A 109,198-nucleotide genomic window follows, 5' to 3' on the forward strand; every position below is an offset into this window, starting at 1 on the left:
GCGGGCGCTGGAAGGGCGGGCGCGGCGGCCGGAGGTCTGGCTCGACAGCGGCATCCGCTCGGGCCAGGACATCCTGAAGGCGCTGGCGATGGGGGCGGATGCGACGATGATCGGCCGCGCCTACATCTACGGGCTGGGCGCCATGGGCGAGGCCGGCGTGACGAAGGCGCTGGAGGTGATGCGCAAGGAGCTGGACCTCTCGATGGCCTTCTGCGGCCACCGCCGGCTGGAGGAGGTGACGCGCGACATCCTCTTGGTGCCGGAGGATTTCGAGGGCCGCTGGGACCGGCCGGTGCCGCAGATGGCCGGAGCTCGGAAGGCGCCGGTGAGGGTGGGGTGAGACACGCGGAGAGCCTCTGCACCTCGTGAACCACCCCCGAGAGAGGCGCCCCTCGTAGGGTGGGTTTTCAACCCACCTTCCCCCTCTCCGCCGGGCGCTAGCCCGCAGGCGCAGGACAAGCGCCTGGCCGTGGGGTGGCCCTTCACCGGAGCCGCTGCTTGATTTAGGCCCGCAAAGCCTCTCGCCGGCCCGAGCGAGGCATCAAGCCCCACCAGAGCGCCAGCCCGCCGGGACGGGCAGGCGCTCGCCCTGCGCCTTTGGCGCGTACTGGGTGGGGGGAAAGGCTCCGGGCGGGGCGCCATGGGAGTGGAGACCGGCGGCGGACATGGCCGCCCCCTCCCCCATCCCCCCTTTTCAACCGCCCCGTTCCCCGCTATGGGAGCGCCCTCAACCGGCGCCTGATCACCCTTGGAGGAAGGCGCCCTGAAAACAGAAGTGGAAATTCCGATGGCTGGTGAGATCCCCGATCTGATCGCCACGGCACGTGCGGGGACAGGCAAGGGGGCCGCCCGCCAAGCTCGCCGCAACGGCGAAGTGCCTGGCATTGTCTATGGTGGCGGCGTTGACCCGCTTCCGATCAACCTGAAATTCAACTACCTCCTCAAGCTCCTGCACAACGGGCGCTTCCTCTCGACGCTCTTCAACCTGAAGGTCGAGGGACAGGAGGACGTGCGCGTCATCTGCCGCGCCGTCGAGCGTGACGTCGTGAAGGACCTGCCCAAGCATGTCGACTTCATGCGCCTGCGCCGCACCTCCCGCGTCAACCTCTTCATCCCCGTCGAGTTCGTGAACCACAAGGACGCGCCGGGCATCAAGAAGGGCGGCGTGCTGACGGTGGTGCGTCCCGAGGTCGAGCTCAACGTCGTCGCGGGCGACATCCCCGAGCAGATCACGGTCGACCTGACGGGCAAGGAAGTGGGCGACGTCGTCCACATCAATGACGTCGAGCTGCCGAGCGGCGCCAAGCCGGTGATCGACCGGAACTTCGTCATCGCCAACATCTCCGCCCCGTCCGGCCTGCGCGCCGCCGATGCGGAAGAGAGTGACGAGCCGGCGGAAGAGACCGAAGTCGAAGCCGCCGAGGAGTGATCCCTGGCTCACATGGCTGACAATCGCGCGGGGCCTTCGGGCCCCGCTGCCGTTTCCGGCCCGCACTTCGAGGCCGATTGCTCCCGCTGCGCGGCCCTGTGCTGCATGGCGCTGGCCCTCGACGAGGGCCCGCACTTCGCCATCGACAAGCCCGCCGGCACCCCCTGCCCCAACCTCTCGGGCCACGCCTGCTCCATCCACGACCGCCTGCCCGACGCCGGTTTTCCCGGCTGCGCCGCCTATGACTGCGCCGGCGCCGGGCAGCGCGTGGTGCAGGAGGTCTTCGCCGGCCGCAGCTGGCAACAGGAGGCGGCGCTCACCGGCCCGATGATCCGCGCCTTCGCGGCGATGCGCGAGGTGCAGGCGCTGCACCGCTTCCTCCTCTCCGCCGCCGGCCTCCCCCTCACGCCAGCGCAGGAGGAGGAGCGGCTGGCGTGGCTCGAGACACTGGCGCCGGAGCGGGCATGGGACGCCGCGGCGCTGGAGCGAGCGGCGGCCGACACGGCGCCCGCGATCCGCCATTGGCTGCGCTCGCTGGCGCCGCATCTGGCGCAGCGCGGCGCGGCGTCGTAAACCTGTCCTATGAAACTCTTTGCAGGTCTCGGCAATCCGGGCGCCAAATACGCCCGCAACCGGCACAATATCGGCTTCATGGCGGTGGAGGAGATTGCCTCCGCCCATGGCTTCTCGCCCTGGCGTGGGCGCTTTCAGGGCTCCGTCTCCGAGGGGGTCCTCGGCGGCGAAAAGGTGCTGCTGCTCAAGCCGGAGACGTTTATGAACCTCTCCGGCCAGTCGGTCGGCGAGGCGCTGCGCTTCTACAAGCTGGGGCCGGAGGACCTGACCGTCTTCCATGACGAGATCGACCTCGCCCCCGGCAAACTGAAGCTCAAGCAGGGCGGCGGGCATGCGGGGCACAACGGCCTGCGCTCGATCCACCAGCATGTCGGCGAGGCCTACGGGCGGGTGCGCATGGGCGTCGGCCATCCGGGCCGGAAGGAGGCCGTGCCGGGCTACGTGCTGCACGATTTCCCCAAGGCCGACGAGGACTGGCTGGACGACATGATCCGCGGATGCGCCGACGGGGCGGAGGCGCTGGCGAAAGGCGACGGGCCGGGCTTCCTCAACGCCGTCAACCGGCGGCTGAACCCGGCGCGCAACGGCTCGAAGGCCGAGCCGCCGGCGGGGGAGAGTCCGCCGCCCGCGCCCAAGCCGGCGAAGAAGCCACCCAAGCCGGCGGAGAACAAGACCCCGTTCTACCGGCTCAAGGGGATGTTCAAGTGACGGGAGACCTGACCGAGCGCCTCGCGCAAGCCTTTGATTTTCAAGCGCATGCCTGCGAGGATCTCGGCTCGCCCTTCATGGGCCGGCTCTGCCGCCTGCTCCCCGGCCTGCTGCCCGCGCCGCTGCTGGAGCGTGTGGCGGGCATGGAGGGCGATCTCGGCCCGCGAGGTCAGTCCGTGCCGCTACGCCTCTGCGGCGCGCTTCACGCGCTGCGGTTGCAGGGCCGCGCCGGGCTGGCGAAGGTCTACCCACCGGAAGCCGCCGATGACCCGACGCTGGCCGCCGCGCTCTCCCACGCTTTGGAGGCGGAGGCGGAGTTCATCCACGGTTTTATCCACAGCCCGCCACAGACCAACGAGGTGCGCCGCTCCTGTGCGCTATTGCCCGCTGCCGCATGGCTTTCCGCCCGCCGCGCCCTGCCCCTCACGCTCTCCGAGCTCGGCGCCTCGGCGGGCCTGAACCTGCATTTCGGCGAGTTCGCGCTGGAGACGCCGGCGGGCCGCATCGGCGCCCCCGACCCCGCCCTCGTGCTGACGCCGGAGTGGCGGGGAGAGGCGCCGATCGTCTCCCCCATCGAGGTGGCAGGCGGCGCGGGGGCGGACCTCAGCCCCATCGATCCGGTGGAGGACAGGCTGCGCCTGCTCTCCTACCTCTGGCCCGACCAGCCAGAGCGGCTGGAGCTGACCGAGGCGGCGCTGACGTTGCCGCCCGCACGGGTCGACAAGGCCGACGCGGCGGACTGGATCGAGGCGCGCCTCGCCGAGCCGCGCCCCGGCCACTGGCACCTGATCTACCACACCATCGCCTGGCAGTACTTCCCGGCCCCCGTGCAGGAGCGCGCCGAGGCGGCGATTCGGGGCGCCGGCGCCCGCGCGACGGCGGAGGCGCCGCTGGCGTGGCTGGCGATGGAGCAGGATGGCGGGCGGCCCGGCGCCGGGCTGCGCCTGCGGCTCTGGGATGGCGGGGCGGAGGAGGACCACCTCCTCGCCCGCGTCGACTTCCACGGCCGCTGGATCGACTGGCAAGGTGCCCTACCTGCCGAATGATGACCGCGCACCCGACCTTCTGAAGGAGCGAGACATGGAGCCCGACTTTCCCGTCAACGTCCTCGGCGAGGCGCTGCACCCCTGCTCGCGAGAGCCGCTGACCGGCTTCTTCCGCGACGGGCACTGCAACACCTGCATGGAGGATAGCGGCAGCCATACCGTCTGCGCGGTGATGACGGCGGAATTCCTCGCCTTCTCGAAATACGTCGGCAACGACCTCTCGACGCCTCGGCCGGAGTTCGGCTTCGCCGGGCTCAACCCCGGCGACAAGTGGTGCCTCTGCGCCGCGCGCTTCATGCAGGCCCATGACGAGGGCTGTGCGCCCCGCGTCGACCTCGCCGCCACGCATCGCCGGGCGCTGGAGATCGTGCCGATGGCGGTGCTGGAGGGCCACGCCGCCCGCGCCGAATAGGGGCTGGGCAGCCTCAGCCGCCCGGCCCCGCGGGATTTACATGTCCTGAGCCATCTCGGCGGCGTTCTCGCCCATCATGGCGTCGTCCATCATGCCGTCATCTGCCATGTCGCCCGACATCATGTCGTCATCCGCGATCATGTCATCGCCCGCCATGTCGTCTGCCATCATGGTGTCGCCCATCGTCGCCATGCGGATCTCGTCGGCGGTGACCATGCCGTCGGCGTCGGCGTCCCGCGCATTCACGAAGGCCATGGCGGCATCGGCGCCGAAGACCGCTTCCAGCTCGGCCATCGTCAGCATGCCGTCGGAATCAGTATCGATGTCGGTGAAGAGCGTCTGGGCGCTGGCGGTGCCGGCGGCGAGGGCCAGCGTGCCGGCGGCGAGGATCTGGTGGAGTTTCATGTCTCTTCCTTTCCTGTCAGCTTTCGCAAAAGCCTGGGGCGCGACGCCATGGGGGAAAGACATCTGACGGCCACGTGAACAGGCTGGCAAAGGAAAACCGCCGCCCCCCGGGTAGGGAGCGGCGGCTTTTCGTCGTGGCGCCGGGGCGCCAGTCGTCCGGGTAGATTACCGGGTGAACTGCTCGGCGACCACCTCGCCATCCACCGTCACGGGCGTGTCGACGTCGGTCCGGTCGATGCCGAACTCGTAGGTCTCATTCCCGTTCGTCTCCTCGTGGAGCATGGCGACGTAGTCCTCGCCTTCCACGTAGTCGTAGTCGATGGTCACGGCGACGTCGGTGTTTTCACCGGCGGTGACCCAGGTGTGGCCCAGCGACTGGGGAACCAAAGTTTCGCCGTCTTCAACCGCGTGGATGACCAGATAGCCATCGACATCGGCCATGACGGTCGAGAAGGTCGCGGTGTCGCCATCGAACATCACGTCCGACACATCCACCATCGGCGCGCCCGACATGTCCATGTCGTCGCTCATCTCGTCCTCGGCCATCTCGTCCACCGGCTCGACACCGGCGGTGGCGTCGTCTTCCATGACAGCCTGCGCGTTGATCGGCGTCTCCTCGTCATCGACGAAGAACTCGCCATCGTAGTTGTAGCGCGCCATGAGCGGCTGGCCGTCCATCATGACAGGCGTGTCAGCCATGTCGCCGTCGTAGTCGAACATCGCGTTGTCGCCCGACTCCTCGTAGAGCGAGGCGGTGTAGCGCGAGCCGCTGTTCAGACCTTCGGGCAGCTCGACCGTCACCTCGTCGTTGGCGCCAGCGGTAATCGGGGCACTGAAATAGCGGTCGGCGATGGGTTCACCCATCTCGTCGACCTCCTGCAGCACGAGGTATCCGTCGTTGGTGGCCACGACGTCGGAGAAGGCGACGGAGTTCTCACCATAGGTCGGCGCGCTCATGCCCATGGAGGGCTCCATGTCAGATTGAGCGGTGGCCGCGGTGGCGGCGAGGGCGGTGGCAGCGGTCGTGAGGAAAAGCGTCTTCATGCCGGTTCCTCCTGTCTGTTGGTTCAGGTGTCGCGGCCGGGCGTCTCCCGACCGCGGTTGCCAAACCAACGGGCGCCGCGCCGCATCGTTGCGCGCCTCAAGCGGGCGTGACTCTCTCGAACGCTGCCGTGAGGCGGAGGTGTGGAGCCCTAGAGCTCCACCCCGAGGTGCTTGGCGACGGTGAAGATGTCCTTGTCGCCCCGGCCGCACATGTTCATGCAGATCAGCGTCTCGGCCGGCAGGTCGGGGGCGATCTTCATGACGTGGGCCAGCGCATGGCACGGCTCCAGCGCCGGGATGATCCCTTCCAGCTCGGTGCAGAGCTTGAAGGCCTCCAGCGCCTCCTTGTCGGTGATGGAGACGTATTCCGCCCGGCCCGTATCGTGCAGCCACGCATGCTCCGGCCCGATGCCGGGGTAATCGAGCCCGGCGGAGATGGAGAAGCCCTCGAGGATCTGCCCGTCATCGTCCTGCAAGAGGTACGTTCGGTTGCCATGCAGCACGCCCGGGCGCCCGCCGGTGAGGGAGGCGCAGTGCTGCATCGTCTCGTCCACCCCCTTGCCGCCGGCCTCGACGCCGATGATCCGCACCGACGGGTCATCGAGGAACGGGTAGAACAGCCCCATGGCGTTGGAGCCGCCGCCGATGGCCGCGGTGATGATGTCTGGCAGGCGGCCCTCGGCCTTCAGCATTTGCGCCTTGGCCTCGGTGCCGATGATCGACTGGAAGTCGCGAACCATGGCCGGATACGGGTGCGGGCCGGCGACGGTGCCGATGCAGTAGAAGGTGTCGCGCACGTTGGTCACCCAGTCGCGCATCGCGTCGTTCATCGCATCCTTCAGCGTGCCGCGGCCGGAGGTGACGGGGATCACCTCGGCGCCCAGCAGCTTCATGCGGAAGACGTTGGGCTTCTGCCGCTCGACATCATGCGCGCCCATGTAGACGACGCATTTCAGTCCGAACTTGGCGCAGACGGTCGCCGTCGCCACGCCGTGCTGGCCGGCGCCAGTCTCGGCGATGATGCGGTTCTTGCCCATGCGGCGCGCGAGCAGGATCTGCCCGAGCACGTTGTTGATCTTGTGCGCGCCTGTGTGGTTCAGCTCATCGCGCTTGAAGTAGATCTTGGCGCCGCCCAGATGCTCCGTCATCCGCTCGGCGTAATAGAGCGGAGAGGGGCGGCCGACGTAATGCTCCCACAGATCGTCCATCTGCGCCCAGAAGGACTCATCCGTCTTCGCCTTCTCGTATTCTTCCTGCAGCTCGAGGATGAGCGGCATCAGCGTTTCGGAGACGAAGCGGCCACCGAAAATGCCGAAGCGGCCCGTCTCGTCCGGGCCCTGCGTGAAGGAGTTGATGCGATCGTCGGGCATGGGGCCTCTCCTCGTCTGGGGGCGGCCTCAAGAAGGGTCGGCGCGCCGCCCGGCACACTAGGCCGCCCGGCGCCCGCCGGCAAGCGGGGCTAGCTCCCGGTGCTGTTCGCGGGCTGGGCGGCGGCCGCCGCTGCCCGCTCCGCCTCCCGGCGCAGCCGGTCGGCCCTGGCGCGGCGATCCGCCTCGCGGTTGCGCTTGTAGATGTCCCACCGGTAGCGGAGGCGGTTGGCCCGGCTCGTCTCCACCCCGAGGATCTGCAGCACCGCGCCGCGCATCAGCGCCGGCACGTTGCGGCCCTTGTTCACCGGCTCCAGCCCCTTCTCGAACAGCCACTCCGCCAGCTCCGGCCCGAGGCTGCCAGCGTAGGAGACGATGTGGTCGCTGTCGCGGAACATCACCGGCCCCTCCTTCGCCGGCGGGAAGGGGCGGCCAATCCTCTCCTGGATCCACTCCAGATCGTCGCCATGCGCCTGCAGGAAGTGCTCCAGCGTCTCCGGCGCGAGGCGGATCGGGTTGCGCCCGAAGCCGTACATCAGGTTGACGAGATCGATCTGCGCCTGCTGCTCGGCGCCCCTCAGCGGGCTCGGCCCGTCCTTGTGGCGCCAAGCATAGAAGACGGCCGCGCCTTCCGCTGTCAGCGAGGGGTTGGCGTAGGTGGCGGTCGGCGGCACACGCTCCGCATCCAGCCCGACGCGGGCGACGAAATCGGCCACCACGTCGCCGCCGGGATAGGCGGCGGGGTCATAGAGCGTCAACTCCGCCTCGCGCCCCGACTCGCGCATGACGTGCACCCAGCCCTGAAAGCGGAAGCGGTAACGCGGGTAGAGCCGGCTGAGGCGGAACTGGCGGAAGCCGGCCTGCACCCGCTGCCCGAAGTCGGAGGCCATGAAGCTCGACGGGTCGCGCACGTAGCCGATGGCGCGGATATCGGAGACATGGCGCCTCAGGTGCGACATCAGCTTGGGCCGGAAGAGCCCGGGCGGGAAGGTCGACAGCTCCTCCCCCGAGAGGATGACGCTGGCGGGCGCGGCGGCGCGGAGGGCGGCGTCGATCTTCTCTCGGGCCGCTGCACGCTCCGCCGGCCAGTCGGACTCGTCGTCGCTGGCGTAAAAGCCGCGCGGCGGCTCGTCGAGATAGGCGAGCTTCAGCGGGATGGAATGGTTGGAGTAGCCGAGATCGAGGTAGCGCGTCTCGCCGTCGTCGTAGCCGGCGAGGCGGTGCTGAAGCGTCGTGGTGCCGGTCTTGTGCATCCCCAGATGCAGGATGGCCTGCCTCGTCATGGGGCGGCGTCCGCGCCGAGGGCGCGGGCGAAGGCGTGGATGCGGGCGCTGTCCTTCTGGCCCGGCGCCGACTCGACACCTGAGGAGACATCCACCTGCCGCGCGCCCGTCAGCCGCACCGCCTCTGCCACGTTCTGCGCCGTCAGCCCGCCTGCGAGCATCCATGGAACGGGCCAGCGGCGGTTGGCGATCAGCCGCCAGTCGAAGGCCACGCCGTTGCCGCCCGGCAGCGCTGCGCCCTTTGGCGCCTTGGCATCGACGAGCAGCTGGTCCGCCACCGCAGCCTGCGCCTCCAGCAGCGCAAGGTCGGCGGCCTCCGCGACGCCGACGGCTTTCATGACCGGCAGCCCCGTCAGGCCGCGCACCTCGGCCACCCGTTCGGGCGGCTCGGCGCCGTGCAGCTGGATCATGTCGAGCGGCGCGGCATCGAGCACGGAGGCCAGCAGCTCATCCGATGGATTGACGAAGAGGCCGACCTTCATGCGCCCCATTGGCACCTCGCCCGCCAACATCCGCGCCTCTTGGGCGGAGACGTTGCGGGGCGAGCGGGGGAAGAAGACGAAGCCGAAATAGGCGGCGCCCGCCTCGGCCGCCGCCACCACATGCTCCGCCTCGCGAAGCCCGCATATTTTCAGCCGGATGCTCACGAGGGCGATGTATGAAACCAGAACAACTTTGAAAAGGACTGCCGCTGCCATGCGGCTTCTAGAGAGGCGAGAGGGGCCCTTGAGCGGGGCCCACCGCGTTCAGCCCCTATTCGAGCAGCGCCAGCACCTCGTCCTTGCCTTCGTGCTTCTCGACCTTCAGGCGCCCGACCTCCTGGCGGAGCGCATCGGCCTCGCGGCCGCGGCGCCGCATCTCCGAGCGGTAGCGCGACTCGCGGATCCACTCCCACAGGAAGCCGATCAGCAGGCCCGCGGCCACGCCGAGGAAGATGACGACAAAGAGCGGCACCTCGATATCGGGGGAGACCCCGAGCAGGTCGCTCAACGTCTCCGGCATGGCGCGCACGGTTACGAGCCCACGGTTGGCGATGCCGATCGCAATCAGGCACAGCGCAACGATACCCCAGAAGGCATAACGAATGGTTTTCATGGCGCTGATCCTACTTGCCGTTGAGCCGGTCGCGCAACAGCTTGCCGGTCTTGAAGAAGGGGACGTACTTCTCCTCCACCGCCACGGCTTCACCCGTCCGGGGGTTGCGGCCCGTCCGGGGGTCGCGCTTCTTGACGGAGAAGGCGCCGAAGCCGCGCAGTTCCACCCTGTCGCCCTCCGACAGCGCCGAGGTGATCTGCTCGAAGATCGTGTTCACGATCTTCTCGACATCACGCTGGTAGAGGTGGGGATTTTCGTCAGCGATCTTCTGGATCAGCTCTGACCGGATCATTGGCGGCGCCTCCGTCGGATCTGTGGCAGACGTGTTTTTGTCGTTCTACCCAACCAACTATAGGGCGAAACCCGGCCACCTCAAAGGGCCGCTGGCGCCCATTGTGCCGTGATTTTGGGGAATAAATTCGCTTTGCCGTGCATTTCGCCCTGCGAAGGCCGACGCGCGGCGCCTGCGGCAGAATGCCGCAGTGCAGTAAGGCGGCTGTGATTCGCCCGCGGTGCTTGCACGAAGTATTAGCCGACACTAATATAAGAGAATTCTTTTGGAGTAATATTAGATGAGATTTGCAGATCACCTGGGCCATGTCGAGCGATCCGTCGTGAGCCTGACCCGCGAGGGACGCGAGGCGAAGGCCGTCACCCTCGCCCGCCCCTATAACACCGATGCCGCCGACCTCTGGGAGGTGCTGACAAGCCCCGAGCGCCTGCCCCGCTGGTTCGCCCCCGTGGAGGGCGAGTTCAAACTTGGCGGCCGTTTCAAGGTGCAGGGCAATGCCGGCGGCAAGATCCTCGAATGTGCCCCGCCCCGAAGGCTGGAGCTGACGTGGGAGATGGGCGAGGAGATCAGCTGGGTCTCCGTCACGCTGGAGGAGCTGGGGCCGGAGCAGACCCGGCTGACGCTCGTGCACACCGCCTTCGTCAGCCCCTTCTGGGATCAGTTCGGCCCCGGCGCCGTTGGCGTGGGCTGGGATCTCGCGCTTCTCGGCCTCGCCTTGCACCTCTCCGATCCCTCGGCAGAGAAGCCGGACGAGAGCAGCTTCCACCTGCAGCCGGACGGCCGCGCCTTCATCACCGGCTCGGCGGAGAGCTGGGGCACGGCGGACGAGGCCGGCGGCGAGAGCGCCGACAACGCCCGTCGCCGCGCCGCCGCTACGGCCGCCTTCTATACCGGCGAGCAGCCGCCGGGCGCCTGATGGGGGCCTTCGACATCCTGGGGGATCCCGTCCGCCGCCGCATCCTCGAGCTCCTGGCGGAGGACGCGCTGACCTCCGGCCAGATCGTGGAGGTGATCCGCGCCGAGCATGGCATCACGCAGGCGGCGGTCTCGCAGCACCTGCGGGTCCTGCGGGAGGCCGGCTTTGCCACCGTCACGCCCGAGGGCACACGCCGCATCTACACCCTCGACCCGGCCCCCCTCGCCGAGGTGGACGCCTGGCTCAGCCGCTTCCGCGCCGTCTGGGAGCCGAAACTCGCCGCCATCGAGACGGAGGTGGCGCGCGGCAAGAAGGCGCGGCGGCAGACCCGCTGACGCCCCCCGACAAAGAAAAAGCCCCGCGCCGTCTCCGGCGCGGGGCTTCCCGTTCGGGCCGAGGCCCGAGGATTTACTGGTCGTCGTTGCCGCGCAGGGCCGCGCCGAGGATGTCGCCGAGCGAGGCGCCGGAGTCGGAGGAGCCGTACTGCTCGACCGCTTCCTTCTCTTCGGCGATCTCGCGGGCCTTGATCGACAGGCCCAGCTTGCGGGTCTTGGAGTCGACCTGCGTCACGCGCACGTCGACCTTGTCACCGGGCTGGAACCGCTCGGGCCGCTGCTCGGAGCGATCACGCGACAGGTCGGAGCGGCGGATGAAGGACTTCATGCCCTCGTACTCCACCTCGATCCCGCCATCTTCGATCTTCGTCACCTCGACGGTGACGATCGAGCCGCGCTTCACGCCGCCGATCGCCTCGGCGAACGGATCCTCGCCAAGCTCCTTGATGGAGAGCGAGATGCGCTCCTTCTCGATATCGACCTCGGAGACCTTCGCCTTGACGATGTCGCCCTTGCGATACTCCTGGATGGCCTGCTCGCCGCGCTGATCCCAGCTGAGATCGGAGAGGTGAACCATGCCGTCGATATCGCCCGGAAGGCCGATGAAGAGGCCGAACTCGGTGATGTTCTTCACCTCGCCCTCGACTTCGGTGCCCGCCGGGTGCGTCTCGGCGAAGACTTCCCACGGGTTGCGCATCGTCTGCTTCAGGCCGAGCGAGACACGGCGCTTGGCGCTGTCGATCTCGAGGACCATGACATCCACTTCCTGCGAGGTGGAGACGATCTTGCCGGGGTGCACGTTCTTCTTCGTCCAGGACATTTCCGAGACGTGAACCAGGCCTTCGACACCGGGCTCCAGCTCCACGAAGGCGCCGTAATCGGTGATGTTGGTGACGCGGCCGGTGTGCACCGAGCCCAGAGCGAACTTCTGCTCGACCGTATCCCACGGGTCGGCCTGAAGCTGCTTCATGCCGAGCGAGATGCGGTGCGTCTCCTTGTTGATCTTGATGACCTGGACCTTCACGGTCTCGCCGATCGACAGGATCTCCGAGGGGTGGTTCACACGGCGCCAGGCCATGTCGGTCACGTGCAGCAGCCCGTCGACGCCGCCGAGATCAACGAACGCACCGTATTCGGTGATGTTCTTGACCACGCCGTCCACCGCCTGACCCTCGGTGAGGTTGGCGATGACTTCGGCGCGCTGTTCGGCGCGGGACTCTTCCAGGATGGCGCGGCGCGAGACAACGATGTTGCCGCGGCGACGATCCATCTTGAGGATCTGGAAGGGCTGCTTGAGGCCCATGAGCGGGCCCGCGTCGCGCACGGGGCGCACGTCGACCTGGGAGCCGGGCAGGAAGGCCACGGCGCCGCCGAGATCGACGGTGAAGCCGCCCTTGACGCGGCCGAAGATGGCGCCTTCGACGCGCTCTTCGTCGGCATAGGCCTTCTCGAGCCGGTCCCACGCCTCTTCACGGCGCGCCATCTCGCGGGAGATGACGGCTTCGCCGCGGGCGTTCTCAACCTGGCGGAGATACACCTCGACTTCATCGCCGACATTGATGTCGGGCGACTCGCCGGGGTTCGCGAATTCCTTGAGATCGACGCGGCCTTCCATCTTGTAGCCGACGTCGATGATGGCCTGTCCCGCTTCGACAGCGATGACCCGGCCTTTGACGACACTGCCCTCGTTGGGCGTGTCCATTTCGAGGCTTTCGTTCAGGAGGGCCTCGAACTCCTCCATGGATGTATCTTGAGCCATGTGGCTAATCAGTTTCCTTTTCGTGCGTTTTTCCGGCCACGCGGTTGTCTCCGCGGGTCTTCAGGTGAATTTGGCCAAGGCTGGCGGAGGGGCGGTGGCGTAAACAAAAAGGGTCGGTGCCCCCGACCCTGCTCACGCTCCGCCCGCGACTGTCCCGCCGCTTCGGCAGCGTCGATATAGGCGCAGGGCGCCGCAGGGGCAAGGGAAATAAGGCCGTTGCGGACGGGAGGGGGGTGGCCAACCGCTGGTCTGCGGGGCCGGTCCCCCTGCCCGGCCTGCGGGAGGGGCGCCAGCATCGGCCGGTCAGCGCCGGCGACGCTCTGCCCGCTCTCTCTGCACATACGTCCGAGACTTACTCATCGACCCGCCCCCTGCCCCTCCCGCGTCTCACGAAGCAACGGTGACTCGCCCACGCAAAGCGCCCCGCCGGATGAAGGCGGGGCGCTGCCTGGTCTGGGGGCCGGGTCAGGCGGCGGCGCGGTGGGCGCCGGGGCCGGCCTGGGCGATGCGGAACTGCCCGACCAGAGAGGCGAGCCGGTCGGCGTCGGCGTAGAGCGTATGTGCGGCGGCCGTGCTCTCTTCCACCATGGCGGCGTTCTGCTGGGTGACCTGATCCAGCGAGGTGACGCCGGTGTTGATCTCGTCCAGCGAGTTGGCCTGCTCCACCGTGCCGGCGGCGATGCCCGTCACCAGCTCGGAGATGTGGCTGACCCGCTCGACGATGGAGCCCAGCGCCTCGCCGGCCTTGCCGACCAGATGCACGCCCTCGCCCACCTGCGCGGAGGAGCCGGAGATGAGATCCTTGATCTCCTTGGCGGCATCGGAGGTCCGCTGCGCCAGCACCCGCACCTCGGAGGCGACCACGGCGAAGCCCTTGCCCGCCTCGCCGGCGCGCGCCGCCTCGACCCCGGCGTTGAGCGCCAGAAGGTTGGTCTGGAAGGCGATGTCGTCGATGACGCCAATGATCTGGCTGATCTGCTCGGAGCTTTTCTCGATCTTCGTCATCGCGCCGACCGCGCTCTGCACCACCTGGCCGGACTTCTCGGCATGGGTGCGGGCGTCGGTGACGATGCTCTCCACCTCGCGGGAGCCATCGGCGGCGGAGCGGACGGAGGTCGTCAGCTCGTCGAGCGCCGCGGCCGTCTCCTCCAGCGTGGCGGCCTGGTTCTCCGTCCGCCGCGACAGATCGTCGGAGGAGGCGGAGACGGAGCCGATGCCTTCGCGGATCGAGTTGGCGGCCGAGTAGACCTGCCCGATGGCGGCGGAGAGACGCTCGACGGCGCGGTTGAAGTCGGCGCGCAGCTGCTCGTACTCGCTGCCGAGCGCGCCGTCGATCCGGTGGGTGAGGTCGCCCTCGGCCAGCGCCGTCAGGCCACGGCCGAGCCGATCCACCACCGCTGCCTGCCCGGCGCGGGCCGCCTCACGCTCGTTCTCCGCGGCGCGGGCGGCGGAAAGCCGGCCGACCATCGCGTCGAGGGCGCGGGCGATGGCACCGATCTCGTCGGTCTTGTTCGTCAGCGGAACATGGGTGTCGTAGTCGCCTTCGGCCACGCGGTTGATCGAGGCGTTGATCGTCGTCAGCGGGCGGCCGATCATGCGGCGCGTCAGCTCGGTGCTCACCACGAGCAGGAGCAGGAACACCCCGACGACGATGGCATAGGTCTGCCGCTGCTCCCCGGCGAGCCAGGCGAGCATCGCATCGGGCTTCCATGCCACGGCGACGGCGCCTGTCACCTCGCCATCGCCCCCGAACAGGACGGGCCGCGCGATCCAGAAGCCATCGCCGTCGACGATGGGCGTGGCGGACTGCCGCGCCTCCGCGCTCATGCTGGCCAGCGTCTGCTGCAGGCCGCCGGTCATGTCACCGCGCTGCGCGAGGACGTCGCCGTTGACGTCATAGACGACGATGCCGACGAAATGCTCACCGGCGCGCTCGACATGGTAGTCGAGCTCTTCCTCGATGGCCTCGGTATTGCCGAAGCGGACATGCCCCGAGAGAACGTGCGCTTCCGAGGCCGAGATCTCTGTCACGTTGAAGCGCATGCCGACCTTCGCGACCTCGGTCGTCGAGGCGGCGGAGAGGAAGGCCATGATGGCCACGACGATGGCCGTCGTCACCGCCGAAAGGCCGGCGGCCTTCATGAATACAGAGCCCGTGATGAAATTCAGGCCGCCCATGTTCTGTCTCAACGTCTTGACCTTTCGCTTCTGTCCTCGGGTCGGCCGGCGACCCCCGATCTGGCCCGGCCGACGGGGAAAATGGTTATTCGAGCGCGGCGGCGTTCACGCCGACGGTGATGGCGCCGATGGGCGCGTCGGTCGCCGGGTCGACGACGGTGAAGGAGATCTGCATGGCGTAGACCTGCGAGGATTCGTCGAACTCCACCTCGCTGACGTGGAAGGCGCCGGCGCCGGCGCCATAGGTCTCGGCATGCTTGGCCTCGTCGCCCTGCCAGTAGTCGGAGGTGGCCGAGCTGGCGGCGACGTTGAGGCCCTGCGCATCCATCACGAAGAGCTCCGTGATGATGCCCTGCGCCTCGCTCACCGTCTCCCGCAGGAGATCGGAGACGGGCGTGTCCAGCACGGAGTCGACGAGCGGGCTTTCCGAGCGGCCCACCTGGGCGGCCCATTGCCGGTCGAACTCGGCGATGTCGTCGGCGCTGTAGTCGGCCGTGACGGCATTGTGGGCGAGGATCGCCTCGATCACCATCGGGTCGGTGACGATCGGCACGACCGTCCCGTCGTAGAAAGCCTGCTGCTCGGCGGTCATGTCGGCAGCGGCAGCGGAGTGAGCCGCGACCGAGACGGTGGCGGCGCTCAGGAGAATGCGCAGAATCATGTCTGTCCTATCCTTCGAGGGGACGTCGCCCCGTTTGGCGATGCCCCGAATAGCGGACAGGTGCTGACAGAGAGTGAAGATCGGCGGGCGAGGACAGGACTGCCGGCCCCATCGCGTCAGATCCGGAAGAACCTCTGCGCCAGACGCGGCACGATTCCACGGAAGTGCAGCGGCGCGTCGGCGGCGGCGAGGCAGATGCAGACCTCCCCCGGCTCGGCAATGGGCTGGTGGCCCTCGTCGTCATCCTCCACCGCCACGTCCCCGGGGCCGAAGCGGCCGGAGGCGTCGCGGTAGGCGCCCTGCAGCACCAGAGTCAGCTCCAGCCCGCGGTGCCCGTGCTCGGGCATCGCCTGCCCCGGCGGGATGTAGAGAAGCCGCACGCTGCCGCGCGCGCTCTCCTCCAGCATGCATTGCCGGGCGCCGTTGCCGAGGCTGCGCCAGCGCGGCTCCGCCCCCTCCAGCGCCTCGACGACGGGCGCGGGATAGGGGCCGCGGCGGCGCCATGTCGGCACGGCAGCCTCCGGCTCGGGCCCGGCCAGCTCGGCGAAGAGTCGGCTGCGCAGCTCGGGGGAGACGGCAGTGGCCCCCACCTCCTCCAGCACCGCGCCGCCGGCGGCCTCGTGGGCGGTCAGCGCCGCGCGGCACTCATCGCAGAGCGAGACGTGGGCGGCGACGACCAGCTCGAAGGCATAGTCGAGACTGCCGCCCGCGTAGGCGGCGAGGATCTCGTCCGGCAGGTGGTGGGTGATGGCGTTCATGACCGGAGGTCTTTCAGTTCGTGGCGCAGCCGGTCCAGCCCCAGGCGGATGCGCGACTTGATGGTGCCGAGGGGCAGGCCCGTCTCGGCATGAATTTCGCTGTGGGTGAGATCGCCGAGGTAAGCGCGCTCGATCACGGCCCGCTGCTCGGGCGTCAGCGCGAGGAGGGCGCGGCCCAAAGCCTCGGCCTCCTGCTCCAGCCCGAGGATGTCCCCGGCGCCGGCATCGCCGGAGGCGGGCTCGGGCGCATTGTCCAGCGCCTCGGGCTCGGGCCGCCGGCTGCGGCGGGCGATGTCGATCTGCCGGTTGCGGGCGATGCGGAAAATCCAGGCGGAAACGGGCGCGCGGGCGGGATCGTACTGCGCCGCCTTGCGCCAGATGGTGAGCATCACGTCCTGCACGATGTCCTCCGCCAGCGCCGGCGTGGCACCGCCGCGGATGGCCATGGCCTTCAGGCGCGGCGCGTAGTGATCGAAGAGGGCCCCGAATGCCGCCCGGTCGCGCCCGTCGCGCACGGCGAGCATCTGCTTGGTCTGCTCGCAGAGGGCGCGCGGCTGCGCCTCTCCTGCCCGCTCGTCCTGGCCCGCGTCGCTGCCCATGGTCGTCGTCACCTCACCCGCCGCCCGGGTGGGAGGCGGGGGCAGTGTCGCAGCAGGGGACGCGTCATTCAACATGGCCGGTTTACGATGCCCCGGCGTGGGTGGATCATATTCGCGTCTCGTGCCGGATGGGGATGGGGCGGCGCGCCGGTCCCCTCCCGCAGATGGCGCCATATGACTGATCCACGGGCACGAGGGTGGCGTAGGGTGTGCAGGCTGCCCTTCATCAACCAGAGGCCCCATGTCCTTCGACGCCGCGCCGACACGACCCCAGAGGATCGCCATCATCGGCGCCGGCATTTCCGGTCTCGCCGCAGCGTGGCTGCTCTCGCCGAAGCACCGGGTGACGCTCTTCGAGGCGGCGCCCCGGCTGGGGGGCCATGCCCGGACGGTGATCGCCGGCAAGTGGGGCGACCAGCCGGTCGATACCGGGTTCATCGTCTTCAACTACGCGAACTACCCGCATCTGACGCGGCTCTTCCACGAGCTCGACGTGCCGGTGGCGAAGAGCGAGATGAGCTTCGGCGCCACCATCGACGCAGGGCGCGTCGAGTACGGGCTGCGCAACCTCTCCGCCCTCGCCGCGCAGCGGGCGAACCTCCTGCGCCCGGGCTTCATGCGGATGGTGCGCGACATCTTCCGCTTCAACGCCGGGGCGGAGACGGCGGCGCGCGAGGGGCAGACGATCGGGGAGCTGATCCGCGCCCTCGGCCTCGGCCCTTGGTTCGAGCGCTACTACCTCATGCCTATCTGCGGGGCGATCTGGTCGACGCCCGAGCAGCAGATCCGCGACTTTCCTGCCCGCGCGCTCCTCACCTTCTTTCGCAACCACGCCCTCCTCTCCGCTACCGGCCAGCACCAGTGGTGGACGGTGGAGGGCGGCTCCATCGAATACGTCCGCCGGCTGGAGGCGCACCTGCGCGCCACGGGATGCACGATCCGCACCGGCACCCCCGTCGCCGCCGTCAGCCGCCACGGCGGCGGCGCCACCCTGCGGGCGGAGGGCGGGCTGCCGGAGCGCTACGACCAGGTGATCTTCGCCTGCCACCCCGACCAGGCGTTGCGGCTCCTCTCCGATGCGAGCCCCGAGGAGGCTTCCACGCTCGGCGCCGTCCGCTACCAGGACAACCGCGCTGTGCTGCATGCCGACGAGGGGCAGATGCCCCGGCGGCGGGCCTGCTGGTCCTCCTGGGTCTACCAGTCCGACGGGGCGCGTCCCGGCCATGACGCGCCGAGCATCGGCGTGACCTACTGGATGAACCGGCTGCAGAACATCAAAGAGAGCGACCCGCTCTTCGTCACGCTCAACCCCGCCCGCCCGGTGCGGGAGGAGCTGATCTACGACGAGGTGACCTTCCGCCACCCGGTCTTCGACACCGCTGCCCATGACGCGCAGATCCGCCTGCGCCACCTGCAGGGCCGCAGCGGCACGTGGTTCGCCGGGGCATGGACGCGCCACGGCTTCCACGAGGACGGCTTCGCCTCCGCCGTGCGCATCGCGCGGGAAATGGAGCCGAAGCTGGCGGTGGCGCATGGCGCCTGAGCTGGTCTTCGCGGCGACGACCCACGCCCGCCGCGGCGCGGTGCGCCACGCCTTCCGCTACCGGGTGGATTACGTGCTGATCGACCCCGAGGAGCGGGCCGGCCCGGCGCTCTTCTCCCGGACGCGCCCCGCCCTCGCCAGCGTGCGGGACCGGGACCACGGCGGCCCCCGCGGCGCCGGGCGCGGCGCGCCCTGGGCGCGGGAGGTGCTGGCGGCGCGGGGGCTGCCGCTGGAGGGGGGCGACCGGCTGCTCCTCCTCACGCAGCCGCGCATCTTCGGGCGGGGCTTCAACCCGGTGAGCTTCTGGCTGGCCACCCGGGGCGAAGCGCTGCTGGCGGTCATCGCCGAGGTGAACAACACCTTCGGCGACCGCCACTCCTACCTCTGCGCCAAGCCCTGTTTCGCGCCGATCCTGCCCTCCGACCGGCTGGAAGCCGAGAAGGTCTTCCACGTCTCCCCCTTCCAGGAGGTCGGCGGCAGCTACAGCTTCGGCTTCGACATCCGCGAGGACCGCCTGTCGATCCTCATCGCCCACCGGCGTGGGGCCGAGACGCTGCACGCCACGCTCGCCGGCCGCCGCCAGCCGATGACGAACGCCGGCCTTATCGCCATCGCCGCCCGCCTGCCCTTCGGGGGCCTGCGCACCAGCCTGCTGATCCACTGGCAGGCGCTCCGCCTGAAGCTCAAGGGCGCTCCCTATCGCGCCCGTCCCCTGCCGCCCGAAGAAGAGGTCACATGATCCGCCGCAAGAGCGACTCCGCCCGCCTGCTCGCCGCCTGCGAGCGCATCTCCACCGGGCGCCTCCGCCTCGTCACGCCCGAGGGCGAGACGCACGAGTTCGGCCCCGGACCGCGCGGCGCCGAGATCGAGCTGAACGACTGGGCCGCCGCCCGCCCGATCCTCGCCCAGCGGCCGGAGGCGCTGGCGGAGAGCTACGCGAGAGGGCTCTGGCATAGCCGCGACGGCGAGGCAGTGGCGCGGCTCTTCCGCCTCAACGCCGCCGCCTTCCCCGCGCCCACGCCCCGCCGCCTGCCCTTTCGCCGGCCCGAGCGGCTGCCGGGCAACGAGTTCTTCCAGCTCTTCCTCGATCCCGGCATGAGCTTCACCGCCGCGCTTTTCCAGACCGGCGACGACGATCTCGGCCGCGCCCAGCACCGCAAGTATGACCGCGTGCTCGACAGGCTCGGCGCCGGCCCTCGCCTGCTGGACATGACCTGCGGCTGGGGCGGGCTGATGGAGCGGGCCGCCGCGCGCGGGCACGAGGTGACGGGCGTCGCGGCGCGCGCCGAGCAGCGCGCCTTCGCCGCCGCCCGCCTCGACGGGCAGGCCGCCATCCACCTCGGCCCCTCGCGCCTCACCGGCCGCTTCGACGGCATCGCGGCAGTGGAGCCCGATGCCGCCGCCCTGCCCGCCCTCCTCGCCAGCATGAAGGCGCACCTCGCCGAGGGCGGCCGTGCGCTGCTGCAGACGGTGGCCGTCCCGGGGGCAGACACCCTGCCGGAGGCCGCGCGTCAGGCCGGCCTGACGGCGCAGGAGCGCTTCGCCTTCGGCGCCGATTACGCCCGCACCTTCCGCCACTGGGCCGGGCGGCTCGATGCCTCCGCCCGCCGCGCCGCCCGCCTCGGCGTGGGCGAGGATGTCCGCCGCCGCTGGCGCTGGCGCTTCGAGAGCGCCGCCGCCGCCTTCGCCCTCGGCGAGCGCGAGGTCGTGCAGTGGGACCTCTCCCACGCCTGACCGGCGCCCCTTCAGCCAGGAGACCAGACATGAGCCGCAAGTTCCAAGGCCGCCGCTACTGGATCGTCGGCGCCAGCTCCGGCCTCGGCGCCGAGCTGGCCCGCCGGCTCGATGCCGAGGGCGCCCGCCTCCTTCTCTCCGCCCGGCGGGCGGAAAAGCTGCAAGACCTCGCCGCCGAGCTTTCGGACGCGCAGGTGCTGGCGCTCGACGTGACGGATGCGGAGGCGGTCGCCGCAGCCGTGCACGAGGCCGGGGAGATCGACGGCATCGTCTATTCCGTCGGCCTCTATGACCCGATGTCCGCAAAGGAGTGGGACGCCGACGAGGCGGAGCGGATGTGCGAGGCGAACTTCATGGGCGCCATGCGCCTCTTCGGGCGCACGGTGCCGCAGATGGCGCGGCGCGGCTCCGGCCACGTGGTGCTGATCGGCTCCCTCTCCGGCTTTCGCGGGCTGCCCGGCGCCATCGGCTACTCCGCCCCCAAGGCGGCGCTCCTCAGCCTCGCCGAGAGCCTGCGGAGTGACCTCCGCGGCACGGGGGTGGAGGTGCAGATCGCCAACCCCGGCTTCATCCGGTCCCGCCTGACGGAGAAGAACGACTTCACCATGCCGCAGATCATGGAGCCGGCGGAGGCCGCGGGGCATGTCATGCGCCTGCTCCACAGCCGCCGCTTCCGCCACGACTTCCCCCGCCCCTTCGCGTGGCTCTTCACCTGCAGCTCGCTGATCCCCTACCGGCTCTGGGATCGGATCATGTAGCCGCGTCACCTGCGCGCACCCCTGGGCCCAGGACGCCACGGCACCCCACCCCGTCCATAAAGATTTATGCATGCAACGCGGTGACTTGGCCCCTCTCTGGGCAGGTTTCCGCGCACCCGTCTTCTTGTTTCTGGGCGCGGGAACCTTGGGGCCGTGCGGGGCATTGAGGCGCCATACAGGTCAGGGAAACAGACCCTGCCCGAGGCACCATGCACATTGCTGCAGGAGGACACTATGAGGACGTCGCATTCCATCATTGCGGCGCTGGCGATTCTCGCCGGCCCCGCGATGGCTCAGGAAACGGCCGACACGCTGGACACCACCGATCCGGCGCTGCTGGCGAACGAGGATTACGCCGCTGTCGAGATCGAGTTCGGCTCTTTCGAGGCGAACGAACTGATCGGCAAGCGCGTCTACGCGTCCGAAGAGGGCGCGGAGATCACCGCCGGCCTCGAGAACGGCTGGGACGATATCGGCGAAGTGGGCGACCTGCTCCTCAGCGAGAGCGGTGAGCTGACCGCAGTGCTGGTGGACGTCGGCGGCTTCCTCGGCATCGGCGAGAAGGTCGTGGCCGCTCCCCTGGAGGACCTGAGCTTCTACACCGAGAACGGCGGCACGGAGAACTTCTTCGTCGTCTACGGCGGCACCCGCGAAGCCCTGGAGACCCAGGACGAGTGGACGCCCGAAGCCGCGGTGGCCGATGCCGACATGGCCGACGATGATATGGCGGATGACGACATGACCGTCGTCGACGACGTCGAGGTTGTGGACGACGAGGCAATGGCCGATGACGGCATGACCGACGAGACCATGGACGACGAGACCATCGTCACCGAAGGCGAGATGACCGTCGACGGCGAGGAAGAGCTGACGGACGATGTCGTCCTGACGGACGAGACGACGGGCGTGGCGCAGGGCGAGGCCGAACAGGCGATGGGCGACGACACGCTCATGGCCGAGGGCACCGACGACGCGATCACCATGGAGGGCACCGACAACGAGGCCCTGACCGACGGTGAGGTCGCCGACGCCGAGGCCGCCATCCCCAGCACCGACGAAGCGCTGGAGAGCGACACCGAGGAGATGGCCGACACCGACATGGACGAGGCCGAGGTCGAGCCCATGACGGACGAAGAGGTCGCTGACGCCGACGCCGCCCTCCCCTCCACCGACGAGGCGCTCGAGAGCGACGCCGACATGGTGGCCGAAGGTGACGCCGACATGGACATGGGCGCCGAAGGCGAGTTCGTGACCGACGAGACCATCGTTGCCGAGGGCGACATGGAGGTCGAGGGCGCCGCCGAGGTGATGTCCGATGACGCCGTGGTCGCCGAAGGTGGCGATGCCATGTGGGACGCTCCCCAGATGGAGATGGAAGGCTACTCCGGTGTCGAGGCCGCCGCCCTGACGGCGGAAGATCTGCAAGGCGCCCCGGTGTTCGGCGCCGAGGATGACCGCATCGGCAAGATCGCCGACGTGATGTTCACTGAAGACGGCATGATCGAGTACGCGCTGATCGACGTCGGCGGCTTCCTCGGCATCGGCAAGGATCAGGTGCAGGTCGGCTTCGACGAGCTGCAGATCCTCAACAACGACGCGGGCGACGACCTGCGTGTGTTCGTGGCCGCCACGGAAGACCAGATGAAGGCCCGCGCCGAAGAAATGGAGGCGGTGGTCGAGTAACCTCGACCCTCACCTGCTCAAACGGAAAGGGCCGCGCAGATTGCGCGGCCCTTTTTCCTTGCCCGGTCGGCCCGGGACAGAGCGTCCCTCAGACCATTTCCACCGGCACGCCCGGCAGGTTCACCGCCTGGTAGCGTGCCGCATCGGAATCGTAGGGCACGAGGAAGCCCTTGCGCTCCGCCGGGGGCAGGCCGGCATTGGCCTCCACCGCCTTCGTCCAATGCTCGAAGGCGTCCTGCAGCGGAAAGAGCTCCACCGAGGAATCGCCCAGCCAGAACTGCTGCATCCGCCGGCGGATCAGGTCCACCGGGGAGCCCACCAGCTCCACCCCCGTCTCGGTATCCCAGCGTAGCGAGCGCCCGTTGAGATTGGCGGAGGAGACGATGGCGGCCCTGCCGTCGAAGACCGAGAGCTTGGAATGCAGGTAGATGATCGGCGCGCCGGCCAGCGTGGCGCGTGGCGCGGGGCAATCTTCTTCGTTCGGCGTGCGGGGCTGGACGGGGCTGGCGACGAGCAGCCGCTTCGGCCCGAAGGCGTTGCGCACGATCTGCAGGCATTGCAGCTGCAGGTGGTCGCCATAACGCCCGTCGAGCTTGGGCGGATCCTCGAAGGCGGAGGTCTCCGGCGCGCCGGGCACCACGAGGATGAGCTTCAGCCCGGCCATCGCGTGGGCCCTGTCGGCCAGCGCCTTCGCAAGGCCCTTGTCCCGGAAGAACTGCGTCTCGAGGTAGACAAGGTGCGTCGCCTCGGCGATGCGCGCGTAATGACGTGCCTCGAGCTGCCGCAGCACCTTCTTGGGCGAGATGCGCAGCATGTGCGACTTGCGCCGCTTCGCCGAGATCGTGCGCAGCAGGTCCGGCGCCTTCACCGGGTCGGCCCGCGCCTCCGTCACGTCGTCGAAATTCTCCAGATGCGCACGGGCGGAGGCGGCCAGCGTCTCGTCATCGATAAGAAGCTGCAGGTCGTGCCACGTCAGGTGCGAGGGCTGGTTGTGGGTATGCGTGTCCCACCGCCGCTCGTCGAGATCGAGCCCGCCGATATAGAGCCAGCGGCCGTCGATGGTGGCCAGCTTCTGGTGATGCGAGACGGGCCAGGTGGGCATCCCCTGCCCGAAGCGGTGGCGGCGCATGGCGGAGATGCCGGGCAGCATCTTCAGCCCGCGGCCATCCCCCGTGCGCGCCTCCTTCACCGCCGTCCGGGCGACGGAGTTGAGGCGGCCGGCGATCAGGGGTGACAGGAACAGGCGGGCGAGCCGTCCGGGCCGCGCCGGGTGCAGCCGGGGATGCACCGTCAGCAGCGTGCCCTTCGGCCCCGCCATCTCGCGCACGCCGCAGAGGATGCGCACGGTCTCCCACGTGGCGCGGTGCAGCTCCGTCGCGGCGGCGGCGTCGAAGTCGGACAGCCACAGCTTGATCCGCACGCCCTTGCGCAGGGCATGGATGATGAGGTCGACCCAGGTGTTGCCGATCTCCAGCGCCTCGGGGGAGCGGAGTTTCGTGCGCGGATCGAAGACGCGGAAGCCCATGATGACCTCGCGCTCGGCGTTCAGAACCAGCCGCTCCAGCGCCGGATACGCCTCTTCGGCGTTGATCAGCATCTGGACGCGGCCGGACCCGTCCTTGTTGTCGACGTTATCGCTCATCAAGGCTCAGGCCGCGTCCTGGAAGGCGGCAATGGGGAAGGAGATGACCGTGCGGTGCTGCCGTCCGTCGTTCATCTCGTTCACGGTGCCGCCGACCTGTTGCGTGAAGGCGCGCACCAGCTTCTCGCCGAGCCCGTCGGAGCGGCGATCGGCAGCGTCCGGCCCGACGCTGTTGGCGATGTCGAGCACGGCGCTGGAGCTGCCTTCAAGGTAGAGCTTGATGGTGACGGAGGGCGTCTCCCCCTCGGGGGCACCGATATGCTTGAAGGCGTTCATCACCAGCTCCGACATGGCCAGCCCCATCGGCACCGCCTGGTCGGGATAGAGGATGACCTCGTCGTAGCTCTGCGTCACGTCCACTCGGGTTCCTTCCTGAATGCCGGTCGCCGCCGTCTGCTCGACGATGGCGGTGAAGAGTTCGTCCGCCCTCACCCGCTCCTCGGCGGAGGTCTCGTAGAGCTTCTGATGGACCCGGGCGATGGAGGCGACGCGGTGCTGCAGCTCCTGCAGCACGCGGCGCTCGGCCGGGTCGTTCATCTTGCGCATCTTCATGTTGATGATCGAGGCGATGAGCTGGAGGTTGTTCTTCACCCGGTGGTGGACCTCCTTGAGCAGCACCGTCTTCTGGTGGAGCGAATTGTGCAGTTCCGCCTCGTCGCGCAGCACGCTCTCGGCCAGCATCTGCCACGTCTCGTCCATGTCGATCAGCTCCTGCGGCTCCCACGGAGAGTCCTTGCGGGGGATGATGCTGCGGCTTCGCATGAACATGAGCATACGGGCACGAAGGTTGCGTGTCGGCTTGATGACCATCGCCTGCACGGAGAAGAACGCGACCGCCAGCCCGGCGAGCCACATCGCGGCAGGAAAGAGCAGGGAATAGGCGGCGTGCAAACCGTCGGCGACGAGGCTGTCGGCGCGGTAGTCCCACGAGCCGAGGGCATAGACGACGCCGGCCTCGATGGGGACGACCGCGAAGAAGCGCCGCTCGCCGAGGGCGTTCTCGCCGATGAAAGCGGTGCGCCCGATGCGGGCGAGGTTCGCGAGGTCGGCGTTGGAGGGCAGCTGCTCCTCGAGGTAAGTGCCTTCCTCGGCGGCGGTCAGCAACTCGCCGCTGGAGTTGAAGGTGATCAGGTTGATCGCCCGCCCGCCCTGCCCCGTCGGGATCGGCGCCATCGTCTGCGCCAGCGCGCCATGCTCCATCGAGACGGTGACGAAGCCGTTGTAGACGCCGTCGGTGATGACCGGCACGCCGACGGCGACGACGGCGCGGCGCGAGATCGCCGCATCGGGAATGACCATCGCCCGCTCGCGCGGGTTGTTCACCATGTCCAGCACGCTGGGACGGGAGGAGACATCCATCCCCACCCCGTCCGACGCGCATTGCACGATCCCGTTTGCCGAGACGTAGCCGACGAAGGCGTAGGGCTGCTCGCGCTCAAGAAAGCGCGCCAGAGAGGCCTCGCAGCCCGCGCCCTCGTTGCGCAGAAGCGGCGCGGCCGAGGCCAGCATCCGCGCGGCGCCGAAGGCCGCCTGGATATGCTTCGCCTCGCGCCCCGCCGCCTCGGCCGTGCGCGCCATGAGGTTGGCCGACGAATTCTTGTCGGTTTCCTTCAGGAGCAGGTAGGTCTGGTTTACCGAGATCAGCCCGATGGGCAGCAGTGCCAGCGCCATCAGCGCCCCGATACGGAAGGTGAGCGAATGACTTCGTTCACGCAGCCGCGCGAGCATAGATGTCAAAAGGCCGCCTTTCTCGACTGCCGCCCGTCCGTCACGACCGCGAGCGTCGCTGAATCCGTCATTTCCAGCGGCTCGTCGTCATTGAGCTGCAGAATTTCCACCAGGCGTGCCCGTCCCCGGAACACGCGGCTCTTGATCGTCCCCACGGCGACACCGCAGGTGGCCGCCGCTTCCTCGTAGGTCATGCCCGAGGCCCCGACAAGAACCAGCGCCTCGCGCTGCTCGTCCGGCAGTTCGGTGAAGGCCTTGCGAAAATCGTTGAGCGCCAGGCGGCCGTCATGCTGCGGCTTGACCGAAAGCGTGGCGGCCATCGCCCCGTCGGCGTCGGCGACCTCGTACTTCATCTTCCGGCGGCCGGAGTAGAAGGCGTTGCGCAGGATCGTGAAGAGCCAGGCCCGCATGTTGGTGCCGGGCTTGAAGCTGTCGATCGCGCGCCATGCGTTGACGATGGTGTCCTGCACCAGATCGTCGGCTGCGGAGGAGTTGCGCGTCAGGCTGACGGCAAAGGCCCGCAGGGACGGAAGGTGATGGAGAATCTCGTCGCGGGGATCCAGCCCCCCCGGTACGGGTTGGTGATCCCTCGGCGGCTTACGGCCTGATTTCATTGCGGCGGGTCCTGCTCCTTGAGCTGGCGCAGCAACTCCACAAATCGATCCGGCAGATCGCGCTCAAGCTCCTGCTGGAACACCAGCCGCAGGTTGTTGTCGATCATCTGCTCGAGATCGTCGTCTTGATTATCCTCGGGCATGGTCCCCTTTGGCATCCTTCAGCACCATTGACGTCAGCATAAATTATCGTCTGTAGCGGGAACCAAACGCCGGGCGGCACGTTCGGTTCCACGAAAAGTACTAAAGGGGTAACAAATGTCGCAGGCCACCGAGCCGTCCTTCCTCTCCGTCGCTGTTGCAGATTTGCTGCCCTATCTCCGCCGTTACGCGCGTGCGCTGACCGGCAGCCAGACGAGCGGCGATAACTACGTGGCCGCCACTCTGGAAGCGCTTCTGACCGACAGGTCCGTGTTCGACCAGGGGCTCAGCAAGAAGGTCGCGCTCTTCCGCGCCTTCCACCTGATCTGGAGCTCTTCGGGTGCGCCCGTCGGCGAGGGGGACAACGGTCTCGCGCGCCGCGCACAGGCCCACATGTCCCGCCTGACGACCAACACGCGGGAAGCGCTGCTGCTCTACACGATCGAGGAATTCACCGCCGAGGACATTGCCGTGATCATGGATGTGGAGGAAAGCGAAGTCCGCCACCTCATCGGCACCGCCCGCCGGGAGATGGAGGAGAGCGTGACCGGACGCGTGCTCGTCATCGAGGACGAGCCGATCATCGCCATGGATATCCAGGACATCGTCGCCGACATGGGCCATGCCATCACCGGCGTGGCGCGCACGCACACCGAGGCGGTCGAGCTCTTCAAGAAGGAGAAGCCCGATCTCATCCTCTCCGACATCCAGCTGGCCGACGGCTCGTCGGGCATCGAGGCGGTGAACGAGATCCTTGGCCTCGCCGGCGACATCCCGGTCATCTTCATCACCGCCTTCCCGGAGCGTTTGCTCACGGGCGAGCGGCCGGAGCCGGCCTTCGTGATCACCAAGCCCTATACCGAGGACCAGGTGCGCTCCGCCGTAAGCCAGGCGAGCTTCTTCTCGTCGACGGAGACGCTGCACGCCTGATCCTTTCTCCGAATGCCAGTGCTTCCACCTCGTCAGTCCTGCAGGTGGCACTGACGCATATGGCCCGCCGGTTGATGCTCCGGCGGGCCATTTTTTTTGCGCGTGAGCTTTCCACGTGCGGAAGGGGCCGGCAGCCCGGCCCCCTGCCCCGTCAGCCCTGCGAGGCCCGGAGCATCCACGCCGCCTGCTCGTGGAAGCTGGAGCGGGCGGTGATCAGATCGGCCGTCACGGCATCGTTCTGCGCTTCCGCCACGCGGATGACAGCGTGCATCCGGAGCGCGAGGCGCTCATGATCGTCCGCGAGGTCCTTCACCAGCGTGGGAATGTCGGAGGTGCGCTGCGTGGCACCGATGACATTGCCGCTGATAAGATCCTCGACCGTATCGGGCGCCTTGACGCCGAGGGCACGGATGCGCTCGGCCATCACGTCGGTCGCCTTGAAGAGATCCTCGTACTGCCCCTCCGTCAGCTTGTGGATGGAGAAGAACTGCGGCCCCTCGAGGTTCCAGTGGTAGATGTGCGTCTTCACCATCAGCCGGTAGGTATCGCCGAGGGCGCTGGAGAGCGCAGTTGCGACGCTCTCTTCGTTCTTCACGCCGGTGCGGATGTCAGCAGGTGCAGTCATGTCATGGGTCCTTTCAGCAGGGCGGCCCGTGGGCCGGCCGTCATGTCAGTGTCTTCGTCCGAGTCCCGCCGCTTAGATGCGCGGGCGGTCCCTCAGCGCGCCGATGATGGCGGCGACGAGGAACAGGATCAGGAACACGAAGAACAGGATTTGCGCGATGCCCGCGGCGCCGGCAGCGATGCCGCCGAAGCCGAAGACGGCGGCGATGATCGCCACCACGAGAAAAGTCAGAGCCCAACCAAGCATTGATGCCTCCATGGGTCATGCGAAGATGTCGAACGCCGCTGGGCGCTGATTTGAAGGACGAACGCCGCCGTCACGCGGCAGGTTCCGCTCCCGCCCCCGCGAGGAAAAGTTGAAGATGATGTGGAACCTTCGCCGCCCCGCGGCGTTCGCCCCACGCGAGACGCACATCATCGGGGAGAGACAGATGGCCAGGGCAACCTCCAGCAACGCGACGAATGACGAGCCGTCGATGTCCGACTTCATGAAGCAGTTCGACGCGCTGAAGGCGGATCTCGCCCAGCTCTCCGAGGCCGCCGCCGAGATCGGTGCGCAGCAGAAGGAGATGCTGAAGGTCAACGCCTCCAGCAATGTCGCCGCCCTGCGCCAGCGCGGCGAGGCCACGGTGACGGAGCTGACCGCCGCCGCCCGCCGCGCCGCCGGTGAAGCGGCCACCGAGGCCGAGGCGAAGGTGCGCGAGAACCCCGCCGCCGCCATCGGGCTGGCCACCTTTTTCGGCTTCCTCGTCGGGCTGATCCTGTCGCGCCGCAACTGACACTGCGGCGGTGATGTCCCCCCTCTCGACGCGCCTGAGCCTGGCCGCCGCCGCCGTTGCGCGCGGCGCCATCCTCGCGCTGTTCGCCATCTTCTGCCTGCTCATCGGGCTGGGCTGCCTGACCGCCGCGGCATGGATCGCCATCGCGGCGGAGATGGGGCACCTGATGGCGGCGCTCGTCATCGGCGGCGTCTGGATGCTGCTCGGCGCGCTCTTCCTGATCGCCCTCACCCGCCGGCCCCGGCCGGTGGCGCCGCCCGTCGCGGAGCCGGAGGCGCTCGGCCCGCCCGCCCCGGTTGCGGGGGGCACGGCCGCGGCCATCGCCATGGCCTTCGCGCAGGGCCTCGGCGCCGGCCTGTCCACGCGCCGGCGGCTCTGAGCCCGACCTTTTTCCCGAACCCGCTGGTTTCCTGCATCTTTTGCCGGGCGCCGGCGAAACTTCTGCGGCTCCTTCTGCGTTTGTTCTACAACCGCGACCCGAATGAGGAGACGCAGACATGATCGGCAAAGGCCTCTTCCTGGCTCTCGCCACCACGGGTGTCGCTGCCGCCGCCGGCATCGCCCCCGCCAGCCTCGCCCCCACAGACGCCGCCATGGCCCAGAGCGCCGCGACCGTCCCTGCCAGCGAGCTGACCTTCACCGGTATCGACGTCGACGCGCTCGTCTATGCGCCCGTCCTCGACGCCTCCCACCAGCAGGTCGGCGAAGTGGCCGAACTGTTCATCGATGGCAGCGGCGCCATCAGCGGCGCCGTGATCGGCCTCGGTGGCTTCTTCTCCCAGCGGGAAGTAGCGCTCGACATGGCCGACATGGACGTGCTGCAGGCGGGGCCGGAAGGTTTCATCGTCCGCGCCAACTTCAGCGAAGACAGTCTGAACGCCCTCCCGACCTTCGAGAGCTGATCCCCGGCCCAGCCCGGACAGACAAAGGGCGGCTGCCAGACCGGCAGCCGCCCTTTCCATGTGCCGGTGCCCGGCGACTCAGTTCGGCTTGGTCGGTGCGGCGGCTTGGTGGGCTCCGTCCTCCGCGGCGAAGAGCGGGCGCGGGTCCACCGCGCCGGCCTGCCCCGTCAGCACCACTAGGAGCCAGACGAGCAGCGGGATGGCGACGATGCCACCGACCGGCCCCCAGATCCACAGCCCGAAGGTCACGGAGAGGAAGATGAGCAGCGGGTTGATCCGCATCTCCCTCCCCACGAGCGAAGGCGTGATGAACTGCCCCTCCGTCATGTTGAGGAGGAAGAAGCTCGCCGCGGGCAGGAGCGCATATGGACCATCGAAGGCCGCGACCCCGGCAATGATCAGCGAGATGCCGAAGACCGCCGGGCCGAGATAGACGACGAAGTTCATGAAGAAGGCGAGAAGCCCCCATTGCAGCGCCCCGGGCAGGCCCATCAGCTTGAGCGCCCCGGCGACGGCGATGCCGAGGCAGGAGTTGATGAGCGTGATGGTCAGGAAATAATGCGCCACCCGCCGCTCGGCCCGCCGCAGGTCACTCGTCTGCAGCCGGCGGCCGTCATGGCCCGGCAGCACCCTGCGCAGAAAGGTATAGACCTCGTCACGCGTCGCCACGAAAAAGAAGAGCGTGCCGGCGAAGACGATGATTTGAGCGAGGATCGACGGCGCAAGCATGAGCGCGTCGCGCATGTCCGGCAGCTCCTCTCCGCCACCGCCGTTCGAGGCGCCCTGCGCCGCTTCGCCGCCCCCACCGGTGGGTGAGAGGGTCTCGGCCATGTTCTCGGACATGGTGGAGAGGTCGCTGAGGGTGCTGCGCAGGTTCGTCAGCGCATCCTCAAGATCGCTCGCCACCTGCGGCAGCGCCTGGATCAGCCGCATGGCGATGGGCTGCAGCGCCAGCACGAGCGAGGCGACGACGATCAGCGTGATGAAAAGGCCCAGAAGGGCGGAGATCGTGCGCCCCAGCCCCCAGCGTTCGAGCAGATCTGAGAGGGGGGAGAGCACGATGCCGGCGATGAGCGCGAGGACGACGGGGGCGATGATCGCCTCGGCGGCTTGCAAGGTGTATCCAACGGCAAGCGCCGCGATCACGATGACCGCGGCGCGTCCGGCACTCTCGGATTTCACCATTCCCGGCTCAAGCGTTCCGGGCGGAGCCTCTGGGCCCCGCGAAGAACCAGATGATGAAGCCGAGGAGAGGCAGGACGATGACGAGCAGCGTCCACAGGACCTTCGAGCCCGTCGAGGCCGACGACGAGATGATCGAGACGATCGCCCAGATGTCGAGCGCCAGAAGAATGAGGCCGAAGAGGCCGCCAAGTTCGAACATGGGTGTCTCCTGTCAGGAATTCCGGGTGTCGCGCCGCGTTCGGGCGCCGTTTCGCCTCCAACGCCGGCGCCTGCTGCAAGGTTCCACCCCGGCCGCGGCGCCCACCCTGCCCCTCAGGCGCTGAAGCGGAAGCGTTGGCGGCCCAGCGCCTCGTCCACCGCGCGGTTGAGCCCGGAATCGGAGAAGGGCAGCGGCAGCACTGCCCAGCGCTGCGCCTGCCGCGCCTCGAAGGAGAGCGGCGCCTCGTCCTCCACCTCGAGGATGACGATGGCGCATTGATGCTCGGCGAAGCGGCCGGCCACCTCGACAGGCTCCATGCCTTTGAGTTTGTGTCCAATGATGACAATCGTCGGAACGGAACCTTCCGACACGGCGTTCCATACGTCAGAAAACGAAAGATCGCTTCGCACCGTCAGGTCGGGAAATCGCGCCGCGAGGTTTTCTTCGACATCAGCAGCGACCAGGGGTTCGCAACCAATGATCACCATGTCAGACATTGTCTTTGCGCACCCCCGACAGCCGTCACCACGCACAAGGTCTCACATGCACCTCACCGCGGCATTAAACTGTGACATAGGGCTTCGCGAATTTTCCATGACAGGGAAGCCGCCCCTGTGAGCACCCCCTGCTCCCACTGCCCGCTGCGAAAACACGATATTTTCGTGGAGATGACGCGAGACGAGGTGCGCCACACGGAGGCCTTCAAGGCCGGCGAATTACGTATCGCGCCCGGCACGCACCTGCTGATCGAGGGCGCCGGCTCCGCCCAGCTCTACACGGCGCTGGAGGGGATGGGGCTGCGCTACAAGAGCCTTGCCGACGGCAGCCGGCAGGTTCTGAACATAATCTTCCCCGGTGATTTCATTGGCCTGCAGGCCGGCGTCATAGGTGAGATGAAGCACTCCGTCGTCGCCACGACGCCGATGACGCTCTGCGTCTTCGACCGGGGCGACTTCTTCGGCTTCGTGAAGACGAACCCCAACCGGGGCTTCGACATCTCCTGGCTGGCAGCGGTGGAGGAGCACTTCCTCGGCGAGGCGCTGGCGACGGTGGGCCAGCGCGACGCGACGGAGCGCATCGCCTGGGCGCTGACGAAGATCTTCCAGCGCGGCCGCGCGCTCGGGCTGGTCAACGACAGCGGCGCCATGACCTTCCCCTTCCGCCAGCAGGATCTGGCGGATCTGCTGGGCCTCAGCCTCGTGCACACCAACAAGACGCTCGCCCGCCTGCGCCGGCACAACCTTGTGCGCTGGCAGGACGGGCAGCTTGCGGTGCCGGGGCTGCAGCCGCTGGCCGAGATGGCCGGGATCGAGCTCGAAGCCCCGCCCCGGCGCCCGCTGATCTAGCGGGCGAGCGCGGCCTCGGCCTCGTCCTCCGGCACGCTCTGCGGCGCCATCCCGTCCCGCACCATCCGCGCGCCCAGCGCCGCCGCCCAGGCGTTGAGAGGCGCCGGATGGCCATGCAGGCGCCCGAGGAGTGCGATCTCGCCATTGAGGAAGTCGCTCTCGATCGAGCCGGCGGCGCGCGCGAGGCTCTGCGTGGAGGAGGAGCCGGTGCGATCGACCCCCTCGACCTCGCCGATCTTCATGAACTCATCGCGCCGCGGATCGGCCTTGCCCACGTCGGCGGCCTCGATCCCCGCCGACTTCAGCACCGCACGCCCTTCCTCGACCAGCCGCTCCTGCAGCCGATCCCTCAGCTCGCCCGCCGGCAGCGCCGCGTCGGCGATATTGCCGAGGTTCAGCAGCAGCTTGCCGTACTTGCTCGCCATCACGCTCTCGCCGGCCCAGGCGCGGAAGTCCGCCGTCTGGAGCGCCGCGATCAGCGCCTCGTCCGCCGCGTCGGTGCCGCCCGGGTAGCGGCCGATGTCGAAGATCCCCAGCTTGGGCGCCCCGAAGGCGACCACCTCGCCGGCGGTGACGTAATCGGCCGGCAGCATCACCGTCACCGCGTGGATGTTGGGAAAGCGCCGCAGCGCCAGCCGCTCGTTCTCCACCCCGTTCTGGAAGCAGAAGATCGGCTGCTCCTCCACCCCCGCGGCGCGGAGCTGGTCGAGCGCGCCCTCGGTATGCTGCGTCTTGGTGCAAAGCAGGATGGTGTCGTCCGGCCTGATCCCCGCCTCGGCGGGGCTGGCGAAGACGGGCATCTGCGCCTGCCGCGTCCCGGCAGTGGTGCGCAGCGTCAGCCCCTTGCCGCGCAGCGCCTCGAGCATCGGCCCCCGCGCCACGGCGGCGACATCCTGCCCCGCCAGCGCCAGCGAGCCGGCAAGGGTGCCGCCGACCGCCCCGATCCCGACGATTATGATCCGCATGAGGGCCCTCCTGTCTCACCTGCCCCCGCTTGTCCCGCCGCAGCGCGGCGATGGCAAGGGGGCGGGGTCAGGGCGCCCGCCGCTCCTCCAGCTCCAGCCAGATTCCGTCCCTCGCCCGCACCGTCAGGTGGGCGACGGGCACCGGCGTGCGGCCCTCCACCGGCCGCAGCTCCACCCGGGCGAGGATGCGGGTGAGCAGCAGCACCCCCTCGGCCATGGCGAAGCCGGCGCCTGTGCAGACGCGGGGGCCGGCGGAGAAGGGCATGTAGGCCTGCCGGGCGGAGGCCTTCCCCTCCGCCGTCTGCCAGCGCCCGGGGTCGAAGGCATCGGGCGCCGCCCAGAGCCGCTCGTGCCGGTGCAGGTGCCACGGGGAGAGGACGATCTGGCTGCCGGGGCGCACCGGGCGTTCGCGGAACGTCTCCGCCCGCGTCGCTTCGCGCACCATCATCGGCACCGGCGGGTAGAGGCGCAGCGTCTCGCGGAAGACGTCGCGCGTCACCTTCAGCGTCGAGAGGCCGGAGAAGCTGCCCGGGAAGGCCCGCGCCTCCGCCGCCACCTGCGCCTGCCAGTCCGGGTTCGCCGCCAGCAGCCAGAGCGCCCAGCCGAGGGCGGAGGCGGAGGTCTCGTGCCCGGCGAGGAAGAAGATCGCCACCTGGTCGACCATCTCTTCGGGGCTGAAGAGCTCCCCCGTCACCGGGTCGCCCGTCGTCATGATCTTGGTGGCGAGGTCATCGGGCGCGGTACCGGCGGCGATTTCGGCCGCCCGCTCCTCCGTCAGCCGGGTGATCAGCGCCCGGATCTCGCGCGCCGTCGCCCGCGCCTGCCGCGAGTGGAAGCGCGGCACCCATCCCGGCAGCGGCACGAAGGCGGCGAGGTTGAGGATCGGCTGCGCCCGCTGGTGGGAGCGGAACTTCGCGAAGACCTCCGCCGCCACTTCGTGCTCGATGGGGATCGAGAAGAGCGTGCGGAAGATGATGTCCGCCGCCGCATGGCTCGCCTCCGCCTCGATCTCCACCGGCCCCCGCCCCGCGCGCGCCGCCAGCCGCTCCGCCGCCGCCCCGGCCGCGGCGAGCATGGCGGGGAAGGTGTCCTTCAGCCGCCCCCCCTCGAAGGCCGGGTCGATGATGCGGCGCTGGCGCTTCCACGTCTCGCCGTTGGTCAGGAAGACCGAGTTGCCGAGGAGCGGCCGCAGCCCTTCCCCGATGCGGGTGGACTTGGGGAAGTCGCCGGGCCGCTCCTTGAGCACCAGGTCGATCAGCGCCGGCTGGTTGGCGAGGTAGGAGCGGAAGAAGGGCGTGCGAAACTCCGCCATCCACGCGCGATAGAGCCGCGCCGGCTGGGCGGAGAGGATGTCCGCCCGGAAGAGCCGGAGGTAGCGCAGGAGCGATACCTTGTCCTCCCGCGCGGCAGGCCTCGGAGGGATCACGGGGCGACCGAAGTGTATTTAGACGCCGGCACGTCGATGCGGCTCTTGCTCGGCGCGCGGGCTGCGTAGCGCTCCGCCAGCGTCCAGGGGCCCGCGGTGATGCGGAAGTAATCGTAATCGCCGGGGCGGTCGAAGGCGCAGAGATACTGGAAATGCAGGCGGAAGAAGCGCCAGCGCAGCTCGGCCCAGCGCTCGGGGCTCAGCGTCTGCGTGAAGGCGGCCGAGATCACCAGCGGCCAGCGCTTCCCCTCCGGCGCCACGCCGGAGACGGCGACGGGGTCGCAGAGCGCGAAGGCACAGCCGTCGCCGGGAGCCGTCACGTCGAGCCAGAAGAGCTCTTCCCGGGTCGAGAGGAAGGCCAGATCCGCCCTGAGCCGCCACGCCCTCGGCAGGAAGGAGACCATCGGGACCACCTGCCCCAGCGACAGGAAGGACAGTGCCGGCCCGTCCGCCCTGCCCTCGCCGTTCCGGATCAGGTCCGCCAGGATCGAGACGGCGAGGTAGGAGCCGGAGGAATGCCCGACGACGAGCACCTCGTCGACATCGCTCCACAGCGCCTCGGAGATGCGGGCGCGGAACGCCTCCAGCCGCGCCTCCAGCTCCGGCGGGTAGGCGCCGCGGAGGCCCGCGGAATGGGCGTAGTCGTGCATCAGGTAATAGGCGTAGATCCTGCCGTCCTTGGCCTTGAACCAGCGCAGCATGAGTAGCGCCACCACCAGCAGCACCGGCCAGAACGCAACCGGCCCGAGCGGCGCCCAGAGCGCCTTCGCCCCCCAGGCAGCCAGCGCCCCGAGCGCCCAGCCGGCGAGCAAAGCCACCAGCGCCTGCAGGATCAGCGCCCCCACAGGGTAGAGCGCCGCGATCACCGGCCCCTTGCGCATCCACATCAGTCGCCGGAGCGTACCGGTGGAGATGTAGATCCACGCCGTCCTCAGCATCTGCCAGTAGGTCGCGCCGATGGAACCCGGCATCGAGTCGCGCACGATGTCCGACCAGACGAGCACCTCGACCTCAGCCTCGGTCTCGCCCCCCTCCATCGCGCCGGTGACGAGCCAGCCATAGGCCGCAGCCCCCGGAGGCTTGGGGCTGAGCGCGATCTCGTAGCCCGAGATCGCCGCCTGCGCCCCCCCTTCCTTCCGGTAGAGCTCACGGTAGCGGCGGGGATGAATCGGATCGTAGCCAGGGATGTAGAACACCCGCCGCCGCCGCACCTGCCGATCCCGCGCCTCTATCATCCCCGCTAGGTAGCTCGCATTTTCGGCAAAATTAAGCCGCCCCCACCGCCCGGCCCGCCAGACGCGCCGCCCCCGATCCTCCGCCGAGCGCGGGCCGCAACGCCCCTCTCGCTTTTCTTCAAATATTCCTCGGGGGGGCTGGCTCCGCCAGCGGGGGGCAGACAGCCCCCCTCCCCGGCCCGCCTCCCCCGTGCTCAGCCCACCGCACCGAGCGCCGGAAAGGTCTCCAGGAGCCACCACGAGAAGGCCGTGAACTGCCCGGTGAGCATCAACAGCCCCACCGTCCACAGCAACAGGCCGGAGATCTTCTCGATCCGCCCCATGTGCCGCTTCATCGCCGCCATCACGCCCTTCAGCCGCGGGAAGAAGGCGGCGACGAGCAGGAAGGGGATGCCGAGGCCCAGCGCGTAGGCCGCCAGCAACGCCGTGCCACGCACGACCGAGGCTTCCCCCGCCGCCAGCCCGAGGATCGCGCCCAGCACCGGGCCAAGGCAGGGCGTCCAGCCGAAGGCGAAGGCGAGGCCGAGGAGGTAGGCCCCGAAGGCGCCGCCCTGCCCCTCCGCCTTGAGGCGCGCCTCGCGGTCGAGGAAGGGGATGCGGAAGATGCCGAGGAAGTGGGCGCCGAAGATCATGATCGTGACGCCGGCGAGCGAGGTGAACCAGTCCTGATAGGTCAGGAAGATCCGCCCGATGGCCGAGAAGGTGAAGCCGAGCAGCAGGAAGACCGTCGAGAGCCCCAGTACGAAGAAGACGGCTGCCAGGAACACCCGCCCCCGGGCGCGCCCTTCCATTTCCGTCACCGAGACGCCGCCCATGTAGGCGAGGTACGGCGGTACGATGGGCAGCACGCAGGGCGACAGGAACGAGAGGATCCCCCCGGCCAGCGCCACGAGCGCGGCGGGCAGGAGCGAGGCGTCGAAGATGGCGGCGGCGTCGAGCATGGCCGGGAGGTAGCCGGCTTTGCGCCGCGCGCCTAGGGGGGCGACGTCACGGGGCCGGGAGCGGTGGCGCCGGCGCCCTCGCTGCACGCCCTCGCCGGGGGTCCCCAGACGCATGTCACGGCCCCTCATCGTCCCTCTTCAGCCAGAAGGGCAAGACAACCGGTCGACAGCGGCAAAGAGGGGGCTAGGTGGGGAAGCACAAGAATTTGAAGCGGGGGTGAAGACCCGCCTGCCCCGACAGACCTGATCCGACAGAGGAGACAGAGATCTTGACAGCCCTGCGTCACCGGCTCCCCCTTCTCCTCCTTGCGCCTCTCCTCTGGCTGGCGCTGGCGCTGGCCCTGCCCGCGCAGGAGAGCGACCTTACCGTCTTCGAGGTGGATTCGTTCAACAGCGGCATGCCCGAGCCCGCCGACGGGGTGGATCGCAGCACGCCGCAATCGACGATGGAGAGCTTCTTCGCCTTCGCCGATGACGACGACTGGGCGCAGGCGGCGCAGCTGCTCGATCTCTCGGAGATCCCGGAGGACGCGCAGCCGCAATCGGGCGCGCAGCTGGCGCAGATGCTCCGCGACATCCTCAAGCGCAAGGTGCTGCTCGACTGGGCGGATCTCGTCGACCGGCCGGACGCGATGCTCACCCGCGGGCAGAGCGACGACCCGCTGGTCGGCGTCGCCCGCCGCTCGATCCTGCTCGACGTGCTCGACCTGCGCGACCATCCGGTGGAGCTGCGGCTCGACCGCGTGCAGCCGCCGGAGGGGGACCCTGTCTGGGTCGTCTCCCGCCGCTCCGTCCGCGATCTTCCGGGGCTGCACCGCCTCTACGGGCCGACGGAGCTGGAGCTGCAACTGCCCGAGTCCCTGCGGCAGGAGACGGTCGCCGGCCTGATGGTGTGGGAGCTGATCGGCCTGCCGCTGGTCATCCTCGCGGCGGCCCTCGCCGGCTGGGCCGCGAGCCGCCTGCTCAAGCTCGCCGCCCGGCACACGCCCGGCTTCGTGGCGCGCGGCGTGATCCGGGCCATTCGCTGGCCCCTCATCGTCTTCATCGTCACCTGGGTGATCTCGGTCACGACGCAGAGCTTCTTCGTCTTCTCGGGGCAGGTGGAGCTGATCATCGGGCCACTGACGATCATCGGCTACACCGTCGCGGCGCTGCTCTTCCTCCTCAACGGCGTCGACGCCATCCTCGACCGGATCGCGCCGCTCGACGGGATGCAGGTGAACGACGCGCGCGAGGGCGAGCTGCGCGCCTACGCGACGCGCATCACCACCGTGCGCCGGGTGCTGATCGTGATCATCGTCATCGTCGGCTTCGGGGTCGTGCTCAGCCAGACGGAGCTCTTCCGCGGCTTCGGCCTGTCGATCCTCGCCTCCGCCGGCGCCCTGACGCTGATCTTCGGCTTCGCGGCGCGGCAGGTGCTGGGCAACATCCTCGCCAGCCTGCAGATCACCCTCAACCAGTCGGCCCGGATCGGTGACAAGATTCTCTACAACGATCAGCTGTGCTACGTGGAGCGGATCAACTTCACCTACGTGCAGCTGAAGATCTGGACGGGCGAGCGATTGGTCGTGCCGGTGAGCGAGTTCATCTCCGAGCCCTTCCAGAACTGGGTGATGGGCGACGTGCAGATGGTCCGCCTGATCCCGCTGAAGTTCGCCCACGACGCCGATGTGGGCGCAATGCGGGATGCGTTCTTCGAGATCATCGACGATCTCGATCCCGACGAGTTGCAGGACCGCGACGCCCACAAGGTGATGGTGACGGGGCACGACGTCTTCGGGATGGAGGCGACCTTCTGCCTCGCCTGCGCCAATGCCGACACCGCCTGGACGCTGGCCTGCACCGTGCGGGAGAGGCTGCTCGCCCGAGGCACGGAGATGCAGCAGGGCGGCGCGCATGTCTTCCCCGACGCGAACCCGGCGGAGGGGGCGTAGGGGGACCCGGCGGATCGTCCGCCAGGTCTTCCTCGCTCTATGGCCTTCCCATCCTTGGGCAGAGGCGCTCGGATCGCGGGAAGGCCGGCGAACGCCCTCCCGCCACTCTCCCCCAACCAAGCGCAACTCCCGAGCTCTGCCCCCGCCCGGAATCAAGCCGAAGGCGCCGGGCGAGCGCCTGCCCGTCCCGGCGGGCTGGCGCTCTGGCTGGTCTTGGTGCTCAGCGGGCCGCGGAGAGGGGCCTGGCTGGCATAAAGCGCTGCCGCGGCCCTGCCGGAGCGCCACCCCACGGGCAGGCGCTCGCCCGGCGCTGCAACCGGAGCGCGGGGTGGTAGGAGAGAGGCGGGCAGGCTCCAGATGAGAAGTGGCCCTCACATCATCAAGCGGAGTGGAGGTCGCGGGACCAGTGGCTGGCGGACCCGCAAAGAAGTGGTCACGCGAGGCCCGGTGGCAGGCTGAAGCCCGCCCTTCGCCTGGGGTAGCGGGCGGGCGTCACAGAACGCCCCCGTGCACTCAACACGCTCGCCCCCTCCACTGCCCACCCCTCACCTATCGTCCTCACCCCCGCCCCCATCGCACCCACCCCTTGACCTCCCGCGCGCTCCGGCGCATCCCGCCGGCATGAAACCCGCCCTTATTACCGGCGCCTCGCGCGGCCTCGGCCATGCGCTGGCGCTCGAGCTTGCCGCCACCCGCCCCATCGTCGCCGTCGGCCGCACCACCGGTGCGCTGGAGGAGCTGGACGACGCCATCCGCGAGCTCGGCGGCGAGGCGGTGCTCGCACCGATGGACATCTGCACCGACGCCGCCATGCAGCAGCTCTGCCGCGCCATCTTCGAGCGCTGGGGCGGACTCTCCGTCTGGGTCCATGCCGCCATCCATGCCGGCCCGCTGGCCCCCGCCCCGCATCTGGCCCAATCCGATTTCGACAAGTCCGTCGCCACCAACATCGCCGCCACGCGGCGCCTCATCGCCTACGTCGCCCCCCTCCTCGGCGAGGAGGGCACCGCCGTCTTCTTCGACGACGCCCGGGCGGGGGAGCGCTTCTTCGGCCATTACGGCGCCACCAAGGCGGCGCAGATCGCCCTCGCCCGCTCCTGGGCGGCGGAGACGGCGAAGATCGGGCCGAAGGTGCGCATCCTGACGCCGGAGCCGATGCCCACCGCCACCCGCGCCCGCTTCTTTCCGGGCGAGGACCGTGCGCCTCTGGCCACGCCCGCGGCGGAAGCGCGGCGCCTCATGCCGGAAATCCTGGGCTGATCTTGCCGCCCGCGCCCCCCTCGCCTAGACGAGGGCGAAAGGGGTGGGCATGCGGATCCTTGTAACGAACGACGATGGCATCAACGCACCGGGGCTGAAGGTCCTGGAGCATATTGCCGAGGCGGTCGCCGGAACCGGCGGCGAAGTGTGGGTCGTGGCGCCCGCCTTCGAGCAGTCGGGCGTCGCCCACTGCATCTCCTATACGCACCCGATGATGATCGCCGAGCTCGGCCCCCGCCGCTGGGCGGCGGAGGGCTCCCCGGCCGATTGCGTGCTCGCCGCCATCCATGACGTCATGCCCCAGCGGCCCGACCTCGTGCTCTCCGGTGTCAACCGGGGCAACAACTCGGGCGAGAACGCGCTCTATTCCGGCACCCTCGGTGCGGCGATGGAAGGCGCGCTGCAGGGCGTGCGCTCCATCGCGCTCAGCCAGTTCTACGGCCCCGGCAATGCCGGGCTGGAGGACCCGTTCGAGGCGGCGCGCAACTTCGGCGCCGGGCTGGTGCGCAAGCTGATCGACGATGCGCCGTGGGACACGGGCGATTACGGGCTCTTCTACAACGTCAACTTCCCGCCCGTCCCGGCGGCGGAGGTGAAAGGCCGCGCCGCCGTCCGCCAGGGCTTCCGCCCCGAGACGGGCTTCTCGGTGGAGCCGCACCTCTCCCCCTCCGGCCGGCGGTTTTTGTGGATCACCGGCGCCAAGCAGGCGGTGCATACCGGGCGCGGCAGCGACGTGTCGGCCAACCTCGACGGCTACATCTCCGTCACCCCGATGCGCGCCGACCTGACGGCGCACGAAAGCCTCGCGCGCGTGGCCGAGGCGCTGAGATGACCGGCGAGCCCCCCGGCGAGCGCGGCGACGAAGAGACCGACGGAGAGGCCGTCACCAAGATGCAGTTCCTGTTTGCCCTGCGCTCGCGCGGGGTCACCGACAAATCCGTGCTCGAGGCGATGGAGCGGGTCGACCGCGCCCGCTTCGTGCGCGGCATCTTCTCCGACCGCGCCTACGAGGACATGCCCCTGCCCATCGCCTGCGGGCAGACCATCTCCCAGCCCTCCATCGTCGGGCTGATGACGCAGGCGCTGGAGATCAACCCGCGCGACAAGGTGCTCGAGGTCGGCACCGGCTCCGGCTACCAGGCGGCGATCCTGTCGCTGCTGGCGCGCCGCATCTACACGATCGACCGCTATCGCCGGCTGGTGCTCGAGGCGCGCGGCGTCTTCGAGGATCTGGGGATGCACAACATCACCGCCATCATCGGCGACGGCAGCCACGGGCTCGCCGACCAGGCCCCCTTCGACCGCATCCTGCTGACGGCGGCGGCGGAGGACCCGCCGGGGCCGCTCTTGGCCCAGCTCCGGGTGGGCGGTATCATGGTGCTGCCGGTCGGGCAGTCCGACCAGGTGCAAAGCCTCATCCGGGTGCGGCGCAGCGAAACCGGCTTCGACTACGAGGAGCTGCGCGCGGTGCGCTTCGTGCCGCTCATCGAGGGGCTGGGGCAGGAATAGGCGCGCCCCCGCCCCCCGAGTGGACGGGGGGCTGGACGCGGGGCGCCGCAGAGGTCAGGAACGGGCCGGCCGGGCAGACCGGCCGTAGCAAGAGCCGGCCGGGCAGACCGGCCGCAGGAAGAACGGGCCGGGCAGACCGGCCGCAGGACACAGACGGGGGCGACGAGGATATGGGCGCAGCGGCAGGGAAATTCTGGGCCGGCGCGGCGGCGCTGGCGCTGCTGGCGGGCTGCGAGGACGGGCGCCTCGACTTCGATCTGCGCAACCTCTCCTCCTCGGGGTTCGACACCTCCGCCTCGCTGATGGCGCTGCCCGACCGGCCGGCGCCGGATGCGCGCGGCGTCATCTCCTACCCCAACTTCCAGGTCGTCGTCGCCCAGCGGGGCGAGACCGTCCGCCAGATCGCCGGGCGGCTCGGCCTGAACGCCGAGGAGCTCGGCTCCTACAACGGCATCACCGCCGACACGCCGCTGCGGCGGGACGAGATCATCGCCCTGCCCGGCCGCGTCTCCGAGCCCTCGCCCGCCACTGGCGCGCCCACCACCGGGCCGATCCTGCCCGCCGCTGCCGCCGCCGGCCCGGCGGTGGAGACGACGGTGCTCGCCCCCGCCGGCACGCCCACCCCGGCGCCCTCCGCCACGCCCTCGGCCCCGGCGCCCTCCAACGGCGTCATGCCGCTCGGCCAGACGGGGGAGGAGCCGCTGCGTCACCGCGTCGAGCCGGGAGAGACCGTCTACACCATCGCCCGCCGCTACGGCGTGCCGCCGGAAGCCATCGCCGCCTGGAACGGGCTCGACGGCAATCTCGACATCCGCGAGGGGCAGGTCCTGCTCATCCCGCAGGGCAGCGCCGCCGCCGTGCCCACCGCGTCCCTGCCGCCCGAGCCGGCGGGGACGACCACCGAGCCCGGCGCCGGCTCCCCCACGCCCGTGCCGCCTTCGGCCGCCGCGCCCCTTCCCATCGAGACGCCCGCCCCCGCCGCCGAGGTGGCCGAGGAGCCGGCGCCCGAGGAGGCGCCCGATCTCGGCGCCGAGCAGGCCGCGCCCGCCGATGACAGCCGCCTGTCGATGCCCGTCGACGGCTCGATCATCCGCGAATACGCTCCGGGCCGGAACGATGGCATCGACATCGCGGCCGCGGCCGGAAGCCCCGTGCGCGCCGCCGACAGCGGCACCGTCGCGGCCGTCACCACCGACACGGGCGGCATCAACATCGTCATCGTCCGCCATTCCGACGAGCTGCTGACCGTCTATACCCGCATCGACAACCTCACGATCAGCCAGGGACAGTCGGTCAGCCGCGGCCAGCAGATCGGCCAGGTGGCGCCGGGCGACCCGGCCAACCTGCATTTCGAGGTCCGCCTCGGCCTCGACAGCGCCGACCCGGCCGACTACCTGCCCTGACGCCGCGGGGCGGGCACGCCCTCAAGCCCGCCCTCGGTTGACCCTCCCGCGCCGCGGGCCTATTCCTCGCCGGTGAAGGACAGCCATAGGAGGCTCCGTTGGAATTCCTGCTCGCCGAATACCTGCCGATCATCATCTTCCTCGGCCTCGCGCTCCTCGTCGGCGCCCTCCTGATCGTGGCCGCCCTCGTCATCGCCGTCCGCAACCCCGAGCCGGAGAAGGTCTCTGCCTACGAATGCGGCTTCAACGCCTTCGACGACGCGCGGATGAAGTTCGACGTGCGCTTCTACCTCGTCTCTATCCTCTTCATCATCTTCGACCTCGAAGTGGCCTTCCTCTTCCCCTGGGCGACGAGCTTCGGCCTTCTGACGGACGCGGCCTTCTGGTCGATGATGGTGTTCCTCGCGGTGCTGACGATCGGCTTCGCCTACGAATGGAAGAAGGGCGCGCTGGAGTGGGATTGACCCGCCCCGCCCCCTGAACCTTGCAAGCGCCGGCCCACGTGGCCGGCGTTGTCATTTCCGGGAGGGGCGCCATGACCACCGCAATCATCTTCGACTGCGAGTTCCTCACCTCCGAGGGCGCGCCGCAGCGCTTCTGGTGCGGCCCGCACGACCCCGACCCGGTGATCGCCCAGATCGGCCTCGTGAAGCTCGATCTCGCCGCGCCCGGCATCGCCGAGACCGCCCGCCTCCATGTCATCCCTCGCGGCCGGGACGGCACCCGTGCCCCCCTCGATCCGCTCTTCACCCGCCTGACCGGCGTGACCGAGGCGGTGCTGGACAGAGACGGCCGCCCCCTCGCCGAGGCGCTGGCCGAGGTGGCACGCTTCGCGGGCGACGCGCGGCTCTGGTCCTGGGGCAAGGACGAGTTCAACATGATCGCCATCAGCTGCTACGTCGAAGGCCTCGCCCCGCCCCTGCCCGTCACGCGCTTCTCCAACGCCTGCCAGCTCCTCCTCGCCGCCGGCATGCCCTATGACGACCTCAAGCGCACCCCGAGCAACAAGCTCGCCGCTTATTACGGCATCGAGATCGCGGGCCGCCGCGACCACGACGCCCTCGGCGACGCCCTGTCGGTCGCCCACGTCCTCCTCCACCACCTGCGCGAGGGCCGCCTGACCCCCGCCCACTTCGCCTGACCCGCCTCCCCGCGCGTCGCCGCCCCAAGTGCCAGACGCTCTCCGCCTCCCCCCTCTCGCCCTTTTCCAAATACCTCTCGGGGGGCTCCGGGGGGCAGACAGCCCCCCGGTCCCACCCTCTCCACCCTCCGGCCCTCGCCCCATCGCCCCCGCTGCCCGGGCGCGCCGGGGTGGGTGGGCGGGAGGCGCGCCCGGGCAGCGGCCCGCCCCTCGCGCCCCGCCTCCCCTCCTCACAACCCGGCGCATGTCCGGCGCCCGGCGTTGACGCTGCCGCGGCGGAGGGTTAGGTCAGGCCGACACCACCCCAGGAGCTTCCCCATGGCCGAGACCCGCGACGAGCTCGTCACAGAGGTTCAGGGCGAGGGCTACCAGACGCCCCGCGTCAAGACCGGCCCCTCCAGCCTCGCCGCCTATGATGCCGGCGGCGACAACGAGGCGGCGACGGGCGCGCTGAACCGCGAGCTGCAGGATCGCGGCTTCCTCGTCACCTCCACCGCCGATGTCATCAACTGGGCGCGCACCGGCTCGCTGCACTGGATGACCTTCGGCCTCGCCTGCTGCGCCGTCGAGATGATGCACACCTCGATGCCCCGCTACGATATCGAGCGCTTCGGCACCGCGCCGCGCGCCTCGCCGCGCCAGTCCGACCTGATGATCGTCGCCGGCACGCTGACGAACAAGATGGCCCCGGCGCTGCGCAAGGTCTACGACCAGATGCCCGAGCCGCGCTACGTGATCTCGATGGGCTCCTGCGCCAATGGCGGTGGCTATTACCACTACAGCTATTCCGTCGTGCGCGGCTGCGACCGGATCATCCCGGTCGACGTCTACGTCCCAGGTTGCCCGCCGACGGCGGAGGCGCTGCTCTACGGCATCCTGCAGCTCAGCCGCAAAATCCGCCGCACCGGCACGATCAAGAGGTAGTCGATGGAAGATCTCGCCGCCCATATCGAGATGAAGCGCCCCGACGCGGTGCTCTCCCATTCCATCGCGCTCGACGAGCTGACGGTGACGATCCCCTCGTCGGAGGTCGCCGCCTTCACCGAGTTCCTGAAGACGGACCAGACCTGCCGCTTCTCGAGCCTCGTCGACATCACCGCGGTCGACTACCCGGGGCGCGAGGCGCGGTTCGAGGTCGTCTACCACTTCCTGTCGATGTACCAGAACCACCGCATCCGCGTGAAAACCGCCGTGCGGGAGGACGAGATGCTCGCCTCGATCACCGAGATCCACGCTTCCGCCGACTGGTTCGAGCGGGAGGTGTTCGACATGTTCGGCATCATCTTCACCGGCCACCCGGACCTGCGGCGCATCCTCACCGATTACGGCTTCCGCGGCCATCCGCTGCGCAAGGATTTCCCGACCACCGGCTACGTCGAGGTCCGCTACGACGAGTCGCAAAAGCGCGTCGTCTACGAGCCGGTGCAGCTGGTGCAGGAATATCGTCAGTTCGATTTCCTCTCTCCTTGGGAAGGCGCGAAATACGTGCTGCCCGGTGACGAGAAGGGTGAGGAGGCCAAGTGATGGACGGCGAATTCCGCGATATCCAGACGAACGAACAGAAGATCCGCAACTTCAACATCAACTTCGGCCCGCAGCACCCCGCCGCACACGGCGTGCTGCGCCTCGTGCTGGAGCTGGACGGCGAGCTGGTGGAGCGGTGCGACCCGCATATCGGCCTGCTCCACCGCGGCACCGAGAAGCTGATGGAGAGCCGCACCTACCTGCAGAACCTGCCCTATTTCGACCGGCTCGATTACGTCGGCACGATGAACCAGGAACATGCCTGGTGCCTCGCCATCGAGAAGCTGACGGGCACCGAGATCCCGCGCCGCGCCTCGCTGATCCGCGTCCTCTACTGCGAGATCGGGCGCATCCTGAACCACCTGCTCAACGTCACCACGCAGGCGCTCGACGTCGGCGCGCTCACCCCGCCGCTCTGGGGCTTCGAGCAGCGCGAGCAGCTGATGATGTTCTACGAGCGGGCCTCCGGCGCCCGGCTCCACGCCGCCTACTTCCGCCCCGGCGGCGTGCACCAGGATCTGACGCCCGAGCTGCTCGACGATATCGAGGCGTGGTGCGACAAGTTCCCCGAGTTCATGCAGGATCTCGGCGATCTCGTCACCGAGAACCGCATCTTCAAGCAGCGCAACGTCGACATCGGCGTGGTGACGGAAGAGGACATCCAGACCTACGGCTTCTCGGGTGTCATGGTCCGCGGCTCCGGCTTCGCCTGGGACCTGCGGCGCAGCCAGCCCTACGAGTGCTACGACGAGTTCGACTTCAAGATCCCCGTCGGCAAGAACGGCGACTGCTATGACCGCTATCTCTGCCGCATGGCCGAGATGACGGAGAGCGTGAAGATCATGCGGCAGGCCATCGACAAGCTGCGGCGCGAGCCCGGCGACGTCCTGGCCCGCGGCAAGCTGACACCCCCCCGCCGGGCGGAGATGAAGACCTCCATGGAGGCGCTCATCCACCACTTCAAGCTCTATACCGAGGGCTTCCACGTCCCCGAGGGCGAGGTCTATGCCTCGGTCGAGGCGCCGAAGGGCGAGTTTGGCGTCTACCTCGTCGCCGACGGCACCAACAAGCCGTACCGCGCCAAGCTGCGCGCGCCCGGCTTCCTGCACCTGCAGGCGATGGATCACATCCTCAAGGGCCACCAGCTGGCGGACGTCTCCGCCGTGCTCGGCTCGCTCGACATCGTGTTCGGCGAAGTCGATCGGTGAGGCAGGGGCCGGGCTGAAGCCCGGCCTACGGTCTCAACAAGACCACAGTCTCCCACGTCTCCACTTTCAGGGCACACCGCCTCCGCTCATCCCCCGCCCGGTACGCGCCAAAGGCGCAGGGCGAGCGCCGGCCCGTCCCGCGGGCTGGCACTCCGTTGCCGTCAACCCGAAGCTCTGATCGGGGAGGTGGTTGCACCATAAAGCGCCCACCGGCGCCGGAAGAGCGCCACCCCACGTGCCGGCGCTCGCCCTGCGCCCGCACCCGCATCTCGGGGTGGAGACGTCGCAGCGCCCCACGGCAACCGACCCACCGGCGACAAACCACCCTCCCCCGCCGCCGGCGCCTCTGCCCTCTTGCACCTTCCCGCCGCTCCGCAGAAACTCCGGCGCAAACAGGCACGCGAGGAGACAGGCATGAAATCCGCATCCACCGCCATGGCGGCACTCATCGGGGCGGCGGCACTGGCCGGCTGCTCCGTCAATCCCGACAGGGTGACCGGCGGGCCCGATCAGTCGCCTCTGATCTCGCTCAACCTGCCCGACTTCCGCACCGGCGGCAGCTCCTCCGACCCCACCGGCGTCGCCGCGGCCCCGGAAGTGCCCGTCGCGCCGGCCGCAGCGGAGGATCGCCTCGTCTCCGCAATCGAGGCGCAGGGCTGCGTGCTCACCTCGGCAAACGTCGATTCGGTGCTGCTCTCGGCGAACCTGACCGCGGACGAGCTTCGCGTCATCACCGAGCAGCTGGTGGAGGCCGGTCGCGCCGAACTTTCCGGGGAAGGCGCCATCCGCATCCTCTCCACCAACTGCATCTGACACCGTATTTGACACCGCGCGGCGGGGCTGGCATGTGCAGCCCCACCGGCCACCCGCGGCCCGAGGAGCGGAGCCCCATCCCATGCTGAGACGCCTTCATCCCGACCAACCAGAGAGCTTCGCCTTCACGGAGGCGAACCAGACTTGGGCGGAGGCGCAGATCAGGAAGTACCCCGAAGGGCGGCAGGCCTCGGCCATCATCCCGCTCCTCTGGCGTGCGCAGGAGCAGGAGGGCTGGCTCACCCGCCCGGCCATCGAGGGCGTCGCCGAGATGCTCCAGATGCCCTACATCCGGGCGCTCGAGGTGGCGACCTTCTACTTCATGTTCCAGCTGCAGCCCGTGGGCTCCGTCGCCCATGTGCAGATCTGCGGCACCCTCTCCTGCATGATCTGCGGGGCGGAAGACCTGATGGCGGTCTGCAAGGAAAAGATCGCCGCGGCGCCGCACCAGCTTTCGGATGACGGCAAGTTCTCCTGGGAAGAGGTCGAGTGCCTCGGCGCCTGCGCCAACGCGCCCATGGCCCAGATCGGCAAGGATTATTACGAGGATCTCACCACCGAGAGCCTCTCCCGCCTGCTCGACGAGATGGCGGAGGGCAATGTCCCTGCCCCCGGCCCGCAGAACGGCCGCTATGCCTCCGAGCCGGGCTCCGGCCTCACCTCGCTGACGGCGCATGGCGAGGATCGCGTGCCCGCCAACGCCTCGGTGACGCTGGCGACCGACATCGGCGACACGCTCAAGCGCATCGACGGCACCGAGGTGCCTTTCCGTGCTCCGTGGGATCGCCGCGCCGATGAGCCTGCCGGGCCGGAGACGCCCGGCGACGCCGTCGAGGAGCAGGCCCCCGGCGCCCAGCCGGAGCGTGACGACGACAGCCCCGGCCAGCCGGTCGACGTGGTCAACCAGCCTATCGCCGAGCGCGTGCCCGCCTCCGCGGAGGCCGAAGAGGCCACCGGCGGCGACGAGGGCACCGTCGGCCCCACCCCCGAGGTGGAGCCGGAGCGCATGGATGCCCCGCGCGACGATCAGGCCGACGACCTGACGCAGATCCGCGGCGTCGGCCCCGGCATCGCCGGGCAGCTCAACGAGCTCGGCATCTACCACTTCTCGCAGATCGGCGCCTGGGGCGCGGAGGAGATCGCCTGGATCGACGCCCGCCTCTCCTTCCGCGGCCGGGTCGAGCGCGACCAGTGGGTCGAGCAGGCGCAGATGCTGATGAAGGGCGAAAGCCCGGAATGAGCCGCGGCGCCGCCGCACCGGGCCGATGACCAACAGGGCCGCGAAACGCCGCTGCCGCAGCGCCTGCCACGGCGCCGGCTTTGCCGGCGGCGTGATCTTCGCCCTCCTCCTCGGTCTCGGCCCCGCCGCCTGGAGCTCCGCCATCCTCCTCGGCCTCGGCGTCGCCGTGCTGCTGGCCGGCATGCTCAACCTCCTCTTCTGCCGCAGCGCCGGCGCCACCCCGCCGGTGCGGGGTTCCAATACCGGCCGCCCGATGGAAACGGGGGCGCCGATGGGCGAGGTGGAGGCGCGGCTGGAGGCGGAGCGCCTGCAGGAGCAGGAAGAGGAGCGCCGGGATGGATGACTGCCGCCCCCCTCGCGCCCGCGCCGGGAGGGCCGCGGCCCTTGTGATGGCCGGAACGGGGCTCTATTGGATTGCAGTGACCTATCTTGGGGCGCAGGCCGGATGGCCGACCCGCATCCGCGCGCTCCTCGATCTCTTCGCCCTGGCCGGCTTCGGCCTGGGGCTCTGGATGACCTGGCGGGCCTACAGGCTCGGCCGCGACGAGTGAGGCAGCGATGCTGAAGGACGAAGACCGCATCTTCACCAATCTCTACGGCATGCACGAGCGCACGCTCGAGGGCGCCAAGAAGCGCGGCCACTGGGATGGCACGGCCGGCATCCTCCAGAAGGGCCGCGACTGGATCATCGAGGAGATGAAGGCGTCGGGCCTGCGCGGCCGCGGCGGCGCCGGCTTCCCGACGGGCCTGAAGTGGTCCTTCATGCCCAAGGAGAGCGACGGCCGCCCCGCCTACCTCGTGGTCAATGCCGACGAGTCGGAGCCGGGTACCTGCAAGGACCGGGAGATCATGCGGCACGATCCGCACACGCTGATCGAGGGCTGCCTCATCGCGAGCTTCGCGATGAATGCCCATGCCTGCTACATCTACATCCGCGGCGAATACATCCGCGAGCGCGAGGCCCTGCAGGCCGCGATCGACGAGTGCTACGAGAACGGCCTCCTCGGCGCCAATGCCGCCGGCTCCGGCTGGGATTTCGATCTCTACCTGCATCACGGCGCCGGCGCCTATATCTGCGGTGAAGAGACGGCCCTGCTGGAGAGCCTCGAGGGCAAGAAGGGCATGCCCCGCATGAAGCCCCCCTTCCCCGCCGGCGCCGGCCTCTACGGCTGCCCGACGACGGTGAACAACGTCGAGAGCATCGCGGTCGTGCCGACGATCCTGCGGCGCGGCGCCAGCTGGTTCTCCTCCTTCGGGCGGCAGAACAACGCGGGCACCAAGGTCTTCGCCATCTCCGGCCACGTGAACCACCCCTGCGTGGTGGAGGAGGAGATGTCGATCCCGTTCAGGGAGCTGATCGACCGGCATTGCGGCGGCATCCGCGGCGGCTGGGGCAACCTCAAGGCGGTGATCCCGGGCGGGTCGTCCGTGCCGGTGCTGCGCGCCGAGGCGATGGACGACGCGATCATGGATTTCGACTGGCTGCGAGAGCAGAAGTCGGGGCTCGGCACGGCGGCGGTGATCGTGATGGATCAGTCGGTGGACATGATCAAGGCGATCTGGCGGCTGGCGAAGTTCTACAAGCACGAGAGCTGCGGCCAGTGCACCCCCTGCCGCGAGGGTACGGGCTGGATGATGCGCGTGATGGAGCGGCTGGTGAAGGGCGAGGCCTCCGTCGAGGAGATCGACATGCTCTTCGAGGTGACCAAGCAGGTGGAGGGCCACACGATCTGCGCCCTCGGCGACGCCGCCGCCTGGCCGATCCAGGGCCTCATCCGCAACTTCCGCGACGAGATCGAAGACCGCATCCGCGGCCGCGGCGCCGCCATCGCGGCGGAGTGACGCGGGGCCTGGGTTCGGGCGGCGCCTGAGCTTCAAGGGCAGGCGTTTGGACGAGCTGTAGGGCGGGCTTGAGCCGGCCCTTTGGCCGCTCATCTCGTGCACCTCAGAGCCTCGGCGCCTGCCGCCCCCACTCCGAGGACACAGCGTTCCTCGGCATCCGGCGGGCTGGATGCCGCCCATTGAGCGCAAGCTCCTTCTCCTCGGCTGCAGTAAGCGCCTGCCCTCGCAGGCGCAGGGCGAGCGCCTGCCCGTGGGGTGGCGCTTCCTCCCTCCCCGCTGCAGCGCTTTATGCCCGCCAAGCCCCTCCCCGCCCTGAGCGGAGCACCCAGCCCAACCAGATCGCCAGCCCGCCGGGACGGGCAGGCGCTCGCCCTGCGCCTTTGGCGCGTACCGGGCGGGGGAACAGCGCTCTGATTTAGAGACCGTAGCGTCGCAACATGCGCCAGACGTTCCGAAGACGGAGACCGCAGCGACAGACCCGGAAGCCGCCCGAAGCGGCTCGCCCCTCACTCCTCCATCAGCACCGAAGACAGAGGCGCGAAGTCCACCTGCTGCGCCCGGTTGGCCGTCTGCCAGAGCGTCAGGGCGGAGACGGTGTCCGGCCGGAGCCGGCCCATCAGCACCGTCCCCGACTCGCGGCGGGTCTGGAAGGCGGCCTGGTCGAGGAAGCGGCGGATGACGCGGGCGTCCTGCCCCTCGCCGTCGAGATCGCGGTAGACCACTGCTGCCGGCACCCCGGCCGAGGCGGCGAGGCGGGGGCCCGTTCCCAGCCCCTCGTCCATCGTCACGAACCCCCGGCCCTCGTCCGCCAGCCGGGCCAGAACCTGCTCCGCCACCGCCTCGCGGCCGGCGATGCCACCGGCGTCGACCAGCGCCACCGCCTCCGGCAGAGCGCGGAAGATCGCCTCCAGCGCCACCTCGGCATCCTGCGGCGTCGCCCCGGCCGGCAGGCGGGCGATGGCGGCGACCTCGTAGCCGGCGGCGCGCCAGCGCTCCATCGCCTCGGCGGCGTCGTCGCGGCTGGGGTCGATGAGGATCGTCACCGGCACGTCCGCCTGCGCCAGCGTCTCCGGCGGCAGGCTGCCGTCGTCGTAGAGGAGCACGCTCATCAGCGGCAGCGCGCCGGGGGTGAAGGGCGCGCCGTAGGCCTCCAGCGCCGTCGCGGGGGGCGCGGCCTCGACCGCCGCCTCCTCGGGCTCGGCCTCTGCGCTGCCCAGCCGCCGGACCGGCGGGCCGGAGCCGGAGCCCGGCAGGCCGCCGCCGCTGCCCGTGCGGGCGATGACGAGGGGGCGCGTCTCCTCCTCTTGGGCCGGCGCGGGGGGCGGCGGCTCGACCTCGGCCACCGGCGCGTCGGCTTCGGGGACGGACGGGGCGTCGGGGGCATCCTGTGTCGCCTCGGCGACGTCGGGGGCCGGAAGCGTCTGAGGGATCGCGCCCGCGGAGGCGCCGGGCGCCGTCTCGGGCGAGTCGTCGACGATCACCGGGCCCGGCGGCGGGGCGGAGCGGGTGGCGACGGCGAGGTCCGCCTCGCGCTCCGGCAGGGCCGGCGGCGGGCTCTGCGGGCTGGGCAGGACAGGCGTCTCGCCGCTGCCGGAGAGGCCCGGCTCCGCCGTCGCCAGCGCCTGCCCGGCCGGCAGCTCGGGCACCGGGAGCGCCGCCGCCTCGCCCGCGACTGGCGCCGGCAGCGCGCTGACCTCCGGCGCCGCCTCGCCGCCCGGCGCGACGGGCAGGACAGGCGCGCCGAGCTGGGGCACCTCGGCCTCGTCCAGCGCTGCCATGACCTCCGCCTCCTCCGCCTCCGGCAGGCCGGGCTGGCCCGGGGCGGCGGGCATCTCCGGGCCGTCGGCGACGGGAGACGAGAGGCTGGCCACCTCGGGCGCCGCCTCCTGCCCCGGCTCCGCCGGGCGCACGGGCTGGGCGAGCGAGGGCGGCGCGGCGTCCCCGCCTGCCACCTCCGGCCCCTCCGCCCCCTCAGGCGAGCCGGGCAGAGCCGGGACGTCGGGTGTCGCGGCGGCGGGCGCCGGGGCGCGGGAGATCTCCGGCACATCCTCGCCGCCCGGCTCCGCCGGCCCTTCGGGCCGGGTGAGCCGGGCGGCGTCCGGCGTCACCTCGACGGAGGGCGCCGCCTCCTCGCCCGGGGCGGCGAGCGCCTCCGGCGCCTCCCCGAGAGCCTGCTCCGGCGGGCTCGCGGGGCGCGGGGCGGCGGGGGGCGTGGACGCCACCTCCTCCGCCGGCGCGGCGGGGCCGAGGCTGGGCGCCTCGGGGCGGGGCGCCACAGAGCCCTCCTCCTCCAGGGGCGCCAGGCTCTCGCCCTCGCCCATGTCGCCTTCAGGCGCGGCGGGCGCGCTGTCCGCCTGCGGGCGGGCGGGGGCTTCGCCCCCTTCCGGCTGCGCCTCGGGCGCCAGCGCCTCCGGCGCCGGGGGCGGCGCGCTCTCTGGCGGGGCGGCGGTGGGGGACGGAGCCTCGATGGCGGCGCCCTCCTCGGGCGGCGGGGCGGCCGTGGGGGCGGCGACCTCCGGCGGGGCCGGCGGGGCATTGCCCGGCGGCGGCGCCCCGGCGACGGAGGCGACGACGAGCGCGCCGCCGCCGACGATCAGCCCGAACAGAATCCCGGTGAGCACACCGCGTAACACTGCAATCCTCCCGCCTCTGGCTTATCGGCCGCCCCGCGCCGGCCCGCCGCTTGACGCCCGGCCCGCCGGGGGGCCATGTTGCGCCGACTTTACCCCCGTCGCCCACCCCCGGGCCAGACCAGAATTGCCGGACCCTCATGCTGCTGCTCATCGATAACTACGACAGCTTCACCTACAACCTCGTCCACTACCTCGGCGAGCTTGGGGCGGAGGTCGCCGTGCGCCGCAACGACGCGCTGAACGTGCAGGAGGCGATGGCGATGCGCCCCTCCGCCATCGTCCTATCCCCCGGGCCCTGCGATCCCTCACAGGCCGGCATCTGCCTCGCGCTGACCGAGGCGGCGGCGGAGACGCGCACGCCGCTCCTCGGCGTCTGCCTCGGCCACCAGTCGATCGGGCAGGCCTTCGGCGGCAAGGTGGTGCGCTGCCACGAGATCGTGCACGGCAAGATGGGCCGCGTCTCCCACACGGGCGAGGGGGTCTTCGCCGGCCTGCCCTCCCCCTTCCTTGCGACGCGCTACCACAGCCTCGTCGTCGAGCGGGAGAGCCTGCCGGAGTGCCTCAAGATCACCGCCGAGCTGGAGGATGGCACCATCATGGGCCTCGCCCACCGCGAGCTGCCGATCCACGGGCTGCAGTTCCACCCCGAGAGCATCCGCTCCGAGCACGGGCACCAGCTGCTGAAGAACTTCCTCGACGGCGCCGAGGCGCAGGCGACGGTGGCGGCATGAGCGACCGGATGAAGGGGCTGATCTACGCCGCCTCCGAGGGGCCGCTCTCCCGCGCGCAGGCGGAGGAGGCCTTCGGTCTGCTCTTCGAGGGCGCGGCGACGCCGGCGCAGATGGGCGGCTTCCTGATGGCGATGCGGGCGCGGGGGGAGAGCGTCTCCGAATATGCCGCCGCCGCGCAGGCGATGCGCGAGCGCTGCATCGCGGTGCGGGCGCCCGAGGGCGCGATGGACATCGTCGGCACCGGGGGCGACGGCAAGCACACGCTCAACATCTCCACCGCTACGGCCTTCGTTGTGGCCGGCGCCGGGGTGCCGGTGGCCAAGCATGGCAACCGCAACCTCTCCTCCAAGAGCGGCACGGCGGATGTGCAGACGGCCATGGGCATCAACGTCATGGTCGAGGCGGAGGTCGTGCAGCGGGCGCTGGACGAGATCGGCATCGGCTTCATGATGGCGCCGATGCACCACCCGGCGATGAAGCATGTCGGCCCCGTCCGGGCGGAGCTCGGGACGAAGACGATCTTCAACATCCTCGGCCCCCTGACCAACCCCGCCGGGGTGAAGCGCCAGCTCACCGGCGCCTTCGCCATCGACCTGATCTTCCCGATGGCCGAGACGCTCCAGCAGCTCGGCACCGAGAAGGCGTGGCTCGTCCACGGCTCGGACGGGACGGACGAGATCTCCATCTCCGGCCCCACCGCTGTCGCGGCGCTGGCGAACGGCAAGATCACCTCGATGGAGGTGCACCCCGAGGATGCCGGCCTGCCGGAGCATCCGTTCAAGGAGATCATCGGCGGCACGCCCGAGGAGAACGCCGTCGCCTTCCGCGATCTGCTGGACGGCGCCCCAGGCGCCTACCGCGACGCGGTGCTACTCAATGCCGCGGCCGCTCTGGTGGTCGCCGACAAGGCCGGCTCGCTCAAGGAGGGCGCCGAGATGGCCGCCGAGAGCATCGACTCCGGCGCCGCGAAGGCCAAGGTCGAGGGGCTGGCCCGCATCACCTCCGCCGCCGGGGCGTGAGCGCGCCCGCCCTCGCGGGCTGGGAGGATCTCGCCTTCTGGCAGACAGGCTGGCCCGCCGTCTCCGCCGCCCTCGCGGCGGAGGAGCGGCAGATCCTGCCCCCCGCGCCGCAGATCTTCGCCGCCCTCGATCACCTGCGGCCCGAAGACGTCCGCGTCCTCATCCTCGGGCAGGACCCGTACCCGACGCCCGGCCACGCCCATGGCCATGCCTTCTCGGTGGAGCCGCACGTGCGGCCCCTGCCCCGCTCCCTCTCCAACATCTTCAAGGAGATGCAGGGCGATCTCGCCTGCTGCCCGGCCACGGGGGACCTGCGCCACTGGGCCGATCAGGGCGTGATGCTGCTCAACACCGCCCTCACCGTTCCGGCCGGAGAGGCGGGCGGCCACGCCAGGCTCGGCTGGCTGCCGCTAGTGCGGGAGGTCGTCGCCCGCGTCTCCACCCGGCCCACCGCCTTCCTCCTCTGGGGGAAGACGGCGCAGAAGCTGGGGGCGGACGAGATCCGCCCCGGCGAGCACCTCGTCATCGAGACGGCGCATCCCTCGCCGCTCTCCGCCCGGCGAGGGTTCTTCGGCTCCCGCCCCTTCAGCCGCGTCAACGCCTGGCTGGCGGCGCGGGGCGAGGCCGAGATCGACTGGGCGGGGCCGCTTCCCTCCGCCCCCGGGGAGGAGTAGGAGGGCTGCATGGATATTCTCGACAAGATCAAGGCTTACAAGCTAGAAGAGGTCGCCGCCCGCAAGGCCGAGACGCCGCAGGCGGAGATCGAGGCGCGCGCCGCCGCCGCCCCGCCCGTGCGCCCCTTCGCCGAGGCGCTGCAGGGCGCCATCCGCACCGGCTACGGCCTCATCGCCGAGGTGAAGAAGGCCAGCCCCTCCAAGGGGTTGATCCGGCCGGAGTTCGACCCGCCGGCACTGGCCCGCGCCTACGAGGCAGGCGGCGCCACCTGCCTCTCCATCCTCACCGACGGCCCGTCCTTCCAGGGCAAGGAGGCGGACCTGATCGCCGCCCGCGAGGCCGTCTCGCTGCCCGTGCTGCGCAAGGACTTCCTCTACGATCCGTGGCAGGTGGCCGAGGCGCGGTCGATCGGGGCCGATTGCATCCTCATCATCATGGCCTCCGTCTCCGACGATCAGGCCGAGGAGCTGGAAAGCGCCGCCCGCCACTGGGGCATGGACGCGCTGATCGAGGTGCATGACGAAGCGGAGCTGGAGCGCGCCGTCAAGCTCTCCTCCCCGCTGATCGGCGTGAACAACCGCAACCTGCGCACCTTCGAGACCGATCTGCAGACCACCCGCACCCTCGCCCGCCGCGTCCCCGCGGACAGGACGATCGTGGCCGAGAGCGGCATCTTCGAGCCCGCCCACATCCAGGATCTCGCCCAGTATGGCGCCCGCTGCTTCCTCGTCGGCGAAAGCCTGATGCGGCAGGAGGATGTCGAGGCGGCGACCGAGGCGCTGCTGACCGTGCCTGCCTCCATGGGGGGGCTGTGAATGCTCAGCCATTTCGACCAGAAGGGCGAGGCGCACATGGTCGATGTCTCCGAAAAGGAGGTGACGACGCGCGAGGCCCGGGCCATCGGCCACGTGAAGATGACGCCGCAAGCCCTTGATCTGGCGCGGCAAGGCACGGCTAAGAAGGGCGACGTCATCGGCACCGCCCGCCTCGCCGGCATCATGGCCGCCAAGCGCACGGCCGATCTCATCCCCCTCTGCCACCCGCTGCCGCTCTCCCACGTCTCCCTCGCCATCGAGGCCGACGAGGCGCTGCCGGGCCTCAGGCTCGAAGCGACGGTGCGCACCACCGGGCGCACCGGGGTGGAGATGGAGGCGCTGACCGCCGTCTCCGTCGCCGCGCTGACGCTCTATGACATGCTGAAGGCCGCCGAGAAGGGGATGGAGATCGGGGAGATCCGCCTCGCCTACAAGTCGGGCGGCAAATCCGGGACATACGAGGCGTGATCACGGTCGCCGAGGCGCTGGAGCGGCTTTTCGCCCTCGTCACGCCGCTGCCGGCCGAGGAGGTGCCGCTCACGCAGGCTGCCGGCCGTGTCCTCGCCCGCCCCATCGCCGCCCGCCGCTCCCAGCCGCCCTTCGCCGCCTCGGCGATGGACGGCTATGCCGTCCGGCAGGCGGATGTCGCGGAGGGCGCGCGGCTGAACGTGATCGGCGAAAGTGCCGCGGGGCACGGGTTTTCCGGCACGCCCGCGGCGGGGGAGGCTGTGCGCATCTTCACCGGCGCGCCGGTGCCGGAAGGCGCCGACATGGTCATCCTCCAGGAGGACGTCACGCGCGAGGGCGATGTGATCACGCTCTCCTCCGCCGCTGGCCAAAGCGTCAACATCCGCCCCGCCGGCGCCGATTTCGGCCCCGGTGACAGCCTCTCGGCTCCGCGCCGCCTCTCCTCAGCGGACATCGCGCTGGCCGCGGCGATGAACCATGGCACGCTGCCGGTCACGCGCCGGCCGGAGGTCGCCATCATCGCCACGGGTGACGAGTTGGTGGCGCCCGGCGAAGAGCCGGGCCCCGACCAGATCATCGCCTCCAACACCTACGGGCTTTACGCGCAACTTCAGGCGCTTGACGCCCTTCCCCGGCTCCTGCCCATCGCGCGCGACAACCTCGACTCGCTGGCCATCGCCTTCCGCCTCGCCGAAGGGGCCGATCTTGTGATCACGGTCGGCGGGGCTTCTGTCGGGGACCATGATCTCGTCGGCGAGGCCGCCGCTGGCGCCGGGCTCGACCGCAGCTTCTGGAAGGTCGCCATGCGCCCCGGCAAACCGCTGATGGCGGGGCGGATGGGCGACGCGATGCTGCTCGGCCTGCCGGGCAACCCCGTCTCCGCCCTCGTCTGCGGGCAGGTCTTCATGGCGCCGGTGATCGACGCCATGCTCGGCCTGCCGGCCCGCTCGGCCCGCCGCCGCATCGCCCGTCTCGCCGCGCCGCTGGCCGCCAATGGCCCGCGCGAGCATTACCTGCGCGCGCAGACGGGGCCGGAGGGGGTGACGGCCTTCTCAAAGCAGGATTCCTCGCTCCTCTCCGTCCTCTCCGATGCCGATTGCCTCATCGTGCAGCCGCCGAACGACCCGGCGCGCCCCGAAGGGGCGGAGGTGGAGATCGTGCCGCTCAACTAGGCGGTTGACACAAAACAGGAACACTTGTAGAACATTGCCCAAACGAGCCGGCAATGAGGCACCCCATGCTGACGCGCAAGCAACTGGACTTGCTGGAATTCATCCACAAAAGGGTGCAGCGCGACGGCGTTCCCCCCTCCTTCGACGAGATGAAGGAGGCGCTGGATCTGCGCTCCAAGTCCGGCATCCACCGGTTGATCACAGCGCTGGAGGAGCGGGGCTTCATCCGCCGCCTCGCCCACCGGGCCCGCGCGCTGGAAATCGTCAAGCTCCCCGAGGCGCTGGAGCAGCGGCTGGCGGCGGAGGCGAAGGTCGTCTCCATGCCGCGCCGCGCCTCCCCCCGCCCGGCTCCCGAACAGCCGCGGACCCCTGCCGCCTCCCCCGCCGCCGCGATGGAGCTGCCGGTCATGGGACGCATCGCCGCCGGTGTGCCGATCGCCGCCATCAGCGAGGTCTCCCACCAGGTTGCCGTGCCGCAGGCCATGCTCGGCCATGGCGCCCATTTCGCGCTGGAAGTGCGCGGCGATTCGATGATCGGCGCCGGTATCCATGACGGCGACATCGTCGTCATCTCCGAGACGGACAGCGCCGACGATGGCGACATCGTCGTGGCGCTGGTCGACGAGGAGGAGGCGACGCTCAAGCGCATGCGCCGCAAGGGCGGCATGGTCGCGCTGGAAGCGGCAAACCCGGCCTACGAGACGCGGATCTACCGCGGTGACCAGGTGCGCGTTCAGGGCCGGCTCGTCGGACTTATCCGCTCCTACTGAGCCACCAGCAGGCCGGCGATCCTCGGCGCTTCCTCCGGTTCCGGGCGCGGCCCCTGCCGCGTCCACGGGCGCAGGCCTGCATGGGCGCCGGCCGTTTCGATAACCAGCTCGCCGGCCTCGCCTACTCTCAGGGCCAGCGCTCCGGTGCGCCTCAGGCGCAGAAGATCGTAGGTCTCGCAGGGCCTGCTCCCCGGCACCTCGACATTGGCGATGAGGATCGCGGCGCCGCCGCATCCCTCCAGCGCCCCAAGTGCCCGTGTCCCTCGCACCTGCAGGATGGGGGTGTCCGCCAACGTCAGCCGCACCGTCCCGTCCCGCTCCGGCAGGGCGCCGAGAGCCCAGAGGTCCGCCCGCTGCGCCAGCGTCCCGTCGTTCTCCAGCCAGATGCCGGCCGCGTAGCTGTCGGTGCGCTCGCGGCTCATCGCCCGGCCCTCCGCCGTCATCAGGCCGAGGAGGCCCCCGCTATCCGAGACGAGCAGCGCCGGCCGCTCCGCCCCCTGCCAGAGCAGCGCCGCCACGGCCATGGGCGCCAGCCCGGCCCAGCGGCCCCGCCCCTGCCAGAGCGCCAGTATCAGCCCGCCCGCGGCGAGGAGCGGCAGCACGAGGGGGGGCGGCGACGGCACGCCCCCCACGGCCCCGTCCATCGAGGTGATCCCCTCCGCCACCGCGAGGATCCAGCCCGAGCCCACGGCCATCATGGCGAGGCCCGCCGCCTCCAGCCCCAGTGGCGCCAGCAGCGCCGTCATGACCGCCCCCGGCATGACGAGAAGGCCCATGGCCGGCACCGCCAAGAGGTTCGCCAGCAGCCCGAAGAGCGCCACGCGGTTGAAATGCGCCGCCGCCACCGGCGCCGTCGCCAGCCCCGCGACGAGCGATGACATCGCCAGCAGCAGCGCCGGCATTGCCCATCGCCAGAGCCGCCCCCGCCGCGCCAGCCGCATCGGCGAGGCCGCGCCGAAGACGGCCACGAGCGCGACGACGGCCGCGAAGGACATCTGGAACCCCGCGTTGACGAGGCTCTCGGGCCGCAGCACCAGCACCAGCGTCGCCGCCACGGCCACGGCCCGCATCGAGATAGCGCGCCGGTCGAGGAGCACCGCGACCAGCGCCACGGCGGCCATGATAAAGGCCCGCTCCGTCGGCACCGCGCGCCCGGCCAGCGCGAGGTAGGCGGCCGCCGCCGGCAGGGCCGCCAGCGCCGCCAACTTTTTCGTCGACAGACGCAGCGCCAGCGGCGGGATCAGCGCCAGCCCGCCCCGCACCAGCGCGAAGACGAAGCCGGTCAGCAGCCCCATGTGCATCCCCGAGATCGCCACGAGGTGGTAGAGGTTCGCCCCCCGGAGCGCATCCGACGCGGCGGGGGTGAGGCCCGAGCGGTCCCCCGTCGTCACCGCCGCCGCGAAGCCGCCCGGGTCCCCCGGGATGCGGGCGCGCATCCAGGCGGAGATGGCGTGGCGGGCGCGGGCGAGCGGCAGGGCGCCCTCCTCCGCCGGCTCTAGCAGCAGCACGGGGGCGCGGGTGTAGCCGAGGGCGCCCAGCCGGTCGAACCATGCGTGGCGGCGGAAGTCGAAATCCCCCGGCTCGGCGGGGCCGGAGGGGGGCGAGAGGTGGGCGGTGGCGATGACGCGCTGTCCCGGCTCCGGTGCCAGCCAGTCCATCGGGCCGAAGAGGGAGATGCGCACGCGCGCCGGCGTCCGCCCCGGTGACATGTTGCGCAGCACCACCTCGTCCAGCAGCAGGCGCGGCGCCTCGCTGGCGGAAATGTCCACCGCCAGCACGCGGCCCTCCACCGGGCCGTAGTAGCGAAAGCCGAGGACCGGCGCCTCGACGGCGCGCACCCGAGCCCCGGCGAGCCCGGCGCCGAGCGCCACCAGCGCCAGCGCCGTGGCCAGCGGCGCCAGCCCCGGCCCGAGCGCCCTCACCGACGCGAGGGCCGCGAGGCCGACGGCCGCGATCAATCCCCAGCCGGCCAGCGACGGTTCCACCGGCGCCGCGAGGTAGAGCCCGATGCCAAGGCCGAGGAAGACCGGCACCCATGTCATCAGGTGGCCCCGCTGGCGGAGCAGGGCCGCGCCCGGATCAACCCAGCGGTGCACTTGTTCTCAGCTCCCCGAGCCTCTATCCCGCTCCTGCCGAGCCTCGTCCCGGATGGTGAATGAAAGGTTAACTCTCATGGCCCAACCCGAGGTCGTCACCCGCTTCGCCCCCTCGCCCACCGGCGCGCTGCATATCGGCGGCGCCCGCACCGCGCTGTTCAACTGGCTCTTCGCCCGTGGGCGCGGCGGCAAGTTCCTGCTGCGGATCGAGGATACCGACCGCGCCCGCTCCACCCCCGAGAACACCGCCGCCATCCTCGACGGGCTGACGTGGCTGGCGCTGGACTGGGACGGCGAGCCCGTCTCGCAGGCCGCCGGTGCCGCCCGGCATGCCGAGGTGGCGCAGGAGCTGCTGGCCAGGGGCGCGGCCTACAAGTGCTTCTCCACGCAGGAGGAGATCGAGGCCTTCCGCGAGCAGGCCCGCGCCGAAGGCCGCTCGACCCTCTTCCGCTCGCCGTGGCGGGATGCCGACCCGGCCACCCACCCCAATGCGCCTTACGTCATCCGCATCAAGGCACCGCGCGAGGGCGAGACGGTGGTGGACGATCAGGTGCAGGGCCGCGTGACGCTCAAGGCCGCCGAGCTCGACGACATGGTGCTGCTGCGCTCCGACGGCAGCCCCGTCTACATGCTCGCCGTGGTGGTGGACGATCACGACATGGGCGTGACCCACATCATCCGGGGCGACGATCACCTGACCAACGCCTTCCGCCAGAAGCTCATCTACGACGCGATGGGCTGGGACCTGCCGGTGATGGCGCATATCCCGCTGATCTTTGGGCCCGACGGCAAGAAGCTCTCCAAGCGCCACGGCGCCACGGGGGCGGCGGAGTACCGCGCCATGGGCTACCCGGCGGCGGGGATGCGCAACTACCTCACCCGGCTCGGCTGGTCCCATGGGGATGACGAGTTCTTCACCGACGCGCAGGCGCGCGAGTGGTTCGACCTCGGCGGGATCGGCAAGTCCCCCTCCCGGTTCGACACCAAGAAGCTGGAGAACCTTTGCGGCCAGCAGCTCGCCATCGCGGACGATGCCGCACTGCTGCAAGAGCTGGAGGACTTCCTCGCCGCGACCGGCGCTCCGGCCCTGTCGGAGCCCGAGCGGGAGGCGTTGGGGGCGGCGGTTCCGGTGGCCAAGCAGGGCGCCAAGCTACTGCCGCAAGTCCTTGAAAAGGCGCAGTTCGCGCTCGTCTCACGCCCGCTGGAGCCCGACGAGAAGGCGCAGAAGGCGCTCGATCCGGTATCCCGTGGTATACTGGCTGAATTGACGCCGCAGCTGCAAGATGCTAGCTGGTCCCGCAGCGATCTCGAGGAGGTGGTGAAGGCTGTCGCAGAGGCACATGGGCTCGGGCTCGGCAAGCTGGCCGCCCCCCTGCGTGCCGCCCTCGCAGGCCGCGCCACCAGCCCGAGCGTGTTCGACATGATGATGGTCCTCGGCCGCGACGAATCCCTCGCCCGCATTGCCGATCAGGCCGCGTGACAGAAAACCTTTGCCCCTTTGCGTCACGCTGGGGGCAGAAGAGTCTGGTTGAGGCCCTGCTCCCCTCGGGGCGGCCTTAAGCATAAGGGGATGAACATGCCTGATACGACCAAGACAGCGACCCTTCAGATCGGAGAGGACAGCTTCGAGCTGCCCATCCATTCGCCGACGGCGGGGCCGGACGTGATCGACATCCGCAAGCTCTACGGGCAGGCCGGCGTGTTCACCTACGATCCGGGCTTCACGTCGACCGCCGCTTGCGACAGCACCATCACCTATATCGACGGCGAGGCCGGTGTGCTGCTGCACCGCGGCTACCCCATCGACCAGCTGGCCGGTCAGTCGCACTACCTCGAGGTCTGCTACCTGCTGCTCTACGGCGAGCTGCCGAGCGCCAAGCAGCTGGAGGATTTCGAGCAGCTGGTGACGAATCACACCATGCTGCACGAGCAGATGCAGTACTTCTTCCGCGGCTTCCGCCGTGATGCGCACCCCATGGCCATCATGGTCGGCGTCGTCGGCGCCATGGCCGCCTTCTACCACGACTCGACGGACATCTCCGATCCGCACCAGCGCGAGGTCGCCTCGATCCGCCTGATCGCCAAGATGCCGACGATCGCGGCGATGGCCTACAAGTACTCGATCGGCCAGCCCTTCGTGTACCCGCGCAACGATCTCGATTACGCGGCCAACTTCCTGCACATGTGCTTCTCCGTCCCCGCCGAGCGCTATGACGTCTCGCCGGTGCTGGCCCGCGCGATGGATCGCATCTTCACGCTCCACGCCGATCACGAGCAGAACGCCTCCACCTCCACGGTGCGGCTGGCCTCCTCCTCGGGCGCCAACCCGTTTGCCTGCATCGCCGCCGGCATCGCCTGCCTCTGGGGCCCCGCCCATGGCGGCGCCAACCAGGCGTGCCTCGAGATGCTGCGCGAGATCGGCACGGTCGACCGCATCCCCGAGTTCATCGAGCGGGCGAAGGACAAGAACGATCCCTTCCGCCTGATGGGCTTCGGCCACCGCGTCTACAAGAACTTCGACCCGCGCGCGACGGTGATGAAGGAGAGCGCCGACGAGGTGCTGGAGCTGCTGGGCATCGAGGACAACCCGGTGCTGCAGGTGGCCAAGGAGCTGGAAAAGCAGGCCCTTGCCGATCCCTACTTCACCGAGAAGAAGCTCTTCCCGAACGTCGATTTCTACTCCGGCATCATCCTCGAGGCGATGGGCTTCCCCACCGCCATGTTCACGCCGATCTTCGCGCTCGCCCGCACCGTCGGCTGGATCAGCCAGTGGAAAGAGCAGCTCGCCGATCCGCAGCTGAAAATCGGCCGCCCCCGCCAGCTCTACCTTGGCGAGACGCAGCGCGATTACGTGGATATCGAGAACCGCTGAGCGTCGGAGACATGAGCATTGGAAGAGCGGGGCCCCTGCCCCGCTCTTTTTCTTTGTGGTGAAGACAGGTTGAAGGCGCGGCGCTGCCGTCGTGACGGCCCGCCGCCCCTTTCGGGTTAGCGTGTCTCGTCGGACGAGAGCGCGCGGTAGATCTCGCGGCGGACGAGCTTGCGCACGTTCCGCGTGATCCGCTCGCCGAGCTGGCCCTGCAGCTCCTCGCGGATGATCTCCGTCACCATGCGGCGGAGGGCGGCCTCGTCGATGGCACTGGAAGCGAAGGCCGCATCGAGCGCGCCCTCGGCACCCGGCAGATCCTCCGGCTCCTCGTCCTCCTCGATTTCCTCCTGCGCGGCGGCGAGGGCCCGGGCCCAGGCGGCGGCGGCCGGCGCCGGCCCCTCGGGCGGCGGGACGATGGGCGGCAGATCGGGCTCCGCCTCCGCGTCGGACGGCAGAGGAGAGACCAGCCGCAGCGGGCTGCGCGGCGAGGACGCGACCTCGGGTTCGGGTGCCTTGGCTTCGGGTTCGGGTGCCTCGGCTTCAGGCTCGGTCGCCTCGGGTTCGGAGGCCTCCGGCGCCTCCCCGGCCTCGCGGCGGGAGAAGGCGGCTTCGAGGCTGGCGATCTCGTCGGCAAGGCTGCGGTCTTGCAACGGCTCGCTGGCGGGAGTTGTCTGGACGGCGGAACCGGCGGCCAGCGCCTCCTCCTCCTCGTCTTCCAGCTCGGGGCCGATGCGCGGGCCATCGTCCAGCTCCGCCTCGTCCTCCTCATCAGCGTCCGCCTCGGCAAGAGGAGCCTCCAGGTCCTCCATCATCGCCGGCCGTTCAGCCGGACCCTCCGGGTAGAGCCAGGAATCGACGGACCACTCCTCGTCCTCTGCCGGCGCCTCGCCCTCCTCGGCCGCTCCCTCTTCACCGGCGTCCTCGCGGGCGAGGTTCGCGGCGTCGGGGGGCAGCGCCCAGTGCTCCTCCCCTTTCGGCGGGGCGGGCTTGCGCAGCGGGGGCTTCGGCATCAGGGGCTCGGGGGCCGGCGCCGCCTCCACGACGGGCGCGGCCGGCTCCGGCGCAGGCTCCGGCATCCGCTTCGGCGCAGCATCCTGCTCCGGCTGGACGCGTTGTGCCTGGGTGAGGATCAGGCGGCCGGGATTGCGGCGGGCGGCGCCATGCGCCTGCGCGCGTTCGCCCTCCGACACCAGCCGGCGGATCGAGGCCAGGACGTCCTCGATATCAGCGTTCTTCGCGGGATCCGACATGTGCTCTGCCCTTTTTTGGCCGAGTCTAGTCGCCAATCCTTACCAAGCAAACCGCTAAAGGAGCGCATTTGACGAAAGCCGACCGGGCCGTCCGGCCCGGCCAACGCTCAGTTCTGACCGATGGCCTCCAGCACCCGCTCCAGCGCCTGCCCCTGCTCGGAGGTGCGCGTCGGCGAATCCTGCACGAGGTTGTAGTAGGCCGAGGGGTCGTAGATCTGCACGTGCAGGCCGAGGCTCTGCGCCGTCAGCAGCCCCATGGCGGCGAGGACGGCATAGGAGGCGATGGTCTCGTCCACCTGGGCGGAGATGAGGTTGGTGCGCGCGTCCAGCAGCTCCTGCTCGGCGTTGAGCACGTCGAGCGTGGTGCGCGAGCCGAGCGAGGCCTCCTCCCGCACGCCATCGAAGGCGACGCTGGCGGCATCCACCTGCCGCTCGTAGGCGACGGCGCTGGAGCGGGCCACCTCGAGGAAGGACCATGCGTTGCCGACCGCCTGCTCCACCTGCTGCGCGGTCAGCAGCAGCTGCGCGCGCGAGGCATCGCGGCGCGACATGAACTGGCGGATCTGGCTGGAGAGCCGGCCGCCTTGGTAGACCGGCCCGCTGAGCGAGAGCGAGAAGTTGCGCCCGACATTGCTGTCCTGGTCGATCCCGACGCCGGCGGAGACGCTGACGTTCGGCCCGAGGGCGGCCTGCGCCCGCTCGATGTTCAGCTCCGCCGCCGCGACGGCGTGCTGGGCCTGGATGATCGAAGGATGGTTGCGCAGCGCCCAGGCCTTCGCCTCGGCGAGCGTCCGGTTGATCGGCGCGGGGCCCGGCCATTGCAGCGTCCCCGGCTCGCGCCCGACGGCCACCTGGAACTCGTAGACAGCCCGCACGAGCCCGCCCTGCTCGGCGGCGAGCGCCGACCGGGCGGCGGCGAGCTGCGCCTCGGCGAGGGAGACATCGGTGCGGGTGATCTCCCCCACCTCGAACCGGTCCTCCGCCGCGCGCAGCTCCCGCGTGATGAGGCGCACGTTGTTCTCGCGCATGGAGACGAACTCCTGCGCGAGGCGCAGGTTCAGGTAGGCCTCCACCACGCCCTGCAGCACCTGCTGCTCGACGTTGATGAGCGAGGCGCGGGTGGCGAGCACGTTCTCCTTCTGCGCCGCGATGGCGAGCCGGCCGGCGCCGCCGTCATAGACGGTCAGCTGGCTGGAGAGCTGCAGGTTGGCGGAGACGAGATCCTGCAGGCCGCCGAAGGTATCGAAGGTGCTGGAGGCGCTGGCTGACCAGTTGACGACGGGCAGCAGCGTGGCGTTGGCCTGGGCGACATCCTCGTCGGCGGCGCGCAGCAGGGCACGGTTCTGTTCCAGAAGCCCCGAATGCTCGTAGCCGTGGGCCATGGCATCCGCGAGGGTCTCGGCCCTGGCCGCATCCGCGAGCGGAGCTGCCAGTAGCGCCGCGGTCGCGGCGCGCATCAGCCATTGTTTCATCCCGGGTCTCCTGCTCGCCTCTTGCTGGATGCGTTTTGACGTCACAATGCGAAAGACTGCTCCGCATGGAAGCCGGGCAGCACCGGCGCGCCCGCGTGAAAGAGATCGCGCCAGTGCACGACCCCGTCGATCTTTGTGCCGCAGCGCGCCGTGCAGTTGGCCCCCTGCACGAAGACGGCCGCGATGCGCCCCAGCTCCTTGAGCTGGTCTGTCAGCGCCGCGGGCACCTGGTCCACCGCGCCCTCGATGAGGATGGCGTCATAGGGGCCGCTCTTCGCCGCGCCCTCGGCCAGGGGGCCGGTGAGGACGGCGGCATTGTCGACCTCCTGCTCGGAGAGGATGGCCTCCGCCTCGTCGGCGAGGGCCTGCTCCTCTTCCAGCGCGACGACGAACTCGGCCATGTGGGCGAGGACGGCGGTGCTGTAGCCCTGCAGGCAGCCGACATCGAGGATGACATCCTGCGAGTCGATCTCCAGCGCGTCGAGCAGCTTGGCGAAGGTTCGCGGGGCGAGGAGCATCCGCCCCGGCGCCACCGAGAGGTTTTCGCCCGTATAGGCGGCCTCGCGCAGCCGGCCGGGCACGTAGCGCTCGCGCGGGACATGCAGCATGGCGGCGATGATGGGATATTTCGTCACATCCGACGGGCGCACCTGCGTGTCGACCATCATTGTACGGCGGCGGGCGAACTCGGGCATGGCTGCTTCCCCATGGAACTTGCGGGGCCAGGCGGCACGTGTGGCCATTCGGCTCTCCGGCCGGTGATGCCATAGCTTCCCCGCCCCTTCAACGCCCGATCGCGCCTCGTGCCGGCGTCTTGCAAGCGCTGTGGCGCTCCTGTATCAGAGCCGGGCTCAGGCGAGTGGGCAGGTAGGTTATGCAGCGGATTGCAAATCCGTCTAGACCGGTTCGATTCCGGTACTCGCCTCCAAGCATCCCCCAGAAACATCCGATAATGGCCCTTGCCCTCGTGGCGGCGCCCAGACGGGGGAGTACCGGCTGACAGAGTTCGGCCCCGGCCTCGGCAAGGCGTTCTGGGAGGTTCAGGAGCGACGCCGCCCGGCGGCGAAAGGGTCGGCCAGACATCGCGGTCCGGATGCCTCTCCGGGACGCCTGCCCCCCTTCACAGCCCGTGCACGGCGCGTGCACCACGTGTGCACCGTCCGGTCACGTCGCGGGGCGCTGCCGCCCCCTGTCTTTGGTCCCAAAAATCCCGGGGGTGAATTGGCCATCGGCCAAGAGGGGGCAGCGGCCCCTGCCCGGCCTCCGCCCCCGTGCAGCGCCTCCTCAGGAGTCCCGCCGCTCCGCATCCGGGTCTTCCTTCCCCACCCCCCGGAACACTGCCTTCAACGGCAGGGCCCAGACGACGCCGAGGGCGATGTAGATCAGTAGTTCCGCCCAGATCGGCGGGCGGGGGATGGCGCTCATGATCACGACCGCCACCATGATGTAGCCCGGCAACCCGATCACGAGGACAAGGAGGGAGAGGCGCCGGCGGGCTTTGTAGGAGAGGGCCATCAGTCGGCGAAGGGGTCTGTGACGAGGATGGTGTCCTCCCGCTCCGGCGAGGTGGAGACCAGCGCGACGGGCGTGCCCACCAGCTCCTCGATGCGGCGGACGTACTTGATCGCCTGGCCGGGGAGGTCCGCCCAGCTGCGGGCGCCGGCGGTGCTCTCCTGCCAGCCGGGCATCTCCTCGTAGAGGGGGGTGCAGCGGGCCTGCTGGTCGGCGGCGGTGGGCAGGTGATCCAGCTTGCGGCCGTCGAGCTCGTAGCCGGTGCAGATGCGCAGCGTCTCGAACCCGTCGAGCACGTCGAGCTTGGTCAGCGCGAGGCCGGAGACGCCGGAGGTGGCGCAGGTCTGGCGGACGAGCACGGCGTCGAACCAGCCGCAGCGGCGCTTGCGCCCCGTGGTGGTGCCGAACTCGTGCCCCCGCTCGCCGAGGCGCTGGCCGTCGTCATCGAAGAGCTCCGTCGGGAAGGGCCCCTCGCCGACGCGGGTGGTGTAGGCCTTCACGATCCCAAGCACGAAGTCGATCGCCCCGGGGCCGACGCCCGTGCCCGTCGCCGCCTGCCCGGCGATGACGTTGGAGGAGGTCACGTAAGGATAGGTGCCGAAGTCGATGTCGAGGAGTGCGCCCTGAGCCCCCTCAAAGAGGATGCGCTTGCCGGCGCGGCGCGCCTCCGTCAGCACCTTCCAGACCGGCTGGGCATAGGGGAGGATCTGCGGCGCGATGCCGCGCAGCTTCTCGATCAGCGCCGCCCGGTCCACCGGCTCCAGCCCCAGCCCGGCGCGCAGGGCGTTGTGATGCACCAGCGCCCGGTCGACCCGCAGCTCCAGCGTCGCCTCGTCGCCGAGATCGGCGACGCGGATGGCGCGGCGGCCGACCTTGTCCTCATAGGCCGGGCCGATGCCGCGGCCGGTGGTGCCGATCTTGGCGACGGAATTCTGGTTCTCCCGCGCGCGGTCGAGCTCGCCATGCAGGGGCAGGATGAGCGGCGTGTTCTCGGCGATCATCAGCGTCTCGGGGGAGATCTCCACCCCCTGCCCGCGGATCGCCTCGATCTCCTGCACGAGGTGCCAGGGGTCCAGCACCACGCCGTTGCCGATGACGGAGAGCTTGCCGCCCCGCACGACGCCGGAGGGCAGCGCGTGCAGCTTGAAGGTCTCCCCGTCGATGACGAGCGTGTGGCCGGCGTTATGACCACCCTGGAATCGGGCGATGACATCGGCCCGCTCGGAGAGCCAGTCGACGATCTTTCCCTTGCCCTCGTCTCCCCACTGGGTGCCGACGACCACGACATTCGCCATGAGGGCGCTCCTTATTTCGCATGCCAAACCGGGCGGGGTATAGCGCCGGCGCCACGCCCGCTTCAAGGGCGCGCGGGCCCGGGTGGACAGGTGGGGCCGCCGGGCCCTACGCACGGGCAGTGGGTTAGATAAAAGTTTAACGATCCCGAGTGGGGCAATTCACCCTAAGACAGGCACAGATTATGGCACTGCAGTTTTTCATGCGCTGGAGCTTCGCGGGGCTTCTCGTGGCGATGACGTACAACCCGACACCCTGGAACTACCTCTCCTGGTTCGCCCGCCACCGGCTAGACCAGCTCCCCCTCGCCGCCGTCATGGGGCTGGCGCTCGCCATCGGCTACGTGGTGACGCTGCGGGCGACGGTGCGCGCGCTGGGGTTGACGGGCGTACTGCTCGTGCTCGGCCTCGTCGCCGCGGTGACGTGGCTGGCGCTCGACCAGGGGTGGCTGACGCTGCAGACGCCGGATGGCCGCATCTGGCTGGCGATCTTCGCCGCCTCGGCCGTGCTCGGCATCGGCCTCTCCTGGTCGATGGTCCGCGGCCATGCACCAGAGGGCGCCGGCGCGTCGTGAGTGACTGGCCGAACGGCGTCGCGGCGCCGGCGCGGCGGGCCCTCGCCGCGGCCGGCGTGACAGGGCTGGAGGATCTGACGGGCTGGCGCGAGGAGGACCTCGCGCAGCTCCACGGCATGGGCCCGAAGGCGCTGGCGGCGCTGAAGGGGGCGCTGGCTGAGAAGGGCCTCACGCTGAGGGAGCCCTGAGTGCCCGCGGTCTGCCGCTGCGATGCGGCGCCCCTTCATGCTTGCGCTCCTGCCGGCCGGGTTCTAGATACCCCCCGTTGCACCGGGAGCCCCAATGGAAACCGTCCTCCTCATCATAGATCTGCTGATCGCACTCAGCCTGATCGGCGTCGTCCTCCTGCAGCGCTCCGAAGGGGGCGGGCTCGGCATGGGCGGCGGGGGCGGTGGCGGCGTGATGTCCGGCCGTGCCGCGGCGGATGCGCTCGGCCGGGTGACATGGGGCCTTGGCGCGGCGTTCTTCGTCTGCACGCTGGCGCTGACGATCATCTCCGCCAACAACTCGGCCGGCGCCTCGGTGGTGGACCGGATCCAGCCCGTCGGCGGCGGCGCCGACACCTCGCTGCCCGATCTGGGCACCTCGCTGCTGCCGCCCTCCGCCGAGGAGAGCGGGCCGGTGGTGCCGGATGCCGGCGCGACGTCTGCGACGCCGGAAGGCTTTGTCCTGCCCGAGGCGGACGCGACCGAAGGCGACCTCTCCCTGCCCGAGTCCGGGCTCGAGTCTGGGCCCGAGGCGGAAACGCCGGCGGAGGGCGAGGTCATCGAACTGCCCGTCGACGTGATCGACGAGGCGGAAGAAGAGCCGGCGCCCGCCGGCAACTGAGCGGCCCGAGGCCGGTCGCGGGGTTGGGGCCCCGCGCCGCCACAAGGGTTTGTAACCCCTCCAAACCCCGCAACATGATATTGAGGCTCGGTGTGGACAGGGACCGCCGAATCCGCCTATGATTGAGTCCCGTGGTACTGGTGGCCGAGGCCTCCGGTCCGTCCGCATTTTGCCAGACTACGGGAGTTTCCATCGCATGGCGCGCTATGTCTTCATCACCGGCGGTGTGGTGTCCTCTCTCGGCAAGGGGCTGGCCTCGGCCGCCCTCGGGGCCCTTCTGCAGGCGCGCGGCTTTTCGGTGCGGCTGAGAAAGCTGGACCCGTATCTCAACGTCGACCCGGGCACGATGAGCCCCTTCGAGCACGGCGAGGTCTTCGTCACCGATGACGGGGCGGAGACGGACCTCGACCTCGGCCATTACGAGCGCTTCACCGGCGTCGCGGCGCGGCGGAGCGATTCCGTCTCCTCCGGGCGGATCTATTCCAACGTGCTGGAGAAGGAGCGCCGGGGCGACTACCTCGGCAAGACAATCCAGGTGATTCCGCACGTCACGGACGAGATCAAGGATTTCATCGCCATCGGCGACGACGAGGTGGACTTCCAGCTCTGCGAGATCGGCGGCACCGTCGGGGATATCGAGGGGCTGCCCTTCTTCGAGGCCATCCGCCAGTTCAGCCAGGATCGGCCGCGCGGGCAGTGCATCTTCATGCACCTGACGCTGCTGCCGTGGATCAAGGCCTCGGGCGAGCTCAAGACCAAGCCGACGCAGCACTCGGTGAAGGAGCTGCGGAGCATCGGCCTGGCGCCCGACATCCTCGTCTGCCGCTCCGAGGGGCCGATCCCCCAGAAGGAGCGGGCGAAGCTGGCGCTCTTCTGCAACGTGCGGCCCGACAGCGTCATCGCCGCGCAGGACCTCTCCACCATCTACGACGCGCCGCTGGCCTACCACCGCGAGGGGCTGGACCAGGCGGTGCTGGATGCCTTCCAGATCTCCCCTGCCCCGCGGCCCGAGCTGACGAAGTGGGAAGATGTCTCCGATCGCATCCATCACGCCGAGGGCGTGGTGCGGGTGGCGATCGTCGGCAAGTACACGCAGCTCGAGGACGCCTACAAGTCCATCGCCGAGGCGCTGACGCATGGCGGCATGGCGAACCGGGTGAAGGTGAAGGCCGAGTGGATCGACGCCGAGATCTTCGAGCGGGAGGACCCTGCCCCGCAGCTGGAGCGCTTCCACGCCATCCTCGTGCCCGGCGGCTTCGGCGAGCGCGGGACGGAAGGCAAGATCGCCGCCGCGAAGTTCGCGCGCGAGCACAAGGTGCCCTACCTCGGCATCTGCCTCGGCATGCAGATGGCGGTGATCGAGGCGGCGCGGAACGTCGCGGGGGTGGAGAAGGCCGGATCGGAGGAGTTCGACCACGAGGCCGGCGTGCGCCGCTTCGAGCCCGTGGTCTACCACCTCAAGGAGTGGATCCAGGGCAACCATTCGGTGCGCCGCAAGGTCGATGACGACAAGGGCGGCACCATGCGCCTCGGCGCTTATACCGCCATGCTCACCGAAGGCTCCCGCGTCGCCGAAATCTACGGCTCCAGCGAGATCGAGGAGCGGCATCGCCACCGCTATGAGGTCGACACCAAGTACCGCGAGCAGCTGGAGAGCGTGGGCCTGTGCTTCTCGGGCATGAGCCCGGACGGGCGGCTGCCGGAGATCGTGGAATGGTCGGACCACCCGTGGTTCATCGGCGTGCAGTTCCACCCCGAGCTGAAGTCGAAGCCGTTCGATCCGCATCCGCTCTTCGCCAGCTTCGTGCGGGCGGCGCTGGAGACGAGCCGGCTGGTCTGAGACGGCGGGGGTGACAGGACGGCGCCCTCTCGCCCAGCCTCGGCGTCATTCACCCGAGTGACTGACGAGTATTGCCATGCCCCGCATTTCCTACGACCCCGGCACCGACGGGAACGACACCTTTTCCCCCACCCCCGCCCGCGACGTTTTCTTCGGCGGTGTCGGCGATGACGAGATCGACGGCGGCGCCGGCAACGATTTTCTCGATGGTGGCGCGGGGGCGGACACGCTCTTCGGTGGCTCCGGCTGGGACTGGCTGCTCGGCGGCGACGGGGATGACCTGATCTACGGCGGAGACATGGGCCGGCTGCGCGGCGGGGCGGGCGACGATGTCATCCATTCCGGCGACGGGGATATCTACGCCATCGGCGGCGACGGCGACGACGTGATCCACGGCGGCACCGGCGCCGGCTGGTTCCAGGGCGGCCGGGGCAGCGACACGATCTTCGGCGGCAGCGACTTCGATTACATCAAGGGAGGCGACGGCGACGACATCCTCTTCGGCGGCGTCGATGACGACCAGCTGGAGGGGAACGGCGGCGCCGACCACTTCGTCTTCCGCGCCGGCGAGGGGCAGGACCTGATCGTCGATTTCGAGGATGACGTGGACACGCTCTGGCTCGACCCCGCGCTCTGGGGCGGGGAGGAGATGAGCGCGGAAGAGGTTCTGGAGGCCTTCGCGGTGGAGATCTACAACCTCGTGCTGATCTTCCCCGACGGCTCGTCGGTCGTCCTCCTCACCCCGTCGGCCGAGGAGATGGTGGACGATATCGCCTTCCTCTGAGCCGGCCGCTAAGGCGGGCTCACCGGCACATGGCCGAAGACTGGCGCCGGCCGCCCCCAGGGGGCGCCCGGCCAGGGGCTCATTCCGAGCCCGGTGTTCAGTAGATGTAGCGGATCTGGTCGGCCCAGTACCGCTCCACCCGGCGCAGGGACATCGTGATGTTGTCCAGCCCCTCGAGGTCGATCACGCCGCGGCCCGTGAGCCCCTCGGCATGGGCGGCGAAGAGCTTGGCGACGATATCGCGCACGTTGCGGCCCTTCTCCGTCAGGCGGACACGCACCGAGCGACGGTCGATCTCGCAGCGCTGGTGGTGCATGTAGCCCATCTCCACCAGCTTCTTGAGGTTGTACGACACGTTGGAGCCCTGGTAGTACCCGCGGCTTTTCAGTTCGCCGGCGGTCACCTCGTTATCGCCGATGTTGAAGAGCAGAAGCGCCTGCACGGCGTTCAGCTCCAGCATTCCCAGTCGCTCGAACTCGTCCTTGATAACGTCCAGCAAAAGGCGGTGAAGACGCTCAACCAGTGTGAGCGCCTCGAGATAGCTCTGCATGAACCCGGCGTTGACGCCCAGTTGCGAGTCATCCTCAATGGCACTGTGCAAGCTCATCCGGCTCTCTCCAATCTGGCCTTTTCGATCCTAACTTGGAGAAAATTGCTCAAGATGTGGTTTAAAACCCAGTCGGAATGTGTCGGAAAAGGGGCAATTAGCGGGAATTGCAAAGGCATGCGGCCCGCTATTCCGGCCGCGTCACCCCGCTTGCGCCCTTGCGAATAAGGGCCACGACGCCCTCCAGCCCCTCCGGTGCCGGCTGGCCGGTGGCGACCCAGAGGTAAATGTCATGGTCATTTTCGTGAAGGAGGCGCTCGTAGGAGTCGAGGAGCGATTCCTCCAGGTGAGGCAGCTGCCGGACGGCGAAGTCGCCGAGGATCAGGTCCATCTCCTTGATGCCCCGGCGGATGGAGCGCATGTGCAGGCGGCGCAGCCGCGTCTCGCGGCTCTCGTCCGCCGGCGGGGCGCTCGCCTGCAACGGCACGCCCCCCTCACCCGGCACGGAGACGCTTCTCCAGCCGGCCGAGGCGGGCCAGCGTCGCCGTCATCTCGGCGCGGATCTTGCGGATCTCGGCCAGCTCGGCGGCATTGTCCTGCGCGTCCGTCTCGCCCGGGCCGTCCGGCCCGTCGCCGACGCCGGTGAGCATCCAGGAGAGGGAGACGCCGAGCATGCCGGAGAGCATCTGCAGCTTGTTGGCGCGCGGCTCGGCGCGGTCATCCTCCCACCGCTCGACGGTGCCGACCTTCACGCCCAGCCGGGCCGCGAGCTCCTTCTGGGCGAGGCCGGCCGCTTCACGGGCACCGGCGATGCGGTCTCCGAGGGTGGCGCTGTCCTCACTGTACCAGCCGTCTTCGGGGGTCATGTCTGGCTCCTCCTTGCCGCATATGCTGGGCCGGCTTATGACAGCCGCGCCTTTGATATTCCAGTCTGGAGCCGACATGCCTCCCTTCCTTGCCGACGCGCTCGCCCGCGTGAAGCCCTCACCCACCATCGCCGTGACGACGAAGGCGGCGGAGCTGAAGGCCGCGGGGCGCGACGTCATCGGCCTCGGCGCGGGGGAGCCCGATTTCGACACGCCGGCGAACATCAAGGCCGCGGGCATCCGCGCCATCGAGGAGGGGCGGACGAAGTACACCCCCGTCGACGGCATCCCCGAGCTGAAGCGCGCCATTTGCGCCAAGTTCGAGCGCGAGAACGGGCTGAGCTACGAACCGGCGCAGGTGACGGTGGGCACGGGCGGCAAGCAGGTGCTCTACAACGCCTTCATGGCGACGCTGAACCCCGGCGACGAGGTCATCATCCCGGCGCCCTACTGGGTCAGCTACCCCGACATGGTGCTCCTCGCCGGCGGCGAGCCGGTGGTGGTGGCGGCGGCGCTGGAGACGGGGTTCAAGATCACGCCCGAGCAGCTGGAGGCGGCAATCACGGAGCGGACCAAGTGGTTCCTCTTCAACTCGCCGTCGAACCCGACGGGCGCCGGCTATTCCCGCGAGGAGCTGAAGGCGCTGACCGAGGTGCTGATGCGCCACCCCCACGTCCACGTCATGACCGACGACATGTACGAGCACCTGACCTTCGGCGACTTCACCTTCTGCACGCCGGCGGAGGTGGAGCCCGGCCTCTACGAGCGCACGCTGACGGTCAACGGCGTCTCCAAGGCCTACGCGATGACCGGCTGGCGGATCGGCTACGCGGCCGGCCCGAAGGAACTGATCGGCGCGATGCGCAAGATCCAGAGCCAGAGCACCTCCAACCCCTGCTCCATCTCGCAATGGGCGGCGGTGGAGGCGCTGGACGGCCCGCAGGACTTCATCGCGCCGAACCGGGCGCTCTTCGAGCGGCGGCGCGATCTCGTGGTGGCGGGGCTGAACGCCTGCCCGGGGATCACCTGCCCGGTGCCGGAGGGGGCCTTCTACGTCTATCCCGACATCTCCGGCTGCATCGGCAAGACGAGCCCCGGCGGCGCCGCGATCACCGATGACGAGGCCTTCGCCACGGCGCTGCTGGAGGAGGAGAACGTGGCAGTGGTCTTCGGCGCCGCCTTCGGGCTTTCTCCGAACTTCCGCGTCAGCTACGCTACCTCCGACGCCGCGCTGACCGAGGCCTGCGCGCGGATCAAGCGGTTCTGCGAGGGCCTCAGCTGAGGGGAGACCAGCGAGGCCGGCCATCAGGCCGGATGAGCGCCGCCGCCTGATGACCGACCTGCCGAAATACTTCTACCGCATCCGCGAGAACGGCGCCGCCGTCTTCGAGGTGGAGACGGAGAACCGCGAGCGCCGGCTGGAGCTCAACCAGATCGCCGTGGCGAACTGGAAGAACGGCGACATCAAGCCCCACGGCCAGCACGAGCTGACGGAGGCGGAGCGGGCGGAGATCGAGGGCTGGATCGCGCAGCGCCGCGCCCTCGTCGCCCGGCGGGAGGTGGACGATATCCACCGCGCCATCGACCACCTCAACCTCACCGCCCAATGGGTGCAGGCCCGCGCCACGCCGGAAGAGCTGGAGGAGGTGACGGACCCCCTCCTCCTCGCCATGCACGATCTGCGGACGATCCTCGTGCGCCGCAAGGCCGAGCGGCTGGCCGAGGCCCCGGCGCGGAATGTGCCGCTCGGCGCGGGACGGGGGGCGGGGGAAAGCTCAGGCGGGCGCGATGTCGGTGGCGACGGTGCCGGGCGGGATGACGAGGCGGATTGAGCGCAGCCAGAAGCGCAGCGCCAGCCCGATCACCGCCGCCGTCAGCCCCAGCGTCAGGCCGAACCACAGCCCCTCCGGCCCCAGCCCCAGCGGGAAGGCGAGGAGCCAGGCACTCCCCAGCCCCACCAGCCAGTAGGAGAGGCAGGCGATCACCATCGGCACGCGCATGTCCTGCACGCCGCGCAAGAGCCCCATCGCCGTCGCCTGCCCGCCATCGGCGAACTGGAAGAGCGCCGCGATGGCGAGAAGCGGCACGCCGAAGGCGACGATCTGCGGCTTCAGCGGATCCTCCGGATCGACGAAGAGCCCCACCAGCTCCGCCGGCCAGATCAGCAGGATGGCGACGACGACGAAGCCGAAGAGCACCGAGATCGCCTGAGCGGTGATCGCGGTGCGCTTGAGGTCGATGGCGCTCCCCCGGCCCACGGCGCCGCCGGCGCGCACCGTCGCCGCCTGGCTCATGCCGACATGGAACATGAAGAGCAGCGCGGTGAGCTGCATGGCGATGCCATGCGCCGCCAGCTCCACCTCGCCGATCCAGCCCATCATGATGGCCGAGCCGGAGAACATCCCCGATTCCGCCAGCGCCGTCAGGCCGATGGGAAAGCCGAGGCGGAAGGCCTGGCCCAGCGCCTCCCAGTCCGGCTTCCAGAAGCGCACGAAGAGCTCGAACTGCGGCGCCTTGCGGGCGGCGTAGACCGCCGCGGCGACGGCCATGGCGATCTCGAGGATGACCGAGGCGATGGCGGCGCCGACGATGCCCAGCTCCGGCGCGCCGAGATTGCCGAAGATCAGGCAGTAGTTGATGCCCGCGTTCAGCCCGACGCCGGCGACGGTGATCCACAGCTGCACGCCCGTCAGCTCCAGGGCGCCGAGGAAGCCGCGGATGGCGGTGGCGAAGAGCGCCCCGAAGAGGCCGAAGGCGGCGATGCGCAGGTACCCCTGCGCCGCCTCGGCCACCTCCGGCGGCTGGCCCATGGCGAGCAGCAGCGGCTCGGAGAACCAGAGCGGGATGACGGCGAGCGCGGCGTAGGCCAGCGTCAGCCACATGGCCATGCGCGTGAAGCGGCGGGCCCGCACCGCATCCCCCCGCGCCGCGGCGGAGGAGACGACGGGCGCCACGGCGATGCCGAAGCCGGCGCCCATGATGAAGAGCACGAACCAGACATTGGTGGCGATCGTCGCCGCCGCCAGCGCGGTGACGGAGTACCAGCCCAGCATCAGCGTGTCGGTCATGTGGATGAGGAAGTTCGCCACCGAGGCGCCGACGAGCGGCAGCCCGATGCGGAACAGCGCACCGGCATGGGAACTCAGGCTGGACGGTCGCGCGCTCATGGCGCTCCTCTAGGCGCTGTTTCGGGGACCGTCCAGTGGGCGGGTTTGCGGCGTGACGGCCACTAAAATGAGCGCCTTTGGCGCACGCCCTTGAGTGCGTTGGGGGCTCTGCCCGTCGCCATTGGGGCTCGGACCAATGGCGCCGCCAAAGGCGACCCCCCGGGATTTCTGGGACCAAAGACGATGGGGCCGGTGGAGGGCGGGCCGCGGAGACGAAAAGGGCGGCGGGGCCAGTGGCCGCGCCGCCCGGGGGCTGCCCCGAAAGGGGGCGGCCGGATGCACCTGTTACCGAACCAGAAGCCGGGCTTCGTGCTTCTTCAGCGACTTGCGGGCCGCCTGGTAGTTTTCCAGCCCCGCACGCTCCTTCAGCTCGGGGAAGAGCGTGAAGATCTCGTCGCGCTGGTCGCCGTCGATGCCCTTCAGCGTGAAGTCGCCGGGCTGGAAGCTTTCCGTCCACGCGCCGTTCGAGAGCACCACCTGGTGACGGTCGAACATGAAGTGGATGTAGGCGGTGGAGGCGACCTGCACCTCCACGATCCCCGGCATGCCGACGAGGTGCTTGGCGGCCGCGAGAACCTCGCTCTCCTCGAAGTAGAGTTGCGTGCGCTCGGAGGCGACGAGCAGGCGGTGGTTCGGAGAGACCATCATGTCGCGCTCCGGCAGGCCGTTGCCGAGGGCGCCGGCCTTGATGAGCACCGGCTTGAGCTGCGGCGTCGCCATGAAGTCGCGGGCGGAGACGTCCTTGCGGCCGACCCAGCGGATCTCCTGGATGCCGTTGTCGCGGGTGATGATCCGGTCGCCCTCGCGCAGGCTCTCCACCGGGACCTCGCCGCGCGGCGTGGCGATGGCCGTGCCGGGGGTGAAGCAGGGGACGACGTTCTCGATCTCGACGAAGGTCATCGAGGTGCCGTCCTTGAAGTGGACGATGCCATCCTCGCGGTCGTCGGAGGTGTACTCGACGCGGTCGACGGTGCCCGGATCGAGGAGCAGGCTGTCGAAGTCATCGCCGCCGGCGCCGCCGTCGACATGATCGCCGCCGTTGCCGCCGTAGAAGACGTCCCGGTCGTTGTTGCCGAAGAGCGTGTCGTTGCCCTGGCCACCGATGATCGTGTCGTTGCCGCGGCCACCGGTGATGTAGTCGTCGTCGACGCCGCCATCGAGGTAGTCGTTGCCGTCCTGACCGTGGATCACGTCGTCGTCGTCGAGGCCGTAGACCGTGTCGTCGCCGGCGGAGGCGAAGATCGTGTCCTGCCCGTTGTCGGTGACCTGGTCGCCCGCGTCGTCGGGGATGTTCAGCTCGTCGGGGAAGCGGGGGTCGAGCCCGCCGTAGATGACATCGTTGCCGGCGCCGCCGATGATCGTGTCGGAGCCTTCGCCTCCGACGATCGTGTCGTCGCCCTTGTCGCCCTGGATGTAATCGTTGTCGATGCCGCCGTAGAGCACGTCATCGCCGTGGCCGCCGTAGAGCTTGTCGGCATCGTCGCCGCCATAGATCGTGTCGTCGCCCGCATCGCCGTAGAGCGTGTCGATGCTGTCGAGCGGGGCCGGATCCTGCTGGAGCGGCGGGTAGGGGTTGTCGAAGCGCGGCAGCTCGTTGCCGTCGCCGTAGATGACATCGTTGCCCTCGCCGCCATGGACGGTGTCCTGCCCGTCCCCGGCGATGACGGTGTCGTCGCCGCCCTTGGCGAAGATCAGGTCGTCGTTGCCGTCATGGCCCGGCAGCAGGGCGTCGTCGCCGTCGACCACGTCGCCTTCCGGGTCACCGGTATAGGAGGTGTCGATCAGGTCGTCGCCGGATGTCCCCTCGACGGTGCCGTCGGGGCCCTTCGGCGGGGTGGGATCGGTCGGGTCAGTCGGGTCGGTGGGATCGGTCGGCTCGAGGAAGTGCTCGATCTCGACGAACTCGATGACGTCGCCCGTCGGTTTCCCGTCCTGATCGAGGAGGACAACCTTGCCGTTGTAGCCGTTGCCGTTGAGGTCGGGCGTCAGATCGACGATCTCGTACTTGCCGACCTGCGTCAGATCGAGCGTGTCGTTGTCGTCGCCCCAGGCGCCGCCATCGATCCAGTCGTTGCCGGTGGAGGCCACGATGACGTCGGCATCGTCGCCGCCGCCGATGAAGTCATCGCCCTCGCCGCCGAGGATGGTGTCGTTGCCGCCATCGCCCTTCAGCGTGTCGTTGCCGACGCCGCCCTCGATGTGGTCGTCGCCCGCGCCGCCGAAGACGACATCGCCGTCGCCCCCGGCATAGATGCTGTCGTCGCCCTCGCCGGAATATATGTGGTCGAGCTGCTCGCCGCCGTAGATGACGTCATTGCCGCCGCCGCTGTAGATGTCGTCGAAGCCGGCACCGCCGAAGATGGTATCGGCACCGTCGTCGGGGGCATCACCCTCGGGATCGCCGGTATAGGTCTCGTCGATCAGATCGTCGTTGGTGGTGCCTTCAACGGTGCCAGCCATGTGTCCACTCCATTCATCTGCCGGACGCACCGGCCGCGGCACCTGCCGCGCATAAAGGTTCCAGTGGCGGCCGAACGAAGGTTCGCCGCGCGGCACCGCCCGAGGGGCGATGCGGTCACTGCCTGTTCCGCCAGGGAGCTTGAGCTCAGCAGCAGATTACGTATCTCCCGGCTGTCGCGCCGGACCGGCTCCCCCAAGCCGGAGACCCACGAGCGGGGTCGCGATCTGGATACCGGCGAATTTGGTACGAACAAAGCGAAAATTGTCGGAAAGATGTGCGCATCGGGGCGGGCGGCGGAGAACCGCGCCTTCTTTCCCAAGCGTCAGGGAACGCTGGGGAAATCCATTGTTTCGGTTATTTCTTTAATAGCGCCTTAAAAACCGTCAAATCGGGCGCATTCTCAACCTTAGGGAGTGTAAAGGCACCCTATTGTTGCGGAGATGAGTCCCCGGCCTGAGGGGCCGGTCCGGAGGCAGCAGGGGAAACCAGCGGCGACCCGGTGTCTCCAATGGTGAACCAATTGGCAGAGCTCGCCGCGATTGGTGCCGGGGCGCCCCGACGCGGCCGGCTGGAGGGCCGGCTCGAATCGTGGATTGGCGGGCGGGATCGCAGGGGTGGTACCGGTGGTCGGACTCGAACCGACATGATGTTGCCATCGGCGGATTTTGAATCCGCTGCGTCTACCATTCCGCCACACCGGCACGGGGCAAAACATGCGCCGCCACCTAGCCGGGCGGCGGCGCTGTCGTCAATGTGCCGCCGCACCGAAGGCGCGGCGGCACGGGCGGCAGGTCACAGGGTGTCGGTGCCGAAGGTGTCGCAGGCGACGAGATCGCCCGTCTGATAGCCCGTCTCGAACCAGCGCTGGCGCTGCTCGGAGGTGCCGTGGGTAAAGCTCTCCGGCCGCACCCGGCCGCCGGCCCCGCGTTGCAGCGTGTCGTCGCCGATCTGCGCCGCGGCATTCATCGCCTCGGCGATGTCGCCGGGCTCCAGCGTGCCGAGCTGGCTTTCCGCCGCGCGGGCCCAGATGCCGGAATAGCAGTCGGCCTGCAGCTCGATGCGCACGGATATGGCGTTGGCGTCCGCCTCGCTGACCCGGGCGCGGAGCGCATTGGCCTCGGTGAGGATGCCGAGCTCGTCCTGCACGTGGTGGGCCACCTCGTGGGCGATGACATAGGCGGCGGCGAAGTCGCCGCTGGCGCCGAGCTGGCGGTCGAGCGTGATGAAGAAGTCGGTGTCGAGATACACCTGCTCATCGGACGGGCAGTAGAACGGCCCGGTCATGGCGCTGGCGCCACCGCAGGCGGAGTTCGTGGCGCCGGAGAAGAGGACGAGCGTCGCCGGATCGTAGGCCTCCCCCAGCTCGGAGCGGAAGATGCGGGCCCAGACCTCCTCGGTGTCGGCGAGGGTGACGGCGACGAACTCGCCCGCCTGCTCGTCGGCATCACTCAGCTCACGCGGGCCGGTCTGGGTGGTATAGGTGCCGCCCCCGCCGCCGAGGCCCCCGCCGCCGAGCAGAGGCGTCAGATCGACGCCGAGGAAGAGCCCGATGACCACGATGGCCACCAGCCCCAGCCCCCCTGCCCCGCCGACGCGCATCGCGGCGCCGCCGCGCCCGCGCCTGTCGACCACGTTCCGGCTTTGTCTCCGCCCCTGCCATTTCATGTGCACTTGCTCCTGCTGACGCGACACACGGGCCCGTGAGGACCTGCTTCTTCCGCTCGTGAACGCCGGCAGATTGACCATCGTTCCCGCGCGTGGCCTAAGGGGTCCGCGCGGGGGCAGTGGGGATCAGACGTGATACGCGGGCTTTATGACTGGACGCTGTCGCTGGCGTCACATCGCCATGCCACCTGGGCGCTGGCCCTGATCGCCTTCGTCGAAAGTTCGTTCTTTCCCATTCCGCCCGATGTCGTGCTGATCCCGATGATCATCGCCCGGCCGGGCCGCGCCTTCTTCTATGCGCTGGTGGCCACCGTCGCCTCGGTGCTCGGCGGGCTCTTCGGATACTTCATCGGCCTCAGCCTCTTCGAGCAGATCGGCCAGCCGATCCTCGATTTCTACGGCAAGGGCGAGGATTTCGCCCATTTCGCCGAGCGCTACAACGAGTGGGGCGCCTGGGCGGTGCTGATCGCGGGTGTCACGCCCTTCCCCTTCAAGGTGATCACCATCGCCTCCGGCGCCACCGCGCTGTCGCTGCCCGTCTTCATTCTGGCGTCCGTCATCGCGCGGGCGCTGCGCTTCTTCCTCGTCGCGGCGCTGCTCTGGCGCTTCGGAGAGCCGATCCGCGACTTCATCGAGCGCCGGCTGGGGCTCGTCTTCATTGTCTTCTGCCTGCTGCTCGTCGGCGGCTTTCTCGGTGTGACGTATCTATGACCCGCAAATCCCTCTCCCTCATCGCCGCCGGCGGCTCGCTGGCGCTGCTGGCCGGTGCCTTCCTCTTCCAGACGCTGGGCTACCTGCCCTGCAAGATGTGCCTCTGGCAGCGCTGGCCGCATGTGGTGGCCATCGGGATGGGCGTGCTGATGCTCATCGTGCCGAACCGGGCCTGGCCGTGGATCGGCGCCGCGGCCGCCGCGGTGACGAGCGGGCTCGGCCTCTATCATACGGGGGTGGAGCGGGGCTGGTGGGAAGGCCCGACCTCCTGCACCTCCACCGGCACCTCGCTGTCCGATCTCGGCGGCTCCGACCTTCTGTCGATGGACGGGCCGGGAATCGTGCTCTGCGACCAGGTCTCCTGGGCCTTCGCGGGCCTGTCGATGGCGAGCTGGAACGCCATCTTCTCGCTGATCCTCGCCATCATCTGGGTGCGTGCGGCGACCGCGAAGGCCGCCCGCTGACCCCTCAGTGGTAGGTGAATTCGCCGACGACGCTGCGCCACTGGCCGGGGGCGACCTGCTTGCGGTGCGTGAAGCGGATGGAATGCAGCGGCCCCTCGATACTCTCCTGCCAATGCTCGATGAGCTTGAAGAGTCGCGGGTGATCGGGGGCCAGATCGTAGTCCTGCCAGATGAAGCTGTTGAGAACGCTGCGATAATCCGGCATCCGATAGAAGATCTCCGCCGTCGTCAGCCCGTAGCCCTTGAGCATCAGCTCGGTCTCGCTCACCGCCATGTGCCGCTCCTGTTGCCTGCCTGCAGGAAAATGCTTGGCCGGCGGCCCCGTAAAGTCAACGAAAACAGCGTGTTGGCAGATGGCCTTGGTGGCTGCCAACCGTGAGGGGACGCTGGCATTGTAACCCATGGCTGGGGGGTGATAGAGTGCCGTCCAACAAGATATGGCGCGATGACAAGCAGGCCGACACGTGAGCGATACGCCCGACATTCCCCCCGGTGATGACGAAAGCAGCAGGCCGGAGCGGCCGAGCGGCCCCAGCGTCTCCATCAGCCAGGAGCTGAAGACCGCCTACCTCGACTACGCGATGAGCGTCATCGTCTCCCGCGCGATTCCCGACCTGCGCGACGGGCTGAAACCCGTGCACCGGCGCATCCTCTACTCGATGCACGAGACGTCGAACACGCCGGACAAGCCGTACCGCAAGTCCGCCCGCCCCGTCGGCGACACGATGGGCCGCTACCACCCGCATGGCGACGGCGCGATCTACGACGCGCTGGCCCGGATGGCGCAGGATTTCTCGATGTCCCTCCCCCTGCTCGACGGTCAGGGCAACTTCGGCTCGATGGACGGCGATAAACCCGCCGCCATGCGCTACACCGAAGTGAGGATGGACAAGCCGGCCACCTACCTGCTCGCCGATATCGAGAAGGACACGGTCGACTTTCAGGACAATTACGACGGCAAGGATCGCGAGCCGACCGTCCTGCCGGCGCGCTTCCCCAACATGCTGGTCAACGGCGCCGGCGGCATCGCCGTGGGGATGGCGACGAACATCCCGCCCCACAACCTCGGCGAAGTCATCGACGCCTGCCTCGCGCTGCTGGAGAACCCCGATCTGAGCTCCGACGAGCTGATCGAGTACGTGCCCGGCCCCGACTTCCCCACCGGCGGGATCATCCTCGGCCGCTCCGGGGCGCGCAAAGCCTATCTGGAAGGCCGCGGCTCCGTCGTCGTCCGCGCGCGGACGGAGATCGAGGAGCTCCGCAAGGATCGCTACGCCATCGTCATCAAGGAAATCCCCTACCAGGTGAACAAGGCGGCGATGATCGACCGCATCGCCGAGGCGGCGCGCGACAAGCGCATCGAGGGGATCGCCCACGTTCAGGACGAGTCCGACCGCGAGGGTGTGCGCGTCGTCGTCGAGCTGAAGCGCGATGCGACGGCGGAGGTCGTGCTCAACAACCTCTTCCGCTTCACCCCGATGCAGACGTCCTTCGGCTGCAACATGCTGGCGCTCAACGGCGGCAAGCCCGAGGTGCTGACGCTGCGGGGCTTCCTCACCCACTTCCTCGACTTCCGGGAAGAGGTGGTCGCCCGCCGCACCGCGTTCGAGCTGCGCAAGGCGCGCGAGCGGGCGCATATCCTCTGCGGTCTCGCCGTGGCGGTGACCAATGTCGACGAGGTCGTGGCCACCATCCGCGCCTCCGCCGACGCCGCCGAGGCGCGCGAGGCGCTGATGACCCGCCGCTGGCCGGCGGAGGACATCGCCGATTACATCAAGCTGATCGACGACCCGACGCACACGATCAACGACGACGGCACCTACAACCTCTCCGAGACGCAGGCCCGCGCCATCCTCGAGCTGCGCCTGCAGCGCCTGACGCAGATCGGCGTCAAAGAGGTGACGGACGAGCTGGAAGAGCTGGCCGCTCGGATCAAGGATTGCCTCGAGATCCTGCGCTCGCGCAGCCGCATCATCGGCATCATCCGCGAGGAGATGGAGGAGGTGAAGACGCTCTTCGCCGTCCCCCGCCGCACGGAGATCACCGACTGGGCCGGCGATCTCGACGATGAAGACCTCATCGAGCAGGAAGACATGGTCGTCACCGTCACGCAGGGCGGCTACATCAAGCGCACCCCGCTGGCCGACTTCCGCGCGCAGCGGCGCGGCGGCAAGGGCCTCTCCGGTGGCGGGCTGAAGGAAGAGGACGTCGTCACGACGCTCTTCGTCGCCAACACCCACGATCAGCTCCTCTTCTTCACGACCGACGGGATGGTCTACAAGCTCAAGTGCTGGCGCCTGCCGCTGGGCGCGCGCACCTCGCGGGGCAAGGCGGTGGTCAACATCCTGCCCATCCCCACGGGTGTCTCCATTGCCGCCATCATGCCGGTCGACCGGCCGGAGGAGGAATGGGACGCGCTCAACATCGTCTTCGCGACCTCCGCGGGCGACGTGCGGCGGAACGCGCTCTCCGACTTCACCAACGTCATGCGCAACGGCAAGATCGCGATGAAGCTGCCCGACGACGGCTCCGTCTCCCTCATCGGGGCGCGCATCTGCTCGCCCGAGGATGACGTGATGCTGGTCACCGATTCCGGCCGCGCCATCCGCTTCCAGGTGACCGAGGTGCGTGTCTTCGCCGGCCGCTCCTCCACCGGCGTGCGCGGCATCCGTCTGCACAACGGCGACCGCGTCGTCTCGATGTCGATCATCCGCCATTTCGAGGCCGATCCGCAGGAGCGTGCCGCCTACCTCAAGATGCGCCGCGCCGTGGCCGGCGTGACGGAGGAGCCGGAGAGCGACGAGGACGACGCCCCCGCCGGCGCCATCAGCCCCGAGCGCTATGCCGAGATGTCGGCCGCCGAGCACCTGATCCTCACGATCACCCGCGGCGGCTCCGGCAAGCTCTCCTCCAGCCACGACTACCCCGTGCGCGGGCGTGGCGGCCAGGGCGTGATGGCGATGGACAAGGCGATGCGCGGCGGGCCCATCGTCTCAACCTTCCCGGTGGAGATGGGCGACCAGATCATGCTGGTCACCTCCGCCGGCCAGTCGATCCGCGTGCCGGTGGAAGGCATCTCCTTCCGCTCCCGCTCCGCGGGCGGCGTGAAGGTCTTCAACACCGGCAAGGGCGAGGAGGTCGCCTCCGTCGCGTGGATCGCCGAGAGCGAGGCGCCCGAGGCCCCCGAGGCCTCGCCGGAGGAACCGGGCGAGGCGTGACCTTGGCGACACGCTCGACTCAGGGTTGATAAGGGAGGGGGGCGCAGCGGCAATTGCGCCCCCCTTTCATTCATGAGCACCGTCCTTGCGAAAACCACCTGTTTCCCCCGTGAGGACCGAATGCGCACCTATTCCCTTCTTGTCGCCACGAGCCTTGTCGCCCTTCCGGTGACGGCGTCGGCGCAGACCATGTTCGGCGAAACCTACATGTCTCTCGATCTCGGCGTTGCCTCGTTCGAGAGCGATTTCGGCGATTATTCCTACGGCTCCCTCGACGGCACCTACGAGACGACCCTCGGCAATATCCTGCTCGGGCTCGATGTCGACATCACCAATGACGAATCCGTCCAGACGAGCACGGTTACCGCGATGGGCGGCTACCAGATCACGCCCTCGATCCTCGCCGGGGCCTTCGTCTTCGCCGATTTCTACAACGACTCGGAATTCGACGAGAGCGACGACTACACCACCGCCGGCGTCTACGCCGAGTACGTGACCATCTCCTTCGGCTCCGCCCTCGCGGTGGAAACGGAGCTCGATGACGACGAGGACGGCGACGTCTTCCTGACCTTCCTCGGCACCACCGAGCTGCCGAGCGGCGTCAGCGTCGATGCCACGGTCAACCACGTCCTCGACGGCTCCGACACGGGCGACTCCACCTCGCTGGACGCGATCGTCGGCTACGAGCGCGGCGCCATCTCGGCCGACCTGCTCTACTCCTACGACCACTTCGAGGGGGTCGACGAGGGCGATCAGGACGTCGCCGTGGCGGCCACCTACGACTTCGGCGCCATCGACGTGACCGCTGGCCTCGCCGCGCTGGCCGATGACAACGACGATATCGTCTACGCCCTCGGCGCCGGCTACGATTTCAATGCCGGCCTCTCCATCGACGTCGTCGCCACCTATTACGACGACAAGGACGGTTACACCGAGGAAGGCATCGGCTTCCGCCTCTCCTACCTCGTCGGCACGCCGAACACCGTCTACTCGGACGTCCAGGAACGCTTCGAGGACTTCAGCGCCAAGTTCGCCTCCTACTGATCCTGGCCCCGCGCCGGACGGCCGCCCCCCCGGGGCGGCCCTCCTGCCCTGCCCCGGTTCGGGCACCGCGCACGAAAAAAGGCCCCGGCAATGCCGGGGCCTTTCTCTTAGTCTAAGGTGTTGGGCGCGCCTCACATGCGGGAGGCGACGTTCTCCCAGTTCACGAGGTTGTCGAGGAAGTTCTTCAGGTACGCCGGGCGCTTGTTGCGGAAGTCGATGTAGTAGGAGTGCTCCCACACGTCGCAGCCGAGCAGGGCCGTCTGGCCGAAGCAGAGCGGGTTCACGCCGTTCTCGGTCTTGGTGACCTTGAGCGAGCCGTCAGTGTCCTTCACCAGCCAGGCCCAGCCGGAGCCGAACTGGCCACCGCCGGCGGCGGCGAACTCGTCCTTGAACTTGTCGACGGAGCCGAAGCTCTCGACCAGCGCGCTCTCCAACTCGGAGGGCATCGCGGAGGTACCCGGGCCCATCATCTGCCAGAACTGGCTGTGGTTCCAGTGCTGGGAGGCGTTGTTGAAGATGCCGGACTGCGCCACGGCGCCGGGCTGGTAGGTGCCGGTGACGATCTCTTCCACCGACTTGCCTTCCCACTCCGTGCCTTCGATCAGCTTGTTGCCGGTCGTGACATAGGCGTTGTGGTGCAGGTCGTGGTGGTACTCCAGCGTCTCTTTGGACATGCCGTTGTCGGCGAGAGCGTCATGGGAATACGGCAGATCGGGAAGTTCGAAAGCCATGGCGGGGCTCCTTTCGGAAGCTTGGTGAATTTGACCCTAACATGGCCACGCTCGGGCGAAGGTCAATGCCGCGCGGGGCCGCAGGGGACCACAAGTCAGGGCGATTGCAGCGCCTTGTCCTTGTCTTCGAACATCTTGGGGAAGGTCAGATGCTCCTTCAGGAGCTTGCCGGGCAGGTTGGCAAATTCCCCCGGTGGGCGCTGCAGGTAGGAGAAGAACATGGCGTTCTGGTCGATCCACCACAGATCCTCGCCATGGCTGCGGCTGAAGAACAGTCGAACGTAGTCGCAGATCAGCGTCAGGTAGGCGAGCGCCTGCGGTGTCGCCGGCGCATAGACGGCATGGGCGATGATCCGGTGCCACGGCAGGCTCATGCCCCGCATCAGGCGGATCTGCATCTTGCGGGGCGCGAAGCGGGGATGATCGAGCAACTCCGCGAAGTCCTTCTCGCAGCGCATGTCGATATCGAAGACAAAGGCGGGCAGCCCCATGTCCTGGATCACCCGGCGCGCCGCGAAGAAGCGGGCCGAGGCGTAGTAGGACCGGTCGGCCAGCTGCGCCTTGCGCTCGATGAAGAAGATCACGTCGTCGCCGGCATGGGCGCGCATGAGCTCCATCGCCTCGGCATCGGGCTCGATGACATGGTAGACGGCGAGGTAGCCGGTGCAGCGGGCGCGCAGGCTTCCCAGCGATTGCGGCAGAAAGCGCTTGAGATAGCCGCTGTCGGTCGAGAAGACGATCGCGTAGCGGGCCTCCCGTCCCTCCCCCTGCACCTCGACCTCCGGCTCTTGGAAGGTGATCCCGTCACCGCGGGCGATGAGGGGCCAGTTGGGGTTGCGGACGGCGCTGTTGAGCCCGAGCGAGGCGAAGAAGTGCAGGGACTTGGAATGGTAGCTGGCGTTGGCCATCCAGGCCCAGCCCATCTTGCGGTCGCCATCCTCGAAGGCCAGAGCGGCGCGAAAATGCGACAGCGGCGACAGCACGCCGGCATGCTTGAGAAGCCGCTCGGCGGCGGGCCTGTCCTGCATCATGAAGGCCGAGCGCAACGCCAGATCGCACAGGCGGATCATCTCGTTCTGCGCCTGCAGCTCGGAGGGGTTCTCCTCGATCAAAGCGGTCACCGGCTCGACGACGTCAGTGTGACGGTTGGAGAGAAAGGCCCTCATGGCGTCTTCGTAGGTGATCAAGCCCTGCCCCCCGCCCCACCGGGCTGTTCTGTCCGGCTCCGAGGGCCGCCTGCTTCAAAAATTCGCATGTTTGCCCCTGCCCCGCAAGGTCAGCGCGGCTCAGAGCCACGTCACCCGCTGGCGGAACTCGGAGCGCTCGGGGAAGTCCTCCACGTGGCGCGCCATGAGGGCCTTGGCCTCGCCGGGGCGGCGGAGCGGGCGGCAGAGGGTGATCATGCGCTCCAGCGCGTCTGGGCGGGCCGGGTCAATCTCCGTCGCCTTCGTCAGGGCCGTCCAAGCCGTCTCCAGCGCGTCGATCCGCCGCGCCGCCGTGGCTTCGAGGATCAGCGCCTCGGCGGAGCCGTCGGCCAGGGCGCGGTTGGCCTCCATCAGCGCCAGCACGTCATCGTATTTCTCCAGCCGGCTCAGCATCTTGGCGGAGGAGACGAGCCCCTCCCCCGTCACGGCGCCCGGGTCCGCCTCCGCCCCGCCGGGCAGGTAGCGGGTGAGGACGTTGGACATGATGCGATCGACCAGCTCGGGCGCCACATGGCGGTAGTCGTTCCGGCTCCACGCCACCTCGGGTGAGGAGAGGGTGACGAACTCGTAGGAGGGGAAGTAATCGACCCCCGCCTTGCCGATCAGGAACTCATCGAGCGCCGCCCGCTGGACGGACTTGGAGTAGGCGTTGGCCACCAGCACATCCATGTCACGGAACGTGGCCAAGAGCGGGACGGGCGAGACCGTCACCAGCATCTTCAGCGGCTTGGTGCGGTGGCGGCAGAGCAGCGCATGCAGCTGCTCCAGCCCCTCCAGCACGTCGCGGTAGGACAGCACGCGGAACTCGAAGCGCTCCGGCTCCGCCCGGATCGCCTGCATGGGGGGCATGACGTTGAGATAGAGGCCGAGGGCCCGGTCATACCATGTCTCGACATAGCCGAGGGTGAGGATGACGACGTCGGCCTCCACCACGGCCTTCAGCCCGTCGAGGTAGCGGTGGCGGAAGGCGAGGATCTCCTCGGGCGGGAAGTCGAGCCGCGCCATGCCGAGCTGCGCGTCGAACCACGTCCCCTTGGCGCCGGGGTAGAGGATGTCCCGACCCGGGAAGCGCTCCCGCTCCAGCGCCCAGGTGATCTCGTTGAGCACCGAGTGGATGGAGTACTTGTTGAAGAAGTTGGCCGCGTCATCGAGGCTCTCGCCGACCTCGCCCAGCGAGAACTCGCGGGAGAGGACCCGCATCCCCGCCTCGTCCAGCGCCCGCTCGATATTGCGCGCAAAGCAGGAGCCGATGGCGAAGACGCTGTCGCTCCGCGCGATCTCGAACGAGGGCGCGCAGGAGGGGGAGGCGAGCGGGTAGAGACGCTCGCCGTCCCTGTCCGGCGCGGGGAAGCGGCGCAGCGGGTTGGTGCGCGCGCGCGCCATCGCCTCGGTGGCGGTGAGGGTTTCGATGTTGCTCATGCCCGGCCTTTCGTCTGGCGGTTCTGGTGCAGGGTCAGGATGTCCAAATTAGGGCAAAATTCTATGCAATACATGGAAGGGTGGCGCGACTCGCGGCCACGGCGAACAAGAACGAGCAGGCATGGCAGACCCCTTCCCCTTCGAGGTGCCGGAGATTTCCGGCCCCATTGCATCGCATATCACGAAGCTGGAGCGGGCGTATGTCGTGCCGCCGCCCAAGGGCGGGCCCAACCAGTCCGTCCAGCGCTCCGGCGTGCTGACGGCCGAGGGGGCGCCGGTGGAGAACGCCGTCACCTGGCGGGGGACGACGCCGGTGACGGTGCCGCCCGCCATGCCGGAGGGCGAGGTGGACCAGCTGGAGGGGCGATGGCTCTTCCTCGGGCCGCTCTTCGGGCATTTCGGCCATTTCCTCGTGGAGAGCATCTGCCGCATCTGGGCGGTGGATCAGCTGCGCGGCCAGCTGGACGGCGTGCTCTACGTGCCGAAGTTCCAGAACCGGCCGGAGCATGTGGCGAACGTCTACCGCCCCTTCCTCGAGGCGCTGGGGGTGGACCTGCCGATGCGCAACATCGAGGACCCGGCGCAGGTGGAGCAGCTCTTCGTGCCGCGGCAGGGCTTCGGCATGTTCCAGATGATCGAGGGCGCGCCGGAGTTCCGCGCCTTCATCCGCGCCCATGCCGGCAAGACGGTGGCGCCGGAGGGGTCGGCGAAGATCTACATCTCCCGCTCCGAGCTGCCGGGGGCGCGGGGCTCGGTGCTCTTCGAGCGGCGGCTGGAGGGCTGGCTGGAGGCTGAGGGATACGTGCCTTACCACCCGCAGAAGCACAGCCATCTGGAGCAGATCGCGGCTTACCGCGCCGCGCGGCACATCATCGCCGTCGATTGCTCGCCGCTGCACCTGCTCGGCATGGTGGGCGACGAGGGGCAGAAGGTCGGCGTCATCGCCCGGCGCGACGGCGACCTCGACGAGATCTTCGCCCGCCAGATCCGCGCCTTCCAGGGGGCGGAGGCGCGGGCCTTCAATCACCTGCGCCGCAACTGGATCGAGGCGCATGGCAACCGCCCGAGCCGCACGAGCTGGGGGGAGCTGGACTACCCGGCGCTCCGCGAGAGCCTGATGGCCGCCGGCCTGATCAAGGGCGTGGAGGCCTGGGAGGAGCCGACGGAAGCGGACTACGAGGCGGAGCTCGACAGGATCGCCGCCGCCGCGGGGCACCGGTTCAAGCCGTGGGACGGGCCGAAGGGCAAGGCGCCGGGGGACGGGGACTAAGGGTCCGGCGTCGGTGTCTCGCCGGCGTCAGGCAGGGCGCGCGGTCACGAGCGGCAGGAAGATATCGTCGATGATCTCGTCGATGCCGGCGTCGGAGATCGTCTCGAGCGTCATCACCTCCTCGTAGATTGTCAGGTCGATCATCAGCGTCGTTATCCGCGGCGTCAGGCGGGCGGGGTCGATCTCGCCCCTCGCGACGGCACGGTCGAGGATGCTGCCCACCGTATGGGGATCGGCGATGTCAGCCCGCAGCTGATACATGTTCGACCGCGCCTCGTGCAGATCGTCTCCCATCTCGAAGATGTAGCGCAGCAAGGTCGGCGGCGTACGATCGGCAAGGCCGCGGAGCAACGCGCGCAGCTCGTCCCGCAGGTTGCCCATATCGGGCACGACGACGGGATGCTGGCGCACGAAACGCGCCAGCGCCGCCGTCGCCAGCGCCATGACGCTGGGCCAGCGGCGGGCCAGCACCGGCCGGCTGGTGCCCGCCCGGCTCGCCACCGCCTGCAGGGTCAGGCCGCGATACCCGCCATCGTTCAATTCCTCCCACGCCGCATCGAGAATGGCGCCCTCAAGAGCTTCTCCACGCCGTCGGCTTCCATTGCTGTCTGTCGAGCTACTCATGGGTAAGATGCAAACAGCATCCTATTGACGGGATCAAGGCTCAGCATTAGATGCGCTATGCATCTTATGGCCGGCCTGCACCCGGCGCCTCCCCGGAGACCGGCATGACCGCAAGGCTCGAACTGAAATCCGTCACCAAGCTCTTCCCCTCTGGCGACGGTGTCAGTGGCATCGATTTCACGATCAGGGCCGGTGAGATCCACGCGCTCGTCGGGCTCAACGGCGCGGGCAAATCGACCCTGATGCGGCTTATGCTGGGCATGAAGCGGCCGGACAGCGGCGAGGTGCTGATCGAGGGCGTCCCGCTTCAGAGCCTCGATCCGCGACGCTGGTCGCGCGTCGGCCATCTCATCGAGTACCCCTTCGCCTATGGCGAGCTGAGCGTCCGCCAGAACCTCGTGCTCGCGGCCCGGCTGCGCGGCATGGAGACGGCCCGCGCCCGTCAGGTGGCGGCCGACATCATCACCGGCCTGGCCCTGCAGAAATTCGCCGAGCGCCGGGTGGCGGATCTGTCGCTGGGCAACCGGCAGCGCGTCGGCCTCGCGGCAGCGCTGCAGCACGCCCCCGACCTTGTGATCCTCGACGAGCCGACCAACGCGCTCGATCCATCGGGCATGATCGTGCTGCGCGACACGCTCCTCGCCCGCGCCGCCGCCGGCGCCGCGATCCTCGTGTCGAGCCACCACCTCGACGAGATCGCCCGCATCGCCGACCGCATCACGGTGATCAACGCCGGCCGCATCATCGGATCGCTGGAGCCCGGGCAGGCGGAGATCGAGCGCGCCTTCTTCTCGCTCGTCAGCGCAGACGCGGAGGCCGCTTGACATGAACGCCCTGGTTACGGCGCTCGGCGTCGAATGGTCGAAGTTCCGTCACGCCCGCTTCGGGCAGCTCGCGACCCTCGGCATCATCCTCGTGACGGCGGTGATCAGCCCACTGATGAACATGGGCGACGCCTCGACCCTGTCTGCGGGCGACTGGGCCCGCTACTTCGATCTCACCGCCGGCACCGTCGCCACCGGCGGCCTCTTCGGGTTCGGCCTCGTCGCCGTCTGGCTCTTCGCCCGCGAATTCGCCGATGGCACGATTGCCGGCCTGTTCGGATTGCCGGTCCGGCTGTCCACCGTGGCGCTGGCGAAGCTCGTGATGTTCGTTCTCTGGGCCAGCGCAACGACGCTGGCCATGACCCTCGCGCTGGTCCTCGCAGGCCTGCCGTTCGGCCGTGGCCCCTTCGGCCCGGAGGCGACGATGGCACTGGGCCGGCTCGTCGCGGTGAGCCTGCTGACAGCTTGGCTGACGCTGCCCTTTGCGCTGGTGGCGAGCCTGTCGCGCGACTACCTCGGTCCGATCGGGGCAATCCTGCTGGCTGTCATCGTCAGCTCGGTCCTCGCCGATGGCGGGCTCGGCGGCTGGGTGCCGTTCGCCGCACCCGGATACTGGGCGGCAGCGGGCGGGTCGGCCGATCCCACGGCCACGATCCTGCAGGTGTCAGGGAGCCTCGTACTCGGCCTCATCTGCGCCGCCTTGACCCTGCGCGCCTGGCGGCGGCTGGAGATCTAGGCGCCTGTCCCGGGCAGGCGCCGCTGGCGCCACGAATTCCGCGCGGAATTCGTGCACGGAAATCGCGCGATTTCCGTCGGCCCACCGCTCAGAAGAACCCCACGGGCCCCGCCGCTGCCGAATGCGCCAAGAGCTCCTCGAGGTAGTCCGACACCGAGCGGAAGCAGACGACGTCGAAGCTGTCCGTCCCGCTCGCCCAGAAGGCCGCCGGCACCTGGCCGAGGCGGGAGCGGCGGACCTCGCCCTCCGGCAGCGCCGCCGGCGAGACATCGGCCGGGGAGAGCTTGGCCAGCACCTCCCGCACGAAGGGCCCCGTCACGCGGAAGCGCACCCGCATGGCGGAGACGTCGAGCGCGAGGTGGTGCACCCCCGTCAGCTTCTCCTCCAGCGCCTGGGCGAGGCCCGTGGCCGCGCCGGGCGCGCAGAAGAGCATCAGTTCGTCGGGCGACATCCAGGCCAGCGCCCGCTCCGGCCCGCCGGTGATCCGCCGCTGCTCCGGCACGTCCAGCCCCGCGACATGCGCCGCCGCCTCTCCGACCGCGCCGAACTCGCCGCGCAGCAGGACCATGCCGGTGGGCACGCGGTAGATGCTTGTCTCAGCCATCGAGCCGCTCCCCTTCCCTGTCATAGAGCACCGGGTCGCAGACGCGCGCGGTGATCGCGCCGCCCTGCCCGTCCGTCACCTCGACCATCTCGCCCATCCTGTCCGGCCCGTGGATGAGCAGCGCCATGGCGATGCCGCGCCCGAAGGTCGGGGAGTAGTAGGTGGAGGTGACGCGCCCCTGCGTGTGGCGCTGGCCGTTGGCGTTCTCCCCCGGCGCCATGATGTAGGCGCCCTCGGGCAGCACCGCGCCGCCATCCGCCTCCAGCCCCACGAGCTTCCAGCGCTTGGGGTCGGCCATGTGCGGGCGCTCCTGCGCGCGCTTGCCGAGGTAATCTTCCTTCTTCTTTGCGATGGCCCAGCCGAGGTTCAGATCCTGCGGGATGATTGTCCCGTCCGTCTCCTCGCCGATCATGATGAAGCCCTTCTCGGCCCGCAGCACGTGCATCGCCTCGGTGCCGTAGGGGGTTACCCCATGCGCGGCGCCGGCCTGCAGGAGGGCCTCCCAGAGCTCCATCCCCCGGTCCGCCGGGACGGCGATCTCGTAGGAGAGCTCGCCGGAGAAGGAGATGCGGAAGACGCGCGCCGGCAGCCCACCGAGCTCCCCCTCCGCCCAAGTCATGAAGGGCAGCGCCGCCTTGGAGACATCCATGCCGCCGAGGCTTTCGAGCACCGCGCGCGCCTTGGGGCCCGCGACGGCGACCTGCGCCCATTCCTCGGTGACGTTGGCGGTGTAGACCTGCCAGTCCCACCACTCGCATTGCAGCCAGTCTTCCATGTGGGCGTGGATATGCTCCGCCCCGCCGGTGGTGGTGTGGCAAAGCCAGGTATCCTCGGCCAGCCGGGCGACGACGCCGTCATCCACGAGGAAGCCGTTCTCGTTGCAGATCAGCCCGTAGCGGCACTTGCCGACGGCGATGGACGAGGGCCGCCCGGTGTAGATCATGTCGAGGAAGCGCCCGGCATCGGGGCCCTTCACGACGATCTTGCCGAGGGTGGAGGCGTCGAGCAGCCCGACGGAATTGCGCACCGCCTGCACCTCGCGCGTCACAGCGGTGTGCCGGTCCTCCGCGCCCTTGAGGTAGGCGTAGGGGCGGCGCCACTGGCCCACCGGCTCCCACGTCGCGCCATTGGCCTCGTGCCAGCCGTGGATCGGCGTCCGGCGGACGGGCTGGAACAGTGGCCCCCGCGCCGCGCCGGCGATGGAGCCCATGGAGATGGGCGTGTAGGGCGGGCGGAAGGTGGTCGTGCCGGTGGCCGGGATGGCGGCGTTGAGCGCGCCGGAGAGGACGGCGAGGCCGTTGATGTTGCTCAGCTTGCCCTGATCGGTCGCCATGCCGAGCGTCGTGTAGCGCTTGGCGTGCTCGACGCTCTCGTAGCCCTCGCGGGCGGCCAACTCGACGTCGGAGACCTTCACGTCGTTCTGGTAGTCGAGGAACATCTTTCGCTTGAGCGCCGGCCCGGCGCCCTGCGGCATGATCCAGACGGGGGCCATCGGCTCCTCCGCCGGCTCGCTGACGTCCAGCTCCAGCCCCGCATCGGCGAGCGCCGCCGCCGTGCCGAGATGGCCGTTGGCCGTCCCCGTGACGGAGGCGATGGGCTGGCCCTTGTCGCCCCGCGGCGGGCGCGAGGCGTCGGGGCGGAAGAGCGCCTGCGCCTCGTCCCATGTCAGCTTGCCGCCGCAATGGGACCACAGGTGCACGGCCGGCGACCAGCCGCCGGACATGGCCACGGCGTCGCAGGCGATATGCTCCATCGCGCCGCCCTCGCCGAGCTGCAGGCCGATCTCGACGCCGGTGACGCGCTTCTTGCCATCGACCTTCACGATCGCGCGGCCCGGCTCCACCCGGATGCCGGCGTCGCGGGCGGCCTGCGGCAACGCCCCCGTCACCTGCGGGCGGGCATCGACGATGACCGGCACCGCCAGCCCCGCCCGGTACAGGGCGAGCGCCGTGCGGTAGGCGTCGTCGTTGTTCGTCACCACCACCGTGCGGTCTCCCGGCGAGATCGCCCAGTTGACGAGGTAATCGCGCACGGCGGAGGCCAGCATCACCCCCGGAACATCGTTGCCGGCGAAGGAGAGCGGCCGCTCCAGCGCGCCCGTGGCCAACCGGGTCTCCTCGGCGCGGATGCGCCAGAGCCGGTGGCGGGGGCCGGGTGTGGCGGGGGCGTGATCGCTCACCCGCTCGTAGGCCATGAGGTAGCCGTGGTCGTAGAGGCCGGAGGCCATTGTCCGCGTGCGCATCCGCACGTTCGCCATGGTCTCAAGCTCTTGCAGGGCGCTCTTCACCCAGTCTTCGGCGCTCTGCCCGTCGATCTGGGGGGCGTCCACCACGGCCCGGCCGCCCCAATGGGCGGTCTGTTCGATCAGGAGCACCTCGCGACCCTCGCGCCCCGCGGTCAGCGCCGCGGCGAGGCCGGAGATGCCGCCGCCGACGATCACCAGATCGACGTGGACGTGGAAATGCTCGTAGGTCGAGCCGTCCGCCTCCTGCGGCGGCTTCCCCAGCCCGGCGGACTGGCGGATGAAGGGCTCGTAGACGTGCTTCCAGAAGCTGCGCGGCCAGAGGAACGTCTTGTAGTAGAACCCCGCCGGCAAGAAGCGTGTCAGGGCGGAGTTCACCGCCCCCACGTCATGCTCGAGGCTCGGCCAGTGGTTCTGGCTCGTCGCCGTCAGGCCGGCATGCAGCTCCGCCGCCGTCGCCCGCTGGTTCGGCTCGAAGAAGGCGCCCTCACCGAGGCCCACCAGCGCGTTCGGCTCCTCGGCGCCGGAGGCGACGAGGCCGCGCGGCTGGTGGTACTTGAAGGAGCGGCCGAGCAGCATCTGCCCCTGCCCGAGCAGCGCCGAGGCCAGCGTGTCGCCGGCATAGCCATGCAGGCGCTTGCCGTCGAAGGTGAAGTCCAGCGGCTGGCTCCTGTCGAGGAGCCGGCCGCCCGTGGGCAGGCGTGCACTCATGAAAAGTCCCTCCACCGCCAGCCGGGATGGCGCTCGGTGATCGCGGCGCGGATATGCTCCGGCGGCTCGGTCGTCTGGGCGGGATAGGTGCCGAACACCTCCAGCGTCGCGGTGTCGCGCGCGGCTAGGAACCACTTGCCGCAGCCATAGGCGTGGCGCCAGCGCTCGAAATGCGGGCCGCGCGGGTTCTCCCGCATGAAGAGGTAGTCCTCGACCTCGCTCTCCGACGCGCCGGGGCCGGCGCGGCGGACATGCGCCTCGCCGCCACCGGCCAGCTCGGTCTCGTCGGCGGTGACGCCGCAGCAGGGACAGGTCAGAATCAGCACGGGCGGCCCCCTGGGCTGGAGGCCGCCGCGCCCCTCGCATGAGGGAAGCCTTGCAGGCCGTTGATCTTATTCGAGAACAGGTTCCGACGCAGGCACGCCCGCATCGGTGTCGTCAGCCGGCGGAGCCTCGTCGAGCGGCACGCCGTCGTCGGTGAGAACCTCCTCGGCCGGCGGCTCCAGATCGGCGCCCTCGCCGGTCGCGGGGTCGACGCCCACGGCATCGACGCCATCGGTGGTTTCCAGCTCCGAGTCCAGCGCGCCGACGGCGGGATCGCTTTCCAGCCCCTCCTCGATCGGGCCGCGATCCGGGATCGCCCAGGCGAGCAGCGCGATGACGACGAGGATGCCGACGATCGCCGCGGCGATGAGCCCGGCCTTGCCGCGGCGGGAGCGGGACGGCTCTGCGACAAGCCGGGAGCTCTGGCCGGGCTGATCGGGCCTCGTGCCCGGACGCTCGGAATCGGAATGGGTGTTCGACATGGGGGCCTCCGTGAAGCGGTTGCCCTCGCAACGCCCCCCTCCGGCTGCCGGTTCCGCCGGGTCATAGCGGGAAGCCGCCGATCAAGCTGATGCGCCATCAATGCGCCACCCCCGCCGCCACGCTCTCGTCGATGAAGCGCCCCTCGCGGAAGCGCTCCATCCCGAAGGCGGCGGAGAGCGGCGAGTGGCCCTTGGCCATCAGCTCCGCCATCGCCCAGCCGGAGCCGGGGATGGCCTTGAAGCCGCCCGTCCCCCAGCCGCAGTTCACGAAGATCCCGTCCACCGGCGTCTTGGAGATAATCGGCGAGCGGTCCCCCGTCATGTCGACGATGCCGCCCCATTGCCGCAGCATCTTCAGCCGCGAGATCATCGGGAAGGTCTCCACCAGCGCGCGCACCGTCTCCTCGATATGGTGGAAGCTCCCGCGCTGCGTGTAGTTGTTGAAGGCGTCGGTGCCGCCGCCGATGACCATCTCGCCCTTGTCGGACTGGCTCATGTAGCCGTGCACCGTGTTGGCCATCACCACCACGTCCATGCAGGGCTTGATCGGCTCGCTCACCAGCGCCTGCAGCGCGAGGCTCTCGATCGGCAGGCGGAAGCCGGCCTTCTGCGCCAGCACGCCGGAATGGCCGGCGACGACCAGCCCCAGCTTGCCGCAGCCGATCTCGCCCTTGCTCGTCTCCACCACCGTCACCTGCCCGCCCTCGGAGCGGATGCCGGTGACCTCGCAGTTCTGGATGATGTCCATCCCCATGTCGGAGCAGGCCCGCGCGTAGCCCCAGGCGACGGCATCGTGCCGCGCCGTGCCGCCGCGCGCCTGCCAGAGCGCGCCGAGCACGGGGTACCGCGGCCCCTTGAGCTCGATGATCGGCACCAGCTCCTTCACGCGCTCGGGCGAGATGAACTCCGTCGTCACGCCCTGGATGGAGTTGGCATGGGCGGTGCGCTTGTAGCCGCGCACCTCGTGCTCGGTCTGTGCCAGCATCATGACGCCCCGGGGGGAGAACATGACGTTGTAGTTCAGCTCCTGGCTGAGCGTCTCGTAGAGGGCGCGGGACTTCTCGTAGATCGCCGCCGACGGGTCCTGCAGGTAGTTGGAGCGGATGATCGTGGTGTTGCGGCCTGTGTTGCCGCCGCCGAGCCAGCCCTTCTCCAGCACCGCGACGTTGCGGATGCCGAAGTTCTTGCCGAGGTAATAGGCCGTCGCCAGACCATGGCCGCCGGCGCCGACGATGATCACGTCGTAGCGCGGCTTCGGGCTCGCCTTGGCCCAGGCGCGCTGCCAGCCGAGGTGGTCGCGAAGCGCCTCCCGGGCGAGGGCAAAGGCGGAATAGCGGCGGGTGGACATGCGAATCCCCGTTCTGCGTCTGAGGCTCTTCTGACGCCGCAGGGCGCCGGCCATCCTGTTGGTTGCGGCACCTCTTTGCCCGAAACCGACAGCCTCACGTTGCGGCGAGCCCGGCGTGACCGGGGCCCCCTCGCCCTTTTCAAAATACTCTCTTCGATCGCCAGTGTCGCGCCATCGGTCCGGGCGTCAAGGGCGACGCGGGGCACAAGCCCCTCGCTCCCTCCCCGTCCCTCGCCGCCGGTCACGAATGGCGCACCCCCGCCGCCGCCCGCCCCTTTCGCCTCCCCCACCCCGGCGCTAGAGAGGGCGCATGTTCTGGGCACTCGCTCTTCTCATGGCGCTCGGCGTCGGGCTGATCCTCTGCCTGCCGCTGATGCGCCCCGGCACCGCCAGCGGCGGCAGCTCCGACAGGGCGCTCTACCGCGCCCAGCTGGAGGAGGTGGAGCGTGACCGCGCCCGCGGCCTCCTCGGCGAGGCGGAGGCGGAGCGGGTGCGCACAGAGGTCGCCCGCCGCCTGCTCGCCGCGGTGGAGGAGGAGCGGGCCGGCACCGCGCCGCGCCCCGCCGCGCTGGCCGGCGCCGCCGCCGTGGTGCTGGCGCTCGCCGCCGGCGGCGCCGGGCTCTATCTCTGGCTCGGCGCGCCGGGCTACCCCGACATGCCGCGCGCCATGCGCATGCAGATGGCCGACGAGGCCCGCGAGGCGCGCCTGCCCCAGGCCCGGGCGGAGGAGATGGCCGCCGCCGCCATGCCGCCGCCGCCCGAGGCGCCGCAGGATTACCTCGACATGATCGCGCAGCTGCGCGAGGCGGTGCCGACGCGCCCCGACGATCCGCGCGGCTGGGAGCTTCTGGCCGAGCACGAGTTCGCCCTCGGCAACTACGCCGCCGCCGCCCGCGCGCAGGAGCGGCTGGTGGAGCTGCGGGGCGAGGACGTGACGATGGCGGATCGCGAGGGCCTGCTCGACCGCTGGGTCGCCGCCGCCGGCGGCTTCGTCTCCCCGGAGGCGGAAGGGCTGGCCCGCCAGATGCTGGAGATCGACGCGCAGAACGCCGCCGGGCGCTACTACCTCGGCCTCCTCCATGCCCAGTTCGACCGGCCGGACCTCGCCTTCTCGCTCTGGCGCCCGCTGGCGGAGGCGGGCGGCGCCGGCCCCTATGCCCAGCTCGCCCGCCTGCAGGTCTCCGACGTCGCCGCCGAGATGGGGCTGGACTACACGCCTCCCGCCGCCACGACCCGCGGGCCGGGGGCGGAGGATCTGGCCGCCGCCGCCGACATGACGGCCGAAGAGCAGCAGGCGATGGCGGAGGGCATGGTCTCCCGCCTCCTGCAACGGCTCGCCGAAGAGGGCGGCCCGGCGGAGGACTGGGCGCAGGCCATCCGGGCGCTCGGCGTCCTCGGCCGCGGCGAGGCGGCGGCGCCGATCTATGCCGAGGCGCAACAGGTCTTCGCCGGGGACGAGGCGGCCCTCGCCGCGCTCGCCAGCGCCGCCGAAGCTGCGGGACTGGAGCCCTCCGATGGCTGAGCCGATGGTCGAGAGCCGCCCGAGACGCGCCCGCAAGGGAGCGGCGAGGCCCCGCCCATGATCTGCGACAGCGCCGAGGCCTTCGCCGCCGCCCTGCCCCGCACCGGCGCCCTCATCGGCGCCGATCTCGGCACCGTCACGCTCGGCGTTGCCGTCTCCGACGGGCTGCGCTCCGTCGCCTCGCCGATCGAGACCATCAAGCGCAAGAAGTTCACCCTCGACGCTGCCCGCTTCCTCGCCATCTCGGAGGGGCGCGCCTGCGTCGGCATCGTGCTCGGCCTGCCGATCAACATGGACGGTTCCGAGGGCCCGCGCGCCCAGTCGACCCGCGCCTTCGCGCGCAACCTCTCGCGCCTCACCGAGCTGCCCATCGCCTTCTGGGACGAGCGGCTCTCCACCATGGCCGCCGAGCGGGCGCTGCTGGAAGCGGACACCTCCCGCCGCCGCCGCGCCGAGGTGATCGACCATGTCGCCGCCGGCTACATCCTGCAGGGGATGCTCGACCGGCTGGGTCATCTGGGGAGGCAGGCATGAGCGACGACGTCTGGCGCCGGGCGGAGATCGAGAGCCCTTGCGTGAAGACCTGCGTGGTCCACCCCAAGGCGAAGATCTGCGTCGGCTGCTACCGCACCATCGACGAGATCGCGCAGTGGACGAAGCTTAGCCCCGAGCAGCGCCACGCCATCATGGCCGATCTGCCGGCTCGCGCCCCGCTGCTCACCCAGCGGCGCGGCGGCCGCGCCGCCCGGCGGGGCGAGCCGGGATCCGACGAGAGCTAGCGCATCAGCGGCGGCAGGTCGCCCGTCAGCCCCGCCGCCTCGCGCATCAGCCCGCGCCTGAGCCCCGGCAGCGCCGAGACGGCCCCGAGCCCCAGCCGCCGGCCGGCGCGCAGAAGCGGGTTGTCGTTGGAGAAAAGGCGGTTGAACCCGTCCGTCGCCATCGCCAGCGCCGCCGTGTCGAAGCCCCGCCAGCTCTGGTAGCGCGCCAGCACCGGGGCGGAGCCGATGTCCTCCCCGCGCCGCACCGCCGCCCCCAGCACTTCCGCCAGCGCCGCCACGTCGCGAAAACCGGCGTTCAGCCCCTGCCCCGCCAGCGGGTGCAGCCCGTGCGCCGCATCGCCCACCAGCGCCAGCCGCGCCGCCACGAAGCGCTCCGCCAGCGACAGGCCCAGCGGGTAGGAGAAGCGCTTCGACGCCAGCGAGATCTGCCCGAGGTGAGAGCCGAAGGCGGGGCGCAGGGCGGCGAGGAACGCCTCCTCCTCCATCGCCATCAGCGCCTCGGCCCGCGCCGCCCGCTCGCTCCAGACGATGGAGCTGCGGTTCCCGCTCAGCGGCAGGATCGCCAGCGGCCCGCCCGGCATGAAGAACTGGTGCGCCACGCCCTCGTGCGGGCGCTCGTGCGCCACCGCGCAGGTGACGGCGATCTGCCCGTATTCCGTGCCCCGCCGCTTCAGCCCCGCGCGCATCGCCGTGCCGCTCCGCCGCCCGTCGGCGCCGACGATGAGCGTGCCCTCCAGCACCTCGCCGCCCTCCAGCGTCACCCGCGCGCCGCCCGGCCCCGTCTCCTGCGCGATGACCTTTGCGCCGGCCCGTTGCGTCACCCCGGCGCCCTCCAGCGCGGCGAGCAGCGCCGGGCGCAGGTGGCGATCCTCCACCATCTGGCCCATCGGCCCCTCTTCCAGCGCGCCGCGCTCGAAATGCAGCCAGAAGGGCCCGGCCCCCTCGCCGGCCACCCCGTCCGTCACCTTGATCTCCTCGATCGGCTGCGCCTCTGCGGCCACCGCCTCCCAGACGCCCAGCGCCTTGAGAAGCTTCACGGAGGCCGCGGCCAGCGCATAGGCGCGGCCGTCGAAGCCGGGGGCGGAGCGCGTCTCCGCCGGCAGGGCGTCGAGCAGGGTGGCGCCGATGCCGGCCTTGGCGAGGGCGAGGGCGAGCGCGGGGCCGTTGAGACCGCCGCCGATGATGAGGGCGTGCTGCATGGCCGATTTGTCGCGCCGCCGGGCCGCATTGTCCATGGGGGACGCTCGGGCTAGCCTCTGCCGCGGCAGGCAAGGGGGCGAATGATGGACGAGTGGCGGCAGATGAGCGCGGCGGCGCTGGGGCGCGGCATCGGCGCCGGCGAGATCGACCCGGTGGCACTGGCGGAGACCTTCCTCTCCGCCGCGGGCGAGAGCCACGACATCTACGCCCGCCTCACCCCCGACCGCGCCCTCGCCGAGGCCCGCGCCGCCGCCGACCGCGCCAAGACCGGCACCCGCCGCGGCCCGCTCGATGGCGTGCCGGTCTCCTGGAAGGACCTCTTCGATTCGGCCGGCGTGGCGACGGAAGCCGGCACCGCCCTGATGGCGGGCCGCGTGCCGGAGCGGGATGCCGCCGTGCTGGCCCGCGGCAGCGCCGAGGGGCTCGTCTGCCTCGGCAAGACGCATATGAGCGAGATCGCCTTCTCCGGCCTCGGCCTCAACCCGATCACGGCGACGCCGCCGAACATCCATGACCCGGAGGTGGTCCCCGGCGGCTCCTCCTCCGGCGCCGCCACCTCCGTCGCCTTCGGGCTGGCGGCGGGGGGCATCGGCTCCGACACCGGCGGCTCCTGCCGCATCCCCGCGGCGTGGAACGACATCACCGGCTTCAAGCCGGCCCATGGCGCCCTGCCGCTCACCGGCTCCGTCCCGCTCGCCGCCAGCTTCGACACCATCGGCCCCCTCGCCCGGACGGTCGAGGATTGCGCCCTCCTCTACGCCGCCCTCGGCGGGCGGGGGGTGGATCTCTCCGGCGCCAGCCTCGCCGGGCGGCGCCTGCTCTTGGTGGAGACGGTTGTCGGCGAGGGGCTGGAGGAGGCGCCCGCCGCCGGCCTCGCCCGCGCCGTGGAGGCGCTGGAGGCCGCCGGCGCGGTGGTGGAGCGGCGGGCGCTGCCCTGCCTCACCGGGGCCTACGAGCTCTCCGGCCCGCTCTACACCGGCGAGGCCTGGGGCGCGTGGTCTTCGTTGATCGAGCCGGCGCCGGAGAAGATGTTCCCCCAGATCCTCAAGCGCGTCTCCGCCGGCCGTGACGTGCCCGCCCCCCGCTTCGTCGCGGGGTGGGAGCGGCTGCGCGCCCTGCGCGAAGAGTTCCGCGCCGCCACCGCCGGCTACGACGCCGTAATCTGCGCCAGCGCCCCGCTCCTGCCGCCGAACAAGGCGCGGCTCCTGGAGGACGAAGATTACTACGTCGAGGCCAACCTGCTGACGCTGCGCAATACGCGGATGGCGAACCTCATGGGCCTCGCCTCGATCAGCCTGCCGACGGGCGTGCCCTCCGCCGGCCTCCTCCTCAACGCCCTGCCGGAGCGGGAGGGGCTGATGCTCCGCCTCGCCGCGGCGGCGGAGGCGGCGCTGGCCGGCTGACGGGCGCGCGTCAGCGCGCCGCCAGCGCCTCGGCCAGCATGTCCCGCACCGCATCGCCGGGGACATCGGAGGTGACGAAGGCCCCGCCGATGCCGCGCGCGAGGATGAAGCGCAGGCGCCCGTCCTGCACCTTCTTGTCCTGCATCATCAGGCCCATCAGCGCCTCGGCATCCGGCAGATCGCCGGGGATGTCGGCGAGGCTGCGTTTGGTGCCCATCGCGGCCAGATGCGCGGAGAGGCGGCTCGGGTCCTCCTGCGGGCAGAGGCCGAGCCGCGCGGAGAGCTCGAAGGCCAGCGCGCAGCCGATGGCGACGCCCTCGCCGTGGAGCAGCCGATCCGAGTAGCCCGTCGCCGCCTCCAGCGCGTGGCAGAAGGTGTGGCCGAGGTTGAGGAGCGCGCGGTCCCCCTGCTCCGTCTCGTCGCGCACGACGATCTCCGCCTTCATCTCGCAGGAGCGGTGGACGGCGTGCATCAGCGCCGCCTCCTCGCGGGCCTTCACGGCCTGCCAGTTCGCCTCCAGCCAGTCGAAGAAGGCGGCGTCGCCGAGGAGGCCGTATTTCACGACCTCGCCATAGCCGGCGAGGAAGTCCCGCTCCGGCAGCGTCGCCAGCAGGCCGAGGTCGGCCAGCACCAGCGAGGGCTGGTGGAAGGCGCCGGCGAGGTTCTTGCCCTGCGGCGTATTGATGCCCGTCTTGCCGCCGACGGAGCTGTCGACCTGCGCGAGCAGCGTGGTCGGGATCTGCACCAGCGGCATCCCCCGGCGGGCCGTGGCGGCGGCGAAGCCGGCAAGGTCGCCGATGACGCCGCCGCCGAAGGCGACGACAAGATCCGTCCGCTCGAAGCGCCCCTCCAGCAGGAATTCCGTGGCGCGGCGCAGGCCGTCCCAGCTCTTCGTCGCCTCGCCCGGCTCCAGCACCAGCCACTCGGAGGCGACGTCTCCCAGCCCCGCCTCCAACTCGGCGCGGTGCGCCGCGGCAACACGGGCCTCGGTGATGACCGCGACGCGGGGGCGGCGCAGCAGGGGTGCGAGGTGGGTGGCGGCGTCAGCGATGAGCCCGGCGCCGATGCGGATCTCGTAATCCCGGCCCGGCAGCGGGACGGGGACGGTTCGGTGGGTCATGTCGGCGTCTCCAGGATATCGGGGCGGCTGCGCAGCACCGCCAGCGCCCGCGTCGCCGTCTCCTCGATGGAGGCGCGGGCGACGGAGGGCACGCGCAGCTCGGCCATCTCGTAGACCGGGCGGCGCGCCGCCTCGAGCTCGGCGAGCGTCTGGCGCGGGTTGGCCGTGGCGAGCAGCGGGCGGCCGGACTTGTGGCGCACCCGCTCCCACAGCGTCGCGACGTCGGCATCGAGCCACATTGCTACGCCGGCCTCGCTGATGGCCTCGCGGTTGCGCTCGGCAAGGTAGGCGCCGCCGCCGGTGGAGAGGATGACGGGCGGTCCGGCGAGCAGGCGGAAGATCACCGCCGCCTCGCGGTCGCGGAAGAAGGATTCGCCGTCGCGGGCGAAGATCTCGGGGATGGAGGCCTGCGCCGCCTCCTCGATGGCGGCGTCGCTGTCGACAAAGGGCACGCCGAGGCGCAGCGCGAGGGCGCGGCCGATGGCCGTCTTGCCGGAGCCCATCATGCCGACGAGCGCGACAGAGCGCCTCAGGCGCAGCGCTCCCGTCCGTGCCGCCGGGTCCTGATTGCCGCTCACCTGCCCCCCTCCGCTGGTCGCCCCGCGCCATGGCTGGCGCGAGCATAACTTGTGCATTCCCCGTGCACGGCCGGTGCATGGCCGGTGATCGGCCTCTGCCGGGCCGGCCCGTCCCTGCCGATCCGCGGGGCCGGGGCCTTCAATGACGTGATCTTGCGCGAAAGACCATATATGAATGCGACAACAACAGGCAGGGCAGAGGCAGAGGCACCCATGTGGAGATTGATCAAGTTCCTGATCTACCTGATCATTCTGGCCGGGATAGGGCTTGTCGCCTTCGCCTATCTCGGCCCCATCTTCATGCCCGGCGATTTCGAACCGCCGGCGCAGGAGGTGACGATGCCGGTGGACCTCGGCCAATGACCCCCCGGGCGGCCGCCTCCCTCGGGCCGGCCCTCGGCCTCGCCCTCCTGCTGGCCCTGCCGCCCGCCCCGACGGCGGCGCAGCAGCAGGCCGGCGGCGGGGGCGGAGATCCGCTCTCCGCCATCGACTGGCTGTCGCGCTCCGTCGCCGTGCAGCCCACCGCGCCGACCGTCAACGAGCCGCCGGTGGCGGAGAGCGGCGCGCCGCCTGAGATCACCGTCACCCCGCTGGATGACCCCTCGCTCGACGCCGTCGGCCTCTATGGCCCGGCGGAGACGGGGCTGCCGCGGAGCCTCTGGGCCGGCAGCGAGGAGTCGCTGCTCGTCACCCTCATCGCGGCGGAGCGGCGCCAGTCCCTCCCCGCGATCGACGACCTGCTGACGCTCCTCCTCCTCGCGCGGGCCGATCCGCCGCGCGGTGCCGGGGCGGAGGATGCGATGTTCCTCGCCCGCATCGACAAGCTGCTCGACCTTGCCCGCCTCGAGGAGGCGGAGGCGCTGATCGGCGCCGCCGGGGTGGAGCATCCCGCTGCCTTCCGCCGCTGGTTCGACATCTCGCTGCTCATGGGCACCGAAAACGTCGCCTGCGCCCAGATGCAGACCCGTCCGGCCCTCGCGCCGACGCTGCCGGCCCGCGTCTTCTGCCTCGCCCGGCAGGGGGACTGGAACGCCGCCGCCCTGACGCTCGGGACCGCCCGCGCCATCGGCGCCGTCAGCGATGCCGAGGAGGAGCTGCTGACCCGCTTCCTCGACCCGGCCATCGCCGAGGACAGCGCCCCTCTGGCGGCGCCGGACCGGCTCTCCCCGCTCATCTTCCGCCTCTACGAGGCTATCGGGGAGGGAATGCCCACCGCCTCCTTGCCCCTCGCCTTCGCCCATGCCGAGCTGCGCGGCCTTTCCGCCTGGCGGACGGAGGTGGAGGCGGCCGAGCGGCTGGCCCGCGCCGGCGCCATCCCGCCGCAGGAGCTGGCGCGCATCTACCTCTCCGGCACGCCCGCCGCCTCGGGCGGGATCTGGGAGCGGGTGGATGCCGTGCAGGTGCTCGACCGTGCGCTCGACAGGGGCGACGACGCGGCGCTGGCAGACGCCCTGCCCCTCGCCGCCGAGCTGCTGAGCGCCGTGCACCTGCAGCCGGCCCTCGCCCGGCTGGTGGCCCCGCGCCTCGCCGGCAGGGAGCTGCCGCCGCCCGCCGCCGCGACGGCCTTCCGCCTCGCCCTGCTCACCGATGCCTACGAAGAAGCGGCGCAGGCCTACGAGCCGCAGACGGAGGAGGAGCGCTTCCTCGCCGCCATCGCCCGGGGAGACGCCTCCGCCATTGCCGGAGACAGCCCGCGCCAGCGCGCCGTCGTCAGCGCCTTCACGGGCCTCGCCCCGCCGGAGGTGCTCACCGGCCTCGTCGCGGAGGACCGGCTGGGCGAGGCCCTGCTGCGCGCCATCGCCCTCTTCAACGAGGGCCTGTCGGGGGACCCGCAGGCCGTGGCCGAGGCGCTGGCCTTCTTCCGCACCGTGGGGCTGGAGGATGTCGCCCGCCAGACGGCGCTGCAATATCTCATCCTCGAGGCGGTGGTGTGACCGCCCCCGCCACCTCCGACGGCTGGATCTCCCTCTATCTGGAGGCCGCGCAGGCGGAGGCGGGCGCCGCGACGAACACCGCCCTCGCC

114 protein-coding genes and 2 tRNA genes (2 of these 116 running past the window's edge) are annotated in these 109,198 nt (G+C 69.9%); 64 read left to right on the plus strand and 52 right to left on the minus strand.

Going from position 1 to position 109,198, the window contains the following annotated elements; genetic code table 11:
* The 6 genes from GY170_RS10655 to GY170_RS10680 all read left to right on the plus strand — a co-directional run.
* Positions 1 to 340, plus strand: partial view of an alpha-hydroxy acid oxidase gene (locus GY170_RS10655; protein ID WP_163893265.1) — the final stretch only. It extends 884 nt beyond the left edge of the window; the window shows 340 of its 1,224 coding nt (coding positions 885-1,224); the start codon falls outside the window, past its left edge; its stop codon occupies positions 338 to 340.
* Between the two features lie 447 nt (positions 341 to 787).
* A complete protein-coding gene (locus tag GY170_RS10660; protein ID WP_163893268.1) occupies positions 788 to 1,429 on the plus strand; it encodes a 50S ribosomal protein L25/general stress protein Ctc in 642 nt (213 codons plus the stop codon).
* Positions 1,430 to 1,441: 12 nt separating this feature from the next.
* Positions 1,442 to 2,002 (plus strand): hypothetical protein, encoded by a 561-nt coding sequence (locus tag GY170_RS10665; RefSeq protein ID WP_163893271.1) that lies wholly within the window; start codon positions 1,442 to 1,444, stop codon positions 2,000 to 2,002.
* A 9-nt stretch (positions 2,003 to 2,011) separates the two neighbouring features.
* Positions 2,012 to 2,710, plus strand: coding sequence for an aminoacyl-tRNA hydrolase (gene pth, locus GY170_RS10670; RefSeq protein ID WP_163893274.1), 699 nt, complete (start codon positions 2,012 to 2,014; stop codon positions 2,708 to 2,710).
* The gene (locus GY170_RS10675; protein WP_163893276.1) at positions 2,707 to 3,756 is read left to right on the plus strand and encodes a DUF2332 domain-containing protein; all 1,050 of its coding nucleotides are present in this window, start codon (positions 2,707 to 2,709) and stop codon (positions 3,754 to 3,756) included. The genes pth and GY170_RS10675 overlap by 4 nt, the downstream gene beginning before the upstream one ends.
* A 34-nt stretch (positions 3,757 to 3,790) precedes the next feature.
* Entirely contained in the window at positions 3,791 to 4,168 is a 378-nt protein-coding gene (locus tag GY170_RS10680; RefSeq protein WP_163893279.1) for a DUF2237 family protein, read from the plus strand.
* Between the two features lie 36 nt (positions 4,169 to 4,204).
* Here GY170_RS10680 and GY170_RS10685 read toward each other — a convergent pair whose 3' ends face one another.
* The 7 genes from GY170_RS10685 to ihfB form a co-directional block, all read right to left on the minus strand.
* Positions 4,205 to 4,573 carry a hypothetical protein gene (locus GY170_RS10685; protein ID WP_163893282.1) on the minus strand — a complete coding sequence of 123 codons (369 nt, stop codon included), beginning with the start codon at positions 4,571 to 4,573 and terminating at the stop codon, positions 4,205 to 4,207.
* A gap of 165 nt (positions 4,574 to 4,738) precedes the next feature.
* The gene (locus GY170_RS10690; RefSeq protein ID WP_163893285.1) at positions 4,739 to 5,617 is read right to left on the minus strand and encodes a DUF7282 domain-containing protein; all 879 of its coding nucleotides are present in this window, start codon (positions 5,615 to 5,617) and stop codon (positions 4,739 to 4,741) included.
* Between the two features lie 149 nt (positions 5,618 to 5,766).
* On the minus strand, positions 5,767 to 6,987 hold the full coding sequence (gene trpB, locus GY170_RS10695) for a tryptophan synthase subunit beta (RefSeq protein ID WP_163893288.1): 1,221 nt from the start codon (positions 6,985 to 6,987) through the stop codon (positions 5,767 to 5,769).
* Between the two features lie 89 nt (positions 6,988 to 7,076).
* The gene (locus tag GY170_RS10700) at positions 7,077 to 8,267 is read right to left on the minus strand and encodes a hypothetical protein (RefSeq protein ID WP_163893291.1); all 1,191 of its coding nucleotides are present in this window, start codon (positions 8,265 to 8,267) and stop codon (positions 7,077 to 7,079) included.
* Positions 8,264 to 8,965, minus strand: coding sequence for a phosphoribosylanthranilate isomerase (locus GY170_RS10705; RefSeq protein ID WP_163893294.1), 702 nt, complete (start codon positions 8,963 to 8,965; stop codon positions 8,264 to 8,266). The genes GY170_RS10700 and GY170_RS10705 overlap by 4 nt, the downstream gene beginning before the upstream one ends.
* Positions 8,966 to 9,020: 55 nt before the next feature.
* Positions 9,021 to 9,362, minus strand: coding sequence for a lipopolysaccharide assembly protein LapA domain-containing protein (locus GY170_RS10710; RefSeq protein ID WP_163893297.1), 342 nt, complete (start codon positions 9,360 to 9,362; stop codon positions 9,021 to 9,023).
* A 10-nt stretch (positions 9,363 to 9,372) separates the two neighbouring features.
* Positions 9,373 to 9,654 carry an integration host factor subunit beta gene (ihfB, locus tag GY170_RS10715; protein WP_163893300.1) on the minus strand — a complete coding sequence of 94 codons (282 nt, stop codon included), beginning with the start codon at positions 9,652 to 9,654 and terminating at the stop codon, positions 9,373 to 9,375.
* Positions 9,655 to 9,976: 322 nt separating this feature from the next.
* Here ihfB and GY170_RS10720 point away from each other — a divergent pair, with 322 nt between their 5' ends.
* Both GY170_RS10720 and GY170_RS10725 read left to right on the plus strand, forming a co-directional pair.
* Positions 9,977 to 10,570, plus strand: a complete 594-nt coding sequence (locus GY170_RS10720; protein ID WP_209316612.1) for an SRPBCC family protein — start codon at positions 9,977 to 9,979, stop codon at positions 10,568 to 10,570.
* Positions 10,570 to 10,905: an ArsR/SmtB family transcription factor gene (locus GY170_RS10725; RefSeq protein WP_163893307.1), complete on the plus strand. Its 336-nt coding sequence runs from the start codon at positions 10,570 to 10,572 to the stop codon at positions 10,903 to 10,905. The genes GY170_RS10720 and GY170_RS10725 overlap by 1 nt, the downstream gene beginning before the upstream one ends.
* A gap of 73 nt (positions 10,906 to 10,978) precedes the next feature.
* Here GY170_RS10725 and rpsA read toward each other — a convergent pair whose 3' ends face one another.
* From rpsA to GY170_RS10750, 5 genes are all read right to left on the minus strand, one after another.
* Entirely contained in the window at positions 10,979 to 12,664 is a 1,686-nt protein-coding gene (gene rpsA / locus GY170_RS10730) for a 30S ribosomal protein S1 (RefSeq protein ID WP_163893310.1), read from the minus strand.
* 465 nt (positions 12,665 to 13,129) lie between these two features.
* Positions 13,130 to 14,842 carry a methyl-accepting chemotaxis protein gene (locus GY170_RS10735; RefSeq protein ID WP_163893313.1) on the minus strand — a complete coding sequence of 571 codons (1,713 nt, stop codon included), beginning with the start codon at positions 14,840 to 14,842 and terminating at the stop codon, positions 13,130 to 13,132.
* Positions 14,843 to 14,927: 85 nt separating this feature from the next.
* Positions 14,928 to 15,503, minus strand: coding sequence for a hypothetical protein (locus tag GY170_RS10740; RefSeq protein ID WP_163893316.1), 576 nt, complete (start codon positions 15,501 to 15,503; stop codon positions 14,928 to 14,930).
* 116 nt (positions 15,504 to 15,619) lie between these two features.
* Positions 15,620 to 16,261: a ChrR family anti-sigma-E factor gene (locus GY170_RS10745; protein ID WP_163893351.1), complete on the minus strand. Its 642-nt coding sequence runs from the start codon at positions 16,259 to 16,261 to the stop codon at positions 15,620 to 15,622.
* Positions 16,258 to 16,935, minus strand: a complete 678-nt coding sequence (locus GY170_RS10750) for a sigma-70 family RNA polymerase sigma factor (RefSeq protein ID WP_408003755.1) — start codon at positions 16,933 to 16,935, stop codon at positions 16,258 to 16,260. Before GY170_RS10750 ends, GY170_RS10745 begins: the two co-directional genes overlap by 4 nt.
* 166 nt (positions 16,936 to 17,101) lie before the next feature.
* On the opposite strand from GY170_RS10750, the gene GY170_RS10755 reads away from it, so the two are divergent.
* The 5 genes from GY170_RS10755 (at position 17,102) to GY170_RS10775 (ending at position 22,578) form a co-directional block, all read left to right on the plus strand.
* Positions 17,102 to 18,403 carry an NAD(P)/FAD-dependent oxidoreductase gene (locus GY170_RS10755; RefSeq protein ID WP_163893355.1) on the plus strand — a complete coding sequence of 434 codons (1,302 nt, stop codon included), beginning with the start codon at positions 17,102 to 17,104 and terminating at the stop codon, positions 18,401 to 18,403.
* Positions 18,393 to 19,142: a DUF1365 domain-containing protein gene (locus GY170_RS10760; RefSeq protein WP_163893359.1), complete on the plus strand. Its 750-nt coding sequence runs from the start codon at positions 18,393 to 18,395 to the stop codon at positions 19,140 to 19,142. The genes GY170_RS10755 and GY170_RS10760 overlap by 11 nt, the downstream gene beginning before the upstream one ends.
* Complete coding sequence (locus GY170_RS10765) at positions 19,139 to 20,137, plus strand: class I SAM-dependent methyltransferase (RefSeq protein WP_163893362.1); 999 nt, start codon at positions 19,139 to 19,141, stop codon at positions 20,135 to 20,137. The genes GY170_RS10760 and GY170_RS10765 overlap by 4 nt, the downstream gene beginning before the upstream one ends.
* A 29-nt stretch (positions 20,138 to 20,166) precedes the next feature.
* Positions 20,167 to 20,895 (plus strand): SDR family NAD(P)-dependent oxidoreductase, encoded by a 729-nt coding sequence (locus tag GY170_RS10770; protein WP_163893366.1) that lies wholly within the window; start codon positions 20,167 to 20,169, stop codon positions 20,893 to 20,895.
* 234 nt (positions 20,896 to 21,129) lie between these two features.
* Positions 21,130 to 22,578 (plus strand): PRC-barrel domain-containing protein, encoded by a 1,449-nt coding sequence (locus tag GY170_RS10775; protein WP_163893369.1) that lies wholly within the window; start codon positions 21,130 to 21,132, stop codon positions 22,576 to 22,578.
* Positions 22,579 to 22,666: 88 nt separating this feature from the next.
* Here the strand turns inward: GY170_RS10775 and GY170_RS10780 are convergent, their stop codons facing one another.
* From GY170_RS10780 to GY170_RS10795, 4 genes are read right to left on the minus strand one after another with little or no spacing between them, the layout of a single operon-like run.
* Positions 22,667 to 24,220 (minus strand): phospholipase D family protein, encoded by a 1,554-nt coding sequence (locus tag GY170_RS10780; RefSeq protein WP_163893372.1) that lies wholly within the window; start codon positions 24,218 to 24,220, stop codon positions 22,667 to 22,669.
* Positions 24,221 to 24,226: 6 nt separating this feature from the next.
* On the minus strand, positions 24,227 to 25,948 hold the full coding sequence (locus GY170_RS10785) for a sensor histidine kinase (protein ID WP_235924159.1): 1,722 nt from the start codon (positions 25,946 to 25,948) through the stop codon (positions 24,227 to 24,229).
* Positions 25,949 to 25,953: 5 nt separating this feature from the next.
* On the minus strand, positions 25,954 to 26,562 hold the full coding sequence (locus tag GY170_RS10790; RefSeq protein ID WP_163893378.1) for an RNA polymerase sigma factor: 609 nt from the start codon (positions 26,560 to 26,562) through the stop codon (positions 25,954 to 25,956).
* Entirely contained in the window at positions 26,559 to 26,705 is a 147-nt protein-coding gene (locus GY170_RS10795) for a NepR family anti-sigma factor (protein WP_163893381.1), read from the minus strand. Before GY170_RS10795 ends, GY170_RS10790 begins: the two co-directional genes overlap by 4 nt.
* A 115-nt stretch (positions 26,706 to 26,820) precedes the next feature.
* Between GY170_RS10795 and GY170_RS10800 the strand changes: the two genes are divergently transcribed.
* The gene (locus tag GY170_RS10800) at positions 26,821 to 27,633 is read left to right on the plus strand and encodes a response regulator (protein WP_163893384.1); all 813 of its coding nucleotides are present in this window, start codon (positions 26,821 to 26,823) and stop codon (positions 27,631 to 27,633) included.
* A gap of 151 nt (positions 27,634 to 27,784) precedes the next feature.
* Here the strand turns inward: GY170_RS10800 and GY170_RS10805 are convergent, their stop codons facing one another.
* Entirely contained in the window at positions 27,785 to 28,258 is a 474-nt protein-coding gene (locus GY170_RS10805) for a Dps family protein (RefSeq protein WP_163893387.1), read from the minus strand.
* Between the two features lie 72 nt (positions 28,259 to 28,330).
* Positions 28,331 to 28,504, minus strand: coding sequence for a DUF1328 family protein (locus GY170_RS10810; protein ID WP_163893391.1), 174 nt, complete (start codon positions 28,502 to 28,504; stop codon positions 28,331 to 28,333).
* 184 nt (positions 28,505 to 28,688) lie between these two features.
* On the opposite strand from GY170_RS10810, the gene GY170_RS10815 reads away from it, so the two are divergent.
* The 3 genes from GY170_RS10815 (at position 28,689) to GY170_RS10825 (ending at position 29,938) form a co-directional block, all read left to right on the plus strand.
* Positions 28,689 to 29,036: an ElaB/YgaM/YqjD family protein gene (locus GY170_RS10815; RefSeq protein WP_163893395.1), complete on the plus strand. Its 348-nt coding sequence runs from the start codon at positions 28,689 to 28,691 to the stop codon at positions 29,034 to 29,036.
* A 13-nt stretch (positions 29,037 to 29,049) separates the two neighbouring features.
* Positions 29,050 to 29,415 carry a hypothetical protein gene (locus tag GY170_RS10820; RefSeq protein WP_163893399.1) on the plus strand — a complete coding sequence of 122 codons (366 nt, stop codon included), beginning with the start codon at positions 29,050 to 29,052 and terminating at the stop codon, positions 29,413 to 29,415.
* Between the two features lie 118 nt (positions 29,416 to 29,533).
* Positions 29,534 to 29,938 carry a PRC-barrel domain-containing protein gene (locus tag GY170_RS10825; RefSeq protein WP_163893401.1) on the plus strand — a complete coding sequence of 135 codons (405 nt, stop codon included), beginning with the start codon at positions 29,534 to 29,536 and terminating at the stop codon, positions 29,936 to 29,938.
* 78 nt (positions 29,939 to 30,016) lie between these two features.
* Here GY170_RS10825 and GY170_RS10830 read toward each other — a convergent pair whose 3' ends face one another.
* The 3 genes from GY170_RS10830 to GY170_RS10840 form a co-directional block, all read right to left on the minus strand.
* Positions 30,017 to 31,123 carry an AI-2E family transporter gene (locus tag GY170_RS10830; protein ID WP_163893404.1) on the minus strand — a complete coding sequence of 369 codons (1,107 nt, stop codon included), beginning with the start codon at positions 31,121 to 31,123 and terminating at the stop codon, positions 30,017 to 30,019.
* 7 nt (positions 31,124 to 31,130) lie between these two features.
* The gene (locus tag GY170_RS10835; RefSeq protein WP_163893407.1) at positions 31,131 to 31,322 is read right to left on the minus strand and encodes a PLDc N-terminal domain-containing protein; all 192 of its coding nucleotides are present in this window, start codon (positions 31,320 to 31,322) and stop codon (positions 31,131 to 31,133) included.
* Between the two features lie 113 nt (positions 31,323 to 31,435).
* The gene (locus GY170_RS10840) at positions 31,436 to 31,810 is read right to left on the minus strand and encodes an ANTAR domain-containing protein (RefSeq protein ID WP_163893410.1); all 375 of its coding nucleotides are present in this window, start codon (positions 31,808 to 31,810) and stop codon (positions 31,436 to 31,438) included.
* Positions 31,811 to 31,990: 180 nt separating this feature from the next.
* Between GY170_RS10840 and GY170_RS10845 the strand changes: the two genes are divergently transcribed.
* Positions 31,991 to 32,668 carry a Crp/Fnr family transcriptional regulator gene (locus GY170_RS10845; RefSeq protein ID WP_203531300.1) on the plus strand — a complete coding sequence of 226 codons (678 nt, stop codon included), beginning with the start codon at positions 31,991 to 31,993 and terminating at the stop codon, positions 32,666 to 32,668.
* Here GY170_RS10845 and GY170_RS10850 read toward each other — a convergent pair.
* From GY170_RS10850 to GY170_RS10865, 4 genes are all read right to left on the minus strand, one after another.
* Entirely contained in the window at positions 32,665 to 33,633 is a 969-nt protein-coding gene (locus GY170_RS10850; protein ID WP_163893416.1) for a ketopantoate reductase family protein, read from the minus strand. The genes GY170_RS10845 and GY170_RS10850 overlap by 4 nt on opposite strands.
* Positions 33,634 to 33,700: 67 nt before the next feature.
* The gene (locus GY170_RS10855; RefSeq protein ID WP_163893419.1) at positions 33,701 to 35,059 is read right to left on the minus strand and encodes a cytochrome P450; all 1,359 of its coding nucleotides are present in this window, start codon (positions 35,057 to 35,059) and stop codon (positions 33,701 to 33,703) included.
* Positions 35,056 to 36,294, minus strand: a complete 1,239-nt coding sequence (locus tag GY170_RS10860) for a hypothetical protein (protein WP_163893422.1) — start codon at positions 36,292 to 36,294, stop codon at positions 35,056 to 35,058. The genes GY170_RS10855 and GY170_RS10860 overlap by 4 nt, the downstream gene beginning before the upstream one ends.
* A gap of 194 nt (positions 36,295 to 36,488) precedes the next feature.
* Positions 36,489 to 37,235, minus strand: a complete 747-nt coding sequence (locus GY170_RS10865; RefSeq protein WP_163893846.1) for a cytochrome c biogenesis CcdA family protein — start codon at positions 37,233 to 37,235, stop codon at positions 36,489 to 36,491.
* A 269-nt stretch (positions 37,236 to 37,504) separates the two neighbouring features.
* On the opposite strand from GY170_RS10865, the gene GY170_RS10870 reads away from it, so the two are divergent.
* From GY170_RS10870 to nuoF, 15 genes are all read left to right on the plus strand, one after another.
* The gene (locus GY170_RS10870) at positions 37,505 to 39,169 is read left to right on the plus strand and encodes a mechanosensitive ion channel family protein (RefSeq protein ID WP_163893425.1); all 1,665 of its coding nucleotides are present in this window, start codon (positions 37,505 to 37,507) and stop codon (positions 39,167 to 39,169) included.
* A gap of 621 nt (positions 39,170 to 39,790) precedes the next feature.
* Positions 39,791 to 40,429: an SDR family NAD(P)-dependent oxidoreductase gene (locus GY170_RS10875; RefSeq protein ID WP_163893429.1), complete on the plus strand. Its 639-nt coding sequence runs from the start codon at positions 39,791 to 39,793 to the stop codon at positions 40,427 to 40,429.
* 49 nt (positions 40,430 to 40,478) lie between these two features.
* The gene (surE, locus tag GY170_RS10880) at positions 40,479 to 41,261 is read left to right on the plus strand and encodes a 5'/3'-nucleotidase SurE (protein ID WP_163893432.1); all 783 of its coding nucleotides are present in this window, start codon (positions 40,479 to 40,481) and stop codon (positions 41,259 to 41,261) included.
* Positions 41,258 to 41,938, plus strand: coding sequence for a protein-L-isoaspartate(D-aspartate) O-methyltransferase (locus GY170_RS10885; RefSeq protein ID WP_163893435.1), 681 nt, complete (start codon positions 41,258 to 41,260; stop codon positions 41,936 to 41,938). Before surE ends, GY170_RS10885 begins: the two co-directional genes overlap by 4 nt.
* 170 nt (positions 41,939 to 42,108) lie before the next feature.
* The gene (locus tag GY170_RS10890; protein WP_163893438.1) at positions 42,109 to 43,341 is read left to right on the plus strand and encodes a peptidoglycan DD-metalloendopeptidase family protein; all 1,233 of its coding nucleotides are present in this window, start codon (positions 42,109 to 42,111) and stop codon (positions 43,339 to 43,341) included.
* Between the two features lie 98 nt (positions 43,342 to 43,439).
* Positions 43,440 to 43,805 carry an NADH-quinone oxidoreductase subunit A gene (locus tag GY170_RS10895; protein WP_163893441.1) on the plus strand — a complete coding sequence of 122 codons (366 nt, stop codon included), beginning with the start codon at positions 43,440 to 43,442 and terminating at the stop codon, positions 43,803 to 43,805.
* Positions 43,806 to 43,876: 71 nt separating this feature from the next.
* Positions 43,877 to 44,482: a 3'-5' exonuclease family protein gene (locus GY170_RS10900; RefSeq protein WP_163893444.1), complete on the plus strand. Its 606-nt coding sequence runs from the start codon at positions 43,877 to 43,879 to the stop codon at positions 44,480 to 44,482.
* Between the two features lie 318 nt (positions 44,483 to 44,800).
* Positions 44,801 to 45,406, plus strand: a complete 606-nt coding sequence (locus GY170_RS10905) for a NuoB/complex I 20 kDa subunit family protein (protein WP_235924099.1) — start codon at positions 44,801 to 44,803, stop codon at positions 45,404 to 45,406.
* 3 nt (positions 45,407 to 45,409) lie between these two features.
* Positions 45,410 to 46,006: an NADH-quinone oxidoreductase subunit C gene (locus GY170_RS10910; protein ID WP_163893447.1), complete on the plus strand. Its 597-nt coding sequence runs from the start codon at positions 45,410 to 45,412 to the stop codon at positions 46,004 to 46,006.
* Positions 46,006 to 47,214, plus strand: coding sequence for an NADH-quinone oxidoreductase subunit D (locus GY170_RS10915; protein ID WP_163893450.1), 1,209 nt, complete (start codon positions 46,006 to 46,008; stop codon positions 47,212 to 47,214). Before GY170_RS10910 ends, GY170_RS10915 begins: the two co-directional genes overlap by 1 nt.
* A 414-nt stretch (positions 47,215 to 47,628) precedes the next feature.
* The gene (locus GY170_RS10920) at positions 47,629 to 48,027 is read left to right on the plus strand and encodes a hypothetical protein (protein WP_163893454.1); all 399 of its coding nucleotides are present in this window, start codon (positions 47,629 to 47,631) and stop codon (positions 48,025 to 48,027) included.
* A gap of 82 nt (positions 48,028 to 48,109) precedes the next feature.
* Positions 48,110 to 49,267 carry an NADH-quinone oxidoreductase subunit E gene (locus GY170_RS10925; RefSeq protein ID WP_163893456.1) on the plus strand — a complete coding sequence of 386 codons (1,158 nt, stop codon included), beginning with the start codon at positions 48,110 to 48,112 and terminating at the stop codon, positions 49,265 to 49,267.
* Positions 49,268 to 49,292: 25 nt separating this feature from the next.
* Entirely contained in the window at positions 49,293 to 49,610 is a 318-nt protein-coding gene (locus tag GY170_RS10930; protein ID WP_163893461.1) for a hypothetical protein, read from the plus strand.
* Complete coding sequence (locus GY170_RS10935) at positions 49,603 to 49,818, plus strand: DUF5337 family protein (protein WP_163893464.1); 216 nt, start codon at positions 49,603 to 49,605, stop codon at positions 49,816 to 49,818. Before GY170_RS10930 ends, GY170_RS10935 begins: the two co-directional genes overlap by 8 nt.
* 7 nt (positions 49,819 to 49,825) lie before the next feature.
* The gene (gene nuoF, locus GY170_RS10940) at positions 49,826 to 51,109 is read left to right on the plus strand and encodes an NADH-quinone oxidoreductase subunit NuoF (protein WP_163893467.1); all 1,284 of its coding nucleotides are present in this window, start codon (positions 49,826 to 49,828) and stop codon (positions 51,107 to 51,109) included.
* Positions 51,110 to 51,615: 506 nt separating this feature from the next.
* Here nuoF and GY170_RS10945 read toward each other — a convergent pair.
* Complete coding sequence (locus GY170_RS10945; protein WP_167803313.1) at positions 51,616 to 53,730, minus strand: divergent polysaccharide deacetylase family protein; 2,115 nt, start codon at positions 53,728 to 53,730, stop codon at positions 51,616 to 51,618.
* A 149-nt stretch (positions 53,731 to 53,879) separates the two neighbouring features.
* On the opposite strand from GY170_RS10945, the gene GY170_RS10950 reads away from it, so the two are divergent.
* The 7 genes from GY170_RS10950 to lexA all read left to right on the plus strand — a co-directional run bounded on the left by GY170_RS10950 (position 53,880) and on the right by lexA (position 59,392).
* Positions 53,880 to 54,473 (plus strand): anthranilate synthase component II, encoded by a 594-nt coding sequence (locus tag GY170_RS10950; RefSeq protein WP_163893473.1) that lies wholly within the window; start codon positions 53,880 to 53,882, stop codon positions 54,471 to 54,473.
* Positions 54,470 to 55,492, plus strand: coding sequence for an anthranilate phosphoribosyltransferase (gene trpD / locus GY170_RS10955; protein WP_163893476.1), 1,023 nt, complete (start codon positions 54,470 to 54,472; stop codon positions 55,490 to 55,492). Before GY170_RS10950 ends, trpD begins: the two co-directional genes overlap by 4 nt.
* Positions 55,489 to 56,166, plus strand: coding sequence for a uracil-DNA glycosylase (locus GY170_RS10960; protein ID WP_163893478.1), 678 nt, complete (start codon positions 55,489 to 55,491; stop codon positions 56,164 to 56,166). The genes trpD and GY170_RS10960 overlap by 4 nt, the downstream gene beginning before the upstream one ends.
* Before the next feature lie 9 nt (positions 56,167 to 56,175).
* The gene (gene trpC / locus GY170_RS10965) at positions 56,176 to 56,982 is read left to right on the plus strand and encodes an indole-3-glycerol phosphate synthase TrpC (RefSeq protein ID WP_163893480.1); all 807 of its coding nucleotides are present in this window, start codon (positions 56,176 to 56,178) and stop codon (positions 56,980 to 56,982) included.
* On the plus strand, positions 56,983 to 57,450 hold the full coding sequence (gene moaC, locus GY170_RS10970; protein WP_163893483.1) for a cyclic pyranopterin monophosphate synthase MoaC: 468 nt from the start codon (positions 56,983 to 56,985) through the stop codon (positions 57,448 to 57,450).
* Positions 57,447 to 58,622: a molybdopterin molybdotransferase MoeA gene (locus tag GY170_RS10975; protein WP_163893485.1), complete on the plus strand. Its 1,176-nt coding sequence runs from the start codon at positions 57,447 to 57,449 to the stop codon at positions 58,620 to 58,622. The genes moaC and GY170_RS10975 overlap by 4 nt, the downstream gene beginning before the upstream one ends.
* Positions 58,623 to 58,687: 65 nt before the next feature.
* A complete protein-coding gene (gene lexA / locus GY170_RS10980; RefSeq protein ID WP_163893487.1) occupies positions 58,688 to 59,392 on the plus strand; it encodes a transcriptional repressor LexA in 705 nt (234 codons plus the stop codon).
* On the opposite strand, the gene GY170_RS10985 is transcribed toward lexA, so the two are convergent.
* Entirely contained in the window at positions 59,386 to 61,488 is a 2,103-nt protein-coding gene (locus GY170_RS10985; RefSeq protein ID WP_328800609.1) for a ComEC/Rec2 family competence protein, read from the minus strand. The two genes, lexA and GY170_RS10985, sit on opposite strands and share 7 nt — an antisense overlap.
* 76 nt (positions 61,489 to 61,564) lie before the next feature.
* Here GY170_RS10985 and gltX point away from each other — a divergent pair, with 76 nt between their 5' ends.
* Complete coding sequence (gltX, locus tag GY170_RS10990; protein WP_163893489.1) at positions 61,565 to 62,968, plus strand: glutamate--tRNA ligase; 1,404 nt, start codon at positions 61,565 to 61,567, stop codon at positions 62,966 to 62,968.
* A gap of 96 nt (positions 62,969 to 63,064) precedes the next feature.
* On the plus strand, positions 63,065 to 64,360 hold the full coding sequence (gltA, locus tag GY170_RS10995) for a citrate synthase (protein ID WP_163893491.1): 1,296 nt from the start codon (positions 63,065 to 63,067) through the stop codon (positions 64,358 to 64,360).
* A 116-nt stretch (positions 64,361 to 64,476) separates the two neighbouring features.
* Here gltA and GY170_RS11000 read toward each other — a convergent pair whose 3' ends face one another.
* The 3 genes from GY170_RS11000 to GY170_RS11010 all read right to left on the minus strand — a co-directional run bounded on the left by GY170_RS11000 (position 64,477) and on the right by GY170_RS11010 (position 67,774).
* Positions 64,477 to 65,607, minus strand: a complete 1,131-nt coding sequence (locus tag GY170_RS11000) for a hypothetical protein (protein WP_163891226.1) — start codon at positions 65,605 to 65,607, stop codon at positions 64,477 to 64,479.
* 107 nt (positions 65,608 to 65,714) lie between these two features.
* The gene (locus GY170_RS11005) at positions 65,715 to 67,079 is read right to left on the minus strand and encodes a TolC family outer membrane protein (RefSeq protein ID WP_163893493.1); all 1,365 of its coding nucleotides are present in this window, start codon (positions 67,077 to 67,079) and stop codon (positions 65,715 to 65,717) included.
* A gap of 41 nt (positions 67,080 to 67,120) precedes the next feature.
* The gene (locus tag GY170_RS11010) at positions 67,121 to 67,774 is read right to left on the minus strand and encodes a protein-L-isoaspartate O-methyltransferase family protein (RefSeq protein ID WP_163893852.1); all 654 of its coding nucleotides are present in this window, start codon (positions 67,772 to 67,774) and stop codon (positions 67,121 to 67,123) included.
* Positions 67,775 to 67,933: 159 nt separating this feature from the next.
* Between GY170_RS11010 and GY170_RS11015 the strand changes: the two genes are divergently transcribed.
* A tRNA-Cys gene (locus tag GY170_RS11015) sits at positions 67,934 to 68,007 on the plus strand.
* Between the two features lie 356 nt (positions 68,008 to 68,363).
* Here GY170_RS11015 and GY170_RS11020 read toward each other — a convergent pair.
* Entirely contained in the window at positions 68,364 to 68,594 is a 231-nt protein-coding gene (locus GY170_RS11020) for a DUF2842 domain-containing protein (RefSeq protein WP_163893495.1), read from the minus strand.
* Entirely contained in the window at positions 68,594 to 69,886 is a 1,293-nt protein-coding gene (locus GY170_RS11025; protein WP_163893497.1) for an adenylosuccinate synthase, read from the minus strand. Before GY170_RS11025 ends, GY170_RS11020 begins: the two co-directional genes overlap by 1 nt.
* Positions 69,887 to 70,068: 182 nt before the next feature.
* Between GY170_RS11025 and GY170_RS11030 the strand changes: the two genes are divergently transcribed.
* The 5 genes from GY170_RS11030 (at position 70,069) to GY170_RS11050 (ending at position 73,910) form a co-directional block, all read left to right on the plus strand.
* Positions 70,069 to 70,458 (plus strand): DUF6524 family protein, encoded by a 390-nt coding sequence (locus GY170_RS11030; RefSeq protein ID WP_235924100.1) that lies wholly within the window; start codon positions 70,069 to 70,071, stop codon positions 70,456 to 70,458.
* Positions 70,455 to 70,646, plus strand: coding sequence for a helix-hairpin-helix domain-containing protein (locus GY170_RS11035; RefSeq protein WP_163893499.1), 192 nt, complete (start codon positions 70,455 to 70,457; stop codon positions 70,644 to 70,646). Before GY170_RS11030 ends, GY170_RS11035 begins: the two co-directional genes overlap by 4 nt.
* Positions 70,647 to 70,740: 94 nt before the next feature.
* Positions 70,741 to 71,286: a preprotein translocase subunit SecG gene (gene secG / locus GY170_RS18660; protein ID WP_163893500.1), complete on the plus strand. Its 546-nt coding sequence runs from the start codon at positions 70,741 to 70,743 to the stop codon at positions 71,284 to 71,286.
* Positions 71,287 to 71,482: 196 nt separating this feature from the next.
* Complete coding sequence (pyrG, locus tag GY170_RS11045) at positions 71,483 to 73,126, plus strand: CTP synthase (protein WP_163893502.1); 1,644 nt, start codon at positions 71,483 to 71,485, stop codon at positions 73,124 to 73,126.
* Between the two features lie 76 nt (positions 73,127 to 73,202).
* Entirely contained in the window at positions 73,203 to 73,910 is a 708-nt protein-coding gene (locus GY170_RS11050) for a calcium-binding protein (RefSeq protein WP_163893504.1), read from the plus strand.
* Between the two features lie 97 nt (positions 73,911 to 74,007).
* On the opposite strand, the gene GY170_RS11055 is transcribed toward GY170_RS11050, so the two are convergent.
* The 3 genes from GY170_RS11055 to GY170_RS11065 all read right to left on the minus strand — a co-directional run bounded on the left by GY170_RS11055 (position 74,008) and on the right by GY170_RS11065 (position 75,323).
* Positions 74,008 to 74,517 (minus strand): MarR family winged helix-turn-helix transcriptional regulator, encoded by a 510-nt coding sequence (locus tag GY170_RS11055; protein ID WP_163893506.1) that lies wholly within the window; start codon positions 74,515 to 74,517, stop codon positions 74,008 to 74,010.
* 127 nt (positions 74,518 to 74,644) lie between these two features.
* Entirely contained in the window at positions 74,645 to 74,962 is a 318-nt protein-coding gene (locus tag GY170_RS11060; RefSeq protein ID WP_235937834.1) for a succinate dehydrogenase assembly factor 2, read from the minus strand.
* On the minus strand, positions 74,952 to 75,323 hold the full coding sequence (locus tag GY170_RS11065; protein ID WP_163893508.1) for a helix-turn-helix domain-containing protein: 372 nt from the start codon (positions 75,321 to 75,323) through the stop codon (positions 74,952 to 74,954). The genes GY170_RS11060 and GY170_RS11065 overlap by 11 nt, the downstream gene beginning before the upstream one ends.
* Positions 75,324 to 75,399: 76 nt before the next feature.
* Here GY170_RS11065 and GY170_RS11070 point away from each other — a divergent pair, with 76 nt between their 5' ends.
* Both GY170_RS11070 and GY170_RS11075 read left to right on the plus strand, forming a co-directional pair.
* Positions 75,400 to 76,605: a pyridoxal phosphate-dependent aminotransferase gene (locus GY170_RS11070; RefSeq protein WP_163893510.1), complete on the plus strand. Its 1,206-nt coding sequence runs from the start codon at positions 75,400 to 75,402 to the stop codon at positions 76,603 to 76,605.
* Positions 76,606 to 76,654: 49 nt separating this feature from the next.
* The gene (locus GY170_RS11075) at positions 76,655 to 77,155 is read left to right on the plus strand and encodes a hypothetical protein (RefSeq protein WP_328800617.1); all 501 of its coding nucleotides are present in this window, start codon (positions 76,655 to 76,657) and stop codon (positions 77,153 to 77,155) included.
* Here the strand turns inward: GY170_RS11075 and GY170_RS11080 are convergent.
* The 4 genes from GY170_RS11080 to ypfJ all read right to left on the minus strand — a co-directional run bounded on the left by GY170_RS11080 (position 77,099) and on the right by ypfJ (position 82,616).
* Positions 77,099 to 78,490, minus strand: coding sequence for an MATE family efflux transporter (locus tag GY170_RS11080; protein WP_163893512.1), 1,392 nt, complete (start codon positions 78,488 to 78,490; stop codon positions 77,099 to 77,101). The two genes, GY170_RS11075 and GY170_RS11080, sit on opposite strands and share 57 nt — an antisense overlap.
* A 285-nt stretch (positions 78,491 to 78,775) precedes the next feature.
* Positions 78,776 to 80,950, minus strand: coding sequence for a Hint domain-containing protein (locus GY170_RS11085; RefSeq protein ID WP_163893513.1), 2,175 nt, complete (start codon positions 80,948 to 80,950; stop codon positions 78,776 to 78,778).
* A 616-nt stretch (positions 80,951 to 81,566) separates the two neighbouring features.
* A tRNA-Leu gene (locus GY170_RS11090) sits at positions 81,567 to 81,652 on the minus strand.
* A gap of 91 nt (positions 81,653 to 81,743) precedes the next feature.
* Positions 81,744 to 82,616 (minus strand): KPN_02809 family neutral zinc metallopeptidase, encoded by an 873-nt coding sequence (gene ypfJ / locus GY170_RS11095; RefSeq protein ID WP_163893515.1) that lies wholly within the window; start codon positions 82,614 to 82,616, stop codon positions 81,744 to 81,746.
* Positions 82,617 to 82,748: 132 nt separating this feature from the next.
* On the opposite strand from ypfJ, the gene GY170_RS11100 reads away from it, so the two are divergent.
* Both GY170_RS11100 and GY170_RS11105 read left to right on the plus strand, forming a co-directional pair.
* The gene (locus GY170_RS11100) at positions 82,749 to 83,327 is read left to right on the plus strand and encodes a YqaA family protein (RefSeq protein WP_163893517.1); all 579 of its coding nucleotides are present in this window, start codon (positions 82,749 to 82,751) and stop codon (positions 83,325 to 83,327) included.
* On the plus strand, positions 83,324 to 83,791 hold the full coding sequence (locus GY170_RS11105; protein ID WP_163893519.1) for a disulfide bond formation protein B: 468 nt from the start codon (positions 83,324 to 83,326) through the stop codon (positions 83,789 to 83,791). Before GY170_RS11100 ends, GY170_RS11105 begins: the two co-directional genes overlap by 4 nt.
* Before the next feature lie 4 nt (positions 83,792 to 83,795).
* Here the strand turns inward: GY170_RS11105 and GY170_RS11110 are convergent, their stop codons facing one another.
* On the minus strand, positions 83,796 to 84,065 hold the full coding sequence (locus GY170_RS11110) for an usg protein (protein WP_163893521.1): 270 nt from the start codon (positions 84,063 to 84,065) through the stop codon (positions 83,796 to 83,798).
* 190 nt (positions 84,066 to 84,255) lie between these two features.
* Between GY170_RS11110 and gyrA the strand changes: the two genes are divergently transcribed.
* Positions 84,256 to 87,009 carry a DNA gyrase subunit A gene (gyrA, locus tag GY170_RS11115; RefSeq protein ID WP_163893523.1) on the plus strand — a complete coding sequence of 918 codons (2,754 nt, stop codon included), beginning with the start codon at positions 84,256 to 84,258 and terminating at the stop codon, positions 87,007 to 87,009.
* Between the two features lie 120 nt (positions 87,010 to 87,129).
* Complete coding sequence (locus GY170_RS11120; protein ID WP_163893525.1) at positions 87,130 to 88,053, plus strand: hypothetical protein; 924 nt, start codon at positions 87,130 to 87,132, stop codon at positions 88,051 to 88,053.
* Between the two features lie 131 nt (positions 88,054 to 88,184).
* Here the strand turns inward: GY170_RS11120 and GY170_RS11125 are convergent, their stop codons facing one another.
* From GY170_RS11125 to GY170_RS11135, 3 genes are all read right to left on the minus strand, one after another.
* Complete coding sequence (locus tag GY170_RS11125) at positions 88,185 to 88,784, minus strand: superoxide dismutase (protein ID WP_163893527.1); 600 nt, start codon at positions 88,782 to 88,784, stop codon at positions 88,185 to 88,187.
* A gap of 95 nt (positions 88,785 to 88,879) precedes the next feature.
* Positions 88,880 to 89,950, minus strand: a complete 1,071-nt coding sequence (locus GY170_RS11130) for a hypothetical protein (protein WP_163893529.1) — start codon at positions 89,948 to 89,950, stop codon at positions 88,880 to 88,882.
* Positions 89,951 to 90,070: 120 nt separating this feature from the next.
* Positions 90,071 to 91,408 carry a GSCFA domain-containing protein gene (locus tag GY170_RS11135; protein ID WP_163893531.1) on the minus strand — a complete coding sequence of 446 codons (1,338 nt, stop codon included), beginning with the start codon at positions 91,406 to 91,408 and terminating at the stop codon, positions 90,071 to 90,073.
* 121 nt (positions 91,409 to 91,529) lie between these two features.
* Here GY170_RS11135 and GY170_RS11140 point away from each other — a divergent pair, with 121 nt between their 5' ends.
* Positions 91,530 to 92,678, plus strand: coding sequence for a glycosyltransferase family 61 protein (locus GY170_RS11140; RefSeq protein ID WP_163893533.1), 1,149 nt, complete (start codon positions 91,530 to 91,532; stop codon positions 92,676 to 92,678).
* Positions 92,679 to 92,705: 27 nt separating this feature from the next.
* Here the strand turns inward: GY170_RS11140 and GY170_RS11145 are convergent, their stop codons facing one another.
* Positions 92,706 to 93,302 (minus strand): TetR/AcrR family transcriptional regulator, encoded by a 597-nt coding sequence (locus tag GY170_RS11145; protein ID WP_163893535.1) that lies wholly within the window; start codon positions 93,300 to 93,302, stop codon positions 92,706 to 92,708.
* A 104-nt stretch (positions 93,303 to 93,406) separates the two neighbouring features.
* Here GY170_RS11145 and GY170_RS11150 point away from each other — a divergent pair, with 104 nt between their 5' ends.
* Positions 93,407 to 94,126, plus strand: a complete 720-nt coding sequence (locus GY170_RS11150) for an ABC transporter ATP-binding protein (RefSeq protein ID WP_163893537.1) — start codon at positions 93,407 to 93,409, stop codon at positions 94,124 to 94,126.
* Position 94,127: 1 nt separating this feature from the next.
* Entirely contained in the window at positions 94,128 to 94,862 is a 735-nt protein-coding gene (locus tag GY170_RS11155; RefSeq protein ID WP_163893538.1) for an ABC transporter permease, read from the plus strand.
* A gap of 88 nt (positions 94,863 to 94,950) precedes the next feature.
* Here GY170_RS11155 and GY170_RS11160 read toward each other — a convergent pair whose 3' ends face one another.
* The 5 genes from GY170_RS11160 to GY170_RS11180 form a co-directional block, all read right to left on the minus strand.
* A complete protein-coding gene (locus tag GY170_RS11160) occupies positions 94,951 to 95,466 on the minus strand; it encodes a sarcosine oxidase subunit gamma (RefSeq protein ID WP_163893540.1) in 516 nt (171 codons plus the stop codon).
* Positions 95,459 to 98,419, minus strand: a complete 2,961-nt coding sequence (locus GY170_RS11165; RefSeq protein ID WP_163893542.1) for a sarcosine oxidase subunit alpha family protein — start codon at positions 98,417 to 98,419, stop codon at positions 95,459 to 95,461. The genes GY170_RS11160 and GY170_RS11165 overlap by 8 nt, the downstream gene beginning before the upstream one ends.
* Entirely contained in the window at positions 98,416 to 98,745 is a 330-nt protein-coding gene (locus GY170_RS11170) for a sarcosine oxidase subunit delta (protein WP_163893544.1), read from the minus strand. The genes GY170_RS11165 and GY170_RS11170 overlap by 4 nt, the downstream gene beginning before the upstream one ends.
* A gap of 66 nt (positions 98,746 to 98,811) precedes the next feature.
* A complete protein-coding gene (locus GY170_RS11175) occupies positions 98,812 to 99,225 on the minus strand; it encodes a hypothetical protein (protein ID WP_163893546.1) in 414 nt (137 codons plus the stop codon).
* Between the two features lie 97 nt (positions 99,226 to 99,322).
* Positions 99,323 to 100,573 (minus strand): sarcosine oxidase subunit beta family protein, encoded by a 1,251-nt coding sequence (locus GY170_RS11180; RefSeq protein WP_163893548.1) that lies wholly within the window; start codon positions 100,571 to 100,573, stop codon positions 99,323 to 99,325.
* Between the two features lie 310 nt (positions 100,574 to 100,883).
* On the opposite strand from GY170_RS11180, the gene ccmI reads away from it, so the two are divergent.
* Genes ccmI through GY170_RS11195 form a run of 3 tightly spaced genes read left to right on the plus strand, consistent with a single transcriptional unit; the run spans position 100,884 to position 102,874 of the window.
* Positions 100,884 to 102,095: a c-type cytochrome biogenesis protein CcmI gene (gene ccmI, locus GY170_RS11185; RefSeq protein ID WP_163893550.1), complete on the plus strand. Its 1,212-nt coding sequence runs from the start codon at positions 100,884 to 100,886 to the stop codon at positions 102,093 to 102,095.
* 57 nt (positions 102,096 to 102,152) lie between these two features.
* Positions 102,153 to 102,629, plus strand: a complete 477-nt coding sequence (gene ruvX, locus GY170_RS11190) for a Holliday junction resolvase RuvX (RefSeq protein WP_163893552.1) — start codon at positions 102,153 to 102,155, stop codon at positions 102,627 to 102,629.
* Positions 102,626 to 102,874 carry a DUF1289 domain-containing protein gene (locus GY170_RS11195; protein ID WP_163893554.1) on the plus strand — a complete coding sequence of 83 codons (249 nt, stop codon included), beginning with the start codon at positions 102,626 to 102,628 and terminating at the stop codon, positions 102,872 to 102,874. Before ruvX ends, GY170_RS11195 begins: the two co-directional genes overlap by 4 nt.
* On the opposite strand, the gene GY170_RS11200 is transcribed toward GY170_RS11195, so the two are convergent.
* Positions 102,871 to 104,073: a UbiH/UbiF/VisC/COQ6 family ubiquinone biosynthesis hydroxylase gene (locus GY170_RS11200; RefSeq protein ID WP_235937835.1), complete on the minus strand. Its 1,203-nt coding sequence runs from the start codon at positions 104,071 to 104,073 to the stop codon at positions 102,871 to 102,873. The two genes, GY170_RS11195 and GY170_RS11200, sit on opposite strands and share 4 nt — an antisense overlap.
* 84 nt (positions 104,074 to 104,157) lie before the next feature.
* Here GY170_RS11200 and GY170_RS11205 point away from each other — a divergent pair, with 84 nt between their 5' ends.
* Positions 104,158 to 105,477 carry an amidase gene (locus tag GY170_RS11205; protein WP_163893557.1) on the plus strand — a complete coding sequence of 440 codons (1,320 nt, stop codon included), beginning with the start codon at positions 104,158 to 104,160 and terminating at the stop codon, positions 105,475 to 105,477.
* A gap of 10 nt (positions 105,478 to 105,487) precedes the next feature.
* On the opposite strand, the gene aroB is transcribed toward GY170_RS11205, so the two are convergent.
* Together aroB and GY170_RS11215 are read right to left on the minus strand one after the other, a co-directional pair.
* A complete protein-coding gene (aroB, locus tag GY170_RS11210; protein WP_163893559.1) occupies positions 105,488 to 106,597 on the minus strand; it encodes a 3-dehydroquinate synthase in 1,110 nt (369 codons plus the stop codon).
* Positions 106,594 to 107,103, minus strand: coding sequence for a shikimate kinase (locus GY170_RS11215; RefSeq protein ID WP_235924163.1), 510 nt, complete (start codon positions 107,101 to 107,103; stop codon positions 106,594 to 106,596). The genes aroB and GY170_RS11215 overlap by 4 nt, the downstream gene beginning before the upstream one ends.
* Before the next feature lie 285 nt (positions 107,104 to 107,388).
* On the opposite strand from GY170_RS11215, the gene GY170_RS11220 reads away from it, so the two are divergent.
* The 3 genes in view from GY170_RS11220 to GY170_RS11230 are tightly spaced (each overlapping or abutting the next) and all read left to right on the plus strand, a layout consistent with a single transcriptional unit that may run on beyond the window.
* On the plus strand, positions 107,389 to 107,538 hold the full coding sequence (locus GY170_RS11220) for a hypothetical protein (RefSeq protein ID WP_167803314.1): 150 nt from the start codon (positions 107,389 to 107,391) through the stop codon (positions 107,536 to 107,538).
* Entirely contained in the window at positions 107,535 to 109,109 is a 1,575-nt protein-coding gene (locus GY170_RS11225; protein WP_163893562.1) for a hypothetical protein, read from the plus strand. Before GY170_RS11220 ends, GY170_RS11225 begins: the two co-directional genes overlap by 4 nt.
* Positions 109,106 to 109,198, plus strand: the 5' end (the start) of a protein-coding gene (locus tag GY170_RS11230) for a tyrosine recombinase (protein ID WP_163893564.1). Its footprint extends 846 nt past the window's final position; the window shows 93 of its 939 coding nt (coding positions 1-93); it begins with the start codon at positions 109,106 to 109,108; its stop codon lies off the right edge, out of view. The genes GY170_RS11225 and GY170_RS11230 overlap by 4 nt, the downstream gene beginning before the upstream one ends.

Origin of the sequence: Pseudoroseicyclus tamaricis, assembly GCF_012070395.1 — a bacterium.
GTDB classification, from domain to species: Bacteria; Pseudomonadota; Alphaproteobacteria; order Rhodobacterales; family Rhodobacteraceae; genus Pseudoroseicyclus_A; species Pseudoroseicyclus_A tamaricis.

Coding starts and splice junctions, on each gene's coding strand:
- GY170_RS10760 (WP_163893359.1), top strand. CDS start 18,393: ATGGCGCCTGAGCTGGTCTTCGCGGCGACGACCCACGCCCGCCGCGGC.
- GY170_RS10860 (WP_163893422.1), bottom strand. CDS start 36,294: ATGATAGAGGCGCGGGATCGGCAGGTGCGGCGGCGGCGGGTGTTCTAC.
- GY170_RS10805 (WP_163893387.1), bottom strand. CDS start 28,258: ATGACTGCACCTGCTGACATCCGCACCGGCGTGAAGAACGAAGAGAGC.
- GY170_RS10775 (WP_163893369.1), top strand. CDS start 21,130: ATGAGGACGTCGCATTCCATCATTGCGGCGCTGGCGATTCTCGCCGGC.
- trpC (WP_163893480.1), top strand. CDS start 56,176: ATGGATATTCTCGACAAGATCAAGGCTTACAAGCTAGAAGAGGTCGCC.
- GY170_RS11055 (WP_163893506.1), bottom strand. CDS start 74,517: ATGAGCTTGCACAGTGCCATTGAGGATGACTCGCAACTGGGCGTCAAC.
- GY170_RS11225 (WP_163893562.1), top strand. CDS start 107,535: ATGACCCCCCGGGCGGCCGCCTCCCTCGGGCCGGCCCTCGGCCTCGCC.
- GY170_RS11215 (WP_235924163.1), bottom strand. CDS start 107,103: ATGATGGGCTCCGGCAAGACGGCCATCGGCCGCGCCCTCGCGCTGCGC.
- GY170_RS11150 (WP_163893537.1), top strand. CDS start 93,407: ATGACCGCAAGGCTCGAACTGAAATCCGTCACCAAGCTCTTCCCCTCT.
- GY170_RS10885 (WP_163893435.1), top strand. CDS start 41,258: ATGACCGGCGAGCCCCCCGGCGAGCGCGGCGACGAAGAGACCGACGGA.
- GY170_RS10920 (WP_163893454.1), top strand. CDS start 47,629: ATGAAATCCGCATCCACCGCCATGGCGGCACTCATCGGGGCGGCGGCA.
- GY170_RS10795 (WP_163893381.1), bottom strand. CDS start 26,705: ATGCCCGAGGATAATCAAGACGACGATCTCGAGCAGATGATCGACAAC.
- GY170_RS10755 (WP_163893355.1), top strand. CDS start 17,102: ATGTCCTTCGACGCCGCGCCGACACGACCCCAGAGGATCGCCATCATC.
- GY170_RS11000 (WP_163891226.1), bottom strand. CDS start 65,607: ATGTCGGATCCCGCGAAGAACGCTGATATCGAGGACGTCCTGGCCTCG.
- GY170_RS11030 (WP_235924100.1), top strand. CDS start 70,069: ATGGCACTGCAGTTTTTCATGCGCTGGAGCTTCGCGGGGCTTCTCGTG.
- GY170_RS11205 (WP_163893557.1), top strand. CDS start 104,158: ATGGACGAGTGGCGGCAGATGAGCGCGGCGGCGCTGGGGCGCGGCATC.
- GY170_RS10690 (WP_163893285.1), bottom strand. CDS start 5,617: ATGAAGACGCTTTTCCTCACGACCGCTGCCACCGCCCTCGCCGCCACC.
- pth (WP_163893274.1), top strand. CDS start 2,012: ATGAAACTCTTTGCAGGTCTCGGCAATCCGGGCGCCAAATACGCCCGC.
- GY170_RS11120 (WP_163893525.1), top strand. CDS start 87,130: ATGCGCACCTATTCCCTTCTTGTCGCCACGAGCCTTGTCGCCCTTCCG.
- GY170_RS10800 (WP_163893384.1), top strand. CDS start 26,821: ATGTCGCAGGCCACCGAGCCGTCCTTCCTCTCCGTCGCTGTTGCAGAT.
- GY170_RS10820 (WP_163893399.1), top strand. CDS start 29,050: ATGTCCCCCCTCTCGACGCGCCTGAGCCTGGCCGCCGCCGCCGTTGCG.
- ccmI (WP_163893550.1), top strand. CDS start 100,884: ATGTTCTGGGCACTCGCTCTTCTCATGGCGCTCGGCGTCGGGCTGATC.
- GY170_RS10660 (WP_163893268.1), top strand. CDS start 788: ATGGCTGGTGAGATCCCCGATCTGATCGCCACGGCACGTGCGGGGACA.
- GY170_RS11010 (WP_163893852.1), bottom strand. CDS start 67,774: ATGCCCGAGTTCGCCCGCCGCCGTACAATGATGGTCGACACGCAGGTG.
- GY170_RS11070 (WP_163893510.1), top strand. CDS start 75,400: ATGCCTCCCTTCCTTGCCGACGCGCTCGCCCGCGTGAAGCCCTCACCC.
- GY170_RS11130 (WP_163893529.1), bottom strand. CDS start 89,950: ATGAGGGCCTTTCTCTCCAACCGTCACACTGACGTCGTCGAGCCGGTG.
- secG (WP_163893500.1), top strand. CDS start 70,741: ATGGAAACCGTCCTCCTCATCATAGATCTGCTGATCGCACTCAGCCTG.
- aroB (WP_163893559.1), bottom strand. CDS start 106,597: ATGACCCACCGAACCGTCCCCGTCCCGCTGCCGGGCCGGGATTACGAG.
- GY170_RS10830 (WP_163893404.1), bottom strand. CDS start 31,123: ATGGTGAAATCCGAGAGTGCCGGACGCGCCGCGGTCATCGTGATCGCG.
- GY170_RS10925 (WP_163893456.1), top strand. CDS start 48,110: ATGCTGAGACGCCTTCATCCCGACCAACCAGAGAGCTTCGCCTTCACG.
- GY170_RS11075 (WP_328800617.1), top strand. CDS start 76,655: ATGACCGACCTGCCGAAATACTTCTACCGCATCCGCGAGAACGGCGCC.
- GY170_RS10780 (WP_163893372.1), bottom strand. CDS start 24,220: ATGAGCGATAACGTCGACAACAAGGACGGGTCCGGCCGCGTCCAGATG.
- GY170_RS10745 (WP_163893351.1), bottom strand. CDS start 16,261: ATGAACGCCATCACCCACCACCTGCCGGACGAGATCCTCGCCGCCTAC.
- GY170_RS11165 (WP_163893542.1), bottom strand. CDS start 98,419: ATGAGTGCACGCCTGCCCACGGGCGGCCGGCTCCTCGACAGGAGCCAG.
- GY170_RS11065 (WP_163893508.1), bottom strand. CDS start 75,323: ATGACCCCCGAAGACGGCTGGTACAGTGAGGACAGCGCCACCCTCGGA.
- gltA (WP_163893491.1), top strand. CDS start 63,065: ATGCCTGATACGACCAAGACAGCGACCCTTCAGATCGGAGAGGACAGC.
- GY170_RS10750 (WP_408003755.1), bottom strand. CDS start 16,935: ATGTTGAATGACGCGTCCCCTGCTGCGACACTGCCCCCGCCTCCCACC.
- GY170_RS10935 (WP_163893464.1), top strand. CDS start 49,603: ATGGATGACTGCCGCCCCCCTCGCGCCCGCGCCGGGAGGGCCGCGGCC.
- GY170_RS11200 (WP_235937835.1), bottom strand. CDS start 104,073: ATGCAGCACGCCCTCATCATCGGCGGCGGTCTCAACGGCCCCGCGCTC.
- GY170_RS10815 (WP_163893395.1), top strand. CDS start 28,689: ATGGCCAGGGCAACCTCCAGCAACGCGACGAATGACGAGCCGTCGATG.
- GY170_RS11025 (WP_163893497.1), bottom strand. CDS start 69,886: ATGGCGAATGTCGTGGTCGTCGGCACCCAGTGGGGAGACGAGGGCAAG.
- GY170_RS10950 (WP_163893473.1), top strand. CDS start 53,880: ATGCTGCTGCTCATCGATAACTACGACAGCTTCACCTACAACCTCGTC.
- GY170_RS10735 (WP_163893313.1), bottom strand. CDS start 14,842: ATGGGCGGCCTGAATTTCATCACGGGCTCTGTATTCATGAAGGCCGCC.
- GY170_RS10930 (WP_163893461.1), top strand. CDS start 49,293: ATGACCAACAGGGCCGCGAAACGCCGCTGCCGCAGCGCCTGCCACGGC.
- GY170_RS11105 (WP_163893519.1), top strand. CDS start 83,324: ATGACCCGCAAATCCCTCTCCCTCATCGCCGCCGGCGGCTCGCTGGCG.
- GY170_RS10835 (WP_163893407.1), bottom strand. CDS start 31,322: ATGTTCGAACTTGGCGGCCTCTTCGGCCTCATTCTTCTGGCGCTCGAC.
- GY170_RS10700 (WP_163893291.1), bottom strand. CDS start 8,267: ATGACGAGGCAGGCCATCCTGCATCTGGGGATGCACAAGACCGGCACC.
- GY170_RS10705 (WP_163893294.1), bottom strand. CDS start 8,965: ATGGCAGCGGCAGTCCTTTTCAAAGTTGTTCTGGTTTCATACATCGCC.
- GY170_RS11110 (WP_163893521.1), bottom strand. CDS start 84,065: ATGGCGGTGAGCGAGACCGAGCTGATGCTCAAGGGCTACGGGCTGACG.
- GY170_RS10865 (WP_163893846.1), bottom strand. CDS start 37,235: ATGCTCGACGCCGCCGCCATCTTCGACGCCTCGCTCCTGCCCGCCGCG.
- GY170_RS11155 (WP_163893538.1), top strand. CDS start 94,128: ATGAACGCCCTGGTTACGGCGCTCGGCGTCGAATGGTCGAAGTTCCGT.
- GY170_RS11020 (WP_163893495.1), bottom strand. CDS start 68,594: ATGGCCCTCTCCTACAAAGCCCGCCGGCGCCTCTCCCTCCTTGTCCTC.
- GY170_RS10725 (WP_163893307.1), top strand. CDS start 10,570: ATGGGGGCCTTCGACATCCTGGGGGATCCCGTCCGCCGCCGCATCCTC.
- GY170_RS10840 (WP_163893410.1), bottom strand. CDS start 31,810: ATGGTGATCATTGGTTGCGAACCCCTGGTCGCTGCTGATGTCGAAGAA.
- GY170_RS11175 (WP_163893546.1), bottom strand. CDS start 99,225: ATGTCGAACACCCATTCCGATTCCGAGCGTCCGGGCACGAGGCCCGAT.
- GY170_RS10665 (WP_163893271.1), top strand. CDS start 1,442: ATGGCTGACAATCGCGCGGGGCCTTCGGGCCCCGCTGCCGTTTCCGGC.
- GY170_RS11140 (WP_163893533.1), top strand. CDS start 91,530: ATGGCAGACCCCTTCCCCTTCGAGGTGCCGGAGATTTCCGGCCCCATT.
- GY170_RS10810 (WP_163893391.1), bottom strand. CDS start 28,504: ATGCTTGGTTGGGCTCTGACTTTTCTCGTGGTGGCGATCATCGCCGCC.
- GY170_RS10905 (WP_235924099.1), top strand. CDS start 44,801: ATGGCCGAGACCCGCGACGAGCTCGTCACAGAGGTTCAGGGCGAGGGC.
- GY170_RS11220 (WP_167803314.1), top strand. CDS start 107,389: ATGTGGAGATTGATCAAGTTCCTGATCTACCTGATCATTCTGGCCGGG.
- GY170_RS10740 (WP_163893316.1), bottom strand. CDS start 15,503: ATGATTCTGCGCATTCTCCTGAGCGCCGCCACCGTCTCGGTCGCGGCT.
- gltX (WP_163893489.1), top strand. CDS start 61,565: ATGGCCCAACCCGAGGTCGTCACCCGCTTCGCCCCCTCGCCCACCGGC.
- GY170_RS11135 (WP_163893531.1), bottom strand. CDS start 91,408: ATGAGCAACATCGAAACCCTCACCGCCACCGAGGCGATGGCGCGCGCG.
- pyrG (WP_163893502.1), top strand. CDS start 71,483: ATGGCGCGCTATGTCTTCATCACCGGCGGTGTGGTGTCCTCTCTCGGC.
- ypfJ (WP_163893515.1), bottom strand. CDS start 82,616: ATGAAATGGCAGGGGCGGAGACAAAGCCGGAACGTGGTCGACAGGCGC.
- GY170_RS11160 (WP_163893540.1), bottom strand. CDS start 95,466: ATGGCTGAGACAAGCATCTACCGCGTGCCCACCGGCATGGTCCTGCTG.
- GY170_RS11195 (WP_163893554.1), top strand. CDS start 102,626: ATGAGCGACGACGTCTGGCGCCGGGCGGAGATCGAGAGCCCTTGCGTG.
- GY170_RS10770 (WP_163893366.1), top strand. CDS start 20,167: ATGAGCCGCAAGTTCCAAGGCCGCCGCTACTGGATCGTCGGCGCCAGC.
- GY170_RS10845 (WP_203531300.1), top strand. CDS start 31,991: ATGACGCGAGACGAGGTGCGCCACACGGAGGCCTTCAAGGCCGGCGAA.
- surE (WP_163893432.1), top strand. CDS start 40,479: ATGCGGATCCTTGTAACGAACGACGATGGCATCAACGCACCGGGGCTG.
- GY170_RS10875 (WP_163893429.1), top strand. CDS start 39,791: ATGAAACCCGCCCTTATTACCGGCGCCTCGCGCGGCCTCGGCCATGCG.
- GY170_RS11050 (WP_163893504.1), top strand. CDS start 73,203: ATGCCCCGCATTTCCTACGACCCCGGCACCGACGGGAACGACACCTTT.
- GY170_RS11080 (WP_163893512.1), bottom strand. CDS start 78,490: ATGAGCGCGCGACCGTCCAGCCTGAGTTCCCATGCCGGTGCGCTGTTC.
- GY170_RS10850 (WP_163893416.1), bottom strand. CDS start 33,633: ATGCGGATCATAATCGTCGGGATCGGGGCGGTCGGCGGCACCCTTGCC.
- moaC (WP_163893483.1), top strand. CDS start 56,983: ATGCTCAGCCATTTCGACCAGAAGGGCGAGGCGCACATGGTCGATGTC.
- GY170_RS10915 (WP_163893450.1), top strand. CDS start 46,006: ATGGACGGCGAATTCCGCGATATCCAGACGAACGAACAGAAGATCCGC.
- GY170_RS11145 (WP_163893535.1), bottom strand. CDS start 93,302: ATGAGTAGCTCGACAGACAGCAATGGAAGCCGACGGCGTGGAGAAGCT.
- rpsA (WP_163893310.1), bottom strand. CDS start 12,664: ATGGCTCAAGATACATCCATGGAGGAGTTCGAGGCCCTCCTGAACGAA.
- ihfB (WP_163893300.1), bottom strand. CDS start 9,654: ATGATCCGGTCAGAGCTGATCCAGAAGATCGCTGACGAAAATCCCCAC.
- trpB (WP_163893288.1), bottom strand. CDS start 6,987: ATGCCCGACGATCGCATCAACTCCTTCACGCAGGGCCCGGACGAGACG.
- GY170_RS10785 (WP_235924159.1), bottom strand. CDS start 25,948: ATGCTCGCGCGGCTGCGTGAACGAAGTCATTCGCTCACCTTCCGTATC.
- GY170_RS10910 (WP_163893447.1), top strand. CDS start 45,410: ATGGAAGATCTCGCCGCCCATATCGAGATGAAGCGCCCCGACGCGGTG.
- GY170_RS10765 (WP_163893362.1), top strand. CDS start 19,139: ATGATCCGCCGCAAGAGCGACTCCGCCCGCCTGCTCGCCGCCTGCGAG.
- lexA (WP_163893487.1), top strand. CDS start 58,688: ATGCTGACGCGCAAGCAACTGGACTTGCTGGAATTCATCCACAAAAGG.
- trpD (WP_163893476.1), top strand. CDS start 54,470: ATGAGCGACCGGATGAAGGGGCTGATCTACGCCGCCTCCGAGGGGCCG.
- GY170_RS10680 (WP_163893279.1), top strand. CDS start 3,791: ATGGAGCCCGACTTTCCCGTCAACGTCCTCGGCGAGGCGCTGCACCCC.
- GY170_RS10685 (WP_163893282.1), bottom strand. CDS start 4,573: ATGAAACTCCACCAGATCCTCGCCGCCGGCACGCTGGCCCTCGCCGCC.
- ruvX (WP_163893552.1), top strand. CDS start 102,153: ATGATCTGCGACAGCGCCGAGGCCTTCGCCGCCGCCCTGCCCCGCACC.
- GY170_RS10890 (WP_163893438.1), top strand. CDS start 42,109: ATGGGCGCAGCGGCAGGGAAATTCTGGGCCGGCGCGGCGGCGCTGGCG.
- GY170_RS10900 (WP_163893444.1), top strand. CDS start 43,877: ATGACCACCGCAATCATCTTCGACTGCGAGTTCCTCACCTCCGAGGGC.
- GY170_RS11180 (WP_163893548.1), bottom strand. CDS start 100,573: ATGTCCACCCGCCGCTATTCCGCCTTTGCCCTCGCCCGGGAGGCGCTT.
- GY170_RS11005 (WP_163893493.1), bottom strand. CDS start 67,079: ATGAAACAATGGCTGATGCGCGCCGCGACCGCGGCGCTACTGGCAGCT.
- GY170_RS10825 (WP_163893401.1), top strand. CDS start 29,534: ATGATCGGCAAAGGCCTCTTCCTGGCTCTCGCCACCACGGGTGTCGCT.
- GY170_RS11085 (WP_163893513.1), bottom strand. CDS start 80,950: ATGGCTGGCACCGTTGAAGGCACCACCAACGACGATCTGATCGACGAG.
- GY170_RS11125 (WP_163893527.1), bottom strand. CDS start 88,784: ATGGCTTTCGAACTTCCCGATCTGCCGTATTCCCATGACGCTCTCGCC.
- nuoF (WP_163893467.1), top strand. CDS start 49,826: ATGCTGAAGGACGAAGACCGCATCTTCACCAATCTCTACGGCATGCAC.
- GY170_RS10790 (WP_163893378.1), bottom strand. CDS start 26,562: ATGAAATCAGGCCGTAAGCCGCCGAGGGATCACCAACCCGTACCGGGG.
- GY170_RS10710 (WP_163893297.1), bottom strand. CDS start 9,362: ATGAAAACCATTCGTTATGCCTTCTGGGGTATCGTTGCGCTGTGCCTG.